106 protein-coding genes (2 of these 106 only partly in view) are annotated in these 113003 nt (G+C 60.4%); 52 read left to right on the forward strand and 54 right to left on the reverse strand.

Going from position 1 to position 113003, the window contains the following annotated elements; genetic code table 11:
- The 3 genes in view from murA to Q1A51_RS21145 are tightly spaced (each overlapping or abutting the next) and all read left to right on the forward strand, a layout consistent with a single transcriptional unit that may run on beyond the window.
- Positions 1-117: the end of a UDP-N-acetylglucosamine 1-carboxyvinyltransferase gene (gene murA, locus Q1A51_RS21135; RefSeq protein WP_299602143.1), read on the forward strand. 1155 nt of this gene lie to the left of the window's left edge; the window shows 117 of its 1272 coding nt (coding positions 1156-1272); the start codon falls outside the window, past its left edge; its stop codon occupies positions 115-117.
- Entirely contained in the window at positions 117-584 is a 468-nt protein-coding gene (locus Q1A51_RS21140) for a DUF2948 family protein (RefSeq protein WP_299602145.1), read from the forward strand. The genes murA and Q1A51_RS21140 overlap by 1 nt, the downstream gene beginning before the upstream one ends.
- Positions 577-1077, forward strand: coding sequence for a GNAT family N-acetyltransferase (locus Q1A51_RS21145; protein WP_299602147.1), 501 nt, complete (start codon positions 577-579; stop codon positions 1075-1077). The genes Q1A51_RS21140 and Q1A51_RS21145 overlap by 8 nt, the downstream gene beginning before the upstream one ends.
- Before the next feature lie 184 nt (positions 1078-1261).
- Here the strand turns inward: Q1A51_RS21145 and Q1A51_RS21150 are convergent, their stop codons facing one another.
- Positions 1262-1849 carry a TetR/AcrR family transcriptional regulator gene (locus tag Q1A51_RS21150; RefSeq protein ID WP_299205781.1) on the reverse strand — a complete coding sequence of 196 codons (588 nt, stop codon included), beginning with the start codon at positions 1847-1849 and terminating at the stop codon, positions 1262-1264.
- Between the two features lie 88 nt (positions 1850-1937).
- Between Q1A51_RS21150 and Q1A51_RS21155 the strand changes: the two genes are divergently transcribed.
- The 8 genes from Q1A51_RS21155 to Q1A51_RS21190 all read left to right on the forward strand — a co-directional run bounded on the left by Q1A51_RS21155 (position 1938) and on the right by Q1A51_RS21190 (position 7010).
- Positions 1938-2471 (forward strand): redoxin domain-containing protein, encoded by a 534-nt coding sequence (locus Q1A51_RS21155; protein ID WP_299602150.1) that lies wholly within the window; start codon positions 1938-1940, stop codon positions 2469-2471.
- A gap of 30 nt (positions 2472-2501) precedes the next feature.
- Entirely contained in the window at positions 2502-2903 is a 402-nt protein-coding gene (locus tag Q1A51_RS21160) for a hypothetical protein (RefSeq protein ID WP_299602153.1), read from the forward strand.
- 80 nt (positions 2904-2983) lie between these two features.
- Positions 2984-3424, forward strand: a complete 441-nt coding sequence (locus Q1A51_RS21165) for a nuclear transport factor 2 family protein (protein ID WP_299602155.1) — start codon at positions 2984-2986, stop codon at positions 3422-3424.
- A 205-nt stretch (positions 3425-3629) separates the two neighbouring features.
- A complete protein-coding gene (gene hisD, locus Q1A51_RS21170; protein WP_299602158.1) occupies positions 3630-4931 on the forward strand; it encodes a histidinol dehydrogenase in 1302 nt (433 codons plus the stop codon).
- 167 nt (positions 4932-5098) lie between these two features.
- Positions 5099-5578, forward strand: coding sequence for a UPF0262 family protein (locus Q1A51_RS21175; protein ID WP_299602160.1), 480 nt, complete (start codon positions 5099-5101; stop codon positions 5576-5578).
- The gene (locus Q1A51_RS21180) at positions 5579-6040 is read left to right on the forward strand and encodes a low molecular weight phosphatase family protein (protein ID WP_299205765.1); all 462 of its coding nucleotides are present in this window, start codon (positions 5579-5581) and stop codon (positions 6038-6040) included.
- Entirely contained in the window at positions 6040-6432 is a 393-nt protein-coding gene (locus tag Q1A51_RS21185) for a ketosteroid isomerase-related protein (protein WP_299602164.1), read from the forward strand. Before Q1A51_RS21180 ends, Q1A51_RS21185 begins: the two co-directional genes overlap by 1 nt.
- Positions 6429-7010: a GNAT family N-acetyltransferase gene (locus Q1A51_RS21190; protein WP_299602166.1), complete on the forward strand. Its 582-nt coding sequence runs from the start codon at positions 6429-6431 to the stop codon at positions 7008-7010. Before Q1A51_RS21185 ends, Q1A51_RS21190 begins: the two co-directional genes overlap by 4 nt.
- Position 7011: 1 nt before the next feature.
- Here Q1A51_RS21190 and Q1A51_RS21195 read toward each other — a convergent pair whose 3' ends face one another.
- Positions 7012-7371, reverse strand: coding sequence for a hypothetical protein (locus tag Q1A51_RS21195; RefSeq protein WP_299205738.1), 360 nt, complete (start codon positions 7369-7371; stop codon positions 7012-7014).
- A 314-nt stretch (positions 7372-7685) separates the two neighbouring features.
- Here Q1A51_RS21195 and Q1A51_RS21200 point away from each other — a divergent pair, with 314 nt between their 5' ends.
- Positions 7686-7811, forward strand: a complete 126-nt coding sequence (locus tag Q1A51_RS21200) for an EcnA/B family entericidin (RefSeq protein WP_299205730.1) — start codon at positions 7686-7688, stop codon at positions 7809-7811.
- Positions 7812-7911: 100 nt separating this feature from the next.
- Here Q1A51_RS21200 and Q1A51_RS21205 read toward each other — a convergent pair whose 3' ends face one another.
- Together Q1A51_RS21205 and Q1A51_RS21210 are read right to left on the reverse strand one after the other, a co-directional pair.
- Complete coding sequence (locus tag Q1A51_RS21205; RefSeq protein ID WP_299602168.1) at positions 7912-8076, reverse strand: hypothetical protein; 165 nt, start codon at positions 8074-8076, stop codon at positions 7912-7914.
- A 58-nt stretch (positions 8077-8134) separates the two neighbouring features.
- Positions 8135-9130: a hypothetical protein gene (locus tag Q1A51_RS21210; protein ID WP_299602170.1), complete on the reverse strand. Its 996-nt coding sequence runs from the start codon at positions 9128-9130 to the stop codon at positions 8135-8137.
- A gap of 560 nt (positions 9131-9690) precedes the next feature.
- Here Q1A51_RS21210 and lepA point away from each other — a divergent pair.
- Positions 9691-11487, forward strand: coding sequence for a translation elongation factor 4 (gene lepA, locus Q1A51_RS21215; RefSeq protein WP_299602172.1), 1797 nt, complete (start codon positions 9691-9693; stop codon positions 11485-11487).
- On the forward strand, positions 11480-12382 hold the full coding sequence (locus tag Q1A51_RS21220; protein WP_299602174.1) for a DUF2971 domain-containing protein: 903 nt from the start codon (positions 11480-11482) through the stop codon (positions 12380-12382). Before lepA ends, Q1A51_RS21220 begins: the two co-directional genes overlap by 8 nt.
- Before the next feature lie 12 nt (positions 12383-12394).
- Here the strand turns inward: Q1A51_RS21220 and Q1A51_RS21225 are convergent, their stop codons facing one another.
- Positions 12395-12877, reverse strand: a complete 483-nt coding sequence (locus Q1A51_RS21225; RefSeq protein WP_299602176.1) for a transposase — start codon at positions 12875-12877, stop codon at positions 12395-12397.
- 780 nt (positions 12878-13657) lie between these two features.
- Between Q1A51_RS21225 and Q1A51_RS21230 the strand changes: the two genes are divergently transcribed.
- Entirely contained in the window at positions 13658-13849 is a 192-nt protein-coding gene (locus Q1A51_RS21230) for a CTP synthetase (protein ID WP_299205702.1), read from the forward strand.
- 6 nt (positions 13850-13855) lie between these two features.
- Here Q1A51_RS21230 and Q1A51_RS21235 read toward each other — a convergent pair whose 3' ends face one another.
- From Q1A51_RS21235 to Q1A51_RS21275, 9 genes are all read right to left on the reverse strand, one after another.
- Positions 13856-13984 carry an RbsD/FucU domain-containing protein gene (locus tag Q1A51_RS21235; RefSeq protein ID WP_299602179.1) on the reverse strand — a complete coding sequence of 43 codons (129 nt, stop codon included), beginning with the start codon at positions 13982-13984 and terminating at the stop codon, positions 13856-13858.
- Positions 13985-14024: 40 nt separating this feature from the next.
- Positions 14025-14588 carry a PA14 domain-containing protein gene (locus tag Q1A51_RS21240; RefSeq protein WP_299205699.1) on the reverse strand — a complete coding sequence of 188 codons (564 nt, stop codon included), beginning with the start codon at positions 14586-14588 and terminating at the stop codon, positions 14025-14027.
- A gap of 119 nt (positions 14589-14707) precedes the next feature.
- Positions 14708-15187: a class I SAM-dependent methyltransferase gene (locus tag Q1A51_RS21245; RefSeq protein WP_299602181.1), complete on the reverse strand. Its 480-nt coding sequence runs from the start codon at positions 15185-15187 to the stop codon at positions 14708-14710.
- Positions 15184-15930 carry a polysaccharide deacetylase family protein gene (locus Q1A51_RS21250; protein WP_299602183.1) on the reverse strand — a complete coding sequence of 249 codons (747 nt, stop codon included), beginning with the start codon at positions 15928-15930 and terminating at the stop codon, positions 15184-15186. The genes Q1A51_RS21245 and Q1A51_RS21250 overlap by 4 nt, the downstream gene beginning before the upstream one ends.
- Complete coding sequence (locus Q1A51_RS21255) at positions 15920-17056, reverse strand: glycosyltransferase (RefSeq protein ID WP_299602186.1); 1137 nt, start codon at positions 17054-17056, stop codon at positions 15920-15922. Before Q1A51_RS21255 ends, Q1A51_RS21250 begins: the two co-directional genes overlap by 11 nt.
- Positions 17056-17634: a histidine phosphatase family protein gene (locus Q1A51_RS21260; RefSeq protein ID WP_299602189.1), complete on the reverse strand. Its 579-nt coding sequence runs from the start codon at positions 17632-17634 to the stop codon at positions 17056-17058. The genes Q1A51_RS21255 and Q1A51_RS21260 overlap by 1 nt, the downstream gene beginning before the upstream one ends.
- On the reverse strand, positions 17631-18698 hold the full coding sequence (locus Q1A51_RS21265) for a glycosyltransferase family 4 protein (protein ID WP_366870263.1): 1068 nt from the start codon (positions 18696-18698) through the stop codon (positions 17631-17633). Before Q1A51_RS21265 ends, Q1A51_RS21260 begins: the two co-directional genes overlap by 4 nt.
- Positions 18695-19936 carry a glycosyltransferase gene (locus Q1A51_RS21270; RefSeq protein WP_299602192.1) on the reverse strand — a complete coding sequence of 414 codons (1242 nt, stop codon included), beginning with the start codon at positions 19934-19936 and terminating at the stop codon, positions 18695-18697. The genes Q1A51_RS21265 and Q1A51_RS21270 overlap by 4 nt, the downstream gene beginning before the upstream one ends.
- Complete coding sequence (locus Q1A51_RS21275) at positions 19933-21156, reverse strand: glycosyltransferase (RefSeq protein ID WP_299602195.1); 1224 nt, start codon at positions 21154-21156, stop codon at positions 19933-19935. Before Q1A51_RS21275 ends, Q1A51_RS21270 begins: the two co-directional genes overlap by 4 nt.
- 273 nt (positions 21157-21429) lie before the next feature.
- Between Q1A51_RS21275 and Q1A51_RS21280 the strand changes: the two genes are divergently transcribed.
- Positions 21430-23766 carry a mechanosensitive ion channel family protein gene (locus tag Q1A51_RS21280; protein WP_299602197.1) on the forward strand — a complete coding sequence of 779 codons (2337 nt, stop codon included), beginning with the start codon at positions 21430-21432 and terminating at the stop codon, positions 23764-23766.
- Here Q1A51_RS21280 and Q1A51_RS21285 read toward each other — a convergent pair.
- From Q1A51_RS21285 to Q1A51_RS21315, 7 genes are all read right to left on the reverse strand, one after another.
- Positions 23693-24913 carry an acyltransferase gene (locus Q1A51_RS21285; protein WP_299602199.1) on the reverse strand — a complete coding sequence of 407 codons (1221 nt, stop codon included), beginning with the start codon at positions 24911-24913 and terminating at the stop codon, positions 23693-23695. The two genes, Q1A51_RS21280 and Q1A51_RS21285, sit on opposite strands and share 74 nt — an antisense overlap.
- Complete coding sequence (locus Q1A51_RS21290) at positions 24844-25845, reverse strand: sterol desaturase family protein (RefSeq protein ID WP_299602201.1); 1002 nt, start codon at positions 25843-25845, stop codon at positions 24844-24846. Before Q1A51_RS21290 ends, Q1A51_RS21285 begins: the two co-directional genes overlap by 70 nt.
- Positions 25846-25952: 107 nt before the next feature.
- On the reverse strand, positions 25953-27023 hold the full coding sequence (locus Q1A51_RS21295) for an enolase C-terminal domain-like protein (RefSeq protein WP_299602203.1): 1071 nt from the start codon (positions 27021-27023) through the stop codon (positions 25953-25955).
- Positions 27023-28177, reverse strand: a complete 1155-nt coding sequence (locus tag Q1A51_RS21300; RefSeq protein WP_299205673.1) for an ABC transporter permease — start codon at positions 28175-28177, stop codon at positions 27023-27025. The genes Q1A51_RS21295 and Q1A51_RS21300 overlap by 1 nt, the downstream gene beginning before the upstream one ends.
- A 4-nt stretch (positions 28178-28181) precedes the next feature.
- Positions 28182-29210, reverse strand: a complete 1029-nt coding sequence (locus Q1A51_RS21305) for an ABC transporter permease (RefSeq protein WP_299205651.1) — start codon at positions 29208-29210, stop codon at positions 28182-28184.
- Positions 29207-31132: an ABC transporter substrate-binding protein gene (locus Q1A51_RS21310; protein WP_299602206.1), complete on the reverse strand. Its 1926-nt coding sequence runs from the start codon at positions 31130-31132 to the stop codon at positions 29207-29209. The genes Q1A51_RS21305 and Q1A51_RS21310 overlap by 4 nt, the downstream gene beginning before the upstream one ends.
- Positions 31125-32894, reverse strand: a complete 1770-nt coding sequence (locus tag Q1A51_RS21315) for an ABC transporter ATP-binding protein (protein ID WP_299602208.1) — start codon at positions 32892-32894, stop codon at positions 31125-31127. The genes Q1A51_RS21310 and Q1A51_RS21315 overlap by 8 nt, the downstream gene beginning before the upstream one ends.
- 136 nt (positions 32895-33030) lie before the next feature.
- Here Q1A51_RS21315 and Q1A51_RS21320 point away from each other — a divergent pair, with 136 nt between their 5' ends.
- The 6 genes from Q1A51_RS21320 (at position 33031) to Q1A51_RS21345 (ending at position 39977) form a co-directional block, all read left to right on the forward strand.
- Complete coding sequence (locus tag Q1A51_RS21320; protein ID WP_299205617.1) at positions 33031-33534, forward strand: class I SAM-dependent methyltransferase; 504 nt, start codon at positions 33031-33033, stop codon at positions 33532-33534.
- Between the two features lie 187 nt (positions 33535-33721).
- On the forward strand, positions 33722-35812 hold the full coding sequence (locus Q1A51_RS21325) for a 3-hydroxyacyl-CoA dehydrogenase NAD-binding domain-containing protein (RefSeq protein WP_299602211.1): 2091 nt from the start codon (positions 33722-33724) through the stop codon (positions 35810-35812).
- A gap of 3 nt (positions 35813-35815) precedes the next feature.
- Positions 35816-37015 (forward strand): acyl-CoA dehydrogenase family protein, encoded by a 1200-nt coding sequence (locus Q1A51_RS21330; protein ID WP_299602214.1) that lies wholly within the window; start codon positions 35816-35818, stop codon positions 37013-37015.
- The gene (locus Q1A51_RS21335) at positions 37015-38085 is read left to right on the forward strand and encodes an acyl-CoA dehydrogenase (RefSeq protein WP_299602216.1); all 1071 of its coding nucleotides are present in this window, start codon (positions 37015-37017) and stop codon (positions 38083-38085) included. The genes Q1A51_RS21330 and Q1A51_RS21335 overlap by 1 nt, the downstream gene beginning before the upstream one ends.
- Positions 38066-38488 carry a PaaI family thioesterase gene (locus Q1A51_RS21340; protein ID WP_299602219.1) on the forward strand — a complete coding sequence of 141 codons (423 nt, stop codon included), beginning with the start codon at positions 38066-38068 and terminating at the stop codon, positions 38486-38488. The genes Q1A51_RS21335 and Q1A51_RS21340 overlap by 20 nt, the downstream gene beginning before the upstream one ends.
- Entirely contained in the window at positions 38481-39977 is a 1497-nt protein-coding gene (locus Q1A51_RS21345) for a class I adenylate-forming enzyme family protein (RefSeq protein WP_299602222.1), read from the forward strand. Before Q1A51_RS21340 ends, Q1A51_RS21345 begins: the two co-directional genes overlap by 8 nt.
- A gap of 15 nt (positions 39978-39992) precedes the next feature.
- Here Q1A51_RS21345 and rpe read toward each other — a convergent pair whose 3' ends face one another.
- Positions 39993-40682 (reverse strand): ribulose-phosphate 3-epimerase, encoded by a 690-nt coding sequence (gene rpe, locus Q1A51_RS21350; RefSeq protein ID WP_299602225.1) that lies wholly within the window; start codon positions 40680-40682, stop codon positions 39993-39995.
- A 237-nt stretch (positions 40683-40919) separates the two neighbouring features.
- On the opposite strand from rpe, the gene xylB reads away from it, so the two are divergent.
- Genes xylB through Q1A51_RS21365 form a run of 3 tightly spaced genes read left to right on the forward strand, consistent with a single transcriptional unit; the run spans position 40920 to position 44957 of the window.
- A complete protein-coding gene (gene xylB / locus Q1A51_RS21355; protein ID WP_299602227.1) occupies positions 40920-42368 on the forward strand; it encodes a xylulokinase in 1449 nt (482 codons plus the stop codon).
- Positions 42365-43672, forward strand: a complete 1308-nt coding sequence (gene xylA / locus Q1A51_RS21360; RefSeq protein WP_299602229.1) for a xylose isomerase — start codon at positions 42365-42367, stop codon at positions 43670-43672. The genes xylB and xylA overlap by 4 nt, the downstream gene beginning before the upstream one ends.
- Entirely contained in the window at positions 43653-44957 is a 1305-nt protein-coding gene (locus tag Q1A51_RS21365; RefSeq protein ID WP_299602231.1) for a cytochrome c peroxidase, read from the forward strand. Before xylA ends, Q1A51_RS21365 begins: the two co-directional genes overlap by 20 nt.
- Positions 44958-45030: 73 nt before the next feature.
- Here Q1A51_RS21365 and Q1A51_RS21370 read toward each other — a convergent pair whose 3' ends face one another.
- Together Q1A51_RS21370 and Q1A51_RS21375 are read right to left on the reverse strand one after the other, a co-directional pair.
- The gene (locus tag Q1A51_RS21370; protein ID WP_299602233.1) at positions 45031-46581 is read right to left on the reverse strand and encodes a CRTAC1 family protein; all 1551 of its coding nucleotides are present in this window, start codon (positions 46579-46581) and stop codon (positions 45031-45033) included.
- On the reverse strand, positions 46574-47776 hold the full coding sequence (locus Q1A51_RS21375) for an ROK family transcriptional regulator (protein ID WP_299602235.1): 1203 nt from the start codon (positions 47774-47776) through the stop codon (positions 46574-46576). Before Q1A51_RS21375 ends, Q1A51_RS21370 begins: the two co-directional genes overlap by 8 nt.
- A gap of 216 nt (positions 47777-47992) precedes the next feature.
- Between Q1A51_RS21375 and xylF the strand changes: the two genes are divergently transcribed.
- From xylF to Q1A51_RS21395, 4 genes are all read left to right on the forward strand, one after another.
- Positions 47993-48970 (forward strand): D-xylose ABC transporter substrate-binding protein, encoded by a 978-nt coding sequence (xylF, locus tag Q1A51_RS21380; protein ID WP_299205924.1) that lies wholly within the window; start codon positions 47993-47995, stop codon positions 48968-48970.
- Between the two features lie 148 nt (positions 48971-49118).
- Positions 49119-50384, forward strand: coding sequence for a sugar ABC transporter permease (locus Q1A51_RS21385; protein ID WP_299602237.1), 1266 nt, complete (start codon positions 49119-49121; stop codon positions 50382-50384).
- Between the two features lie 14 nt (positions 50385-50398).
- Positions 50399-51145: an ATP-binding cassette domain-containing protein gene (locus Q1A51_RS21390; RefSeq protein WP_299205497.1), complete on the forward strand. Its 747-nt coding sequence runs from the start codon at positions 50399-50401 to the stop codon at positions 51143-51145.
- Complete coding sequence (locus Q1A51_RS21395) at positions 51145-52080, forward strand: glucokinase (RefSeq protein ID WP_299602240.1); 936 nt, start codon at positions 51145-51147, stop codon at positions 52078-52080. The genes Q1A51_RS21390 and Q1A51_RS21395 overlap by 1 nt, the downstream gene beginning before the upstream one ends.
- On the opposite strand, the gene hpaH is transcribed toward Q1A51_RS21395, so the two are convergent.
- The 5 genes from hpaH to hpaE all read right to left on the reverse strand — a co-directional run bounded on the left by hpaH (position 52073) and on the right by hpaE (position 57774).
- On the reverse strand, positions 52073-52867 hold the full coding sequence (hpaH, locus tag Q1A51_RS21400; RefSeq protein ID WP_299602243.1) for a 2-oxo-hept-4-ene-1,7-dioate hydratase: 795 nt from the start codon (positions 52865-52867) through the stop codon (positions 52073-52075). The two genes, Q1A51_RS21395 and hpaH, sit on opposite strands and share 8 nt — an antisense overlap.
- Complete coding sequence (locus tag Q1A51_RS21405; RefSeq protein WP_299602246.1) at positions 52857-53708, reverse strand: fumarylacetoacetate hydrolase family protein; 852 nt, start codon at positions 53706-53708, stop codon at positions 52857-52859. Before Q1A51_RS21405 ends, hpaH begins: the two co-directional genes overlap by 11 nt.
- Positions 53705-55102, reverse strand: coding sequence for a pyridoxal-dependent decarboxylase (locus Q1A51_RS21410; protein WP_299602249.1), 1398 nt, complete (start codon positions 55100-55102; stop codon positions 53705-53707). Before Q1A51_RS21410 ends, Q1A51_RS21405 begins: the two co-directional genes overlap by 4 nt.
- Positions 55103-55177: 75 nt before the next feature.
- Positions 55178-56158 carry a 3,4-dihydroxyphenylacetate 2,3-dioxygenase gene (gene hpaD, locus Q1A51_RS21415; protein ID WP_299602251.1) on the reverse strand — a complete coding sequence of 327 codons (981 nt, stop codon included), beginning with the start codon at positions 56156-56158 and terminating at the stop codon, positions 55178-55180.
- Between the two features lie 104 nt (positions 56159-56262).
- Positions 56263-57774, reverse strand: a complete 1512-nt coding sequence (gene hpaE, locus Q1A51_RS21420; RefSeq protein ID WP_299602253.1) for a 5-carboxymethyl-2-hydroxymuconate semialdehyde dehydrogenase — start codon at positions 57772-57774, stop codon at positions 56263-56265.
- Between the two features lie 89 nt (positions 57775-57863).
- On the opposite strand from hpaE, the gene Q1A51_RS21425 reads away from it, so the two are divergent.
- Genes Q1A51_RS21425 through Q1A51_RS21460 form a run of 8 tightly spaced genes read left to right on the forward strand, consistent with a single transcriptional unit; the run spans position 57864 to position 66472 of the window.
- Positions 57864-58664 carry an IclR family transcriptional regulator gene (locus Q1A51_RS21425; RefSeq protein WP_299602255.1) on the forward strand — a complete coding sequence of 267 codons (801 nt, stop codon included), beginning with the start codon at positions 57864-57866 and terminating at the stop codon, positions 58662-58664.
- Positions 58661-60022, forward strand: coding sequence for an aminotransferase class III-fold pyridoxal phosphate-dependent enzyme (locus tag Q1A51_RS21430; RefSeq protein ID WP_299602258.1), 1362 nt, complete (start codon positions 58661-58663; stop codon positions 60020-60022). The genes Q1A51_RS21425 and Q1A51_RS21430 overlap by 4 nt, the downstream gene beginning before the upstream one ends.
- On the forward strand, positions 60019-60759 hold the full coding sequence (locus tag Q1A51_RS21435; RefSeq protein WP_299602260.1) for a tripartite tricarboxylate transporter TctB family protein: 741 nt from the start codon (positions 60019-60021) through the stop codon (positions 60757-60759). Before Q1A51_RS21430 ends, Q1A51_RS21435 begins: the two co-directional genes overlap by 4 nt.
- Entirely contained in the window at positions 60759-62249 is a 1491-nt protein-coding gene (locus Q1A51_RS21440) for a tripartite tricarboxylate transporter permease (RefSeq protein ID WP_299602262.1), read from the forward strand. The genes Q1A51_RS21435 and Q1A51_RS21440 overlap by 1 nt, the downstream gene beginning before the upstream one ends.
- A gap of 37 nt (positions 62250-62286) precedes the next feature.
- Positions 62287-63219 carry a tripartite tricarboxylate transporter substrate-binding protein gene (locus tag Q1A51_RS21445; RefSeq protein ID WP_299602265.1) on the forward strand — a complete coding sequence of 311 codons (933 nt, stop codon included), beginning with the start codon at positions 62287-62289 and terminating at the stop codon, positions 63217-63219.
- A 48-nt stretch (positions 63220-63267) separates the two neighbouring features.
- Complete coding sequence (locus tag Q1A51_RS21450; protein ID WP_299602267.1) at positions 63268-63981, forward strand: type 1 glutamine amidotransferase; 714 nt, start codon at positions 63268-63270, stop codon at positions 63979-63981.
- On the forward strand, positions 63978-65198 hold the full coding sequence (locus Q1A51_RS21455; RefSeq protein WP_299602269.1) for a cytochrome P450: 1221 nt from the start codon (positions 63978-63980) through the stop codon (positions 65196-65198). The genes Q1A51_RS21450 and Q1A51_RS21455 overlap by 4 nt, the downstream gene beginning before the upstream one ends.
- Positions 65199-65203: 5 nt before the next feature.
- Entirely contained in the window at positions 65204-66472 is a 1269-nt protein-coding gene (locus Q1A51_RS21460) for a glutamine synthetase family protein (RefSeq protein WP_299602272.1), read from the forward strand.
- Positions 66473-66599: 127 nt separating this feature from the next.
- Here Q1A51_RS21460 and Q1A51_RS21465 read toward each other — a convergent pair whose 3' ends face one another.
- Both Q1A51_RS21465 and Q1A51_RS21470 read right to left on the reverse strand, forming a co-directional pair.
- Positions 66600-67340 (reverse strand): SDR family oxidoreductase, encoded by a 741-nt coding sequence (locus tag Q1A51_RS21465; protein ID WP_299602274.1) that lies wholly within the window; start codon positions 67338-67340, stop codon positions 66600-66602.
- A 3-nt stretch (positions 67341-67343) separates the two neighbouring features.
- Positions 67344-67979 (reverse strand): YceI family protein, encoded by a 636-nt coding sequence (locus tag Q1A51_RS21470; RefSeq protein WP_299602277.1) that lies wholly within the window; start codon positions 67977-67979, stop codon positions 67344-67346.
- Between the two features lie 99 nt (positions 67980-68078).
- Between Q1A51_RS21470 and Q1A51_RS21475 the strand changes: the two genes are divergently transcribed.
- On the forward strand, positions 68079-68969 hold the full coding sequence (locus tag Q1A51_RS21475) for a LysR family transcriptional regulator (protein ID WP_299602279.1): 891 nt from the start codon (positions 68079-68081) through the stop codon (positions 68967-68969).
- Here Q1A51_RS21475 and Q1A51_RS21480 read toward each other — a convergent pair.
- Positions 68966-69424, reverse strand: a complete 459-nt coding sequence (locus tag Q1A51_RS21480) for an Lrp/AsnC family transcriptional regulator (protein WP_299205446.1) — start codon at positions 69422-69424, stop codon at positions 68966-68968. The two genes, Q1A51_RS21475 and Q1A51_RS21480, sit on opposite strands and share 4 nt — an antisense overlap.
- 124 nt (positions 69425-69548) lie before the next feature.
- Between Q1A51_RS21480 and Q1A51_RS21485 the strand changes: the two genes are divergently transcribed.
- Entirely contained in the window at positions 69549-72953 is a 3405-nt protein-coding gene (locus Q1A51_RS21485; RefSeq protein WP_299602282.1) for an indolepyruvate ferredoxin oxidoreductase family protein, read from the forward strand.
- On the opposite strand, the gene Q1A51_RS21490 is transcribed toward Q1A51_RS21485, so the two are convergent.
- The 6 genes from Q1A51_RS21490 to Q1A51_RS21515 all read right to left on the reverse strand — a co-directional run bounded on the left by Q1A51_RS21490 (position 72940) and on the right by Q1A51_RS21515 (position 78122).
- The gene (locus Q1A51_RS21490) at positions 72940-73605 is read right to left on the reverse strand and encodes a D-lyxose/D-mannose family sugar isomerase (protein WP_299602284.1); all 666 of its coding nucleotides are present in this window, start codon (positions 73603-73605) and stop codon (positions 72940-72942) included. The genes Q1A51_RS21485 and Q1A51_RS21490 overlap by 14 nt on opposite strands.
- 4 nt (positions 73606-73609) lie before the next feature.
- Positions 73610-74524, reverse strand: a complete 915-nt coding sequence (locus Q1A51_RS21495) for a carbohydrate kinase (protein ID WP_299602287.1) — start codon at positions 74522-74524, stop codon at positions 73610-73612.
- Positions 74521-75138 (reverse strand): AAA family ATPase, encoded by a 618-nt coding sequence (locus Q1A51_RS21500; protein WP_299602289.1) that lies wholly within the window; start codon positions 75136-75138, stop codon positions 74521-74523. Before Q1A51_RS21500 ends, Q1A51_RS21495 begins: the two co-directional genes overlap by 4 nt.
- Before the next feature lies 1 nt (position 75139).
- A complete protein-coding gene (locus Q1A51_RS21505) occupies positions 75140-75910 on the reverse strand; it encodes an ATP-binding cassette domain-containing protein (protein WP_299602291.1) in 771 nt (256 codons plus the stop codon).
- Positions 75907-76974, reverse strand: coding sequence for an ABC transporter permease (locus tag Q1A51_RS21510; protein WP_299602294.1), 1068 nt, complete (start codon positions 76972-76974; stop codon positions 75907-75909). The genes Q1A51_RS21505 and Q1A51_RS21510 overlap by 4 nt, the downstream gene beginning before the upstream one ends.
- A 128-nt stretch (positions 76975-77102) precedes the next feature.
- The gene (locus Q1A51_RS21515; RefSeq protein ID WP_299205425.1) at positions 77103-78122 is read right to left on the reverse strand and encodes a sugar ABC transporter substrate-binding protein; all 1020 of its coding nucleotides are present in this window, start codon (positions 78120-78122) and stop codon (positions 77103-77105) included.
- 148 nt (positions 78123-78270) lie between these two features.
- Between Q1A51_RS21515 and Q1A51_RS21520 the strand changes: the two genes are divergently transcribed.
- Positions 78271-79473, forward strand: coding sequence for an ROK family transcriptional regulator (locus tag Q1A51_RS21520; protein ID WP_299602296.1), 1203 nt, complete (start codon positions 78271-78273; stop codon positions 79471-79473).
- 21 nt (positions 79474-79494) lie between these two features.
- Here Q1A51_RS21520 and ugpC read toward each other — a convergent pair whose 3' ends face one another.
- From ugpC to Q1A51_RS21545, 5 genes are all read right to left on the reverse strand, one after another.
- Entirely contained in the window at positions 79495-80583 is a 1089-nt protein-coding gene (ugpC, locus tag Q1A51_RS21525; protein WP_299602299.1) for a sn-glycerol-3-phosphate ABC transporter ATP-binding protein UgpC, read from the reverse strand.
- A gap of 53 nt (positions 80584-80636) precedes the next feature.
- Positions 80637-82292, reverse strand: coding sequence for an alpha-amylase family glycosyl hydrolase (locus Q1A51_RS21530; protein ID WP_299602302.1), 1656 nt, complete (start codon positions 82290-82292; stop codon positions 80637-80639).
- Between the two features lie 10 nt (positions 82293-82302).
- Complete coding sequence (locus Q1A51_RS21535) at positions 82303-83457, reverse strand: carbohydrate ABC transporter permease (protein ID WP_299550227.1); 1155 nt, start codon at positions 83455-83457, stop codon at positions 82303-82305.
- Entirely contained in the window at positions 83457-84692 is a 1236-nt protein-coding gene (locus Q1A51_RS21540) for a sugar ABC transporter permease (protein ID WP_299205409.1), read from the reverse strand. The genes Q1A51_RS21535 and Q1A51_RS21540 overlap by 1 nt, the downstream gene beginning before the upstream one ends.
- Positions 84693-84810: 118 nt before the next feature.
- Positions 84811-86169 (reverse strand): ABC transporter substrate-binding protein, encoded by a 1359-nt coding sequence (locus Q1A51_RS21545; protein WP_299205406.1) that lies wholly within the window; start codon positions 86167-86169, stop codon positions 84811-84813.
- 246 nt (positions 86170-86415) lie between these two features.
- Between Q1A51_RS21545 and Q1A51_RS21550 the strand changes: the two genes are divergently transcribed.
- Both Q1A51_RS21550 and Q1A51_RS21555 read left to right on the forward strand, forming a co-directional pair.
- Positions 86416-87453 carry a substrate-binding domain-containing protein gene (locus Q1A51_RS21550; RefSeq protein ID WP_299205403.1) on the forward strand — a complete coding sequence of 346 codons (1038 nt, stop codon included), beginning with the start codon at positions 86416-86418 and terminating at the stop codon, positions 87451-87453.
- Between the two features lie 2 nt (positions 87454-87455).
- The gene (locus Q1A51_RS21555) at positions 87456-88781 is read left to right on the forward strand and encodes a GH1 family beta-glucosidase (RefSeq protein ID WP_299602304.1); all 1326 of its coding nucleotides are present in this window, start codon (positions 87456-87458) and stop codon (positions 88779-88781) included.
- On the opposite strand, the gene Q1A51_RS21560 is transcribed toward Q1A51_RS21555, so the two are convergent.
- The 3 genes from Q1A51_RS21560 to Q1A51_RS21570 form a co-directional block, all read right to left on the reverse strand.
- Positions 88774-89631 carry an SDR family oxidoreductase gene (locus tag Q1A51_RS21560; RefSeq protein ID WP_299205397.1) on the reverse strand — a complete coding sequence of 286 codons (858 nt, stop codon included), beginning with the start codon at positions 89629-89631 and terminating at the stop codon, positions 88774-88776. The genes Q1A51_RS21555 and Q1A51_RS21560 overlap by 8 nt on opposite strands.
- 87 nt (positions 89632-89718) lie before the next feature.
- Complete coding sequence (locus Q1A51_RS21565) at positions 89719-90819, reverse strand: Gfo/Idh/MocA family oxidoreductase (protein WP_299602307.1); 1101 nt, start codon at positions 90817-90819, stop codon at positions 89719-89721.
- An 11-nt stretch (positions 90820-90830) separates the two neighbouring features.
- Positions 90831-91541: a GntR family transcriptional regulator gene (locus Q1A51_RS21570; protein WP_299602309.1), complete on the reverse strand. Its 711-nt coding sequence runs from the start codon at positions 91539-91541 to the stop codon at positions 90831-90833.
- 100 nt (positions 91542-91641) lie between these two features.
- Between Q1A51_RS21570 and Q1A51_RS21575 the strand changes: the two genes are divergently transcribed.
- From Q1A51_RS21575 to dctP, 6 genes are all read left to right on the forward strand, one after another.
- Positions 91642-92796, forward strand: coding sequence for an LLM class flavin-dependent oxidoreductase (locus tag Q1A51_RS21575; RefSeq protein WP_299602312.1), 1155 nt, complete (start codon positions 91642-91644; stop codon positions 92794-92796).
- A complete protein-coding gene (locus tag Q1A51_RS21580) occupies positions 92796-93686 on the forward strand; it encodes an aldo/keto reductase family oxidoreductase (RefSeq protein WP_299602314.1) in 891 nt (296 codons plus the stop codon). The genes Q1A51_RS21575 and Q1A51_RS21580 overlap by 1 nt, the downstream gene beginning before the upstream one ends.
- On the forward strand, positions 93686-94198 hold the full coding sequence (locus tag Q1A51_RS21585) for a flavin reductase family protein (protein WP_299602316.1): 513 nt from the start codon (positions 93686-93688) through the stop codon (positions 94196-94198). Before Q1A51_RS21580 ends, Q1A51_RS21585 begins: the two co-directional genes overlap by 1 nt.
- 88 nt (positions 94199-94286) lie before the next feature.
- Entirely contained in the window at positions 94287-94871 is a 585-nt protein-coding gene (locus Q1A51_RS21590) for a TRAP transporter small permease subunit (RefSeq protein ID WP_299205379.1), read from the forward strand.
- Between the two features lies 1 nt (position 94872).
- Positions 94873-96345 carry a TRAP transporter large permease gene (locus tag Q1A51_RS21595; protein WP_299205376.1) on the forward strand — a complete coding sequence of 491 codons (1473 nt, stop codon included), beginning with the start codon at positions 94873-94875 and terminating at the stop codon, positions 96343-96345.
- A 29-nt stretch (positions 96346-96374) separates the two neighbouring features.
- Positions 96375-97433, forward strand: a complete 1059-nt coding sequence (dctP, locus tag Q1A51_RS21600; RefSeq protein WP_299205373.1) for a TRAP transporter substrate-binding protein DctP — start codon at positions 96375-96377, stop codon at positions 97431-97433.
- Positions 97434-97524: 91 nt separating this feature from the next.
- Here the strand turns inward: dctP and Q1A51_RS21605 are convergent, their stop codons facing one another.
- Entirely contained in the window at positions 97525-98169 is a 645-nt protein-coding gene (locus Q1A51_RS21605) for a YdcF family protein (protein WP_299602320.1), read from the reverse strand.
- A 164-nt stretch (positions 98170-98333) separates the two neighbouring features.
- Between Q1A51_RS21605 and Q1A51_RS21610 the strand changes: the two genes are divergently transcribed.
- Positions 98334-99098, forward strand: coding sequence for an isocitrate lyase/phosphoenolpyruvate mutase family protein (locus Q1A51_RS21610; protein WP_299602323.1), 765 nt, complete (start codon positions 98334-98336; stop codon positions 99096-99098).
- A gap of 297 nt (positions 99099-99395) precedes the next feature.
- Here Q1A51_RS21610 and Q1A51_RS21615 read toward each other — a convergent pair whose 3' ends face one another.
- Positions 99396-99866 (reverse strand): tetratricopeptide repeat protein, encoded by a 471-nt coding sequence (locus Q1A51_RS21615; protein ID WP_299550256.1) that lies wholly within the window; start codon positions 99864-99866, stop codon positions 99396-99398.
- 51 nt (positions 99867-99917) lie between these two features.
- On the opposite strand from Q1A51_RS21615, the gene Q1A51_RS21620 reads away from it, so the two are divergent.
- Positions 99918-101177, forward strand: a complete 1260-nt coding sequence (locus tag Q1A51_RS21620) for a cytochrome c peroxidase (protein ID WP_299602325.1) — start codon at positions 99918-99920, stop codon at positions 101175-101177.
- On the opposite strand, the gene Q1A51_RS21625 is transcribed toward Q1A51_RS21620, so the two are convergent.
- The 3 genes from Q1A51_RS21625 to Q1A51_RS21635 all read right to left on the reverse strand — a co-directional run bounded on the left by Q1A51_RS21625 (position 101174) and on the right by Q1A51_RS21635 (position 105209).
- Complete coding sequence (locus tag Q1A51_RS21625; protein ID WP_299205359.1) at positions 101174-101953, reverse strand: carnitinyl-CoA dehydratase; 780 nt, start codon at positions 101951-101953, stop codon at positions 101174-101176. The two genes, Q1A51_RS21620 and Q1A51_RS21625, sit on opposite strands and share 4 nt — an antisense overlap.
- 3 nt (positions 101954-101956) lie before the next feature.
- On the reverse strand, positions 101957-103948 hold the full coding sequence (locus Q1A51_RS21630) for an acetate--CoA ligase family protein (RefSeq protein ID WP_299602816.1): 1992 nt from the start codon (positions 103946-103948) through the stop codon (positions 101957-101959).
- Between the two features lie 100 nt (positions 103949-104048).
- Entirely contained in the window at positions 104049-105209 is a 1161-nt protein-coding gene (locus Q1A51_RS21635; RefSeq protein ID WP_299602327.1) for an acyl-CoA dehydrogenase family protein, read from the reverse strand.
- 76 nt (positions 105210-105285) lie between these two features.
- Between Q1A51_RS21635 and Q1A51_RS21640 the strand changes: the two genes are divergently transcribed.
- Positions 105286-106227 carry a GlxA family transcriptional regulator gene (locus tag Q1A51_RS21640; protein WP_299602330.1) on the forward strand — a complete coding sequence of 314 codons (942 nt, stop codon included), beginning with the start codon at positions 105286-105288 and terminating at the stop codon, positions 106225-106227.
- Here Q1A51_RS21640 and Q1A51_RS21645 read toward each other — a convergent pair.
- Both Q1A51_RS21645 and Q1A51_RS21650 read right to left on the reverse strand, forming a co-directional pair.
- A complete protein-coding gene (locus Q1A51_RS21645; protein ID WP_299602332.1) occupies positions 106224-109403 on the reverse strand; it encodes a multidrug efflux RND transporter permease subunit in 3180 nt (1059 codons plus the stop codon). The genes Q1A51_RS21640 and Q1A51_RS21645 overlap by 4 nt on opposite strands.
- Position 109404: 1 nt before the next feature.
- Positions 109405-110529, reverse strand: coding sequence for an efflux RND transporter periplasmic adaptor subunit (locus tag Q1A51_RS21650; protein ID WP_299205347.1), 1125 nt, complete (start codon positions 110527-110529; stop codon positions 109405-109407).
- Between the two features lie 253 nt (positions 110530-110782).
- Between Q1A51_RS21650 and Q1A51_RS21655 the strand changes: the two genes are divergently transcribed.
- Positions 110783-112345 (forward strand): peroxidase family protein, encoded by a 1563-nt coding sequence (locus Q1A51_RS21655; protein ID WP_299602334.1) that lies wholly within the window; start codon positions 110783-110785, stop codon positions 112343-112345.
- Here Q1A51_RS21655 and Q1A51_RS21660 read toward each other — a convergent pair.
- Positions 112308-113003, reverse strand: partial view of an Asp/Glu racemase gene (locus Q1A51_RS21660; protein ID WP_299602337.1) — the 3' portion only. 66 nt of this gene lie beyond the right edge of the window; 696 of the gene's 762 nt are visible here — the last part of the coding sequence; its start codon lies beyond the right edge, outside the window — the gene reads right to left on this strand; the stop codon is at positions 112308-112310. The genes Q1A51_RS21655 and Q1A51_RS21660 overlap by 38 nt on opposite strands.

Consider the following 113003-nt stretch of genomic DNA (forward strand, 5'->3'; position numbering starts at 1 on the left):
GCTGCGAAAGGGGAAACGCGGGTTGCACGCGTCTATCACCTTGACCGCGGCTATGAACATGTGGTGCGCAAGCTGTCGGGCGTAGGTGCAAATATTGAACGGATTTCGGGGGACTGATGCAAGACGCACGGTTTGAAGACGGGCGCGAGGCGCCTCTGAACCTTGGGGCACTGGATGCGGATGATCTGCAGGTGGTGTCGTCGCTGGTGCAGGATGCGGTGTTTCCGATCACGGAAATGCGTTGGGATGCACGCGGGCGATCCTTTGCTCTGCTGGTCAACCGCTTCCGTTGGGAAGATGAAGGCAAGGATCGTCACGCGCCCGAGCGGGTGCAATCCCTGCTGGCCTTCGCTGGCGTTTTGCGGGTCTCCAGTCAGGGCGTGGATCGGTCGGACAAGGATGTGATCCTGTCGCTGTTGTCGGTCACATTCGAGGCGGGCGAGGATGGGGCAGGGGAGATCCTGCTGACGCTCGCGGGCGATGGTGCGCTGCGCCTGTCGGTCGAAGCGATTGACGTGACGCTCAAGGATGTGACCAGACCCTACATGGCCCCGTCGAAATCGGTGCCCAAACACGATGACTGACCTGTCCGTGCGCCGTCTGACCGGCGCAGATGCGGCAGACTGGCGCGCGCTGCGGCTCGAGGCGTTGTCGACTTACCCACAGGCGTTCCTAACCACTTATGATGAGGCTGCGGCTGTGTCGTTGGACACCATCGCGGAGCGTCTGGAGAATGGGCACAGCTTTGGCGTGTTTACGGGCTCAACCCTTGTCGGCATCGGCAGCCTGATCCCTCAGACAAAAGCGCAGACAAAGCATCGGGCCGATCTTGGCGCGTTCTTTGTTCAGCCCGGTGCGCAGGGCAGTGGTGCGGCGACCGCCCTTGTCGAAGGGATCGCAGATGCCGCGGGCCAATTGGGCATCAGTCAGTTGGAACTGTTCGTGGCGGCCAGTAACGCGCGCGCCATTGCATTCTACATGCGCGCGGGCTTTCGGGAGGTTGGGCAAATACCCAACGCCACCCTGAGCGATGGTCATGCCGAGACCGACCTGATCATGATCCGCGCCATCGCGTAAGGCGTCTGCCGTACGGGGGATCCAGCACATTGTTCAAACGTGGTTCTGGTGCAGCAAGCTGCCCCTTGCCAGACATCCTTACTTCAAAAAATCAGGTGGATGTATCATGGGGGGCGCCTATCGTCCCAAACCCACCGATACTTCGGATCGTTTGAAGGTCTGCGTCTGCTAAAGTGCTTCCAAGTCAATCTACTAGCATACGTACCCTGTCTTCGAGGTCCTCAAGCAGCGCGTCTGCGGACCAGCCGGCCCGACTGCGGTGCACATAACCCTGGCGCATGTCGTGCAACAGCCGCGCGCGATCTTGAGATGGGAAATCATCTGGCAGATTTCCTTTTGCCTTCTCTTGATCGAACCGGGCGGCAAGCCGGGCATCCGTGTCCTGAATGGCCTTCTCCATCCGTTCCGCAACACCATCAACTTCGCCGACCGTTGTTGCCACGCAAGAGGCCAGAAAGCAGCCTCGTGGTGCGCCTTCCTGCTGGGTTGAGTGCGAGACCACGGACATCAAAAACCCTCGCACCGCATCCTCAATCGTTCGGGCCCCTTCAAAAGCAACAATCGGCGCGCACCCGTCGACATCCGCGTAGCGGTCGATTGTCTTGAGGTAGAGCTCGCGCTTGTCGCCAAAGGCCGAATAGATGCTGGGCCCGCTGATGCCCATCGCGGCGGTCAGATCCTTCATGGACGTTGCGGCATAGCCCTTTGTCCAAAAGGCATTCATCGCGGCCATCAGCGCTTCGTCCTCGTCAAAGCTCCGGGGTCTTCCCATTTTTTTTGTATCGTTCACAATAAAAGTCCTTGACGGCTGTCGAGCTTTATTTATGTATCGTTCGTTAGGAAAGTCAAGGAGAGCGCTCATGCAGCCTGCAAGGCCAGCACCCGGAGAAATATTTCCTGCGATTGAAGTTCCCAAGCTTGGGGGAGGCTCCCTTCGGCTGGGTGTTCCGTCCAAAGGATATGACTGGCAGATGATCGTGGTTTATCGGGGCAAGCACTGCCCCATCTGCACGCGTTACCTGGGCGAGATCAACGAGGCTGTAGCTGCCTTGAAAGAGCTGTCCATCGAAGTTGTTGCGGTGTCTTCTGACAGTGCAGCGCGAGCCAAGGACCAGATTGGCGAGGTGAGCCCTGACTTCTCCGTCGGCTATGGCCTGTCGATAGAAGATATGAAGGCGCTGGGCCTTTACATCTCAAGCCCCCGCCACGGGATCGATGTTGAAGGCCCGTTTGCAGAGCCGGGTCTGTTCGTGGTGAACGAAGATCGCGAATTGTGCATGGTCGACATCTCGAACGTTCCGTTCCTGCGCCCGCAAATGCCCTCTTTGGTCCGTGGCCTTCGGTTCATGCGCGGCATGACGGAGCCCTTTCCGGCCAACGGCATCTATGCCTGAAACACCGCTTTCCCAAGAAAGAGAAACTTCATGACAATGACCACAGATCACCCGAATACCGCTGCCGTCAAAGCCACGCTGGACAGTCTTATCACCGGCGTATCCGGCCATGCCTTCGACGTGCTGGACCGCACCTACCACAAGGATATGCGCACCTATCTTCTGACCGATGACGGGGTGCTGATACAGAATGACAAACCGGGCTTCATGGAGCATGTGAAGGCCGCGATGTCCCAGATGGGCGACCCGAACCCATGGGCCGAGTATCATCTGGTCGAAGCTGACGACACCCGTGGCCATATCCTCATCAGCCGCAAGAACAACGTGACCAACCGCAAACAGTTGGTGACGCTCAGCATCGACTTCACGTTCGAAGAGGACCGCTGGCAAATCACGCGAGAGGTCATCATGACGCGCAACGAGGTGAACTAGGTCCACCTCAAGTCGTCCAAGCGCTCCTCGGAGCGCTCTTTCACGATCATCCCCGCCCCAGCTCAACGGAGACACCCAAGATGAAACGCATCCTATTTGCCCCTCTGATCATGACATTCACCTTCGCAACGGTGGCTCATGCAGAAACGGGCATTCCGGCCACCCTCACCGCAGTGAATGATGAGTTTAACGCGGCTGCCGCCGCTCATGACCCAGAGCGCCTGGTGAACCTGTACGCAAACGATACGCTTTGGATCGCTCAGGGCGCTCGGGTGACGCAAGGCCTGCAAGGACCACGTCAACTCTTTGAATTTGTTACGCAGAACAAAGGCGAGGTCACGCACACGATTGACCATCTCTTTGTCTCCGACGACGAAACGCTGGCCGTGATGATTGGTTCCGTCGATGCCAAGATCGAAAGCCAGGGTATGGATGCGACGGGTACGTATTTGTTTGTTCTGGAACCCGAAGATGACGGTTGGGAGATCGTCACAGACATGTGGCATCAGCACAGCGAATGAACATTCCCTAAAACGCTGTGGTTTGTCCGGCTCTTTTCGTCGTCCCGACATCAGGCGTTGCGACGCTTTGAATGAACGCCCGCTTTGCAGCCTTTGGGTAAATACTGTCTGACCGTTCCACGGTCAGGCGAACGTGTCGTCTGCCCCGCCCCTTGAGCCTGCGCGACCTGCCCGCTATGTCCCGCCTCAGCCGGAAAGGACATCCATGCCCCAGTTTCTTGACCACAGCGACGCTGATTTCGAGGCGCAGTTTGCCGCCCTTCTGTCCGCCAAGCGCGAGGATAGCCCGGACGTGGATGCGGTTGTGGCCGATATCATCGCCGACGTGCGGGCGCGAGGGGATGCTGCCGTCATTGAGCTGACCGAACGTTTTGACCGCATTGCCCTGACGCTGGACACCCTGCGCATCAGCGCGGATGAGATTGCCGGGGCTGTTGCAGAGGTTGGGCAGGAGGATCGTGATGCGCTGGCCCTCGCGGCGAGCCGCATTCGCGCCTATCACGAACGCCAGATGCCCGAGGATGCGCAGTGGACCGACGAAGTCGGTGCCACGCTGGGCTGGCGTTGGACACCAGTGTCGACGGCGGGCCTCTACGTGCCTGGCGGGCTGGCCAGCTACCCGTCCTCCGTCCTGATGAATGCCATTCCGGCCAAGGTGGCGGGTGTGGGGCGTCTGGCCATCACCGTTCCCACGCCGGACGGGGTGATCAACCCGTTGGTCCTGCTGGCCGCGCAACTGTCGGGCGTGGACGAGATTTACCGTATCGGGGGCGCGCAGGCGATTGCGGCCCTCGCCTATGGCACGGATACGATTGCGCCCGTGGACAAGATCACCGGTCCTGGCAACGCCTTTGTGGCCGCTGCCAAGCGACGCGTGTTCGGCAAGGTCGGCATAGACATGATCGCGGGCCCGTCCGAAATCCTGGTGATTGCGGATGGCGACAATGATCCCGACTGGATTGCCCTCGACCTGCTCAGCCAGGCTGAGCATGACGAAAGCGCGCAATCGCTGCTGATCACGACAGATGCTGCTTTCGGGCGGGCGGTGGCTGACGCGGTGAATGCACGCCTTGAAACGCTGGAGCGCCGCGCCATCGCGGGGGCGAGTTGGCGGGACTTCGGGGCGATTGTCACAGTCCCGGACCTTGAGGTCGCGGCCGCGCTGTCGGATCGCATCGCTCCGGAGCACCTTGAGCTGTGTGTCGCTGACCCTGTGGTCCTGTCAGAAGCGATCACTCATGCCGGCGCCATTTTCCTGGGCCAGTGGACGCCCGAGGCCATCGGCGACTATATCGGCGGCCCCAACCACGTGCTGCCCACGGCCCGCTCTGCCCGGTTTTCGTCGGGCCTGTCGGTCATGGATTTCGTCAAGCGGACCACGCTGGCGCAGATGTCGCCAGAGGCTCTGCGCGCCATTGGTCCCGGGGCAGAGCGGTTGGCCGCCTCCGAAAGCCTTGAGGCGCACGGGTTGTCGGTGACTGCGCGTTTGCGCAAGTTGAACGGGTAGAAGGGGGCCAGCCCCCCGGCTGCGCCGCCCCCCGTGGTATTTTCAGCCAGAAGAAGGGCATCCCCGCTTTGGCATGAAATGCGGTGCGCGGCATTGTGGCATTGTATTGCGCGGTTCCAGACCCTAAGCATTGCGAAAGATTGTTTCGTTGCCGAAGGCCCCGCGCCATGACCCGAATTGCCCGCATCACATTGGATGATGCCAACCTACCGCCCCCAACCCCCGAGATCGAACAGGAACGCAAAGTGGCGATGTTTGATTTGCTCGAGGACAATACCTTTGTCCTGCCGGGCCGAGATGGCCGCCCGGTACCGCAGGGGCCCTACAATGTAGGTCTGTCCATTCGCGACAAGCGTCTGGTCTTTGACGTTGCCACCGAAGCTGACGAGAAGGCGGCCGAGTTTCACCTGTCCCTCGGCCCCTTCCGGCAAGTGGTCAAGGACTACTTCCAGATCTGCGAAAGCTATTTCGAGGCGGTCAAGAAGCTGCCTCCCAGCCAGATCGAGACCATCGACATGGCCCGCCGCGGCATCCACAACGAGGGCAGCCGGGTGCTTCAGGAACGGCTGGAAGGCAAGGCAGAGGTCGACACCGACACCGCCCGCCGCCTTTTTACCCTGATCTGCGTGCTGCATTTCGGCGGATAGATGACCGAAACGCTGCCGCAATCCATCCTCTTTTGCTGCGATCACAACGCGGTTCGGTCCCCCATGGCAGAGGGGATCATGAAGAAGTTCTATGGCACCGGCACCTATGTCCAATCCGTCGGCGTCAAGAACGACATGGAGATCGATGGCTTTTCCATCGCCGTGTGCCAGGAACTGGATGTGGAGCTGAGCCGCCACCGTTCGCGGAGCTTTGACGAGATGGAGGATTGGGGCGACGACCTGTCGTCCTTCGACCTGGTTGTGGCCCTCAGCCCGGCCAGTCAACGGCGTGCACTGGAATTGACGCGCTACTATCATCTTGAGGTCGAATACTGGCCGATCCTCGATCCGACCGGTCTGGGTGAGACGCGCGAGGCGAAGCTGGAAAGCTACCGCGCCGCCCGCGACCAGATCATTACCCGCCTTGTCGAGCGGTGGGGGCCGGCCAGGGAGGGCAACTGATGCAGATCGTGAGTGATTATTTCGAAGCGTTCAATGCTGGCAATGTCGAGGGCATGCTGGCTTGCCTGACCGAGGACGTGGCCCACCATGTGAACGAAGGACAGGTGCGCGAAGGCAAGGACCTGTTCCGGGCGTTTTGCACGCATATGAACCAATGCTACGCGGAGAGGCTCACCGACATGGTGGTGTTCTCGGCCCAAGGTGGCACGCGCGCTGCAGCCGAATACACCGTCAATGGCACCTACCTGCAAACGGATGAAGGGCTGCCCGAGGCGCGCGGTCAGACCTATTGCCTGCCCGCCGGGTCCTTCTTTGACATTCGGGACGGTAAAATCGCCCGCGTCACCACCTATTACAACCTTGCGGATTGGGTGCGACAGGTCGGGGCATGAGGATCGAGACACTGACCGGACCAGCCCTGACCGAAGCGCTGGATGATGTGGCAAAGCTGCGCCTCGCGGTGTTTCGGGATTGGCCGTATCTGTATGAAGGCGATGCCGCCTATGAACGTCGTTACCTCGAGGTTTACGAACAAAGCGACCGTGCGGTCGTCGTTGCGGCTTACGATGGCGACTGGATGGTGGGGGCGGCGACAGCGGCGCCCCTGGTGGAACATGCTGATGCGTTCTCCGACGCGTTTGACGGCGCGAATTTCGACATAAACTCATGCTTCTATTGCGGAGAAAGCGTGTTGCTGCCGCGCTTTCGCGGCCGTGGGCTAGGCCACCGCTTTTTTGACATGCGCGAGGCCCATGCACGCGACTTGGGCTACAAAAGTATGTGCTTTGCCTCGGTCCTGCGACCACCGGACCACCCCTTGCGCCCCAGCGCGTACCGCCCCCTGGATCCTTTTTGGGAAGGGCGTGGATATAGACGGATGCCCGGTGTTGTCGCCCATTTCTCCTGGAAGGACGTCGATCAGGGGGCCGAGACGGAAAAACCGCTGCAGTTCTGGATCAAGGACTTTTAGCTCAGGTGCACTGCCGCGCGGCGCTGTCGCTGTAGTCCTTCCAACGGCGCCAGAACCGTTCATCTGTTGAGCGATCGGACACGCGCACTTCCTGTGCCTGTTGCGGGTTGCTGAAGAACCCCGCGCCACGGCTTTGGTCCGCCGAACTCAGCGATTGGTTGGCAACGGCCTGCACGCAGCCACAGCGCGCCCGGCTGGCCTGATCCCGCCCCCCGCTTCGGCAGGCGGAATAGATCGGGCCGGTCGCAAACAGCACCGGGGTCGTGGGAACAGCCCGCGCGCTCGAATAGGAGGATCCGCCGCCACAGGCGGCCAGTCCAAGGGCCGCGGCCCCGGCAATGATCGTGGTCGAGAGTTTCATATCTCTGCTCGTCTCTGCTGTGACGGGTTGGCCCGCTCTGAATATGCAAACTATGCCGTAAACATAGGACAAGGGCAATTCACGAACAAGCGTGCAGCCGTGGACCGCGCGCGTCGCCCGGCAGGGTATCGGCGCCAGCCGATGCACGAGAGGATCAGCGCCTATCCCTTGCCCCTTTTGGCCCGCAGCACATCCCGGCCTTGGGTCGCGCCAATTTCCAAGCCTCTTGTGGAAAAACCCGCCGATGCGCGGGCAGTTGATTTGACCAGACAGGCCCGTCTGTTTATGTGAATTGCAAAAGATCGGAGAGCAGAATGAACCGCACCCGTTTGATCCTGTTGGCAGTCGTTGCCGCCACTGCACTCGCAGCCTGTGAAACCGCTAAGGGCGTCGGGCGCGACATTACGCGCGCAGCGGACGCGGTAGACCGGGCGATTTAGCGTACCGCAAGGCGGTGCGCGTCGCCCCGGCAGGGTATCGGCGCAGCCGATGCACGACAGGAGAAAGCGTGGGTGCCAGCGCAACTCCGTAGGGCGGGCTTCAGCCCGCCAAGCCCCGACCAAACACCGCCTGCGACATATCCACAAAGCACCACAGCGCGGAATCAAGGCCGTAGGCCGCCGCGCCATCGACAGGCCGCCCCCCGGACTGGCGATGGGTTGACGCTTGCACATCGCTCAGATCGAAGATGTACCCCGCCGCCATAAAGCACTGCCGCTCAAAGGTCAGACGCCAGCCCGTGGCCTGTCTATGGCGGGGCTCGTCACATTGGACCAGACGAAATCAAACCAAGCACGAAATCCACAACTTTGTGCGCGCGCAATCCAATCTTGAGCCCCGCCATTGGCCCGGAACTCTCCGCAGCCTTGGCGCGTTCTGCCAAGCTGATTTTGCCAGCACGATTGCCACTTTGCTTCAATGCGTCTGCGTTCGCCGTGTCATTTGATCCGTCGCGGAGTGTTTCGGTTGCCAAACCCAATTCAGCATCAAGCCGCCCGGTCGTTCCTTCGCGCAAATCCTCGATAAGCTGCGCACCAGCCAACCGTTGCGCGGTGTCCAGTTCCTTGAAACGCTGACTGGCCCGCGCATCGACAGCCTGTGCCACGTCTGGATGATCCGCCCGCAGTTGGAGCGCTAACTCGTCCAAAGTCGCAACCAGCATGTCCAATTCATCGTCGTTGGCAAAGGACCCATCCGCCATGCGTGCCCTGATCATGTCGCTTGCGCGGCGCAGGAATTGCTCCACCGCGTTGGGGTCGTCTAGGCAATTGTCCAAAGCATGGCGCAAGACCTTGGCCGCTGTGCTCATCTCGTTCAGATCGCAAGCGTTGCTTCGAACGGCGAGGTCGAGCGTGAAGCGGACACGGTTTTCGATGCTATCGATTAGCCTGTTTGAATCGAAACCCGTGGTTCGAACGTTGTACCATCCGCCGGCTTCCTCAAATACTTCTTCGACTTGGGGTAATCGGTCGATAAGTAGTCTGGCCTCAATCTCCCGGATCGCCTCGGCCACCTTGGCAACCGCATCTTCTCCTTCCCACACCTCATTCGGAATCAGCGCAACCTTGGTTGCCAAGTCCCAATCACGAAACGTGCCGTCCCACATTTGAGAATACCAGCTTAGCCAAAAAGCCCAATCCTGATGTTCATTAAGAAAGCTTAGAAATGCCATATGGTTGGTGGCCAATACTGGTGGCAACTCCGCGTCCGTCCAGACGGGCGTTTCCAGCAGTTCATTCGCAAAGAGCTTTGTGTCCATTTTGAGAGCAGATCGTAAAGCAAAAGAAACCGAATCTAAGTGGGGCGAAGCTTCGTCTACAGGGTGGACTGTACGAACTGCGGGAAAAGCGGCGGATAGGGAGATGTTCACAGATTTTGCAGCCCGATTTGCATAACTATTCGCTCGATCCGGGAGTGAGGAATTTGCAGCGGCAAGGGCGGCTCTTGCCGCGGCGTCCAATGAATGTTCAGAACCACTACGATGTGCGGCGGCTGCTGCATCAAGCGCGCCAGTGTGTGCAGATTCTGCCGATGGATTCGTTCTCCCGGACCCGTATTTGGAGCGGATGGTAGAAGTGAGGGTTGCGCGCAATGCACTCAGCGCAACTTGGTGCCGAAGCAATCCTCCCGCAAGGCTGATGTTTGCAATAATCCGCAGCGCAGCACGGCTGGTGAGCGCACAGCATAGTTCAAAGCTCTGTTCGTGAAACCAAACTGTAGACTGATCTATGTCCGAAAAATCCACCTCACTCACACCTGCACCCCACCTGCGACACCACCCCCATTGACCAACCCCAAAAACCCTTACATATCCCAACCATGACACCGCTCTCACATATCCGCAATTTCTCCATCGTCGCGCATATCGACCACGGGAAATCGACCCTCGCCGACCGGCTCATCCAGTCCACCAACACCGTGGCCGACCGGGACATGAAGGAACAGCTGCTCGACAGCATGGATATCGAACGCGAGCGGGGCATCACGATCAAGGCCAACACCGTCCGCATCGACTACACCGCCAAGGATGGCGAGCACTACGTCCTGAACCTGATCGACACCCCCGGTCACGTCGACTTCGCCTACGAGGTCTCCCGCTCCATGCGCGCCGTCGAAGGGTCGCTTCTGGTCGTGGACAGCACCCAAGGGGTCGAGGCGCAGACGCTCGCCAACGTCTATCAGGCCATTGATGCCGACCACGAAATTGTCCCTGTTTTCAACAAGATCGACTTACCCGCCTCTGACATTGACCGCGTCGCCGAACAGGTCGAGGATGTGATCGGCATCGACGCGTCCGGCGCCATTGCGGTGTCGGCCAAGACGGGCGAGGGGATCATGGAGACGCTGGAGGCCATCGTCACCGAACTCCCCGCCCCCAAGGGCAATCCCGACGCCGACCTCAAGGCCATGCTGGTCGACAGCTGGTACGACAGCTACCTCGGCGTCATCGTCCTGATCCGCGTCATCGACGGGCGGCTCAAGAAGGGCGAAAGGATCAAATTCCTGTCCAACAAAACCGTCCACCACGTGGATCGCGTTGGCGTCTTCCGCCCGCAAATGGAGATGGTGGACAGCCTCGGCCCCGGCGAGATCGGTTTCCTCACGGCGTCGATCAAACAGGTCCGCGACACCCGTGTGGGCGACACGATCACCCACGAACGCAAGGAAGTCGAAGCACTGCCGGGCTTCAAACCTGCCCAACCAGTGGTGTTCTGTGGCCTCTTCCCCGTGGACTCGGCCGAATTCGAAGACCTCCGCGACGCCATCGACAAACTCGCCCTCAACGACGCGTCCTTCTCCTTCGAAATGGAAACCTCCGCCGCCCTCGGCTTCGGCTTCCGCTGTGGCTTCCTGGGCCTCCTGCACCTCGAAGTCATCCGCGACCGGATCGAACGCGAATACGGCATCGAACTGATCACCACCGCGCCCTCGGTCATCTACCACGTCCACATGCGCGACGGCACGATGATGGAACTGCACAACCCCGCCGACATGCCCGACCTGTCGATCGTCGACCATATGGAAGAGCCGCGGATCAAGGCCACGATCCTTGTGCCCGACGACTACCTCGGCGACGTGCTGAAGCTGTGCCAGGACCGCCGCGGGATACAAGAAGACCTCACCTACGCCGGCTCCCGCGCCATGGTCGTCTATGACCTGCCGCTGAACGAGGTGGTGTTCGACTTCTACGACCGGCTGAAATCGGTGACCAAGGGCTATGCCTCCTTCGACTACCAACTGACGGGCTACCGCGAGGACAATCTGGTCAAGATGTCGATCCTCGTGAATGACGAGCCGGTGGACGCCCTGTCGATCATGGTCCACCGCGACCGGGCCGAAATGCGCGGGCGCGCCATGGTCGAAAAGCTCAAAGACCTGATCCCCCGCCACATGTTCAAAATCCCGATCCAGGCGGCGATTGGCGGCAAGGTCATCGCGCGCGAGACATTATCCGCCATGCGCAAGGATGTGACGGCCAAATGCTACGGCGGGGACGCGACGCGGAAGCGGAAGCTGCTTGATAAGCAGAAGGCCGGGAAGAAGAAGATGCGTCAGTTCGGGAAGGTGGATATTCCGCAAGAAGCATTTATCTCGGCGTTGAAGATGGATGGCTGAATTAAAACCTGCACCAACCAACCTTTATCGGTATCGGGGGTATACGAAAACATCGCTTGATGATTCCAAATCATTCGATCGTCTTAAGCTTGAAATAGAGAATGCGCAGAGGTCTCGCGTATGGCACTCAAGACTTTCCGAACAGAACGACCCATTTGATACCAATCCTGCCTTTGTTGATAGCTCCATCAAAGAAGTGAAAGACTTCTTTGAGAAGAGTTTTTGGCCAATTGCTGGGAGAAATGCGACTTTTGCAAATGAGGATTTTGTAAAAGCTTTGGCCGACCACGGTGTGTCGAAATCAAAGGCAAGGCGCCACCTCAAAGACTTTGGGCAGCACATAAAAACCACCCGCGCTACTTTTTCTGATTACCGCAGTAGCAGTTTGATCGCGTGTTTCTCAGACCGCCCAGACAATGTGTTGATGTGGAGCTATTATTCTTCCTCGCATGCTTCGTTCGCTTTTGAATTTGCAAGAGATCCGAGCACGAGCTCTGGTCGTGAAGCAGTTGGCGACGTCAGATACGTGTCTGAAAGGCCAATGCTGTCGACCTTGGATATGATGCATCGAATGGCTGCTTGGCGTTTTCCCGACAAATTCCAGTTATCCGGCGAAGATGAGGCTCGCATAGATAATGCCACGTTGTTATGTAAGTCTGAGCACTGGCGCCATGAGAATGAATGGCGGTCACTGAAGACTCCCAAGTTTGATCCCGGTTACTACCAAATACCGAATTATATGCTGTCTGGCATTGTATTTGGAGCAAGGTCTTCGCGATCTCTCATTGAATTTCTGGACAGCATTGTGCGCCCAAGCGTCAGGTTTTCTCAAGCCAAGCTCGATGAGAGTGATTACCGGCTAGTTTTCAATAGCTTAGAGCGATTAGATGGCTAGTAGGGTGAGGTTTCACCCCACCTGTATCCACCAAATCGGCGGGGTAAAACTCCGCCTTACACCACCAAATCCATCCCCACCCGAAACTCCGCATCCCAATGCACACTCGAATACACCCGCATCCTCCTTCGCGATCTTGCTTGCCGAACGCCGTAGGGTGGGGTTCCACCCTACCGCATGTCCCAACCGTTTCGCTTCGGTGGGTTGAAAACCCACCCCACCGGTATCGCGAATGCTCCGCGTAAACCGCGCCTTGATGGCGTCCCACCGCGTGGAAAACTCCCGGTCCCCAACCGGCAATGTCCACACGCAATGCAAATGGTCCGGCAACACTACAAAGGAATCAATGTGGAACGGACGCTCACGCTTTGTCACCCGAACTGCATCGCGCAATGCATCAATCTCATCCACCAAGACCGTCTCACCCCGCCGTGCCAACGCTACGGTGAAGAAGATGGACGCTCCGGTGATCTTGGGTCGGCGATAATTTGGCATGAGGCAACCCTGCGCGGGCCTTGGTCAATGGTGTTTGAACCGAAACGGAGGCAGCGGGGTGAACCCCGCCCTACGACACCAATCCTGACCAAACCTAACCCTCCCTCACCCTTACACTTTCTCGCCTTATCCCCACCTTCTCCACAAGAAATCCACAAGCGATATCAACAAGTTATCCCCAAGAAATTTCGCAAAAGCGTCATTTTTCCTTTGCGCGACTCACCCATCCTGGCCCAACCTCTCCTTACCGGCGCAGAGTTCTTCGAACAAAGCGGTGGACGCAAAGGCCCCGGAGGCAACGGGATGATCAGGACGGACCGCAAGGCCTAGCTTGGACATCAACGGGCAACCGGATGCAGGTCGGATCGTGTGGCCCTGAAAGGGGTGTGACGAAAGGGCGGTGTCAGCAGGGTCGATGCGAGAGGCGGTTTGACTTCGGTCGGGCAGTCTCGGCGAACGGCGGTAACGCCACGAGCAAGCTGGGCCAACATGTCGCCCTCTGGGGGGATGATGAGGTTCAACGAGGCGTCAGGGTGTGCCCTCGGGCACTGCACGGATTTCGGTTCGCGCACCTGGCGCCTTTTCGTTGTCTGAACAGTGTCCCACTCACTATCTCCACATTCGCGAAGGGCGTTCTTTGCCCTGTCGCCGCCACCATAAGGGTTCTCCGCTTACTGAACGTTGTGTTCCGTTCAAATCGCCCCGTCGTTTTGACCGACATCAATGCGCCTTCTGGCAAACCCGGGCACATTCTGCGCAGACAAGTAACGGAGGCCCCTTATGCAGCGGTTCATGCTGTTCTTTTTCCTGCACATTTTCATCGGCGCAACGATGGCCGGTTCCGGTGTTATCGCGGCGTTGTCGCTGGGTTATGGCACAGTCGGACCCATCTTGATTGCGGCCGCCGTCGGCTTCGTCGCGGCCTTCCCGGTCACATGGGTGGTACAGCGGCGGATTACAGGCATGGGCTGAGCCGGTTTAGAACGTAACGCCAGCCACCGACCCGACATTCGCATACGGAGTGCTTTCGCCCGTGCGGACAACCGCCACGGCGCTGGCACTCCGGTCCTTTTCATGCGTTCCCAAAAAACAGGAAAGCGTCCGCATCACTGCGATGGTGCCACTGCGACTGCTGGGCACCAGACCGTCAATTGTAGCCGAAGGACTCGTCTTCCATCCATTCAGGTGTTCCGATTCCGGCGCGCATCAAAAGGCATGCTGTGCCCTTGCGCTGGAAATAGAGCGCTTCCAATGCGTACCAGCCTGCTTCCGGTACAACAGCTTCAACCTGTTCGCTGGGGTCGCACCCATGTACGCCGTCAAAATAAACAACTTCCGCGCCGCCGATCTTCATCTGTAGTCCGTCATTGCTCATGAAGTCGATTTTGTACGTACCCGGCTCATCAAAGCGCACATATCCCTCGATCACGGCAACAACCTTGTGCGCCTTGCCTGAGGTCAAGGTTTCGTCACCTTCAGCCGTGTCGCGATAGTCTAAACCAGCCAATGGTTTGCCGGGCTTTGCTTTGGAATAAGCGCGTCCGGCTTCGCTGAGTGTGCGCACGCTGTCAAAGTAATATTTCACCGCAAGCCCCTGGTTCAGACCAGATGGTTGCGGATCGGCTGGTGTCAGTTTGAGGGGGGCTGCAAGGGTGGCTGTCGCCAACACGATTGTTGTGGCGGCCAGAGCGGCCGTCTTGAACATCTTCATTTGATACTCCCGTTGGTCCCGACCGCTTTTGGCGCGGCCTTGAATCAGCACGACCTTAAAAGGCCTTGTCCGTGGCTGACAACAGGAGCGAGCGGAATCGTGATCAAATCGCCCTGGGACTACACGGCCCGGTAGAAAAGGTATCGATCCGGGGCAATTGTGTCTGGTCCGCAGACCTGTTCAAGGCCAACAAGCGGTTGCTGAGACAGGATCAGACCGCCAGGTTGCATGAGTGCTGCGATCAGGGGGCTCAGGCGCATCCCCTCTTCGACATCCTTTTCCTTGATGCCGTAGCCAAAATCGTAATGCGCGAGCGCCATCTTGCGCCCTTTGCTGGCCAATCGGGTGAGCATGGCTTCTGCCTCGCCTTCCAGAAAATCCTCGGCAGGCGGAACGCAGCTTGGGTGACATTTCAGCATCCGGTCGATCACCCAGATGCGGCGATCGGGCAATTCCTGGCGCAAGTGATCGTAGGTCCGGCCATTGCCCAACCCCATCTCCAGTACGTCGCCTTCCAGCGTGGCGATCTTCTTTGCCGCCCAGTTGATCCCATCGATCTGCGCGCTCAATCGCCGCCGCATCGATTCCAGTCTGCTCATGTCGTTGTCTCCATCGTCCACGGCGTTGCGCCGCCAGACAGCATTTCGTGTACAAAACTTTCGGTAAAAGCCCAGATCGCGGGTGTGTGAACCAGGTGATGCGTCAAAAGACCGAGAGGTTCCTGTGAGTCTTCAGTCCTTTGTCTCCGGGCAGCCAAATGTGTCGCCGCCGTTGCGACAAGCGTTTCAGGCGCGATGAGGTCGCGCGTGCCCTTCCACCATATTGGGTCGATATGGGTATTGATCTGAATCAGCCCCGGCGCTGCATTGACGCTTTTGCGTGGCCCGAATGTGGATATGGCCTCGAACCCTTGATCACGCAGTTTGGGGAGCAGTGCGGGCTGAACCCGGTTCCAGGGTGGCACGAACATGTGTCGCAACTGCGTGCCAAACAGGTCGCGCATGCGGGCCAGTCCAAGTGCGCTGTCGCGGGCCATGTCTGGCCGATCGGTCAGGAACTCGTTCTTCTTTTCATCAGGCCCGCTGTGATCCTGATGCGCCCATCCATGAACGACCGGGATCAATTGCTTTCCATCCACACGTTCGGCCAGTTCAACAGCTGCATGGGCTGGTATGACCGCCAAATGGACGGGCAATTCAGTGGCTTGGGCCAGCGCTGTCAGTTGATCCAGCTCGGTTGTCGGGGCAATGGCATCATCGTCCCGCCACCAGAATGGGACGGGTAATCCGTCGCGACGGCATGCGGCCAGTTCCGCGCGCAGAGGTGTCCAGTCAATGTGCATGTGATGCCTCTGCCAATAGGCTACGCACGATGTCTACGCTTGCGCTGGCGCCGTCCATCCCGGTTGTTCGAGGGTTGCGTCGGTCCTGTTGCGTCAACGTGTTGATGGCATTTGCCAAGGTCGGTCCGGACAGGTCGGCCTGTCGCAACACGGACACCGCAGGCAAGGTGGTGAGGGCATCTGCGCGCAGCCCTTGTTCGACTTCACCGCCATCGTCAAACGGGACAAACACAGCCCGAACGCCAGTCTGGAGGACATCGAGGGCCGTGTTGTACCCACACATCGACACCGACGCTGTCGCGCCCACAAGCAGGTTGCGAAAGTCGGGGCGTGGACCTTCGACCGTCACGTTGGCGGGGGCGCGGTTTGCCCAATGCGCGCGGCGAGCATCATCGCCACCAACGAGGAAACGCCACAGACGCGCGGCATCCAGTGTCGCTGCGTCGCATGCAGCCTCAAAGACTGTGTCTCCAACGGCGCCGCCACCTGCGCTGACAAGGATTTCGTTGTGACGAGGCGCGTTTACATCGGGTGCTTGGGGCGCAACAAAACCAGTGTAGCGCAGTTTGGTCCGCAGCATGTCGGACACGGGCCAGCTTGTGTCCAGTGGCACAACTTCGGGGTCAGAGTGAACCAGAACGGCGTCATAAAAGTGGTTCACAAGCTGGTCGGCAAAAGCGACTTTGGCTGGCTTGGACGGTGGCGCGAGGATGTCGCGAATGGATGACAGGACCAGGGGGCGCGACGGCAAGCCATCTGCAGTTTCAAGCAAAGCTTGGAACTCAGCCTTCAGTATGCGGCGGCCAAACGGGAACAGTTCGGTGATCAACACGTCGGGCTTCTGTTGCGCGACGTGATCAACAAGTGCCGACTGTCGCGCGACCAGATATGCGTCGCTGGCGATCTCACCTGTGTCGGTCAGAAGCGTCGAGAAATCAGTGCCGTTCGACTGCAAAGGCGGCAATTGCACAAGGGTCAGGCCAGTGCTGTCGAAATGCGGGACGGGTTTACCCCCGCTGATGACTGTCACCGCATCACCCGCCGCGACAAAGGCCCGGCCAAGGGTGAGTGCACGTGCCAGATGCCCGGTGCCCAGCAAATGCGTGACAACAATCGTGACCTGCATCAGCGCGCCTCCAACCGTGGAGTGTCGGGCATCAGGGTCAGTGCGCCCTTGTCGACTTGGAGGATAAACAAGCGGTTGCGCTTGATCCGAAATGGGGCGGGTCCGTCAAAATCCCAGCCGGTGGCCATCGCCATCAATACGCGCATCGTGCCGATATGGCAGACGGCCACGGTGTCCCGGGTCAGTGTGTTCAGCCATGGCTGCAAACGTGCCCGCAGACTGTCCGGGCTTTCACCGCCCGATGGGCAATAGTGCCATCCCCAATCTTCGATATGGCGAAATCCGCTGGTCGCGTCGGCGGACAGCTCTGCGCCATAGCGCCCTTCCCAGTCGCCCCAGTTCATTTCGATCAAACAAGGTTCGACACGTGGCGCACGCCCTGCCACCAAAGCGGCGGTTTCCGTGGCGCGGGCCAGTGGGCTCGACACCAGATCGGCGTCCTTGAAATCATCGGGCAGTCGGAACCCGGCCAGGTCGCGGCGTGCCGTTTCATCAAGGGGAATGTCGCTGCGCCCCTGCAAGCGGCCCTCACGGTTCCATGCGGTGTGTCCGTGACGCAATAAGGCAAGAGTGATCATATCATGCCCTCGATTGCTGTGCGCAGTGTTCCAGCGGCAGCGGGCAGCAGATGGTGTTGGGCAATTTGAGCGCGGGCCTGAGCGCCCAAGTCTTCGACCAGGGCGCGATTGGTCAGCATATCGGTCAAACGTGCGGCCATGGCATGCGGCCCGTCGGCCACGGCAGGCTGCATCCCGGCGACAACGTCGCGCACCCCGGGGCGGTCCTGAGCCACAACGGGCAGACCAGCTGCCTGCGCCTCAAGATAGGCGTAGCCAAATGCCTCGTTCACACCTGGCCAGAACAACAGGCATGCTCTTTCATAACAGTCCTGCAGTTCATCCGAGGGCAATGCACCCAGCATGCGGACCCGCGCTCCGAACGGGGCCAGCAGGTTTGTGACCTCGGCTTCTGCCGGGCCGCTGCCCGCGATGTCCAATTGCCACTCCACCGCAGGATCCAGTAGCGCCAGCGTGTCAGCAATCAGCTTGTACGACCCCAGCTTGTCCCTAGCGCGCATCATCCCGACACTCAGCATGGCGCCGGAATAGTCCGACTGTCTGGGCAACTCTGCGCGATCAAGGAACGGACGCAGATGGGTCAGAACCTGACCAGCGGGCGCATCGCGGCGCAGCGTTTCGGCATCACGCGCTGTCACGTAGAAGATGGTGTGCGCCTGGTCACTGGCCGCCTCTGCGGCTTCGGCAAAGCGCGCCCACGGCCCGGACAGACGTTTGCGCGCGCGCGTGCTTTCGACCTGTACATAGGGAATGCCCAAAGCGCGGGCGACCGGTGGCCCGACCAAATCTGGGGCTTTGTAGTAGTTGTGATAGGTCAGCCAGCATTGCCATGTTCCGGCCGCGGGCGCAGACAGAATGCGTGCAACTTCCTTCTTTGCCTGCCCGATCAGTTCGGTCTGCAATGCAGTGTCACCCGCGCGGTCATAAATGCGCAAGTCAGATGCGACAGTCATGGCCAATCCGGCATGGCCCAGTGCCTTCATTAGCGCACGCGCCATGGTCCGGTCACCGGATGGCACCGGATGATCCGGTGCCTTGAGCGGAGCGTAGAAAGCGACGGTCACGCAGCGCCCATGATGGCGCGCAACCGCCGCGCCAGATGTGCAATACCCGGTTGCATGGTGAAATCCGTATGCAGGCGGGTATGGGCGGCATCAGCCATAGTCGCGCCCAGTGCGGGGTTGTGTGCGACACGCATCATTGCGTCGGCCAGTGCCGCCGGATCGTCGTCACTCAGGATACCGTGCACACCATTGTCGATGAACTCGGGTATGGCCGAGACGGCCGTGCTCAGTATTGGCAGTTTCTGACTGGCGGCTTCCATAAGGACATTGGGCAGGCCATCGCGGTCACCGTCGGCGGCCACCCGGCTGGGCAATACAAACAAATCAGCGGCTTGCATTGCTGCAATGACCTCTGGTTGGTCGCATGCACCGCGCCAGGTGATGCGGTCCGAAAGGCCGGATTGCGCGGCTTGGTCCTGCAATGCCTGTTTCAGGGCACCACCTCCGATATGGGTCCAATGCCAATCAACGTCTGGTGGCAACAGCGCGACCGCGTCCAGCAGGCGGGTAAACCCTTTTTTCTCGACCAGGCGGCCCACAGACAGCATATGAAACGGATCGGAAAGCTGGCGCACCGGTTGGTCGGGAGCAGGCGGAAAACGTGACAGGTCCAGACCATGATAGACAAGATCAATCGGCGTATCTGTGGACAGGCCGTTCAAGTGCTCGGCTCCGAATGCAGTGCAGGTGGCCCCAAAAGCGGCACCCGCCGTTGCAGTATTCAGCTTGTCCCGCAGTTCCCATTCCGGTGAGGTCCAGATGTCCTTGGCATGGGCTGAAAAAGACCATGGCACACCCCTGAGCATCGCAGTGTAACGTGCGACTGAAGATGGTGTGTGCAGAAAATGGGCATAGAGGGCGGAAGTGCCAGCGGGTAATTCTCGCGCCATAACGCAAGCTTGTCCAAATCGACGTATGCGGTTTCTGGTTCTGTCGCGCGTGAAATCGCGCAGAAACTGACGCAAAGCTGGCCAAAACGTACGACGTCCCATGACTGAAAACAGACCGCGCAATACGCGGACAGGTTCATCGCCCAAGTATTCCGGCAGATAGTGAACCTCGGCTTTGAGCCGATCGTGCAACGGGTGGGTTTTCGTGTCCGTCGGATGGCGCAGTGACCAAATGGCAAAATCAATCCCGGCCTCCTCCAACGCCACCAGTTCCTGCGCGATAAAGGTCTCGGACAGGCGCGGCCAGCCTTTGACGGCTATGGCCAAGCGGGGCGATCTGGATGTCATTCTGCGGCGTCGGTCAACGAATGCTGCATAAGGGCCTGCGCGCGTGCATTGACCACGTCCAAACCATCCAGAAGGCCATCGGCCCCCGCCTCGGACGGGCGTTTCTGGTGAGGCAGGGCGCGGATGGCCGCAACCATCGCATCTGTGGTCAGCCCTTCGCGGAACCGATCCAGGTTGCGCACCAGCCCAAGTTCTTCGGCCCGATGGGCGCGGATCCACTGTTCAAGACGTGGTTTCGTACGGGGTACGATGACGGCGCGTTGATCAAAGGACAGAAGTTCGCAGAACGTGTTGTAGCCGCCCATGCTAATCACGCCTTCGGCCCCTGCAAAGAGCGGTTCGATCTTGCTGTCGAACCCGGTTGAGGTGACCCGACCGCCAAGCGCCTCCACGCGCGTTTCGAACCGTTCGCGCACCTCGCCGGACAAGAACGGACCATAGACCAGAACCGCGTGGGGATGCAGATCGGGGTCCTGTTCGTATGCCGACAGGACAAGATCAACCATGGCCGCCCCATCGCCACCACCACCGGGTGTGATAAGGATATATGGCGTATCTGGCACCTCAGCGGCATCCACGATGCTGCGCCGCAAGTAGCCGGTCCAGACCGTCCTATTGCGGACATCGGGCGACAAAGGCAGACCTTGGGTCGGGTCATAGACCGAGCGCACGCCGTAGACCCATACTTCATCATAGAAGGACTCAGTGGCCTCGACGGCGCCCTTGCGGGCCCATTCGGCGGCCAGCACGTCGGGCTCGTCCAGCACGTCACGCAGACCCAAAACGATGCGGGTCTTGCTGCCTTCACGCAGACGCTTGAGGGTGTCGAGCAGTTCACCCCGAAAGCCGGTCGGCTCTTTGTCGACGATCAGCAGGTCAGGTTCGTATTGGTCAATGGTTGAATCGATCAATGCAGATCGCAGCGCCGTCGTCGCCTCAATATCCATGCCTTCGTTCTGGCTGATATAGTTGCCATCGGCCAGTTTCTTCACACCGGGCAGGCGGACGTGATCCACGGCAGGAGGGAATGTGAAACGTCCGGCAACAGGGCTGCCAGTGAGAATGATGGCGCTTTCGGCAACACCGGACTCGGTCAGCGCCGATGCAAGCGCACGGCTGCGCCGCAGATGGCCCAAGCCAAACGTATCGTGGCTGTACAGCACAACGCGACCCGGACGGGCACCAACCGCAGTTGGCGAAACAGGAGTGGAATGGGTCATCGTCGTCTTCTTTTCCCCGTCTCCTCACGGACGTCACCATCCTTGACGCTCAGAGAATCCCTCTGGCGCGTATAGCACAGAGTTTGCGTTCCCCAAGATAGCAACAGCCGGTCTGGATAACACCTCTGCCCGCGCTATCGCAAAAATGGAACGCTTTGTAAAATCAGCGCTTACCGGACAGATCGCGGAAGTTCACGTCCTGGTAGACGCAATTGTCATTGCACCTGCGGTCGCGTAGCGTCGTTGAAATCTGAAAGTTCTGCGACATCGCATATGACACACTCCCTTTTCCGCCTCTTGCTGCCCATCCTGATCGGCATGGCGCTCCTGTTTCCAGCTTTTTCGCATGCCCAAGGTTTGGGCAGTCTGTTGCCCGGCGCTGGCACTGCCGAAACTGCCCCGGGTGACATCACAGATATAATGGAAAGCGCCGCGCAGAATGGCGTCAACGTTATTGTCATCGACAGCGATGGCCGCGTGATCACCCAGACCGGAACCCCATCCACAGACAGCGATGCGCCCGGCAGCGGCACCACGCTCATGGCGATTCAGGATGAAGCGGTTGCCTTCCGCACGGCGCTGGTGGACCGGCTTTTGAACCTGCCCGTGGCGTTTAACGAGGTCGCGTACATCCTGCGCGCAACCAGCCCGGATGGCACGATTTTTGCCTATGTGCAGGCCCTTCTGATCAGCATGGCGCTGTTCGCCGTGGGCATGGTGTTCGAGGCACAAGTGTTCGGGAAACGCATCGCGAAACGCTTTGTGGTGAACCGCATCCATGACGCGCCGGATGGCTATGTCGAAAAAATGCCCTTCCTCGTGTTTCGCTTCTTCATGGGGGTGGTTGGCACGCTCGTCTCCATGGCTGTGGCCTATCTGCTTGGCGCCATCATCTTTGGCCCCCTGGAAGATCCGGCCATGCAGTTCACGGTGACCTTGATCAATATCGGGTACTTCCTTGCCCGTGTTGTGGCCGGGCTGTGGCGGATGATCCTGTCGCCATACCTGCCGCAATATCGCATCCCGCTGTTCAGCGACGGCGATGCGCGCAAACTGCATCTTTGGCTGTCCGGGGTCGCGGCCTTCGGCTTCTTTGCCATCCTCTTTGGCGTCTGGATCGAGGAGTTGGGCCTGAACAACGAGGTCTACGTTTTCCTCTTCTCTCTGCTCAGCCTGTTGGTGATGTTCCTGAACACTATATTGGTGATCGCAAACGGTCGCGCGATCACCGGGGCGATCCTGAACGGCAAGGCACCGTCGGATTCGACATGGGTTCTGCGTACACTCGCACGGGCATGGGCACCGCTGGCCGTATTCTATTTCCTGTTTGCGTGGGGGGAACAGACCTATCACCTGGTCATTGGCGACCCGCTGGGCGTGCCATTGCTTGCGGCGGCCTGGGGCATCCTGACGACAATCATCGTGGTCTACGGGGTCATCAATTTCTTTATCGAACGCAGCTTTGCCCGCGCACGCCTTGTCAGAGAGCACAACGTGACAGCAGAGACCGATCTGGACCCCGATCCGGCGCTCCCGCCTGTTGTGACGGGTCCTCGGATCAGCACATTCGAAGATCTGGCGCAAAGGATTGCAGGTATCCTCGCTTTTGTCGCCGGCATCTATGCCTTCGTCACGATCTGGAGCCCCGAAGCGCCCATGATGGGCGACAGCTGGACCGATCGGCTGCTCGACATCATCGTGATCCTGTTCATTGGCTACATTGCTTACAACGCATTCCGCATCTGGATCGACAACAAGATCCGGGAAGAACAGGGCGATGTGCAAGAGGTCGAACTGGGGGACGAGGGCGGCGGCTCGTCCGCCTCGCGTCTGGCTACGCTCCTACCGCTGTTCCGCAACTTTGTCCTGATTGTCATTGTCCTGACCGGTCTGCTGATCATGTTGATGGAGATGGGGGTGAATGTCGGCCCGCTCTTTGCCGGTGCCGGTATCGTGGGTGTGGCCGTTGGCTTTGGCTCGCAATCGCTGGTGCGCGACATTTTCTCTGGTGCGTTTTTCCTGTTCGACGATGCCTTCCGCAAGGGCGAATACATCGACGTGGGTGGGGTCAAGGGGACGGTTGAAAGCATCAGTGTCCGCAGCTTCCAACTGCGCCATCACCTGGGCGCACTGCACACCATCCCCTTTGGCGAAATTCAAGTGCTGACGAACTATTCCCGTGACTGGGTGATTATGAAGCTGCCTTTGCGCGTGACCTATGACACTGATGTGGAAAAGGTGCGCAAACTGATCAAGAACTTGGGTGTCGCGCTACTGGATGATCCGGTCATCGGCGATAACTTCATCCAACCCCTGAAGTCTCAGGGTGTGATCGAGATGCAGGACAGCGCCATGATCATCCGCGTCAAGTTCATGACCAAACCGGGGGATCAGTGGCTTGTGCGCAAAAAGGTCTATGAAGACATCCGCGCGCTGTTTGAACGCGAGGGTATCAAGTTTGCCCACCGCGAAGTGACGGTGCGACTGGCGGACGGGCAGAAGGCCGATGAACTTGGCGAAGAAGACCGCAAGGCGATTACCGCTGCTGCGCAGGCGTCTCTGGAAGAAGAGTTGCTTGAGGATGCGGCTGACTTTGCCGACGACCGGTAATTTGTGACCGCGCTGCAATGCCGCGCACCGCGTTGCGGATCGCCCCAATTGGGCGTTCAAAGACCTGCGCAAACACCAGACCGGCGGCAACGGACCCAAAGAACAACAGCGCATCGCGCGACACTGTCTCGGCTGGGAATGCGGCGTCGATCAGGTGCAGCACGGGATAGTGCACCACATAGATCGAAAAGCTTGCCCCGGCCCACCAGCGCAGATGCGGGTGCGCGCCGCGGTAATTCTGTGCCAGACGCGCCATTCCAATGACGTGGAGTGCAGTCATCAAGCCGATCATGCCATTCCAGACGAACTCGTCCGAGAAGACCAGAATGTAGCGATAGTGCGCGGGTGCAAATGCCTCTGCCGTGGCTTGCGCCAGCATATCCGGGACGTTGAAGGCCTGACACAAGACATATGCCAAGGGGCCGCCCCACGCGAGACTGCGCGCAACACCCTCTGTCATCTGTGCCGCACGACCGGATTTGACGTAGTGCCAGACGGCAACGCCCATCAACCACGCGGGCATCAGCAGCAGGATGCGCGGGCCAAAGACAACGCCAAGCGCGGCCAGCAACACAAGCCGCCGCGCGCCCGTGCAAAACACCGCGACGCCAAACAGCACGTAATACGCCGCCTCATAGCTCAGCGACCACAACGGGCCGTTCGTGCCCAGCCGGACCCGCTCGAACAGGCCCCATTCGTTCGACATAGTGAGACCGCGCACCAGCATCTCCCACAGGGGCAGGTGCTGGTAAAAGCTGTTGGGGTAGGCCGACACGTCTATGGGCCGGCCCATCCGGTCCAGCACAAAGGTCAAAAGGATGGCTGGCAGCAGCACGGACAGCAGCCGTGTCATTCGGTTGAACGCATAGGTGCCAAACGTCTTGTCCCGTTCGGCAGCAAAGGCAATCACCAGGCCAGAAATGACAAAGAAGACGATGACGGCATCACTGCCGACATTCAACTCGCGGACAAACTCGTAGTCCCCGCGCGTGAAACGCGCATAGGCCACATGGGAAAACACCACGATCAGGGTGGCGGCCACTCGCAGCGCATCTAACCAAAGGGACAGACCACGTGTCACTGCGCAGTCTCGCGGTTCTGGGGCGATGCAGGATCGTCGGTCGTGCCCTTGGTCAGTGTCTGCCATGCCTCGGCAAATGGGTGCAGCAAGGCGGCGCGCAGGGTCGGGTGTGGTTGTTCGATGGAAACGCCGTTTTCGTCCGACAGGCCAAAGCTCAGGATCTCATGCTCCTTGGGTACATAAAGCGAACCAAACATCAGATCCCAGAAGGCGAACACCTCGCCATAGTTCTTGTTGTAATGCTTTGGGTCGTTGGAATGGTGCACTTGGTGCTGTGCCGGTGAGATCAGGATATGCTCCATCACGCACCCATAGCTCAGCCAGACATGGCTATGGCGCAAGTTGGCCCCGAAGGCGTTGAACAGGAAGTAGCCCGCATTCACGCTGCCAATGGTCAGCACGTCGATCTTACCCATCAGCAGGAACAGCATCAGCGCTTGAACAGCCCCGATAATCAGAGCGTAAATCAGCAGACGGATCACCACGAAAACAGGGTGATTGCGGTTCGCGGTTAGGGGCGTCAGCACCTCTGCCGAATGGTGAAGGGCATGAAACGGCCAAAGCAGCGCGTTTTCATGGTGCAGGCGATGCGCCCAGTATTTGCAGAAATCCAGCGTCAGGATCATGATCAGCGTGGCCAGGGCCAGCTTGCCCCATTCCCCTTCACCCACTGCCGGGGCGAGGTCCCCGCCGGTGGCGTCCAGCATCATGGTCAAGAGGCCCGATGTGACAACGGGCGTTAGCGTCACGGCGGCAAAGAAACCCGAGACCGTCAGCAGTTTGTTGAACAGGAAAATCTGGATGTCGACCAGATTGGATTTGTGCGTGTAGACATCGCGGGGCAACAGGAATGCGGTGAAGGATGTGGGGCGCCCACGCACCCTCCAGATCACATAGACCAGTGCGACGGTCAGGCAGAGATAGAGCAATGCCAGACGCGAATTCCAGTCAAACAGGAACCCGGTAAACCCGTCCAGAAGTTCATAAAAAGCGTCCATTTCGCCCTCTCACGCCTTGTGTTGGGCACAGCGATAGGGGGCAAATTTGTTGAGAGTATGGCGACTTTAGGCAGTAATTTAATCGATTGTTTCAGGTGTGCGCGGAGTCAGTGCACCAGATGTCGGGCGATCTTGTCGTCGTCCCAGGTGATGCCAAGGCCGGGACCGCGGGCCGTCACGCAGCCATCCTCGATCGCATAGGGTTCGGTCATCACCCCGCCCGCCACATCCAGCCATTCCAGCAGATGCGCGTTGGTCGTCGCGGCCAAGGCATGGGCCGACGCTTCGACAAAAAGATGGCTTGAGACGGGCACACCCGCGGCTTCTGCGATGGCAGCGGCGCGGAACCAGCCGCTCAGCCCCCCGATCTTGATTATGTCGGGCATTGCATAGTCCGTGGCCGCAATCATGCGTGCCGCATCCGCCGGATGCCACCAGTTCTCTCCCGATTGAATGGCCGTGGACACAGCAGTGCGGACCGATCGGTAGCCCGCCAGATCTTCGGCTGGCACGGGTTCCTCCACCCATGTCAGGTCCAACCCGGCCTCTTCAAGAACGCGGATGCGTGCAATCGCCTCGGGCGCATCAAACGCCTGGTTGTAGTCCAGCATCAATTGCCGTTCCGGCCCGATCATGTCGCGCACAACGCGCAACGCGGCCACATCCTCCGCCACTGTCGGAAAACCCAGCTTGACCTTGATGGCCTTGAACCCACGCGCCAGCGATGCTTCGATCAGCCTTTCATCCCGACCGGGTACAAACAGGCCCTGACTGTCGTAGCACGGCAAGGGGCGCGGCGCGGTCCCGAACAGGGCGCAGACCGGCTGACCCACCGCCTTGCCGTGTGCATCCCACAGCGCAAGGTCCAAACCGGCTAGCGCCATGCCCACCATTCCCTGCCGCCCCAGCAGCCTGAACTGCGATGCGGTCTGTCGATCCACATCCGCCGGATGGGCCGGGGACCCCACCAGCGCCTCCGATAAATCCGTGAGAAAGGTCACCAGCGGCTTCAGCATCGGCGGCGTGTAGCCAAAAATGTATGCGCTTCCGCTGACACCCTCATCCGTCTCTACATCGACCAGTACCAGGGGTGCCGCTGGGATCGACGCCTGCGCCGTCGTGATCGGCACGGCCAGCGGTGCCATCACCGCCCGCGCCTTGATCCGTTCAATCCGCATCAGCTGGTGTAGGGGTCCAGACTGTCGCGCAGCCCGTCACCAAGGAAGTTGAAGGCCAGAACGACAATGATGATCGGCAGCATCGGAATGGCCGTCCACGGGTAGATCTCAATGCTCGCCAGGTTCTGCGCATCGTTCAGCATCACACCCCAGGACACAGCAGGTGCCCGCAGGCCAAGACCAAGGAATGACAGCGCCGTCTCACCCAAAATCATCGCCGGGATCGACAAGGTGGCCGAGGCAATCAGGTGCGACATGAAGTTGGGCAACAAATGCCGCCGGATGACGCGCGAGGGTTTCGCCCCCATCATCTCTGCCGCCCGTACATATTCCTCCTCTCTCAACGAGAGGAACTTACTTCGGACCGCCCGCGCCAGCCCCGGCCAATCCAGTAACCCAAGGATGATACTGATGATGAAGAAGACGGACACCGGCCCCCAATTCGATGGCACGGCTGCGGACAAGGCCAGCCACAAGGGCAACTCCGGCAAGGACCGCAAAATTTCGATGGCGCGGTTCACAACCCAGTCGATCCAACCGCCGAAATAACCCGCGATGGCCCCGAACCCGATGCCCAGGATAAAGGACACGGTGATGCCAATCAGGCCCACGGTCAGCGACAGCTGCGCGCCATAGGAAATCCGGGAAAACACGTCACGTCCCAGCCGGTCCGAGCCAAAGATAAACACCGTCGCCCCCTCGGGCGCGCAGAACAGGTGGCGGTCCGCAGGGATCAGGAAGAACAGCTTGTATTCTGTCCGCTCACAAAAGAACTGCAGCGGCATCGGGCGCGAGGTGTCCGTCTCGTACACCCATTGGAAGTTCTCAAGGTCGGCAGAACCGATGGTGGGATAGACAAAAGGCCCAACAAACTGCCCCTCATGCCAGAACTTGATGGCTTGCGGCGGGTGATACAGGTGATCGGCGCTGCGCTCGTTGGGCGTATAGGGCGAGATGAACCCGGCAAAGGGGATTGCCATGTAAGCCAGCAGCAGGAAGATGCCAGAAATCAGGCCCAGCCGGTGCTTGCGGAACTTGCGCCAGACCAGCACCCAGTTCGGGGCGTCCATGTCTGACCGTTCGGGCGCGGACAGGTCCACGTTCGGATCGTATGGGGCATCGTCAATGAAACGGCCGTCGGGCAGGGTGCTCATGGTTTTATCCTTCCCGTGCGCCGTAGCGGATGCGTGGATCAAGCAGCACCAGCAACAGGTCTGAAATCATCGTGCCGATGAGGGTGAGTAGCGCCACAAACATCAGCACAAAAGCGGCCAGAAACTGGTCTTGCGACTTCAGCGCGGTCAGCAAGGCGGGTCCGATGGTCTGCAGTCCCAGCACCACGGACACCAGAACCGATCCCGACACCATGGCGGGCAGCAGGTTGCCAATGTCGGCCACAAACGGGTTGAAGGCCATGCGCAGCGGATACTTGGTTAGCAACTTGGCCGGGGCCAAACCCTTTGCCATCCCCGTTTCGACATAGGGTTTCGACAGCTCGTCCAGCATGTTGGCCCGCAGGCGTTGCATCATCGCAGCAGCACCTGATGTCCCAATGACAAAGGTCGGCACGATCAGATGCACAAGCACGCTTTGCACCTTGGCAAGCGACATCGGCTCGCCCTCGAATTCGGGCGCCATCAAACCGCCGATGGGCAGGCCCAGGTATTTGTGGCCGTAGTAGAACAGGATCAGCGCAAGCAGGAAATTCGGCGTCGCGAGGCCCAAGTACCCGACAAATGCGGTGGTGTAGTCGACCCACGTGGCCGAACGGGCAGCGGCCAGAACGCCCAGGGGCAGGGCCACAAGGTAAACAAACAGGACGGCGGCAAGGTTCACCAGAACGGTCAGCCAAAGCGCATCCCCGACAATGTCAGCCACGGGTGCATCGAATTCGAATGACCAGCCAAAATCGCCCTGTAACAGCCCCGAAAATCCCTGCGGGCCCGGCGCCACGCCCGCCCAGATCAGATATTGCTCCCACAAGGGACGGTCGAGCGCGTATTCGGTGCGCAGAAATTCGGCCTTGGCGACGCCTTCGGCCTGACCGGTGGCGCGCAGTTCTGCAATCTGGTTCGACAGGTAGTCGCCGGGGGGCAGGTTGATGATGATGAAGATCAGGATGGAAACGACGATCAACGTCAGCACCATCGTCAGCAGCCGGTAGGCCGCGTAACGGATGAACATCATTCGCTCACCTGCGCGATCTGCTCGGCATCAGAGAAAAAGAATTCATCAATCCGGTGCACGCCGAAATGCGCGCCGGGGTCCCAGGCCCATTTGCCTTGTTCAGGCACGTTCCGCAGGCGGTCAGAGACGATAACCGGTTGTGGGGCCTCGCTCAGGATACCGATGCCGAACTGGTTGTCAGCGTGGATTTTCAGCATCTCGCGCCAAATCGATCGGTGTTCCTCGGGGTCATCGGTGTTTTGCCACGCCTTGCTGAGCGCCATCAGGCGCTTGGCTGGCTCAAGGTCCACCGGCTCACCCGCCGCGCCATGGGTCTGATAATATTGACCCCATTTAGGCCAGGCAAAGAATACCTGATCTGTTGGCGCAAGGTAGGAGGGCGGCGTGTTTGGCTGGGGCAACCCATTGTCCCAGCCAAACCAGACCGACGCCATGGTCACACCGGAAAAGACACGATTGCGCAGAATGTCCCGGTCGAGCGGGCGCATGATCAGCTTGATGCCAATGTCGCGCCATGTGTCAGTGATGATGGCCAGCGCGTTCTCGACCTCCTGCCGCTCTCCGGCGGTTTCGATCACAAACTCCATCGGGCGGCCGTCCGGCAGCAAGCGAATGCCTGCCGGTGTGCGCTGGTTCAGGCCCATCTGGTCCAGCATCACGTTGGCCGTGTCCGGGTCGTAGATGGCCCATTGGGTCAGCAGCGCCGGATCAAACAGCGGGCTTTTGGCCAGTGCCGTCATGCCCCCTTCCTTGCCCAGCCCGAAATACAGGGCGCGGTTGATCATCCGTCGGTCGATGCCCAGCGACAGGGCGCGCCGGAACCGCGCATCTCGCATGACCTCGCGCCACACCGGGTCAGCGAAATTCAGGTTGGGATAGATGGCGATCTGGCTGGCTGCACCATTGGACCACAGATAGGTGCGGTAGGGCGCGCCATCTGCCTCGCCTTTCTTCAGGATGGACACATCGCGGAAATCCAGCCCCCGGGCCTGCAAATCAGATTCGCCCGCATTGGTCTTGGCCGCCACAAGACCCGAGCCCACGATGTCCATCTCGACAACGTCGATATAGGGCAACTGCACGCCGCGCGCGTCGATGCGGTGGAAATAGGGGTTGCGCACGAACAGGTGCCGCATGGCCGCCCCGGTCGAGGCGGGTTTCCACGGCTGCAAAGTCGGCAATTCGTGATTGTCGAACTTGTACATGTTGTCGAGCTTGTTGTGCAGCGGGGCCCAGCTGCGCACGCGCTTGGCGTCGATCATCTCCTCCATCGCTTCCTTGGTGTTGAACGCGACGTGGAATTGCTTGAGGTAATGCGCGGGTCGGTAGATGAACGGCGGACTGGCCTGTGCCAGCATCTGCAGGAAGTTCGGGTTCGCCTCGGGAAACTCGACCACCACCGTTGTTTCATCGGGGAAGGTCATCGTGGCGATGTCTTCGCCTATGCGCATGATTTCGGGCGGACCGTTCGGGCTCAGTTCCGCGTTTTGGGCCACGTGTTTCCACCAGTACTCGAAATCGGCCGAGGTAAAAGGCGCGCCATCCGACCAGCGATGACCGGGCCGCAGATGCAGCGTGAAAATGCGGCCCTCTTCCACCTCGACATCGCGCAGGATATCGGGCTTCAGCTGGTAATCGTGGTCATAGCCCACCAGCCGGGCATAGCCATAGACAACCATCTGGCGCACGTCCTTGGTGCGCGTGACCATGGTGCGCAACGTGCCACCCTGCGTCCCGAATTTCCGACCCTTGGCCTCAAGATCGACAACAAGGGGCACGTCCGGAATGCGGTTTACCGCCGGGTCCATCTGCCCCTTCTTCACCTCCGGCGCCCAGAACGTGCTCTCTTGCACGACGGGCTGGGCCAGGGCGGGCAGGGCGAAAACCCCAGCAAGAACAACAGCTGTCAAACGTTTAAACATGGCAGCGCACCTTGTGTCCGGGTTCGATCTGGATGAGGTCGGGGGCCGCAAGCCCTTCGAAGCGGAACATATCCGGCCAGCTTGCAGGCGATCCGGCGCCACGCGACACCTCGGCCAAGTCAATGGGACGTTGCACATCCGGCTCGGGCTGCGCGGCGATCAAGGCCTTGGTGTAGGGATGCCGCGGGTTGTAAAACAGCGTCTCCGGCGGGGCCTGCTCAACCACGACCCCCTGACGCATCACGGCCACCTCGTCAGCGATGCGGGCGACAACGGCCAGATCGTGGCTGATGAACAGATAGCTCAACCCCATCCCGTCCCGTATGCGCTCCAGCAAGATCAAAATCTGCTCTTGCACCGACACATCGAGGGCCGAGGTCGGCTCGTCACAGACGAGCAGCACAGGATCAAGGGTCAGCGCCCGGGCAATCGACAACCGTTGGCGCTGTCCGCCTGAAAAGGCATGCGGGTAGCGCATGAGCATATCGGGGTTCAGACCTACCCAGCGCAGCATCTCTGCAGCCTTGTCGCGGCGGGCCATCCTGTTGCCGATGCGATGGATCTCCATCGGTTCGGTCAGGGCCTCCTGCACGCGCATGCGCGGGGACAGGGATGAATAGGGATCCTGAAACACCATCTGTGCCTGCCGCTGAAAGGCCACCTTGTCGGAACGGCTCAGTGCGTTGATGCAGATGGGATCGGCATCCAGCTCGGGACGAAACAGCACTTCCGACCCTTCATCCGGCACCTCGGCGCCAAGCGCGATGCGGGCGCAGGTCGTCTTGCCCGACCCACTTTCGCCAACGACAGCCAATGTCTTGCCTCGGGGCAGCTTCAGGTTCACGTCGATGCAGGCATGAACCTTCTTTTTCTCGCGCCAGCCACCGGCACGCACCGTGTATGTCTTGCACACATTGTTCAACTCAAGGATCAGATCCTCCGCCGGCAACGGCTCTGCCGGTTTGGGGTCCTTTGGGATCATTGGGGCGGCGGCAAACAGCTTCTGGGTATATCCATGCCCCGGATCACCCAGAACAACGTGGGCCGGACCGCTTTCCATCACGTGGCCCTTGTTCATCACGACCACGCTGTCGGCCATGTTGGCGACGACACCCAGATCGTGGGTGACAAGGATCATCGCCATACCCGTGTCGCGCTGCAAATCCTTCATCAGACCCAGAACCTGCGCCTGCGTGGTCACGTCCAGGGCGGTGGTTGGTTCATCGGCGATCAGCACGTCCGGCTTGGCCACCATCGCCATGGCAATCATGGCGCGTTGCCGCATCCCGCCTGACATCTCGAACGGATAGGCCCGGAAGGCGCGCTCGGGGTCCGCGAACCCGACGCGTTCGAATGTTGCCAACACATCCTGCTTGGCCTCTGCCGCCGACATGTTGCGGTGCAGGGTCAGAACCTCGGACACTTGGTCGCCGATGCGGTGCAGGGGCGACAGGGATCGCATGGGTTCCTGAAAGATCATCGAAATGCGGTCGCCGCGAATGCCCCGGATCAGGCGGGGCGGCAGGGTCAGCAGATCAGTACGCGCGTCACCCTCACCGAACATCACTGATCCCTGACGCAATTGCGCCGTTTTGGGCAATATGCGGAGGACAGATCGACAGGTCAGCGTCTTGCCGGACCCACTCTCGCCAACCAGCGCCAGCGTTTCCCCGCATGCGACCGAAAAATTGACCCCCGCCACGACCGGAGGGGCCGAGCCAAAACCGATCGACAGATTTTTCACTTCCAGAAGCGGGGCCATTCATGGTCCTTTTTTCGCGCGCAGGTCTTGAAATCAGTGAACCCGATTCCATCCAACACGTCCATACACGGGAAAGTCGCGCAAATGTGCTACCGCTTGATCACTTTTTGCCCCATCTAGAGCGAAAGCAAAGGAAATGATCATGCAACAAAGCCGTCTTGACCTTTTTGTCGACCGTATGGTGTCCCAACGGGCCTGTCTGGATCACGCAGCGAAAGTCATCGCGGACATGGAGGGGCCGGTGTTCGAACTTGGTTTGGGCAACGGGCGGACCTACCATCACATGCGGCACATTATGCCGGACCGTGACATCTATGTGTTCGAACGGGCGGTGGCCTCGCACCCTGACAGCACGCCGCCCGAGGACATGGTTCTGCTGGGCGACGTCTTTGAAACCTTACCGCAGGCCCATGCCCGCTTTGGTGCAACAGCGGTTTTGATCCACGCTGATCTGGGCGGCCACAATGCGCAAAAGAACGACCTCTTTGCTCAGAAAGTCTCACCTGCCATCGCCCCGCTGCTGGCGGTTGGCGGCTTGATGGTGTCGTCCGACCGGATGTATTTCGACGATCTGGTCGAACAGCCGCTGCCGGATGGCGCGGTTCAGGGGCGTTGTTTCATCTACCGACGCGAGAGCTAGGGAACCGGCAACCTGGTCGATAGCGGCCCTTCGGGGAAAGTTTACCTGGCAAGATGAAGAGGCGGATCAGCGCCAAGTGACGTTGCGGCGTGTTTTGAATCGCTTGCCCTTTTTCTGTGCACGCCTAGGCTGAAACATGCGCAAGGTGGAGGATCCATGCGCGTGTTTCAGAACCAGCGGAGGACGCATGAGCGACAAGATTGCCTATTCCAGAGAAGGCGACATCGCCATCCTGACGGTCCAGAACCCGCCCGTGAACGCGCTCAGCCACGCTGTGCGCCAAGGCCTGTGGGACCGGATGGAGCAGGCCGAGGCAGATGATGGTGTGCGCGCCGTTCTTATCGTGGGCGAGGGACGTGCCTTCTTTGCCGGTGCCGACATCACCGAATTTGGCAAACCCCCGCTTGAGCCGCACCTGCCTGACCTGATCAACCGGATCGAAGCATCGCCGCTTCTCGTTGTGGCCTCCATGCACGGCGTCAGTCTGGGTGGCGGGCTCGAGGTGGCGCTGGGATGCCACTACCGCATCGCCGTCCCCTCGGCCAAGGTGGGTTTGCCCGAAGTGCATCTGGGTTTGATCCCCGGCGCAGGAGGGACACAGCGTTTGCCGCGCCTGACGGGTGTTGAGGCGGCACTGGACGTGATGACCACTGGTCGGCATATCGGAGCTGGCAAGGCCCATGAATTGGGCATCATCGATGTTATCGAAGATGGTGATCCGAAGGCCAACGGTATCGCTTATGCCCAGCAGCTGCTGGATGGAGGTGCCAACCGCCGTCCGGTGTCTGAAATGGACCCGCCCGCCGCAATCGATTGGGACAGGGCGTTCGAAACCATTCTTGCCAAGGGTCGGGGCCAAATTTCGCCAGCCTGGTGCGTGCGTGCCGTGCAGGCCGCAGTCGAAAAACCCTTTGCCGAAGGGCTGAAGGCCGAGCGTCAGATTTTCTATGATCTCATGCAAACGGATCAGCGGCAGGGCATGATCCACTCGTTCTTTTCCGAGCGCGCGGTGGGCAACCTGCCCGAGTTGAAAGCGGTCAAACCGAGGGCAATCCAGCACATTGGTGTGATCGGTGGCGGCACGATGGGGGCCGGCATTGCCACCGCAGCTCTGTTGTCCGGGTTGGAAGTGACGCTGCTGGAAATGAGCGCGGAGGCAGGCCAAGCCGCCCGCGACCGGATCGAACGCAACCTGTCGGGGGCCGTGAAGCGGGGCAAGATCACCCCCAACCAGCACGATCAGATCCTGACACATACCCTCGTGGTTGTGACCAACTACGACAAATTACAGGACGTCGATCTGGTGATCGAAGCCGTATTCGAAGACATGGAGGTCAAGAAAAAGGTCTTTGCCGAGTTGGACCGCGTCTGCAAACCCGGCGCCATCCTCGCCTCCAACACGTCGTATCTGAACATCGATGAAATCGCCGCCACCACTTCGCGGCCCGCTGACGTGCTGGGCCTGCACTTCTTCTCGCCGGCGCATGTGATGAAGCTGCTTGAGGTTGTTGTGGGCGACGCCACCGCGCCCGATGTGACAGCCACCGGCTTCGCGTTGGGTAAGATGCTGGGTAAAATCAGCGTGCGCGCAGGTGTCTGCGATGGGTTCATCGGCAACCGCATCCTCGCCACCTATCGCACCGCTGCCGACCAGATGATCCTGGACGGTGCCTCGCCCTACGAGATCGACACGGCCCTTGAGGACTTTGGCTTTGCCATGGGCCCCTTCGCTGTCGCTGACCTTGCGGGCCTCGACATCGGCTGGGCCGTGCGTAAACGCAAACGGGCTGAGGGACACGCCCCCAAGCGCGATGCCACCTATGCTGACACGCTCTGTGAGCAGGGCCATTTCGGTCAGAAGACGGGTAAGGGCTATTACGATTACGCCGCTGGCCCCAAGGCGCGCGTGCCCAACCCCGACGTGCTGCCGATGATCGAAGCTGACCGCGCACGGCTGGGCATCACGCCCCGGAACTTCACGCATGAGGAAATCGTGCGCCGCTACATGGCCGCCATGGTCAACGAAAGCGCCAAGGTCGTGGGAGAGGGCATCGCCCGCCGTCCCCTCGACGTCGATATGACGCTGCTCTTTGGCTACGGCTTCCCGCGCTACCGGGGCGGGCCGCTTAAATGGGCGGACATCATGGGGCTCGGACCCCTGCTGAACGACATCAAATCCTATGCCACAGAAGATCCTGACTTCTGGGCACCGGCGCCGCTGCTCGAACAGCTGGTGGCCGAAAACAAAACCTTCGATGACCTGAACAAAAAGGGCTGAGATATGGACCTGAGCTATTCCTCCGAAGAACTGGCTTTCCAGGAAGAGATACGCACATTCCTGCAGAACGATCTTCCAAAAGACATCGCCGAAAAGGTCCGGCTTGATGGAGACCTGACTAAGGACGATATGGAACGCTGGCACGCGATCCTGAACGCGCGCGGCTGGCTGGCGCAGAACTGGCCCAAGGAATTTGGCGGCGCTGAATGGTCCGCGGTGCAACGGCACATCTACGACACCGAAGCCGCTGATGCCCACGCCCCCCGCATCGTCCCCTTTGGCTTCTCGATGCTTGGCCCGGTCCTGCAGAAATTCGGGTCCAAGGAACAGCAAGACCACTGGCTGCCGCGCATGCTCGACGGCACCGACTGGTGGTGTCAGGGCTATTCGGAACCCGGCGCAGGCTCTGACCTTGCTTCACTGAAAACCAAGGCGGTGCGGGACGGCGACCACTACATCGTCAACGGCCAGAAAACGTGGACGACGCTGGGCCAGTTCGCCAACATGATCTTCTGCCTTGTCCGTACAGACTCGGATGCCAAACAGCAGGAAGGCATAAGCTTCCTGCTGATCGACATGGACACGCCCGGTGTCGAGGTGCGGCCCATCATCCTGCTGGATGGCTGCCATGAGGTGAACGAGGTCTGGTTCACGGACGTCAAAGTGCCGGTCGAAAACCTCGTAGGCGAGGAGAACAAGGGCTGGACCTATGCCAAGTACCTGCTCACGCACGAACGTACTGGCTTGGGCGGCGTCGGCTCAAGCGAGGCAGGGCTGAAGGCCGTCAAGCGCATCGCCAAGGCCGCCAATCACAACGGCAAGCCGCTGATCGAAAACCCGCACTTCGCGGCCCGCGTCGCACAGGTGGAGATTGACCTGCGCGCCATGGCCACGACCAACTTGCGGATCATCTCCAAGGCCGCTGCCGGCGAGGCGCCCGGGCTCGAAGCCTCCATGCTCAAGGTCAAAGGTTCCATTCTACGCCAGGAAATCAACGACCTCGCACGTCGCGCCGTTGGTCCTTATGCCATGCCCTTTGCATCCGAAGCGGTCGAAGGGGCCAATGACCGTATCCCGGACCCGCTCGATGCAGGGCCGGTGGCAGGCCAGTATTTCAATAATCGCAAGCTTTCGATCTTCGGCGGCTCCAACGAAATTCAACGCGGCATCATCGCCAAAGTAACTATGAGCGGAGGCGCGTAATGGACTTCAACCTGACCGAAGAACGGCAGATGCTGCAGGACACGCTGCGGCGCTACCTGCGTGAACAGTACGGTACCGAACGACGGAACGAGATCCTGGCCTCCGACACCGGCTTCTCGTCCGACATCTGGGCCGAACTGGCCGAACTTGGTGTCCTTGGTGCACTTTTCACCGAGGATCAGGGCGGCTTTGGCGGCGCGGGATTCGACATCGCCGTGGTGTTCGAGGAACTGGGCCGCGCAGGCGTGGTCGAGCCGGTGCTGGACTCCGCCTTGGTAGGGGGGCGGCTTCTGGCAGCTGCAGGCAAGGCGGATATGGTCGAACAGGTTATCGGCGGCGCGATCCATCTCGCCGTCGCGCATGGCGAACCCGACAGCCGCTATGATCTGGACCACGTCAACACGACGGCTACAGACAACAAACTGACGGGCCGCAAGGCCGTGGTGATGAATGCCGAGGCGGCAGATCACCTGATTATCTCAGCCAAGGATGGCGACACAATCGCGCTCTACCTCGTGGACAAGGGCGCACAGGGCCTCGACATCCAAGGATACCCGCTTCTGGCAGGCGGCCGCGCCGCCGAAGTCACCCTCGACAACACGCCCGGTGCGCCGCTCGATCTGACGCTCACCGACTTTGAGGCCGCCAACCGCCTCGCAATTATCGCGCAATGCGCCGAAGCGCTTGGCGCCATGGAAACCGCCACCGCGCTCACCAAGGACTACCTGATGACGCGCAAGCAATTCGGGCGACCCATCGGCACGTTCCAGGCGCTGGCCCACCGCATGTCCGACCTGTTGATCGAGATGGAACAGGCACGCTCTGCCGTCATCAACGCCGCAGGCTACGCCGACGATAAGGACGCCGACCTGCATCTGTCGGCTTCCAAAAACCTGATCGGGCGCATTGGCCGTCTGGTGGCCGAGGAAGCGATCCAGATGCATGGCGGTATTGCCATGACGCAGGAATACGAGCTTGCCCACATCGCCAAGCGGATCGTGATGGCGGACCACCGCTTCGGCGACACGGACTACCATTTGGAGCGGTTCATTGCCCTCTCTGCCGCCTGACGGACCAGGCATCATCCGCGACGAGACGGGTGCGCAAACGCTGCTCGGCTACGTCGTGGACATCCGCGAGGCGGACGGCGTATCACGCTGCTGGCTCGACATCGGCGCGCAGCATGGCAACCGCCATGGCGGTCTGCACGGGGGCATTATGTCTGCCATGCTCGACAATGCGATGGGTTTTGCAGCAGCCCGCACAGGTGACGACAACGGCGATACAAAAGTGGCGACGTTGACGATGACAACCAACTACCTCGCTCCTGCCCGGAAGGGGGTGGTGGTCGCGACGGGTGAAGTGTCCGGCGGTGGACGTAGCACGATCTTTACCGAAGGCCGGTTGGAGGATGAAAGCGGCACCGTCCTTGCCACATCCACGGGCGTTTACAAGCGGGTGCGGGGTGGATAGCGTCTATAGTCTTCTCGCTCATCAGGTTGCAACACGGCCTGATGCACTGGCTGTAGAGGATTCAACCGGCGCTCACCTGACCTACGCTCAGCTGAGCGCTGCCGCTGACGAGATTGCCGAGGTTCTCAAGACCAATGGCATCGCCTCCGGCGATCGCGTGATGATCGTCTCCGAAAACTGCGCTGCCAAGGTCGCCGCTCTCTTCGCCACTTGGCGCTTGGGCGCGACCGCCGTCCCGATCAACGCCCGCCAAACCCCGGCTGAACTGGCCCGTGTGGACGCCCATGCAGAACCAAAGGCAGTGTTCTTCACCACACAGGTATCCGCGGATGCAATCAACCACGACAAAAACGCACAAAACCCCGAAGCACATATAGAACCCGGCACAGTATCCGGCGTATGGGGCCAGTTGTCGCTACACTGTCCCCGCGGGGACAGCTTTCCCGGGGACAAGGATGTCGCCGTCCTCCTCTATACCACCGGAACGACAGGCGATCCCAAGGGCGTCATGCTCACCCATTCCAACGTCCGCTTCGGTGGCAGGACCAGCGCCGAGCTGCGAGGTATGACGCATGACGATCTGATCTACGGCGTGCTGCCCACCACCCACGTCTTCGGCCTTTGCTCGGTTGTCGTCGCCGCCATCCATGCCGGTGCCCCGGTGCGGTTGGTGCCCCGTTTTGTCGTGGCCGACGTGTTCGACGCTCTGCGCGATGGCATCACTCTTTTCTCGGCCGTGCCGCAGATGCACGCCCTTCTGATGGCCCACGCCAAGTCACTTGGGGAAACGGCACTCGGGTCAGACACGCTCCGTTATGTCTCTTCGGGCGCGGCGCCGCTTGATCCCACGTGGAAGCGTGAGGCCGAGGCGTTCTATGGCGTGGCGATCCAGAATGGTTACGGCATGACGGAAAGCACTGCTGGGACGGCAGCGACCCGCAACAGGATTGGCGACCCCGATACCTCCGTTGGTCCCGCTTTGCCGGGCATCGAAATCGCGATTGACGACACCGTGCCGGGCGGCGAAGTGCTGACCCGCGGATCCCACGTGATGAAGGGCTACTTCCGCAATCCCGATGAGACGGCCAAGGTGTTGGATGACGATGGATGGTTGCGAACAGGAGACCTTGGGCAGATCGATGCAGAGGGCAAGTTGCACATTCTGGGCCGGGCCAAGGAGTTGATCATCCACGGCGGGTTCAATGTCTTTCCGCCCGAGGTCGAGGCGGCGTTGAACGATCATCCAGATGTCGTTCAGGCAGCTGTTGTCGGACGGACAAAAAGCGGCGACGAAGAAGTGCTGGCCTTTGTGCAGGTGCCGGTTGGCAGCGCCCTTTCCGAAGAGGATCTGCGGACCTTCGTCAAGGATAGGCTTGCGGGGTACAAACGACCGGCACGCTATATACTGGCGACCGAGCTACCGGCCGCTCCAACGGGCAAGATTCTCAAGCACAAGCTGATCGAGACCTTTGCGAACCAGCTGATCTGACGCGCCGAAAAGCGGCTACGTCCAGACTCCTTCCGCAGCCGCGCGGATGCTGCGGATGTTCTCTCCGTAGGGACCCGGATTGTCGACGGAACCACCCCGGAACACGGCAGAGCCTGCGACAAGCACGTCCGCCCCTGCCTTTGCCACCAGCGGAGCCGTGGTCGGATCAACGCCGCCGTCGATTTCGATGTGCACCGAGCGGTCGCCGATCATAGTGCGCAGGGCTTTGATCTTGGACGTCATGTCGATGAACTTTTGCCCGCCAAATCCGGGGTTCACGGTCATCACACAGATCAAATCGACCATGCCGATCACCTCTTCGACCGCGGCGGCGGGGGTGCCGGGGTTGAGGGCGACACCGGCCTTCATGCCCGCCCCACGGATCGCCTGCAGTGTGCGGTGGATGTGGGGGCCAGCTTCCACATGGGCCGTCAGAACGTCAGCGCCTGCATCTGCAAAGGCCTGAATGTAAGGATCTACGGGCGCGATCATCAGGTGAACGTCCATCACACCCTTGATATGCGGGCGGATCGCCGCGCAGGTCGCGGGGCCGAAGGTGATGTTGGGCACGAAATGCCCGTCCATCACATCGACATGGATCCAATCTGCGCCCTGCGCTTCGACGGCGGCGCATTCCGCGCCGAAATTGGCGAAATCGGCGGCGAGGATAGAGGGGGCGATCTTGATCGAGCGGTCGAAGGTCATGCCAGGCTCCTTGCATGTTTGGGTGCGATATATCGGTCCGGCGGCCCAGTGGGAAGGGGCCCTTCGGGGAGGATTTTTTTGAAACAGGGAAGGTGGACCGGGTGGGGGTACACCGCCTTGGATGATTCGCGATTTGGGGGTGTATTTCCGTGTTAATTAGAAACTGAGGGGCGTACATCATAATTAGTTTGACAATCGAATTAAATGGCACGAATGTACGTTTAAGGGAGGACTTCGATGTATCTCGGACTTGATCTGGGCACGTCGGGCGTGAAGGCATTGTTGGTGGATGGCGATGGCCACGCCGTTGGCAGTGCTGATGCGACCTATGACGTGTCAAACCCGCATGCGGGGTGGAGCGAACAGGACCCGGCCGATTGGGTCGCGGGTATAAGCGCTGTTCTGGCGTCGTTGCGGCAAGAGCATCCGTCAGCGTATGGCGCCATCAGGGCGCTCTCCTTTTCCGGTCATATGCATGGCGCGGTCATGGTTGATGGCGCGGGCGTCGTGCTGCGCCCCTGCATCCTGTGGAATGACACGCGCAGCCACGTCGAGGCGGCGGCCATGGATGCCGACCCGGTGGCCCGTGCTGTCAGTGGAAATATCGTATTCCCCGGCTTCACTGCACCCAAGCTGGCGTGGATGGCAAAGAATGAACCGGATGTCTTTGCCCACGTGGCGCGGGTCATGCTGCCCAAGGACTACCTGCTGTGGTGGCTGACGGGCCGCTATGCGACCGAGATGTCGGATGCGGCGGGCACGGCGTGGCTGGATGTCGGTGCGAGGGCTTGGTCGGACGACCTGCTGGCCCTTGGGGGCATGTCCCGTGACCAGATGCCGGACTTGCTGGAAGGCACGGATGTTGTCGGTGAGGTGCAGGCCGCGCGGGCTGATCTGGGTCTGCCTGCAGGATGCAAGGTTGTTGCGGGCGGAGCGGATAATGCGGTGGCCGCCTGTGGTGTTGGTGCATTAGGTGAGGGCGATGGCTTTGTGTCGCTGGGCACCTCGGGTGTCGTGTTGGCTGGTCGGGGCAGTTACGCGCCGGATGCGGGCAGTGCCGTGCATACATTCTGTCATGCGGTGCCGCAGCGTTGGTATCAGATGGGCGTGGTTCTGGCTGCAACTGACAGTCTGAACTGGCTGAGCCGTATCACCGGGCAGGGGGCAGGTGAGTTGTCATCTGCTTTGGGCAATTCGCTCGCTTCACCAAGTGACGTGAAATTTTATCCCTACTTGTCGGGGGAACGCACACCGCACAATGACGCGCAGGTGCGGGGCGGGTTTACCGGCCTCGACGTTGCCTCCGGCGCCGAGGACCTGACCCACGCTGTGATGACCGGGGTCAGTTTTGCCCTGCGTGACAGTTTTGAAGCGTTGAAGGCAACGGGGGCGCAACTGCCCTTGGCCCTCGCTATCGGGGGTGGCAGCCGGTCCGACTATTGGACACGGATGCTGGCGACGACCCTGAACATTCCGCTGGAGCGGCCCGACGAGGGCGCGTTTGGCGCGGCCCTTGGTGCTGCACGGATTGCCATGTGCGGTGACACCGGTGCCGACCCGGCCAGCGTGATGACCAAGCCGCCCGTCGCTGATGTGATACACCCACAGGCCGACCTTGTCGCTGCCTATGACGATGCTTACTCTGCCTTTTCTGGCGCTTACCCCAAACTGAAAGCCATGCCATGACCACTGGATTCTTTGACGCCGTCCCGCCCACCACATTCGGAGGCCCGGACAGCACCAACCCGATGGCCTTCCGCCACTACAACCCGGACGAAATGGTCATGGGCAAGCGGATGGAAGATCACCTGCGCTTTGCTGTGGCATACTGGCATTCCTTTGCATGGGAAGGTGGCGACCCGTTTGGCGGACAGACCTTCATCCGTCCGTGGCATCCGCAGGACGATATGGGCCGCGCCAAGATGAAGGCCGATGTTGCGTTCGAGATGTTCGCGCGTCTCGGCGTACCCTATTTCTGCTGGCATGACGCGGATGTTCGGCCAGAAGGTGCGACCTTTGCCGAAAGCCTGGACCGGCTGAACGAGATCACGGATTACTTTGGCCCCAAGATGGAAGAGACGGGCGTGGGCCTGCTCTGGGGCACCGCCAACATGTTCTCGCACCGTCGTTGGATGTCTGGTGCGTCGACCAACCCGGACCCGGATGTGTTTGCCTATGCAGCCGCCACGGTGAAGGGCTGCATGGATGCCACCCTGAAGCTGGGTGGGCAGAACTACGTGCTGTGGGGCGGTCGTGAAGGCTACGAGACCCTGCTGAACACCGACATGGGGCAGGAACTGGACCATATGGGCCGCTTTCTGTCGATGGTCGTCGAATACAAGCACAAGATTGGGTTCAAGGGCCAGATCCTGGTCGAGCCGAAGCCGCAAGAGCCGTCGAAGCACCAGTATGATTTCGATGCGGCCACCTGCATGGGGTTCCTGCGCAAGTATGGACTTGAGGATGAGGTGAAGCTGAACCTTGAACAGGGGCATGCCATCCTGGCTGGTCATTCGTTCGAGCATGAGATTGCCGTCGCCGCGTCCGACGGGATGCTGGGGTCCATCGACATGAACCGCAACGACTACCAATCGGGCTGGGACACCGATCAGTTCCCCAACAATGTGCCCGAGGTGGCGCTGTGCTACTACCACATTCTGAAAGCCGGTGGTCTGGGCAATGGTGGCACGAATTTCGACGCCAAGCTGCGTCGTCAGAGCCTCGATGCCGAGGATTTGATTGCTGCCCATGTCGGTGCCATGGACATTTGTGCCCGGGGTCTGAAATCTGCGGCTGCGATGATCGAGGATGGTGGTTTGGACGATGTGTTGAAGGCGCGTTATGCGGGGTGGGAGACAGCGGAGGCGCAAGCGATGCTGGGCAGCGATCTGGCGTCGATTTCCGACCGGGTGATTGCCGACGGGATCGAACCGCAGCCCCATTCGGGCCGGCAGGAGATATTGGAGAACTATGTCTCGCGTTTCGTATAAGGCGTTTGTTTTTGGCGTGATGGCGGCCCCGGTGTGGGCCGCCGATTTGCCGTTTGACGAGCCAGTGTTTCCGGAGGTTGACAGCGCGCAGGTCGAGTTGGGCCGTTTGCTGTTCTACGATCCGATCCTGTCTGGGTCGAAAACGGTCAGCTGCGCCACCTGCCACCATCCGAAATTTGCCACCGGCGATGGCGTTTCGCTTGGCCTTGGTGACGGGGCCAAGGGGCTTGGTCCGGATCGCGTGGCCGATCCGGAGAACCTGCCGGAGCAACGCATTCCGCGGAATGCGCCGCCGCTGTTCAATCTCGGCGCAACCGAGTTCACGGTGTTTTTCCATGATGGACGGTTGGAAGAGGATGCCAGTCGGCCCTCGGGTATCCGAACGCCGTTGGGATCGGAGATGGAGATGGGCTTTGCCTCGGCCCTGTCCGCGCAATCCATGTTCCCGGTGCTGTCCGCGGATGAGATGGCGGGGCATTATAGTGAAAACGAGATTTCTCAGGCGGTCCGTCAGGGTCTGATCACCGGACCAGGTGGGGCGTGGGATTTGCTGTCGCAACGGGTGGAGGGTATCCCGGAGTACCGTGTACGCTTTGATGAGGTGATCGGTGTCGCTCCGGTCCACTTCACCGATATCTCGGACGCGGTGGCCGCGTTTCTCGACTTTGAATGGCGCGGAGTGGCGAGCCCGTTCGACTTGTACTTGCGCAACGGCACCGAAATGGAGCCTGCTGCCATGCGTGGCATGAACCTGTTCAATGGCAAGGCGCAGTGTTCAACATGTCATTCCGGCCGCTTTCAGACGGATCATGATTTCCACGCCATCGCTATGCCCCAGATCGGGCCCGGCAAGGCTGCGCGGTTTGAAAGCCACGCCCAGGATACAGGCCGGATGCGGGTGACGGGGGATGCCGAGGACGCGTATGCCTTCCGCACCCCACCTTTGCGCAATGTGGCGCAGACCGCTCCGTACGGACACAGCGGCGCCTATGCGACGCTCGAAGGTGTGGTGCGTCACCATCTTGACCCGGTGAGCAGCTTGCGCAGTTACGACATTGCCCAATCGATCATGCCGGGATTTGACGCTGACGATATGCGTGTGTTGTCCGACCCGGCCGAGGTGGAGCGGATCGCAGCGGCCAATGATCTGGCGCCAATCACGCTTCGGGATGACGAGGTGGATGACATCCTCGCCTTCCTGAACGCACTCACCGACCCACAAAGCGTCCGTGGTGCGCTGGGCGTACCTGCATCGGTGCCAAGTGGACTACCGGTGGATCAGTAGCCACAGTCCTGATTTCTTCTGACTGCAAATACGACGGGGTGAGGCCGCAGGCCGAGGGGCAGAGCCCCTTAGTTCACTGGGCGATCAAGATCGGCGCGTTGACCTGCACATCCCGCCAATCGTTCCAGCTCTGATGCGGCCATCGCACCCGTAGTCGCACCGCTTCAGCATCACCCAACCCGAAGTGCTGTGGCCCGGCCACACCGCCTGCATGGCCGCCACCAACGGTGATCTCGCGCGCTTGAACGGTTTTGCCGTCATCGACCTCAATCCACGCGCCAACGGCCTGGGTGTTTGTCCCATCTTGGGTCACAGACACCGAGAGCCAGTTGCCAGTTATCTCTGTTACGTTCTGCCACACCTCTAGCGGTGCACGTCGGTTGACGACGGCAAGGTCCAGCAATCCGTCCCCGTTGAAGTCGACGAGGGCCGCGCCGCGCCCCCGGTGCATGGAGGCGACGCCGGCCGCATCTCCGGCTTCGACAAAGCTGCCATCCGCCTGACCGATCAGCAGGTTATTGGGGTCTTCCATGGCACTGCCCGGCATCTGTTGCACATTGCCCTTGGCGATGAAGGCATCGTCAAGACCATCGTTGTTCACGTCCCCAAAGGCGATGTGCCAGCCGGTTGAAGGGCGTCCGTCACCGCCCGTGTAAGGACGGTGGGCTGCGGTGCCCATGTCAAAGGGCACATCCTGAAAACCCGGGCCGTCACCCACCTGTTTCATTAGCCTTTGGTCGCCCATCGAGGACAGATACACCTCGTCCCGGCCATCGCGGTCCAAATCGCGCGCGGCAATGCCCATGCCCCAAAGCATGTGACGCACCCAACCCTCGTCGTCAGTGTACAGTCGGGGTGTATCCTCCATCGCCCAAAGCTGTTCTTCGCCATCACGAATGTAGTAGTGGCGGTCATTCGACACGCGCAGGTCTGCGCGGCCTGTGCGGGACCAGTCCGTGAACAAGATCGACAGGGCGCAAAACCCGGGGCCTAGGTCGGTGACTGCATAGGTTGCCCCATCCGGCCGCCAAAGGTGGTTTATGTCACAGGCTTCGAACGGCCCGTCGGGATCGCTACGGTCTACATAGTGACCGAAAGCAAGGGTCGGGGCGGTTTGGCCTGCCTCCCACGTGGCCGAAAAGGCCGTGCTCCAGCGATCATCGAAGTGAAACGGCATCGGTTCAAAGCTGCAATCACCGCGCCCGCGCAGAACAGCGTCGGGTCCAACGCGTAGCATCACCAGATCAAGATGGCCGTCATTGTCGATGTCCAACGGATAGGCTCCGGTCGTCCCGGTCAGGTTGAACGCCGGATCTTCTATGGGTTCGAAGGAAATCGCGCCGTCGGATGTGTTCTTGAGCAACAAGGATCGGTTCGAACCGCCCGCTGCAACCAGATCGGGCCGCGTATCACCATTGCAGTCCAGAACGGCCAGTCCGCCACCGACAAAATGCTCCCATCCTCCATCATAGATATGGTTTGGAACATCGACCGGGGCAAAGCGCACGTCCGCAGCAAGTGGCTGGACGGCGCAGAGCAAAAGGGCGGTGAGTGCCCCGCGCTGTGCGGTAGTGCGCCCTGGTCCGGTATCATGTTTGGTGAGACGTCCAAGCCCCTTAGGCATCTTCCAACGCCCCCACCGCTGTATCCTGTACAAACTCAAGCGCGTAGGCCGCGGCCCCCTGCGCCCACATCAGGTTGCCCCATTTATGGACAACAACCTCGGGCGCGGGTTTGTCGATTTCCACGATGCTCTTGCGCATTTCCTCGATCACCGTGTCTGCATACAGGTGGTCGAACTGCATTTGCTCGCCTGCAAGGATCACCAGTTCGGGATCAAAGATGTTCACCAGATTGGCAAGGCCCATCGCAAACATCTTGCCCGCCCGTTCCACAACTGTGCGTGCGGTTGGGTCACCGTCTTTGGCCGCTTTCAGCACGGTGCTGACGGCTTGGCTGGTCGGCGTCGTCAGGCTCATCCCGCCCACGCTGGAGGCCTCGCGCACGAGGGCGTAGTCCGCCACGTAAGCTTCGAGGCAGCCGCGTTGCCCACACCGGCAGAGCGCGCCGTCCAGATGCACCTTGGTATGTCCGAATTCGGCCCCGCAGCCGCGCGTGCCGCGATAGAGTTGGCCGCCCAGCACCATGCCCATGCCCACACCGCTTTCGATGGTGATCACGATGAAATCCGAGTGCGACTTGCCCAGTCCGAAGGTCAGTTCGGCCATGGCGACGAGGTTCGCGTCGTTGTCGAGGTAGACGGCCACACCAAGCGTGTCGCTCAGCACTTCACCGAACGGGACGTTGCGTTGATCCAGCGATGGCGACCAGTAGACCAGCCCATGATCCGCATCCACAACGCCCGCCAGCCCGACGCCTACGCCCGAGATATCGCTGAGATCATGGCCCGCCTTTTCAGCCAGCGCCCTTAGCCCATCGCGGATATGTGTGGCCAGGTCGATTGGCGTCAGACGTCCTGTCGGGATGGGGCATTCGTGGTCCGCGACATGGGTGCCGTCAAACCGCATCAGAACCAGTGAAATGGACCTGTCCGACACCTTGAGGCCGGCAATCAGATGGGCGTCGCCAGCGATCTTCAGATCGACCCGGGGCCGTCCGCGTGCCGATTCGTCACTACGTGATTCGCGGGGTACTTCCTCGATCAATCTGCCGCGCAAAAGGTCGGCTGTGACGGACGTGACAGTGGCTCGGCTGATGCCGGTATGTTCCGCAAGATCGATACGCGGTACGGGTCCGCGTTGCGCAATCTCACGCAAAAGCAGCCGTCTGCTTTCGATCTTCTGATGGCCGAATACCATGATTTTATTCTCTTTTTTCCTCCCGCCGCGGGCAATGCCTACGACCCTTAAGGATGATGATGCCGGTTTTTTTGAAAGCTGTCCAATTTAATTTGCTTTTCGAATTTAAGTTGCTAACAATGGGTCACCCGCCGCAAAATCGTGACGGACGGGCATGTCTTTGGGAGGACACCTATGAAACGACGCACGCTACTTGGCGCCCTGGCGGCTGCCACAATGCTTACTTCGCCAGTTCTGGCTGACGGTCATGCAGTGACCGTGGGCGTGAGCTGGTCGAACTTCCAGGAAGAGCGCTGGAAAACTGACGAGGCCGCGATCAAGGCCGCGCTGGATGCCGCTGGTGCAAACTATATTTCCGCTGATGCGCAATCGTCGTCGGCCAAGCAGTTGGCAGATATCGAAAGCCTGATTGCACAGGGCGCAAACGCGCTGATCATCCTGGCGCAGGACGCATCTTCCATTGGCCCAGCCGTGCAAGCCGCTGCCGACGAAGATATCCCGGTCGTTGCCTATGACCGTCTGATCGAAGACGCCCGCGCCTTCTACCTGACCTTTGACAACGTCGAAGTTGGCCGCATGCAGGCCCGTGCCGTTCTGGCCGCGCAGCCCAAGGGCAACTACGTCATGATCAAGGGCTCGCCCACCGACCCGAACGCAGACTTCCTGCGTGGCGGTCAGCAAGAGGTGCTGCAAGCGGCCATCGACGCCGGTGACATCACCATCGTTGGCGAAGCCTACACCGATGGCTGGGTGCCTGCGAACGCGCAGCGCAACATGGAACAGATCCTGACCGCAGCTGACAACAAAGTTGACGCCGTTGTCGCGTCCAACGACGGCACCGCGGGTGGTGTTGTGGCGGCCCTGACCGCGCAAGGCATGGAAGGTATTCCAGTGTCCGGCCAGGACGGTGACCATGCCGCTCTGAACCGTGTCGCAACCGGCACGCAGACAGTGTCCGTGTGGAAAGACGCACGTGCGCTTGGAAAGGCAGCAGGCGAGATCGCCGTGTCCCTGGCCAAGGGTGAAGATGTTGCAGGCGCAGCTGACTGGACATCGCCCGGTGGCACCACAATGACCTCGATCTTCCTTGAGCCCGTTCCGGTGACAGCCGACAACCTGGACGTTGTTCTGGACGCAGGCTGGATCGAAAAAGACGCGCTGTGCGCGGGCTCCTCGCTGGCCGCCTGCGAATAAAAGCGCACCAAGTTACGTCCCGGCGCCTGTTGCGCGCCGGGGCGGCACATGACCACACTCACCACACATTTCGGCACATCGTGACGGCAGGCTTGCCTGTCGACGGAGACATTGTGCCACCGCAACCGGGTAACAAAGGGCAGGGCGCATGGAAGACCAGGCCAAATCAATGATGGACAAGCTGGGCCTTGATGCCCGGCTTTTGGGGATGATCGGGGCGCTTGTCGTCATCTGGCTCGTGTTCGGTTTCTTTACCGACTGGCGCTTTCTGTCCCCGCGCAACTTTTTCAACGTGAGCGTTCAAACAGCATCCGTTGCCGTGATGGCAACGGGCATGGTGTTCGTGATCGTCACACGCAACATCGACCTGTCCGTAGGCTCGCTTTTGGGCTTTATCGGTATGACCGTGGCGGCGCTGCAGGTCCAGTGGCTGCCATCTATGCTGGGTCTGGGTCATCCTATGATCTGGGTCATCGCTGTGATTGCCGCAGTCTTGATGGGCGCGTTCTTGGGCGCGATACAAGGGTGGGTCATCGGCTATCTGACAGTACCCGCCTTCATAGTGACGCTGGGCGGCTTCCTCGTCTATCGTGGGGCGATGTGGTGGGTCACCAAGGGCCAAACCCAAGCGCCGCTCGACCCTGTCTTCCGCCTACTGGGCGGTGGTGCAGAGGGGACGCTGGGTGAAACGCTGAGCTGGGTGTTCGGCACCATAGCCGCGCTAGTTGCTGTTGGCATCATGCTGCTGAGCCGGCGTCGCAAGGCGACCCACGGCTTTACCGTCAAACCGGTCTGGGCCGAAGGGATCCTGATGGCCATGGCCGCCGGTCTGATCATTGCCTTTGTCTGGATCATGAACAGCTATCCGATCCCGCGGGGCGCCATGCGCCGCATGACCGAAGCGCGCGGTATCGAGTATACTGACGGCATGGTCTGGAACCATGGTATCGCTATTCCGGTTGTGATCCTGCTGGCCGTCACGATCGTGATGACCATCATCGCCACGCGCACCCGCTTTGGCCGCTATGTCTATGCCACCGGTGGTAATCCGGAAGCGGCATCGCTGTCGGGCATCGATACGCGCCTTCTGACGGTCAAGGTCTTTGCCCTGATGGGGGCCCTGACCGGCATCGCGTCGATCATCGCATCGGCCCGTCTGAACGCCGTAGACGTGGGTCTGGGCACACTGGACGAGCTGCGCGTGATTGCCGCTGCTGTCATCGGGGGCACTGCCCTGTCGGGTGGCGCGGGTACGATCTACGGTGCTGTCATTGGTGCGCTGATCATGCAGTCGCTGCAATCGGGCATGGCCTCGGTCGGCGTGGACGCTCCGCTGCAGAACATCGTCGTGGGCTTTGTGCTCGTGCTCGCGGTGTGGATCGACATCGTTTATCGCCGCCGTGCGGGCGTCTGAGGGAGGACTTTGATATGACAACACCTCTTGTCGAAATGAAGGACATCTCGATCAGCTTTGGCGGGATCAAGGCGGTAGACCACGTGTCGGTCGACCTGAAGCCGGGCGAAGTTGTGGGCCTCCTGGGTCACAACGGTGCAGGCAAATCGACGCTGATCAAGATATTGTCGGGCGCCTATGCCATGGACACGGGTGAAATCCGTATCAACGGCGAAAAGGCGACCATCAACAACCCGCGTGACGCGCGGACCTACAATATCGAGACGATCTACCAGACGCTTGCGCTGGCCGATAACCTTGATGCCGCGTCGAACCTGTTTCTGGGACGCGAATTGGTGTCGTCAATGGGCTTTGTCGATGATGACGCGATGGAGGCCGAGACCCGCAAGATCATGGCGCGGCTGAACCCGAACTTCAAAAAGTTCAAGGATCCGGTCAGTGCCTTGTCGGGTGGTCAGCGTCAGTCGGTGGCGATTGCCCGTGCGGTGTATTTCAATGCGCGCATTCTGATCATGGATGAACCCACCGCCGCCCTTGGTCCACACGAGACGCAGATGGTTTCGGAACTGATCCAGCAGTTGAAGGCTGAAGGCATCGGCATCTTCCTGATCAGTCACGACATCCATGATGTGATGGAGCTGTGTGACCGCGCGTCCGTGATGAAAAACGGAAAGCTGGTTGGGACTGTTGACGTTGCCGACGTGACGGACGATGACCTGCTCGGAATGATCATCTTGGGTAAGAAGCCGGGCGAATCGTAATGCAGGATGCGGGTGTGCAGGATCGGGCTATTGGCCTTGTTGCTGATGTTGGCGGGACGAATACGCGTATGGCCTTTGTTGGTCGCGATGGGGTCATCGCGGACACGGTGGTGAAGTGTCCCAATGCCGATTTTGGCAGCTTTCTTGATCTTGCGACCAACTACCTGGATGGGCGTTCAGTGCCATCTCATGTCGTTATCGCGGTGGCTGGTCCTGTGGCAGGCGATCGCGCTCGTCTGACGAACCGGAATTGGGATTTCGATGCGGGTGCCCTTGCTGCCGCTTTCGGTGCTGACGAGGTGGTTTTGATCAACGACCTTGAGGCGTTGGGACAGGCGGTGCCCACCGTTGCACCCGATGCGGTTGAGCCATTGCACGACGGCGCTGCTCTTGGCGGCGCCGGGCAGGCGCTGGTGGTTGGTCTTGGCACGGGGTTCAACGTGTCGGCCGTCAACATGGAGAGTGGCACCGTTTTCACGTCAGAGCAGGGCCATGCCAGCCTACCGTCCAGCGTGATGTCCATCCTGCAGGCGCATATGCCTGACACGGCGCGTTTCGACAGTGTCGAGAACCTGTTTTCCGGCGTTGGCCTGTTGCGTCTGGCCCATGTCATTGGTGTGGATGTCGATAGCGCCGAGCAATTGGCCAAGTCCGATGACCCCCGTGCCCGCGAAGCGCTTGAGGTTTGTACCGAGGCCTTTGGCCTTATGGTGCGTGAATTGGCCTATTCCTATTTCCCGCGGGCGGGGCTGTACTTTAACGGGTCGTTGGCGAAGTTCCTGATGGCGCCGGAACGGCGGGAGCGCGTGCTAGCCCCATTGCGTGCTGACAGCAGCTTTGACGGGCAGTTCGCCCGTATTCCGGCGTTTCTGTTCGTGTCGGACACCGTCGCTTTGGGCGGCTGCGCTGCGCGGTTGTTGGCGCGCGTCAGCTAAAGCTTAGATCAACGCGTCCAAAGCTGCCGAAATCGGCTTCTATATTGGTGCCCGGCGGGCATTCTATTGGACGGATAAAGCTGCCTGACAAGATCACCTGGCCTGCCTTGATCGTGTTGCCGTAGAGCGCCATGCGCCGCGCGAGCCAAACCACGCTTTCCACCGGATCGTTCAGGACACCCGCACCAAGCCCCGTTTCCTCGACCGTGTTGCCCATTTTCACGATTACCCCGACCCAGCGTAGGTTTTCCGGTGCGTTGCGTTGGGTACCAACGACAATGCCCGCATTTGCCGCATTATCGGCGATGGTATCGAAAACCTTGCGCGGCTGACCTGTGTCCGGGTCCGCGCGCAGGATGCGGGTGTCGAGGATTTCAAGGGCTGGCACCACGTAGTCTGTCGCGGCCAGCACGTCGTCGCGGGTCACGTCTGCGCCGCCGATATCTGATTTCATGACAAAGGCGATCTCGGCCTCGATCCGCGGTTGGATGAAGTGGCCCGCGGGGATCGTGGCGCCTGTGTCGAATTGCATGGACTGCGTCAGAACCCCGCTATCGGGAATGTCGATGTTCAGTGCCATCTGCATCGCGCGGCTGGTCAGCCCGATTTTCCAACCGATCACTGGATCGCCTGCAGCGACCTTGGCCGCGACGACCTGTTCCTGAATTGCATAGGCATCGTCCATGTCGATGTCCGGATGCGCGACTGACAGCAGGCCGATCTGTTGGCCTGTTCGCTCCGCCTCGACAAGCGCAAGGGCCGCGGTCTTGTGGTCCTCAGGTGTCATCGATAACCTCGCTGCGCAGTGTGCCGATGCCTTCTGCGGCTACTTCGACGACGTCGCCGGGTTTGAGGAATTTCGGCGGATCGAACCGTGCACCTGCGCCGGTAGGCGTGCCGGTCACGATGATGTCGCCGGGCACCAGGGTGGTGAAGGTCGAGATGTAGGCGATCTGGCGGCGGATTGGGAAAAGCATGCGAGAGGTCCGGTCGTCTTGCCGCAACTCACTGTTCACATGGGTTGTCAGGCGGATATCGTCCAGTTGCGCTGCATGGGTGAACGGCACGATCCATGGGCCCATTGCCCCCGAGGCGTCCCAGTTCTTACCCTGCGTGACGTTGAACTTGGCATGGCGAACCCAGTCGCGAATGGTGCCCTCGTTGCAGAGGGTCAGGGCCGCGATGTGGTCGTAAGCATCCGCCTCGGCAATCCGCCGCCCGCCCTTGCCTATGACGATGGCGATCTCGCCTTCGTAGTCCAGTTTCTCGCTTTCCGGGGGACGGATGACCGGCTGGTTGTGACCCGTGAAGCTGCGTGGGAAGCGGGGGAAGAGCGACATGTTCGGCGGCGCCTCGTGCCCGTCTTTGTACTCGGCATTGCGGTCGGGGAAATTTACGCCGACGCAGATGATCTTTTCCGGGTTGGGGACGGGGATATCATAGGTGACATCGTGATGCGTGGCCGTGCGCCCTTGGGCAGCTTTCGCAAGCGCGTGCAGGCCGTCGTTTTCGATAACGTTGCGCAGGGTGGTCCATTGAGGAAAGTTGGGGGACAGGGGGATCATCCCGTTATCTGCCACCGCGCCGTAATATTGGTTTCCGGCGGTGGTGTAGGTGGCGAATTTCATAGGCCTCTCGCAATCTCGGTGATTGTGTCGAAGGCGGTGTTGAAATCCCGTTCTTCGCAATCAAACTGCCCGGCCTGGAAGCGGATCACCTTTTGCCCGTCGACCAGCGTTTGGGTCAGGTAGATGCGGCCATCGTCATTGATGGAATCCACAAGGCGTTGGGTGTCGTCGTTCGACGCGCCCGCAGCCTTGAAGGTCCACAGCGACAGGATCGGTTCGGTCACGATCTCGAAATCATCTTCGGCCCGGAGCCGCTCGCACAGGGCCTGACTCCAGGCAACATGGTTGCGAATACGACTGCGCAACCCTTCCATGCCGTAGTGCCGCATCAGGAACCACAGTTTGAGCGCGCGGAACCTGCGGCCCAGCGGGATCGTCCATTCTGAATAGTCGATGACGTCCTCGGCCCCGTGCGTCTTGAGGTATTCGGGGCGGATCGCGAGCGTCTGACGGAGTTGGTCGGGATCGCGCAAGAAATGCGCTGCACAGTCGAATTGTGCCCCCAGCCATTTGTGCGGGTTGAAGACAATACTGTCGAAGCGATCGGCCCCGGTCCAGAGCGTGCGGAATTCCGGGCAGATCATGGCTGTGCCGGCCCATGCCGCGTCGAGATGGGTGTAGATGCCATGTTCTTCGGCCACTGCAGCGACCGCTTCAAGGTCGTCGCTGGCGCCCATGCCGGTGGCGCCGGTCGCAGCGATGATCCCGGCCGGGATGCGCCCCGCCTGCTTGTCCTCGGCAATGGCGGCTTCCAGATCCAGCGGGTCCATGTGACGCAGATCGCCGGTGGTGCGGATCTTGACCAGATTGTCCTGTCCGATGCCCGCGACCCAGATGGCGCGGTCGATGGAGGTGTGTACCTGATCTGAACAGTAGATACGCAGCTGCGGTTGTCCGTGCAGCCCTTCGATATTGCCGCGGAATTCCAACGCGCGTTCGCGCATGGTAAGGACGGCGGCGAGCGTGGCTGACGAGGCGCTATCCTGAATGACGCCCTGATACCCTTCGGGCAGGCCAAGGCCCTGACGCAGCCAGTCCATCATCCGCGTCTCCATCTCGGTCGCGGCGGGCGAGGTTTGCCAGAGCATGCATTGCGGCGCGATAATGGATGTCAGAAATTCGGCCAGAACCGACGCGGGCGCGGCGTTCGAGTTGAAGTAAGCGAAGAAGCGCGGGTGCTGCCAATGGGTGATGCCCGGCATCACGATGCGTTCGAAGTCTTCCAGGATCGCCGCCAGATCAGTTCCATCTTCTGGCGGTGCGTCTGCAAGTTGCGCGGCGATCTCTCCCGGCTTGGTTTGCGCGCGTACCGGGCGATCGCGGAGGGTGTTGTGGTAGTTTACCCCCCAATCGGCAGCATCCTTGGCGTGTTTGGCGAAATCGTCCCAGCTCATGGTCTCGTCCTTTCGGGCGGGGCGCACGGGCACGTGCGCCTTACGGGGGTGAAGCGGAGGTGTCCTCCGCCAATATCAGGGTGCCACGATGGGCTGTGCTTTGAGAAGGGGGGCGGACGTGTCCACGCCATCGAACAGGCTGCCTTCCTCGAACCAGCTGCGCGGAGCGGGAGCGCCCCAAAGGGTTTGGCGTTGTGGGTCCTTGAGGTCCCATTTGATCGGTTCGTGGTCGGGATCGACGGTTTGGTAGTCCGAGCAGTAGATCTCGATCCGGTGGCCATCGGGGTCGCGGATATAAAGGAAGAAGGCGTTCGAGATGCCGTGCCGCCCGGGGCCGCGCTCGATGTTCTCGCGGTAGCCCGTCGTACTCATCAGATCGAGCAGGTCAATGATGTTGAGCGGGGTAGGGACCCAGAAAGCCGAATGGTGCAGGCGCGGCCCTGTGCCGTTGGTGAAGGCGATGTCATGCACGCCGCCCTTTCGGTGCATCCATGCGGCCCAGGTTTTGCCTGTCTCTGCGTCTTCGGTGTATTCTGTCGTGCGGAACCCCATCTGTGTGTAGAACGCAACCGCCCCGTCCACGTCGGATGAGAACAGGTTGAAATGGTCGATGCGCAGCGGTTTGACGCCCCGATAGAGCGCGTATTTCTGCGCGATGGTCGGCAGGCGGTCCATCTGAACATAGAATTCGAGAGGCACACCCCATGGATCGGTGGTTTGCAGGACGCGGCCCATGAAGGGGCGGTCGATCCATGCAGTGGGTTGACCTTGGGTGCGGAACCACGCCTCAGCCTTGTCGAGATCGGGGTGGTCGTAGAGCTTGAAGCCGAGCCTTGCGACACTGGCGCTGCCCGATCGGGTCAGGATGATGCAGTGGTGACCACGCTCCTCCATCGCGCGCAGGTAGATCGTTTGATCGTCTTGATGTGTAATCTGCAGGCCGAGTGTATCCACGTAGAAGGCGCGCGAGGCTGCAAGGTCCGCCACCCGGTATTCCACGTGGCTGAGCCGCACGATGTTGAACGGCGGGTAAAGCTCGGGCGGAGGGATCGGCATCGGCTGTTCCTAAATAGGGCGGCTGCGCCGCGCGCGATTCATATTTGGGGAATGAGGGACGCTGTCCCTCAAACTCCCTGAGGTATTTCCGGCCAGAAGAAGGGTCATGTGCCGAGCCGGGGGATTTTCGGGTCACCGGTGGCGATGCCGATATGTTTCTGTTCCATGTAGAATTCGAACGACCAATCGCCGCCGTCGCGTCCGATGCCGCTGGCTTTCATACCGCCAAACGGCGTGGGCAGGTGCCGGACATTGGCGGAGTTGACCCAGATCATACCGGCTTCGAGCCCATCGGTGAACCGCATGGCGCGGGTGACGTCCGCGGTCCAGACATAGCCGGTCAGGCCGTAGGCTGTATCGTTGGCGATGTGCAGGGCCTGTTCTTCTGTTTCAAAGCGGATGGAGGTGAGGACCGGGCCGAAGATTTCCTCTTGGGCGATTTTCATGTCGTTTGTCGCGTTGGTGAAGAGGGTTGGGGCCACGAATTGGCCTGTGTCTCCAACGCGTGTGCCGCCTGCTGCGATTGTGGCCCCTTCGGCTTTGGCCGTGTCGAAGCTGGCCATGACCTTGGCCCTGTGTCCTGCGTGGATGAGAGGACCAACCTCGGTTGCGGGGTCCAGTGGGTGGCCCACGTTGATTGCTTTCGCGCGGGCTGCGAGTTTTGCCTCGAAGTCATCGGCGATCGTGTCCTGCACCAGCAGGCGTGAGGAGGACGTACAGCGTTCGCCGTTGAGCGAGTAGATCATGAAGATGGCGGCATCGAGCGCATTGTCGAGGTCGGCGTCATCAAAGACCACCACGGGATTTTTGCCGCCCAGTTCGAAGTGTACACGTTTCAGGGTGGGCGCACCCTGGGCCATGATGGCGGACCCGGTTTTCGACTCGCCCACGAAGGCGATTGCCTTGATGTCCGGGTGTTCGGTCAAGACGCGCCCTGCGTCCTCGCCCATCCCGTTGACCAGGTTCCAGACGCCCGGGGGCAAGCCTGCTTCTTCGGCGATCTCGATCAGGATGCGAGCGGTCCAGGGGCTGAGTTCGGCGGGTTTGTGAACGACCGTGCAGCCAGCAGCGAGTGCTGGGGCGATCTTCCAAGTGGACAACATGAAGGGCGTGTTCCACGGGGTAATGACGCCCACAGGACCAATTGGCACGCGGGTTGTGATGTTCATCAGGGTGGGCGAGGGAAGCGCCTGCCCGTCGCGGGCCGCTGGTGCACGGTCGGCGAAGAAGCGGAAATTGGCGGCGCCGCGCAGGGCGGCTTTGGACATGAAGCGCAGGGCTTGGCCTGTGTCCCAGCATTCACACAGCGCGATTTCTTCGGCGCGCGCTTCGATCCCGTCGGCAATGGCGTGCAGGATGCGCTTGCGGTCGGCGGCAGGCATGTCGCGCCATGCGGGAAAAGCGGCTTTGGCCGCTTGGGCGGCTGCGTCGATGTCTTGCGCATCACTGCGGGCAACACGGGCGATCATGCTGTCATCCACGGGTGATGTCGTGTCGAACCATGCTCCGGATGCGGCGGGAACAGCCTGTCCGTTGATATGGTTCAGGATGCCCGTTTCCCCGATCCGGGTCAGGTGTGGGGCCAGATTTGCGATGTTGTCGTGCAGCGCTGACATGCTTTCTTTCTTCTTGTTGGTTCACATAGTGAACCGATGGATGCAAAAATATATTGCAAGGGGATGGCAGGTGGGTCAAGCTTCATCCTATGTCGACCATCGCCAAGGCCTTGGGTCTGTTGGACCTGTTCAGTGATGCCCGGCCCCGTTTGGGGTTGTCCGACGTGCAGCGCCTGACCGGGCGGGACAAGGCGACGGTGCATCGTCACCTTGTAGCGCTTGAGCAGGCGGGGTTTCTTGAGCAGGACACAAGCACGCGGGCCTACCGCCTTGGAGCTGCTTTGACCCGGCTGGCGGGGATGCGCGTGCGCACCGTGCCCGAGGTCGAGATGCTGCGCAGCGTCATTGACGATCTCAGCCGCGATGCAGGTGAGTTGGTGCATGTCAGTCGTTTGCAGGGCTTTGACCTAGTCCATGTGCACCACGCCGAGGAACACAATCATCCAGTGCGGGTCAGTTTCGATGCCTATGGCCTGCCACCCCTGTTTGCGACCGCGTCAGGCAAGGCGTATCTGGCCTTTGCCCCGGGCGGGCTGTTGGACCTTGCCCTGGCTGACCCACGCACGCAGTTGCCAGGCGCGCCGGCGCCGAACCGGATGGAGGTCGAGGGGGAATTGAAGCAGATCGCGCAGCGTGGATATGCCCGCAATCGCGATGCCTTGCGCCTCGGCGTGTCGTCGGTTGCCATCCCGTTGTTTGACGCTGCCAGCAGGGCTTTTGCCACCTGTTCCATTGCCTATCCCACGGGTCGCGGCGGCAAGGCGACCGAGGCGCATTTGGCGCGTCTGCTCATGGCGCGCGGGGAAGAGATCAGTCAGGCCCTGGGCGGCTCCGTGCCATCCCATATCGTCCAGCTTTGGACACCGGCACAGGAAAGGGCCGCGTCATGAAGGACAGCAACTTTCTGAAGGAACACAACGCCCGCCAGTTCTGGCATCCCATGGCGCACCCCGCCGACAGCATGGCGAACCCGCCCACGATCCTGACAGGGGGTGAGGGGGTGTTCATCACCGACGTGGACGGTCACCGCAGCATTGATGCCGTTGGCGGCCTCTGGAACGTCAATCTGGGCTATTCCTGCCAACCGGTGAAGGACGCGATTGCAGGGCAACTAGATGCGCTGCCCTACTATTCGACGTTCCGAGGTACGTCGAACGACAAGGCGATTGAGTTGGCGTATTTACTGGCCGACTTCTTTGGCTCCGATGGCATGACGCGCAGCTTTTTCACCAGTGGTGGGTCGGACAGTATCGAGATCGCGCTGAAGCTGGCCCGCCAGTACCACCGCATCCGGGGCGAGGGTGCGCGGACCAAGTTCATCAGCCTCGACAAAGGGTATCACGGCACGCATTTTGGTGGGGCATCGGTCAATGGGAATGCAAAGTTCCGCAATTCCTATGAGCCGCTCATGGCAGGGTGCTACCACATCCCCGGACCTTACCTGTATCGCAATCCGTTTGGCACGGACGATCCCGAGGAACTCGCGCACCTGAGTGCGGGGATGTTGGAGCGTGAGATCGCCTTTCAGGGTGCCAACACCATTGCTGCCTTCATCATGGAGCCGGTGCAGGGCGCGGGCGGTGTGATCCCGCCGCACCCCAGTTTCATGCCCATGGTGCGCGACATCTGCGAGAAGCACGGCGTGCTGCTGATCGCGGATGAAGTGATCACTGCCTTTGGGCGCACAGGGGATGAGACAGGATCGCGCCATTGGGGCGTGCAGCCGGACCTGATGTGCACGGCCAAGGCCATCACAAATGGCTACTTTCCCTTCGGGGCCGTGATGATCGCTGATCATGTCGCGGCTGTGTTTGAAGATGATGAAAGCGGGGTCGGGTCCGTCGATTCCGGCTATACCTATTCAGGTCACCCGGTCGGGGCGGCTGCTGCCGTGGCAGCGGTGGAAGAGACGATGCGTATCCGACCGTGGGAGAATGCGCGGGCCCGTGGGCCAGAGCTAAAGGCCGGATTGAACGCTTTGTCGGAACGGTATGATCACATCGGGGATGTGCGGGGCGAAGGTTTGATGTGCGCCATCGAGCTGGTGAGCGACCGAGGCAACAAGACCCCGATTGGCAAGGCGCTGCCTTTGGTGTTTCAGAAGGCGGCCTATGAGGACGGTGTGATGATCCGGGTGTCAGGCAACAACGCCATCTTCTCACCGCCCTTGGTCATCGATGCGGGGCACGTACAGAAAATACTGTCTGCCACCGAAACCGGCCTGAAGGCCATGGCCGAGGTGGCGTGAAGTCAAGGTCAGCATCCCCAGCGCCGCGCAGCGCAACGGCGGTGCGGCCCATCCGGTCAGACACCACGGGGCGCGCTTTTGCCAGTGCCTGCCCGCCAGACAGCAAGATCAATGTCACCGACATCACCGATTTCCGGCGCGGGCGGGGGGATCTGATCTTTTCCATGTTCATGGCCGGTTTGGCCCTGTTCTTTCTTGTCTTCTTCTTCACTCAAACGGGGTGGGAGGACCGCAAACTGCCGCAGAACATGGCGCGCTATTGGATGGACCAGTTTGGGGTAACCGCACCCGAAGGGCGCACTGCCCGCCTGGGCCGCATCCTCAAGCAAAGCTGGGTGGCGCCGTTGATCTGTCTGGGGGTTTTGGTGCCTGCCGCCCTTTGGAACCTGCGCGGGGCATGGCGGGCGCAGGCGTGGCGACAGCGGTTCAAGCAGCCAACCGGCATTGCCCATGAGCTGGGGCAGTGGTTGCGCGCGCTGGAATATGTCGTTTGGTTCGTGGCCTACACTCTGCTTGTGCCAGTGCTTGGTTATCTAGTGTCGACAGTGTTGTTGGGGACGCTCTTGCCATGGTGTCTAGGTTATCGCGGCTGGCGGTGGATGGGCATTTGTCTGGCGGCGAGTTTAGCCATCGTTCTGGTCTTTCGCACCGGGCTACAGATCAAGACTCCAGTGAATATCTGGCTTTATGACCAACTGCCGCAGCGCATGGAAACCTTCATGCAGGTGTGGTTCTGATGGAGGCGTTTTGGACCGGCCTCGACAACCTCGCCAGCGTGCCTGTTCTGGTGGCGATCCTCATTGGCTCTGTGGGTGGGTTGGCGATTGGGGCCGTGCCGGGGATCGGGCCGGCCATTGCCATTGCGATCCTGCTGCCCGCGACCGTTTTTTTGGATGACCTTGTGTCTCTGGTGCTGCTGTTGGGGGTCTATGGATCCAGCATGTACGGCGGTGCCATCCCCGCCATTCTGATCAATACGCCGGGCACGCCGGTGAATGCGCTGACCACCTATGACGGTTATGCTATGACCCGGCGGGGTGAGGCGGCTCGGGGGTTATCGCTGGCCTACTCTGCGTCCTTTTTCGGGGGCTGCTTTTCCATCCTGCTCGGGCTTGGGGCGCTGATGCTGTTCGGCCCATACCTGCGCGATCTGGGCGCGCTGTTCGGACAGCGGGATATTTTCATGGCCGCAGCCCTCGGTGCAGTTCTGCTGATCGCGGCGCATCGCAAGACGATGGGGATTGCGGCGCTGCTTTTCGGACTTGGGTTTCTCATTGCACTGGTCGGGCGGCAATCGCTCAAGCAGATCGACCGCTATACGTTCGGCATCGAATACCTTTACCCCGGCTTCAACCTGATCGTCGTCATCTTGGGTATCTTCGCCATTTCACAAGCGCTGTTCCTGCTGACCGGTAAGGATGCCGACCCACCCGAGGCGCGGCTCAAAGGCGGTCTGTTGCGCGGGTTCGGGGAACTGCGCAAACACCCAGCCGTGGCGACCATCAGCGCGGGCTACGGAACTATCATGGGGATCATCCCGGGGGTGGGTGAGTTCGTGGCACAGTTCTTCAGCTACTCCACTGCGCGCGCCATGTCGAAAGAGCCCGGCAAGTTTGGGCGTGGCGCGCCCGACGGTTTGATTGCGTCCGAGGCAAGCAACAACGCAGTGCCAGCTGCCGCTATGGTGCCCCTTCTAGCGCTGGGCGTGCCGGGCGAAGCGTTGACGGCCATGATGATGGTCGTGTTCTTTGATGCAGGCATCAAACCCGGCCCCGACATATTCGAGAATAACCCGGATTTCCTGTTCTCTCTTTTTATCGCGCTTTTGATCATCAACGTGCTGGTCATCATCACGCTGCTGATGTCCACGAAATGGATTGCGCGCATCATTTATGTCCCCAACCGTCTCTTGGGCGCGTTCATCCTGATCCTGGCCTTTGTTGGCGTCTTTTCGATCCGCAACTCGTTTGCGGATTGCATGTTCGCCGCTGGCTTCGGTTACCTGGGCTTTATCCTGCGCCGTCTCGACTGGCCACTTGTACCCATCGTGCTGGGCCTCGTCCTCGGTTCGATCATGATCGAGAAGCTGACGGCGGGGGCAGGTCAGATCAAAACCGTCTTCGATCTGGTGAACCGGCCTGTGTCGGGCACACTTTTTGTTGTCATCCTGATCGTGATTGGTGTCACGATCGCCCAAAGCCTCCGGACGAAGAGGTTTGAACATTAACCACCAAAAGCAAAAAACAATCTCAGGGAGAGTACATATGAAAAAGCTTTTGACCTCAGCGGCCTTTGCCTTGGCCGCCCTGACCGGCCCCGCGTTGGCCGAATATCCCACCGGTCCGGTGCAGTTCATCGTGCCGTGGCCTCCTGGCGATTTCGAGGACATTCTGACGCGCATGATCGCCGCCGATATGGCCGAAGCGACGGGGCAACCGGCTTCGGTCGTGAACCGTCCCGGCGGCGGGGATGGCCCATTCCCCGGCGCTTTGGAGGTGCTGAATGCGCCCAATGACGGATCGGTCATCGGGTCCTTTGTGATCGGTGTGCCAATTGTTGGCCCGAAGATCGATATTGGCATCGAAGAGGACAGCTTTGTTCCCGTCGGGATATTCCTGACCTACCCGTTCGTGCTGGCTGCTTCGGGCGATGCGCCCTATTCCAACATGGCCGAACTGGCCGCCCATGCGCAAGACAATGACGTCGTTCTGGGTCACTTTGGTGCGGGCCTGACGCCCACGGCGGTGTCCATGGCGGCAGCGGCCAAGATGGGGTTCGAGTTTGCCGATGACAGCGCCTTTGACCTGCTGGACTGCAATACGCTGTTGTCGGGCGATGCCGATGTGATCAATACGACGCTCGCGCTGATCGAACCCTGCCTGGATGACATCAACGTGCTGGGCAACATTGGCGCTCAGCCCATTGCGAAGCTCGATGGAGTAGAGACCATCGCAGCTCAATCGGGTGTGAATGATGTTGAATTGTGGAACGGCCTGTTCGTGACCAAGGGCACGCCACAGGAGGTCATCGATACCATTGCCGAAGTGGCAGCCAAAACCATGGCATCGGATGAAGCGCAGGCATTGATGGCCGAGACCGGGGCCGCTGTCTACTGGCAAGGCCAGGAGGAGGCACAGGCGCGCATCGAAGCGGACCGCGCCAAGTCAGCCGAGATCAACGAGATCCTGGGTCGCTGAAACAGCCGGGGGCGGTTCGCGCCGTCCCCGCCTTTGGAAAGAAAGTATATGCCCCGCCTGAAGCTCGGTATCCTGCAAGTGAACCACGACCGGTCGGTCGAGGTTGGCGATGCCTTTCCTGACGATGCGCACCGCTTCCGCGATTTGTTCGATGCACAGGATCAGCGGTTCACCTACCGTGTTTACATGACCATCGGGGGCGAGGTCCCGCAGGATGTGGACGAACAGGATGCGTACCTGATCACCGGTTCGCCGCTGAGCGTTCTGGATGATCTGGCCTTTCTACCACCGCTCTACGATTTCATCCGGTCTTGCGATGCCGCAAAGAAGCCCTTGCTGGGCGCGTGTTTCGGACATCAGGCGATTGCGGTGGCGTTGGGCGGAACGGTGGCCCGGCAGGATTGGAACATCGGGATCGATCAAATCGAGGTCTCGGAAACCTTGCCATGGATGCAGCCCGTCGTGCCGTCCATCGGTCTCTACCAGTTTCACCATGACGCGGTGACGGCCTTGCCTGATGGGTGCGCGCCCTGGGCCACATCGCCCAAATGTGCCGTCGCCGGGTTCACCAAAGGCGACCACATCTTCACCACCCAAGCGCACCCGGAGTTTTCCGATCCGTTCATGCGCTGCGTGCTCGACTACACCAAACCGCATCTGAGCCCGGAGGAGGTGGCCGACGCCGAAGCAACGCTGACCCGCACCAATGACGGCCCGCTGTTCGCGGATTGGGCCACCCGCTTTTTCGGAGGCACGCCATGAAAAATCTCGCTGATCACGACAGCTTTGTGGATGGTGTGCCACACGAGACGTTCGCGCAGATGCGGGCCGAAGCGCCTGCGCATTGGACGGAAGCGTTTGGTGGGCAAAGGGGGTTTTGGTCCCTCACCCGCTATGCTGACATCATAGCGGCCCAAAAGGACCCAAACACGTTTTCCAGCGCCCAAGGCATCCGGATCGAAGATCAGAGCCACGAGGAATACCTCGCCCGCCGCACGTTTCAGGAAACCGACCCGCCCGAGCACACTGTGACCCGGCGTGCGGTGAACCCGGCCTTTGCCAAGCCGGTCGTCGCGCAGTTCGAACCCCTGATCCGCGAGTTGGCACAGGACATCGTAGCAGAGGCATTGGATCACACCGAATTCGATGCTGTCGACAAGATCGCCAAACGCCTGCCCATGCTGATGCTGGGCCGCATCCTCGGTGTGCCGGATGCCGATCTGGATTGGCTCGTGGAACGGGGCGACGCATTGATCGGGAATACCGATCCTGACTTTACCAATACGGTTATCGATAAGGTGGATACCGATGCTTACCGCATGATGCCCTTCCGCTCACCTGCCGGGGTGGAATTGTATGATTATGCCGATGATATCCTGAACGGTACACGTGACGTGGATGACAAGGGCATCCTCGCCCGTGTGCTGCGCAGCGAAGACGGCGCAATCACCGGGCAGGACTTCAAGAACTTCTTTTGTCTGCTGGTCGCGGCGGGCAATGACACGACCCGTTATTCGATCGCAATGGCGCTGCATCTGCTGACACAGCAAAAGGACCTGCTTGGAGCATTGCAGAGCGGGCAGGTGTGGGAGACCTGCGCAGATGAGTTCATTCGCCTCGCCTCGCCCACATTGCATTTTCGACGCACCGCGACACGGGATATCGAGATGCACGGTCGGACCATTCGTGAAGGTGACAAGGTGTTGATGTGGTTCGTATCGGGCAGCCGCGACGAGGCGATGTTCGACAATCCCCATGTTGCGCAACTGGATCGCAGTCCGAACCGCCACGTCGCCTTCGGGCAGGGCGGACCGCATGTCTGTCTGGGCATGTGGCTTGCCAAGTTGGAACTGAAATGCGTGCTGCAGGAACTTGCGGGCCGGATCTACGCGCTAGACGCTGTGGGGCTGCCCACCTGGACACGCTCGAATTTTATCTGCGGGGTCAAATCGTTGACTGTCCGCTCAACGCTGAAGTGACGACCATGACGAACCGCACCCGCACCCTTTTCTGTGATCTGCTCAACCTGCCACGGGGCAAGTTCGTGCCACCGGACGTGGCTGCGGGGGGCAAGATCGGTTTTGCCCGTGGTGTCTTTGGTACGACCTTTGACCGCGACCTGATCCCGGTCCCCGGGGCAGGGGTGTTCGACGGCATTCCGGACATGGAACTGGTGCTGGATGGTGACCGCCGCCCTGACTGGCAGCAGGACAGCGAAATCGCGCTGGGCACATTGCACGTGGATGGCGCGCCCTTTGGCCTTTGCGCTCGTGGGCGGTTGCAAGCCGCAGTCGCGGCGTGGGAGATGAAGGGGCTGACCCCGATGGTTGGCTTGGAGATGGAAGCCTATGTCTTCCAGCAGGATGCAGACGGGGTGTGGACACCCTACGACACCCCAGGTGCGTTCGTGTACGGCACGGGTCCGCAGAATGATCCTGCGGGGTTGATGGATGCGTTGTGGTCTACGGCAGATGCGGCTGGCCTGCCCATCGAGTCGATGAATGGCGAGTATGACAATGGCCAATTCGAACTGACAATGAAGTTCGAGACGGCCGTGGCGGCCTGTGACAACGCGTTTTTGTTCCGCACGATGGCACGAGAGGTCGCTGCAGAGATGGGGCTGTTGCTGACCTTCCTGCCCAAGCCCATTCCAGACCGGGGCGGGTCCGGTCTGCATGTGAATTTCAGTTTTGCGGACGCGCAAGGGGCCAATGTGATCGCGCCTGACGGTGCGCTGTCTGATATTGCCAAGGGATGCATGGCGGGGCTCATCCACCATCACGAGGGGTTGGCAGGTTTGCTTGCTGCGACGGTCAACAGTTATGACCGTCTCGGCCCAGCATCCATGGCCGGGTATTGGGCCAATTGGGCCGATGACCACCGGCTTGTGACAACGCGGTCTTGCGTGAGCTCACCGCGCTCCGCCCGGTTGGAGCATCGCATGGCGGACTGCGCGACGAACCCGTATCTTGCCGTTGCATCCGTTCTGCAGGCATCGCTTCTGGGTGTGAGTGGTGGCTATGCGCTGGAGCCGGCCGAGGACCTTGATGGCTTGGACAACATCCGGGCGACCCGCCATGTACCATCGGCGCTGGACAAGGCGTTAGATGCGCTGGATGCGGACAAGCCCCTGCGCATGGCTGTGGGGGAAGCGATCTGCGATGCGTTGATCTTTCTCAAGCAAGACGAATGGAAGCGGCTCAAGGACAAGTCCGTGGATCAGGTGCGCGACTACTACCTGCCCTTCGTCTAGGGCGCACCAACAGGTGCGCCTGACAGGTGGATCATCGTAAGGCGGAGGTCACCTCCGCCGCGCGGACGCAGCAAGCTGCGCCTTACGCACCAGAACCTGTAAGGCGGACGTGTCGTCCGCCCCGACCTCAAAGCGGGGGCAGCCCGACGATGTTGCGCCCAGCCTCCGTCTTGAGCGAGAAGTCCTGACCACACCACGCATTGCCTTCAGGCCCCATCAAAACGGCAATGGCCTGCCCAACCCAATCGGGTGGGATGTGGGCGTCCCACGACAATTGGCTAACCGGGTTGATGCCGGACGCGGCGATCTCGCGTTGCATGTCTGTTGCGACCGTGCCCGGAGACAGGCCCATAACGCGCACGCCTGACCCGCGCACCTCTTTATCCGCCACGCGCGTCAGGGACAGAACGGCGGCCTTGGTTGCACAGTAGTGGCTCCACCCCTCAAGCGCGCTTGTGGACGCGCCGGAGGAGATGTTGATAACCGTCCCCGACCCGCGCGCCACCATGTCGGGCAAGACCGCACGCAGGCCGTGATAAACCCCTTTGACGTTCACATCGACGACCCGCCCCCAAGCGGTGGCATCACTGTCCGCCAGCAGCGCAATCGGATCGATCAACCCGGCATTGTTGACCAGCACATCCACATCACCCGCTTGTTCGATCACGCCTTGCACTTGGGCAAAGTCGCTCACATCACAGGGCACCGCAATGCCGCTGGTTTCCTTTGCCAACTCCAGCAGCGCATCACCGGTTCGTGCTGCGAGCACAACATGGGCGCCAAGGCGGGCGAGGACCCGGGCGCTGGCCGCCCCGATCCCCTTGCTGGTCCCGGTGATGACAACGGTTTTGCCTTTGACATGCTCCATGGTTCAACGACCCCATGTGCAGGGGGTGTTGTCTTCAGTCGCACCCTCGCATTGCACCAGATCAAAATGCAGATCGACATCGACGCTCAGGCCCGTCGGGCTGTCGAGGAACGCTATGAAATCCATCCCGTGATCGAGGCGTAGGATTTCACCCGTGGCCTCGAACCCGACAACACGTACCTCATCGTAGTTTGGGATGAAGTCGGGATAGACTCGGTCCCGCACCATGGTGAAGTCCAGCGTCACCGGCGCAGTCTGGCCACGCATTGTCAGGTCACCTGTCAACTTTCCGCTGGAGGGCGTCAGCATCAGAATGTCTGTGGATATGAAGGTGATCTGCTGGTTGTTGTCCGCATCCAGATAATCCGCGTGCCGCAGATGCGCGTCGCGCGCCTCGTGATTGCTGTCGATGCTGGCCGCATCGACGGTGAAGGTAATCTGAGAATTGGCCGGGTTCTCTTCGTCAATCAGAAAGGTGCCGTCGTAGCTGTTGAAGCGGCCCACCGTGCGGCTCAACCCCATGTGATTGATTTCCCAACCAATATGAGCGTGGCCAAGGTCAAGTGTCCATTCGGTTGGCGCGGCACCGGCGGGCATGGTGCCAAGCAAAAAGGCGGCAAGTGGTAGTGTGCGGAACATGTCATATCTCCTTGTGGGATCAGATGCCCCTCACCTATCTGTTGCGGAACATGCAAAAAATTGGTTTGAGTGCATCGTATTCATGCGTAAATTGCATGAATGGACATCACCGCCCTTCGCACTGTGCAACTTGTCGCCCACCATCAAAGCTTTGCCGCCGTGGCGCGTGTGCTCGATGTTGATCCCAGCTCAGTCAGCCGGACAGTGGCAGGGATTGAGGGGCAGTTGGGATTGCGGCTGTTTCAACGCTCAACCCGGCAACTCACGCTGACCGAAGCCGGTTCGGTGTATCTGGCGCGGATCGGCCCCTTGCTGGACGATATGGACCTTGCGCGAGACGCGGCGGCCGAGGTCAGCACACAGCCGTCTGGCCGCGTGCGGCTCACGGCGTCGGTCGCGTTCGGGCAAGAGGTGATCGTGCCACATCTCGCCGACATGCGTATGGCACTGCCCGAAATCGAGCTTGAACTGATCCTGAACGACCAGACGATCGACCTGGTTGCGGGCCAGATCGACATCGCCATCCGCCTTGCCCCTGCACCCAAGGGCGATCTGATCAGCACACGGCTCATGTCCACGCGTTATCGCGTGGTGGCGTCCCCGGACTATCTGGATCAACACGGCAGACCGCGGAAGCCGGAGGCACTGACAGACCATGCGTGCCTGCGCATGACCTTGCCGGACTACCGGACCGAATGGCGGTTTCGAAAAAACCAGACCGAGACGATCGTCGGGGTCACAGGCCCGATCCTGATCTCAAACGCCCTGGCCCTGCGCACAGCCGCGCGGAACGGGTTGGGTCCTGCGCTGTTGGCAAACTGGATGACCGAAACCGATCTGGCGCAGGGCACTCTGGTCGATCTGTTTCCGGACCACGACGTAACGGCGACCACCTTCGATACGGGGGCGTGGCTGCTGTACCCTAGCCGTACCTATCTGCCGACCAAGGTCCGAGCCGTCATTGATTTCCTGCGCGCCCGGTTGCGCTAGAACCCGATGCCGGTGTTGCGCTTGATTTCACGCAAGACAACGTTGGTCTGTGCACTGGCAACCGCGGATAGGCGGAACAGGAACGTCTCAAGAAAGGCGTTGTAGGCTTCCAGATCGCGGCACAGCACGCGCATCTGGTAGTCGGATTGGCCTGTGGTGGCATAGCATTCCACAACTTCGCGCCGTGTCGACACCGCCTGGATAAAGGCGTTCAACTCGTCCTCGGAATGGCGGGCCAGTTGCACATGTACGATGGCCTGAAAGGTCAGGCCCGCCGCTGTAGCGTTCACGACCGCGCCATAGCGGTCGATGATACCTGCCTCCTCCAGCGCTTTCACCCGCCGCCAGCACGCGGACGGCGACATGCCTGCCGCATCCGCGAGGTCAGCGTTGGAGATGCGGCTGTCCGCTTGAAGATGCTTCAAAAGGATGTGGTCGCGGTGATCCATCTTCATGTGGGTAATTTATCCATCTTGTAGACTGAAATCGGTATGGCTTTTCACACATTAGGCCATTCGCAGAGAAACTGAAATCCTTTCCCACCCAAGAACCGCGATACTATTGGAAAGGAGGCCGCACATGTCGGACCCACGCCACCGCTTTGACACCTACGCTCTCCACGACCGCTATGACCGAACGGAAGGACGCGTGTTCCTGACCGGAACGCAAGCGCTGGTGCGCATCATGCTGGACCAGGCGCGACGAGATCGGGCGGCCGGGCGCAACACGGCTGGTTTTATCTCGGGCTATCGCGGGTCGCCGCTTGGTGGGTTCGATCTGGAGCTGTGGCGGGCACAGCAGCGGACCGATGCTGCAGGCATCACGTTCATGCCCGCAGTCAACGAAGACCTTGGGGCGACCGCAGTCCTTGGCGCGCAACAGGCTGTGTTGGACCCTGGTTGTCAGCACGACGGTATCTTTTCCATGTGGTACGGCAAGGGACCGGGGGTGGACCGGTCCGGCGATGCATTGAAACACGGCAACGCCTATGGATCGTCACCCCTGGGTGGCGTCTTGGTCGTAGCGGGGGACGATCATGGCTGTGTGTCATCCTCAATGCCGCACCAATCCGATGTTGCATTCATGACGTGGTTCATGCCCACGCTGAACCCGGCCTCGGTGGCCGAATATCTGACCTTTGGCGCATGGGGCTTCGCGCTCAGCCGGTTTTCGGGAACATGGGTGGGGTTCAAGGCCATTTCGGAAACCGTGGAAAGCGGGGCGTCGGTGATCCTGCCGCCCGGTCCAGTCTTTGCCCAACCGGATTACGTCGCCCCACCCGGTGGTCTGCATATCCGCCCATCGGATTTGCCCAGTCCCGAGATCGAGGTGCGCATCGGGCACAAGCTGGACGCGGTACAGGCCTTTGCGCAGGCCAACCCGATTGATTGGCGCATCTATGATGTGCCTGACGCGCATTTCGGCTTTGTGACGACCGGCAAGGCGCATTTGGACTTGATGGAGGCGCTGCGCCTTCTTGGCCTCGATGAAGCCACGTGCCGCGCCCACGGTATCGACATCTACAAGGTCGGCATGGTCTGGCCGCTGGCCTTGCGCGACGCGCGCGCCTTTGTGCGGGGCAAGCGCGAGGTCATGGTGATCGAGGAAAAGCGCGGGATCATCGAAAGCCAGTTCAAAGAGGCGTTTTACGATCTGCCGCGTGACATACCAGAGCGCATGGTGGGCAAGCATGACGAAACCGGCGCCCCCTTGGTCCCGTGGACCGGAGAGCTGAGCCCCAAGCTGCTCGCTCCCCTGATCGCCAAACGATTGCACGCCTTCGTTCCCGATCTGGACCTTCCTGCACGGGCCAAAGCGCAGCAAACACCGCCAAAGCTACTGAATGTCGAAGGCGCGACGCGCACCCCGTATTTTTGCTCGGGTTGTCCGCACAATACTTCGACCAAGGTGCCTGAAGGGTCCAAGGCGGCGTCAGGCATAGGTTGCCATGTCATGGCCTCGTGGATGGACCGGGACACAGGTGGTTATGCGCAGATGGGCGGCGAGGGTGTGCCCTGGGTCGCGGCCTCGAAATTCAACGGCGGTAAGCATATCTTCCAGAACCTTGGCGAAGGCACATGGTATCACTCCGGGTCTCTGGCGATCCGACAAGCCGTCGCCGCAGGGACGAACATCACCTATAAAGTGCTCTACAACGATGCGGTCGCGATGACGGGCGGGCAGCCTGTTGACGGCCCGGTCAGTGCCGCCGGCATTGCGTGGTCCAGTCGGGCAGAAGGTGTAGACCGGATCGCTCTGGTGTCCGACGACATTGCCAAGTTTTCACGGCCCGACTTTCCCCCGGGCACCAGCTTCCATGCCCGACAGGCGCTGGACGCTGTGCAGCGTGAGCTGCGCGAGGTGCCGGGTGTGACGGTTCTGATCTACGAACAGACCTGCGCCACAGAAAAGCGCCGCCGCCGCAAGCGGGCGGAATTGCCGCCTGTCTCGACCTCTGCCGTGATCAACCCCGAGGTGTGCGAAGGCTGCGGCGATTGTTCAGTCGAAAGCAATTGTCTGAGCGTGGAGCCTTTGGAAACGCCCTTGGGGCGCAAGCGGCGCATCAACCAATCGACCTGCAACGCCGATATGTCCTGCCTCAACGGCTTCTGCCCCAGCTTTGTCACGGTCGAGGGTGCGACGCGGAAGACACCCAAAGCCATGGAGTTTGATATAGAAGCCGCGTTTGGCGGCCTCCCCGAACCAACCCTTCCAAAACTGGGCACACCCTTTGACTTGCTGGTCACCGGCGTGGGCGGAACGGGCGTCGTGACCGTCGGCGCACTCATCACCATGGCGGCACATCTTGAGGGGCGTGGGGCTTCCGTTCTCGACTTCACCGGCTTTGCCCAGAAATTCGGGACGGTTCTCAGCTACATTCGGTTGGGGCAGACACCGGACGACCTGCATCAGGTGCGGATCGAAGAGGCTGCGGCGGATGCGGTTATCGCCTGTGACATTGTGGTGTCGTCAGCGCCCAAGGCGTCGGCCCATTATCATCCCGGCACCCGCATGGTGCTGAACCGGGCAGAGATGCCCACCGGTGATCTGGTCCTGCACCGCGACGCAAGCCTGCGCGTCGATGATCGCGAGGCGGCCATCGCTGGTGTGATCGGCGTGAATAACTTGACCACGTGTGATGCGAATGCGCTAGCGGAACGCATGCTAGGGGATAGCGTGTTTGCAAATGTCATGCTGCTGGGGATGGCATGGCAAAAGGGTCTCGTTCCTGTCAGTGAGATGGCCTTGAAGCAGGCCATTCACCTCAATGGCGTGGCAGTCGATAAGAACGCCCGCGCCTTCGAGATCGGGCGCATCTGGGCGTATGATCCGGCGGCCTTTGCTGCTCCCAGCCGTTCACAGGCACCCCAAACCGTGGACAAGATCATCGCGCATCGCGCGGCCTTGCTGGTAGACTATCAGGGTGAAACCTATGCGCAGCGCTACCGCGACACGTTGGCCCGCTACACCGCAGGGTTTGACGATGAAAGCCAGCGCCTCGCGGCCAAGTCGCTGTACAAGCTGATGGCCTACAAGGACGAGTACGAGGTGGCCCGTCTGCATACCGAAACAGGGTTTGCCGAAAGCCTCTCAGAGCAATTCGACGGTGATTTCATGGTCCATCACCATCTCGCGCCGCCAATTCTGTCATGGAAAACTGATGCACGCGGCCGCCCGCTAAAGCGTCGCTTTGGGCCATGGATGACCCGCGCAATGACAGCGTTGGCCAAGGGCAAATGCCTGCGTGGGACCGCGTTCGATCCGTTTGGCCACACGGCGGAACGGCGCGAAGAACGGGCGCTGATCGACTGGTATGTTTCGGGTCTCGACCGTCTCAGCCACGGCATCACAGACCACGAAGCGGCCCGCGCATTCCTTGGTGCACCGCTGGAGTTTCGCGGCTTCGGCCCTGTCAAAGCCGACGCCGTCGCGCGGCTGAAACCGGAGGCTGATGTCGCTCTGGAGAAAGCTAGTAGTCGCTGACCAGAAGGTGTGTCGGGGCCACGTCCTCTTCGATGTCGGAAAACCGCCCGATGGGCTCGGCAAAGATATTGTCGGTCAGATCGTCGTTTACGGTCGACACCTCGTGAATCAGGCAATCGCCGCCCTCACCCCAAAAGGCGTGCCAGGTGGTGGGTGTCAGCGTCACGGACGCGCCCACGGGCAGCTTTAAATGTCCCCCAGCAGGCAAGGTCACCGGAACGCCATCGGTCAGCACCTGAACGTCCGCCTTGCGATCCATCTGCCCCTCGGCATCGCAGGTGAACAGTTCCAGCACCAGCGTGGCCCCACCACGGTTGATGATATCCTCGGTCTTCAGCACATGGCGGTGCATTGGTGACAGCTGGTCCTGACGCGAGATCATAAGCTTCTCGGCATAGAGCATCGCACCCTGCTGCCCCATTTCGGTCAGATCGCCATTGCGCATGGTAAACAGGAACAAACCCATCTCATCAAAGCGACCCTGTCCGTAATCCGTAATGTCCCAGCCGAGGCCCCGGTCGCGGATATGGGCGGCCTTGTCGCTGCGCATCTCGTCCGGTGTCCAGCCGCCAAAGGGCGGCACGGTCCAGCCGTGCTTGATAAAGAACGCGGCCCCTTCGGCCAGGATGTCATTCACGCGGGATCGTTTCATGGGATCAGTCCAGTTCAGTTTGCCAAGGCGGGTTTGCCCCAGCGCGAGAGACGGTGATAGCGGCGGCACGGGCGGCCAGGGTCAGCATATCCGTCAGCGTGCCCTCGTCCAGCATTGCAACATCCGAAGGCGACAACGCGCCAGCGCGGCGCAGGGCTGCAAGGCAACCCGCATTGAACGTGTCACCAGCGCCAACTGTGTCAACGACTGCCGCCTTTTCCGCAGCAACCCGCACCCGTGTGCCATTTGACAGATGCGCCGTCGCTCCGTCGCCCCCTTCGGTCAGCAGAAGCAACTTCGGCCCCATGTCCAGAACGGCCCGCGCCTTGGCGTCCAGATCGCCGTCGGGCACCAGCCAGCCGATGTCATCATCCGACAGCTTCACGATGTCCGCGCGCTCGATCAGCTTGGTCAAACGGGCGCGATACCCGTCGTGATCAGAGACAAAGCCGGGGCGGATGTTGGGGTCTGCCATCACCAGCCGATCTGCGGGTTGGGACAGGGCCAAATCCAGCAGGCTGTCCGCCACCGGCGGGTTGCAGAGAGAGATACCGCCGAAGAACATTGCCTCTATCCCCGCGGGGACAGCAGCAATATCAACAGGTTGGATGTTCCGCGTAGCGGTTTCGTCGTCATAGAACGTGTAGGTGGCATTGCCCTGATCCAGATGCACAAAGGCCAGCGTCGTGTTGCGGTTGCTGCGCACGGCATGGTCGGTAGAGACATGGCTGGCGGTCAGGTGATCCGCGATCATTGCACCAAACGGGTCCGAGGACAGGCCGGTGATCAGCCCGACGGGTTCGCCCAAGCGGCCCAAGGCCACGGCGGTGTTCAGCACCGCGCCTCCGACATGTGGCACGTAAGCGCCGTGGGCATTCGGGATCATGTCGATCAGGGCTTCGCCCGCGCAAAGTATCATTGGTCTATCTCGTTCAATGTGAGGTCGGCAGGTGCCGAGTGAGTCAGCACGGTGGTGATATTCGGCACATCGTTGGTGTCAATCCATGCCTGTGCATCAGGCTTGCCATGTTCGGCCCAGCGGGCCTTCAGCCGGTCGATCAACAGATCCATCGGGGGGTACAGCGCGATCGAGAATGTCCAGAGATCGTGCAGCTTGGTCCAGGGCGGTGTGTCGAGAAGCAGGTAGTTTCCCTCGACCAGCACCGTGCTGCAGCCCGCCTCGACCCGTCCCGCGCCTGCTACGGCGATTTCGCGGGTACGGTCAAAGACAGGAAACACAATCGGGTCGGGCGATTGCAGGGCGGTTATCAGCCGGCAAAAGCCATCGGCATCGAACGTGTGTGGTGCCCCCTTGCGGTTGTTCGTCCCGTCGCGTTCCAGCAGGCAGTCGTCAAGGTGAAACCCATCCATCGGCACCACGGCAACGTGCTCGCCTTGCTGTGACAGCCGCGCGGCAAGGGTTTCTGCCAGCGTGCTCTTTCCGCTCGCAGGTGGCCCCGCCACGGCCACAAGACGCCTGTGTGGTGCAGCGGGCCGATCAAGGATCTGCGCACAGATCTGGTCGAGGGTCATCTTACGCCGCCATCTCCGGGACGGCCGCGCCGGTCATGTAAGCAACAGCGTCGGACATCGAATGATCCTTGGGGTCGATTACACATAGGCGCTTGCCCAACCGGTGCACGTGGATGCGGTCAGCCACTTCGAAGACGTGCGGCATGTTGTGGCTGATCAGGATAATTGGGATACCCCGCGACCGCACATCAAGGATCAACTCAAGTACCTTGCGGCTTTCCTTGACCCCGAGGGCTGCCGTCGGCTCGTCAAGGATCACGACCTTGGACCCAAAAGCTGCTGCGCGCGCCACGGCGACCCCCTGACGCTGACCGCCAGACAGGCTTTCGACCGCCTGATTGATGTTCTGGATCGTCGCAAGCCCCAGCTCGCTCAGCTTTTCGCGGGCAAACTTCTCCATCGCCTGCTTGTCGAGACGGCGAAACACCTTGCCCATGATCCCGGGTTTGCGCAACTCGCGCCCCATGAACATGTTATCCGCAATGGACAGGGCAGGGGACATGGCAAGCTGCTGGTAGACGGTTTCGATCCCTTCCTCGCGCGCCTCGATGGGCGAGCGGAACTTGACCTCGCGCCCCTCCAACCACACCTGCCCTTCGTCCGGGACAACCGCGCCCGACACGGCCTTGATCATCGAAGATTTGCCCGCCCCGTTGTCGCCGATCACGGCAAGGATTTCGCCAGGCATGAGGTCAAAGTCGGCATGGTCAAGCGCTGTGACCTTGCCATAGCGTTTGACGAGGTTGCGGGCTTTGAGAATGGGTTCGGTCATGCCGCCACCTTCCGTATCCATTGATCTACTGCGACGGCTGCGATGATCAGCATGCCGATCAGCATGAAGGTCCATTGCGGGTCCGCCCCTGCCATGCGCAGGCCCAGTTCGAACACGCCCACGATGAGGGCACCGAAGAGTGCGCCTGCAATCGATCCACGGCCGCCAAAGAGAGAGATGCCGCCGATCACCACGGCGGTGATGGATTGAATGTTGCCAATCACTCCGGTCGTTGCGGAGGGAGAGATCGACCCGAACCGCCCGATCATCACCCAGCCTGCCAGCGCGCAGATGAACCCGGCGGCCATGTAGACGGACATGTAGGTCTTGTGCACATCCACGCCGGACAGTTCCGCCGCCTCGGGGTCATCCCCGACAGCGTAGACATGTCTGCCCCACGCGGTAGATCGCAAGGCATAGGCCAACGCGATGAACAGGGCGATCATGCCCAGGACGCCAAGGGTGAATGTCGCACCGCCAAACTGGATCTTGGTCCCGAGGAATTGGAGAAAGGAAGCCTCCGCCTCGATGTCCTGCGACCGGATGGTTTCGTTGGCGGAATAGAGATAATTCGCGGCCAGCACGATCTGCCACATGCCTAGTGTCACGATGAAGGGTGGCAGCTTCATACGGCTGACAAGCCATCCACTGATGGCGCCCAAAGTCGTGCCAACCGCCAAGCCGATGGCAACAGAGACAGCGGGTGGAACACCATAGCTGAAGGTCGCCTTACCCATAACAACGGTGCACAAAACGGCGATGGCTCCAACGCTTAGGTCAATACCAGCCGTCAAGATGATCAGGGTCTGTGCGGCGGCCAGCACGCCTACGATCTGTACCTGTTGCAGGATCAGCGTCAGCGCGAAGGGCGAGAAAAAGCGCTGTCCCAGCAGGATGCCAAAGAGCGCGATGGAAAAGATCAGCACGATCAGCGGCACCAGTGATGGCGTCTGGTGCAGCGTATGCTGCACGCGCCCGACAAGGCCTCGACGATGATCCTCGAACTCTGCGACGGTTGCATCGGCTGAAGTGGCTGCGGCTTCGTAGTTGTCCGATTGGGTCATGGGTGGTCCCGATGTCAGGCAATGAAATGGGGCAGGCGACGTGCCCGCCCCAAGTATAGCTTAGTTCTTGTTGGTATTGGGAGGCCGGTGAGGCACCGGCGCTCCGCAATTTGATCTGCTTTCGCTGATCAGCCCCAGCACAGGTCCTTGCCTTCGGAGACCGAGATGCTCTCGACCCCGTCGGCAGGCTTGTCTGTCACCAACGCCACGCCCGTGTCAAAGAACGCCTTGCCATCGGTAGCTTCGGGCTTGGTCCCGTCAGCGGCCCAGGCAGCAATCGCCTCAATCCCCAAGGATGCCATCAGAAGCGGGTATTGCTGCGATGTCGCGCCAATCACGCCATCGGCCACGTTCTGTACGCCGGGGCAGCCACCGTCGACGGACACGATCAGCACATCGTTTTCACGGCCAATGGCTTTCAGCGCCTCATAGGCACCGGCAGCGGCGGGTTCGTTGATGGTGTAGACCACGTTGATGAACGGGTCCTTGGCCAAAAGGTTCTCCATCGCGCGGCGGCCACCTTCCTCGTTCCCAGCGGTGACGTCATTGCCGACGATGCGGGCGTCGGTTTCGTCGCCCCACTTGTTGGGATCACCGACGTCGATGCCGAACCCGGTCAGGAAGCCCTGATCGCGCAGCACGCCAACGGTCGGCTGGCTGATCGCGAGGTCGAGCATGCCGATCTTGGCGTCTGCTGCTGCATCCCCAAGGCTCGCGGCGGCCCATGCGCCAATCAGCTCACCAGCCAGAAAATTGTCGGTGGCGAATGTCATGTCGGCGGCGTCAATGGGCTCAAGCGGGGTGTCGAGCGCAATGACCAAAAGGCCCGCGTCACGTGCCTGTTGGACGACAGGCACAATGCTGGCGGTGTCCGAGGCAGTCAGCAGGATGCCCTTGGCGCCGTTGGCGATGCAAGTTTCGATGGCCTGCACTTGCGTCTCGTGGTCGCCATCCACCTTGCCCGCGAACGAGCTGAGGTTGATGCCAAGCTCTTCCGCCTTTGCGGTGGCGCCTTCGCGCATCTTGACGAAGAACGGATTGGTGTCGGTTTTTGTGATCAGACAGGCCGAAATCGCGTGCCCATCTGCCAATGCAGCGCCCGCCATCGTGGTCAAGGCACAGGCTGTGCCCAGCAAGAGTTTCTTCATGGTGTCCTCCCAGTCGTTGTCGGATCGGGAAAATGCCCGACCCAAACTGACCCAAGGGAAACGCGATTCTGTGATCCTGTCAATTAATAATTCAACTTGATTTATTAATTGACGCGCGCAAAGATTGATGAAGGGAGGATACGGTCAGATGACACTGGACCACGTGCGCACCCTGTCCGGAGGCATCAACCAGACCGGCGTGCGCGCTTACAATGAACGGCTGATCCTATCGATCCTGCAGCGCAATAGCGGACTGCCGGGCAGGGATCTTGCGCGACGGACCGGTCTATCGCCACAGACCGCATCCGTGATCCTGCGCAAGCTGGAACAGGACGGTCTGCTGCTGAAAGGCGATCCGGTCAAAGGCAAGGTGGGCAAGCCGTCAGTGCCGTACTTGCTGAACGCGGACGGCGTGTTTTCTATTGGGCTCAAGATCGGGCGACGGACCGCCGATCTGCTTGTGCTGGATGCGCTTGGACAGGTGCGCCATCAGCTACGCGACACCTATGACTATCCGCTGCCCAACGCTGTCTTTGCCTTTCTGCGTGACGGGTTTGCGCGGTTGATGGAGGAAATGGACCATAATACACGCACGCGCTTGTGTGGCGTTGGCATAGCCGCCCCATTTGAGCTGTGGAGCTGGCACGAATTGCTGGATGCTCCGGCCGACGAGTTCGCCGCTTGGAAAGACGCTGATTTCGTCGCCGAGGTGGGGCGCATCACTGATCTGCCGGTGCGCATGGTCAATGACGCCACCGCTGCCTGCCGCGCCGAGCATGTGTTCGGCATAGGGCGGGAGTATCGGGATTACATCTACTTCTTCCTGGGGGCTTTTGTCGGCGGAGGCGTGGTGCTGGATCATGCCGTGTTCGAGGGCAATCAGAAGAACGCAGGTGCCTTCGGAACGATGCCGGTGGCGGACTTGCGGGGCAGGCCCGCGCATTTGATTGACCTGGCGTCGATCCGAACGCTCGAGCTGCGTCTGATCGAGGCCAGGCAAGACCCCCGGCAACTGTGGGAACAACCGCAGGACTGGTCCCATCTGGAAGCCTTTGTTCAGCCGTGGTTGGAGCAGGCGGCCGACGCCTTGGCACTGGCCAGTGTGGCGTCATGCGCGGTGATCGACGTCGAGGCTATGGTAATCGATGGCGCCATGCCCAACGGTATACGCGAACGGTTGGTCGACATGACCCGCGCAGCACTTGCGACCAAGGACATGCGCGGTTTGATCCCCCCGGTGACGGTCGCCGGGCAGATCGGTGGCAATGCACGCGGAATTGGGGCGGCTGCCGGACCGATCATCGGGCAATTGCTGCTGGATCGGTCCGCGGCCTTGTTCGATCAGGGGTAGGGCGCCGAGGCGCCCAAATCCTTAGCGGTAGTACAGTGACTGTCCGTTTGAAAACAGCTGCACCTTCTCTGGCGCAGCCGTCACCTTGACGGATTTGCCGCGCAGATCCTTGTGGATGCCGGGCATCTTGGCCAGTACGGCCTGTTCGCCCTCGGGGGCTTCGAAATACAGGATCGTGACTTCGCCCAAAGCTTCGGTGAAATCGACCTTGCCTTCAAACACGGCGTCACCATCGGTTTCGACCATATCTTCGGGACGGACCCCTACATTGACCTGCATCCCCTTGTCGCCATCCTGCGTGGGTACGGCAGAAGTGATGACGGATCCGTTGCCCATCTTCACCTTGGTCTGTGCGCCGGTCTCGACAATCTCGCCCGGTAGCAGGTTCATCGAAGGCGAGCCGATGAACTGTGCCACGAACTCGTTCTCGGGGCGTTCATAGAGATCAAGGGGCGAACCCACCTGCGCGATGCCCTTGTTGGCCAGAACCACGATGCGGCTGGCAAGGGTCATGGCTTCGACCTGATCATGCGTCACGTAGATCATGGTGGAGTCGGGCATCGACTCTTTCAACTGCGCAATCTCGATCCGTGTGGCGACGCGCAGGGCGGCGTCAAGGTTCGAAAGCGGTTCGTCGAACAGGTACACCTTGGGATCGCGCACGATGGAGCGGCCAATGGCAACCCGCTGACGCTGACCACCGGACAGGGCCTTGGGCAGCCGATCCAGATAGGGCTCAAGCTGCAGGATACGCGCAGCGCGGTTCACCGCCTCATCAATCTCTGACTGCGATTTCTTTGCCAGCTTCAGGGCAAAAGTCATGTTATCCCGCACGGTCATGTGCGGATAAAGTGCGTAGGACTGGAACACCATGGCGATGCCGCGCTGGGCGGGTGGCACGTCATTCACGACAGTCCCGTCAATCTCAAGCGTGCCGCCGGTGATCTTTTCCAGCCCCGCGATCATGCGCAGCAGCGTGGACTTGCCGCATCCGGACGGGCCGACAAAGACAATCAGCTCGCCTTTTTCGATGTCGAGGTTGATGTTGTTGAGCACGTTGACCGTGCCGCCATATGTCTTTTCGACATCTGTCAGTTTCAAGTCGGCCATGGTTGGTCCCTCCCTTCGGGCGCCCGGTCAGGACCGGGCCCCGTTCTCCTCGTTTACGTCTTCAAGGCCAGCGCCACCTGCCACGCGCCCATATGGACATGCCCATCGGGGCTGGGGGCGGTGCTGCCAAGTTCTGACCCGATGGTGACCCAGGCCCCATCGGGCAGGTCCAGCGTGGCCGGTTCGTCGCTCAGGTTCACGGCGCAAAAGATCACCTGGCCATCATGCGTGCGGGCGAAATGCACGACGTCGCCGGTCGCATTGACCCCGTCATGCGCACCTTTCGACAGCGCCTTGTGGGCGTGGCGCAGGGCGATGGCCTTGCGATAATGATGCAGCAGGGCGGCGGGGTCGTGCTCCTGTGTTGATACTGCGTTGTGCAGATGATCACGGCTGACAGGCAGCCACGGCTCACCGGTGGTGAACCCGCCATGGCTGTTCGATGGCTCCCACACCATGGGGGTGCGGCACCCGTCGCGACCCTTGAACTCGGGCCAGAATTCGATGCCATAAGGGTCTTGCAAGTCTTCAAAGGCCACGTCGGCCTCCGGCAGACCCAACTCTTCGCCTTGGTACAAGCAGACCGAGCCGCGCAGGCACAGGATCAGCGTTGCATAGGCGCGCATCGCGGCGGGGGACAGGTCCCACCGGCTGGCATGGCGGATGACGTCGTGGTTGGAAAACGCCCAGCAAGCCCAGCCATCCGTAGCCACATCATCCACTTTGTTCAGCACCTCGACAACACGCGCAGCGGTCAGCGGATCCTTGGCGAGGAATTCAAAGGCATAGCACATCTGTACGCGCTCATCGCCCTCAGTGTACTGGCCCATGATCTCAAGCCCGCGCTGTGCGTCGCCGACTTCGCCCACGGCAGCCGCGCCGGGGTATTCGTCCAGCAGTGACCGGAACCGCGCCAGGAACTCCAAGTTCTCGACTTGGTTCTTGGAATAGAGGTGTTCCTGATGATTATACGGGTTCACCGACGGCGCAATGGTTGCGTTGCGCTGTTCGGGCGGCAGGGCCGGATTGTCGCGCAACTCCTTGTCCGCGTAGTAGAAGTTGATCGTGTCCAGACGGAAACCATCCACGCCACGATCCAGCCAGAAGCGGGTCACGTCCAGCAGCGCATCCTGCACTTGCACGTTGTGGAAGTTCAGGTCGGGCTGCGTCGACAGGAAGTTGTGCAGGTAATACTGCTCGCGCCGCGGTTCCCACGTCCAGGCGGGACCACCAAAGATCGACAGCCAGTTGTTGGGTGGCGTGCCATCGGGCTTGGGATCGGACCAGACATACCAATCGGATTTGTCGTTGCTGCGGTCCACATGGCTCTTTGCGAACCATGGATGCTGGTCCGAAGTGTGCGACAGAACAAGGTCGATCATCACGCGCAGCCCAAGGGCATGCGCCGTTTCGACCAGCGCGTCGAAATCGGCCAGCGTGCCGAACATCGGGTCGACGCCACGATAGTCGCTGACGTCATAGCCAAAGTCCTTCATCGGCGAGGTGAAGAAGGGCGAAATCCAGATCGCATCAACCCCAAGTGACGCAACATAGGGCAGGCGGCTGGTGATCCCGTTCAGATCACCGATACCATCGCCATTGCTGTCCTGGAAGCTGCGCGGATAGATCTGATAGATCACCGCCCCGCGCCACCAGTCCTTGTCCGCCACAAGAGTCCGAGCCATGTCGAATTCCGCTTTCTTGTTCATACACTAGATCCTATTTAACCGACCCGGCCAGCAGACCGCGCACCAGGTACTTCTGCATTGCAAAGAACACGCACAGCGGCACCGCAATCGACACGAACGCCGCCGTCGCAAGGATTTCCCAGTTGCCACCCCGTGTGCCCAGCAAGTTGACGATCTGGTCGGTCATCACTGTCGTCTGCCCCGTGGCGTCAATCAGGAACACCTTGGCCACCAAAAGGTCGTTCCAGGTCCACAGGAACTGGAAGATCGCAAAGGACGCCAAGGCGGGGAACGACAGTGGGAGGATGATCTTGGTAAAGATCTGGAAATCCGTCGCGCCGTCCACCTTGGCGTTTTCGATGATGTCTCGCGGCAGGCCAACCATGTAATTTCGCAAGAGGTATATCGCGAGTGGAAGGCCAAAGCCGGTATGGGCCAGCCAGACGCCCAGATACCCTTTGCCGATGCCGATCCCCACGTGCAGTTTCAGCAGTGGGATCAGCGCCAATTGTAGCGGCACCACCAGCAGTCCCACGACACAGGCAATCAGGATCGCCCGACCGGGGAAGTCCATCCACGCCAGCGCATATGCGGCGAATGCGGCCACCACGATGGGAATGATGGTTGCCGGAATGGTCACTGTGAGAGTGTTGAAAAACGCCTTGGCCATGTTGTCGTTGGAATCGCCGCTCGTCATGATGTTGACGTAGTTCTCGGTCGTGAACTCGGGCGGTGAAACGGCCGTGACAAAGGCGCGCTGCCCTCGCCCACTGATCTGCTCGTCATTGCCGGACCAGACATAGTTGCCTTCCGCGTCGACCGAGAATGTCTCGCCGTCACCCAGGTCCGCCACGTCACCCGCCTGATAGGCATCGACAGCGCGGGACGATGTGCCCCAGCTTTGAATTTCACCCGGCGCGCCGTTGTCGCCAAAGAAGTTGCCCTCGACCACGAACAGGTCTCCGCGCTGTACACGGTTTTCATCGGGGTCAGCGGCGCGATACCGTTCTGTCTGTTCTGACGGAAACAGGGATGCCCACCAGCCCGATCCGACGATCTGATCTGCCGTGCGGAACGAGGACACCAGCAAGCCGAAGGTTGGGAATACCCACAAGGCCACAAGCAGCACGACCGAGATGTTGACCACCCAGCCCAGAGACGATTTGGAACCAGCTATATTGTCCATTATTTCATCTCCTTACGGGCGTTGTAGACGTTCCAGACCAGGATCGGGGACACCATGATCATGATGATGATCGCGGATGCCGACCCCACGCCCCAATCGTTGGCGCGGAACAGTTTGTCGAACATGTAATTGGCCAGAACCTGCGTCTCCCACTGGCCGTTGGTCATCGCGAACACGATGTCGAACACCTTGAGGACGGTGATGGTGATGGTTGTCCAGACCACCACGATGGTGCCCATGATCTGCGGCACCTTGATCTTGAAGAAAATCTGGAACGGGTTGGCCCCATCGACGATGGCTGCTTCAACCGTTTCTTCCGGGATGCCGCGCAGGGCGGCAGACAGGATCACCATGGCAAAGCCGGTCTGGATCCAGATCAACACGACCATCAGCAGGAAGCTGTTCCAGAACGGAATGGTCAGCCATGTCTGCGGCTGGCCGTAGGGATAGTCGAAGGTGAAAATACCGACCAGCGAGGTCAGCGACAGGTACACGAGGTAAAGCGCCGCAACACCCACGAACAGGCGCAGGGGCACGTATCCGGCCCCGCCGCCCCGCTGTTTGCTTTCAGCAATAGGGCGCACGAAAATCCAGCCGACATAGGCGACAATCGCAGCAAAGGCCAAAAGCATGATGGCAGGCAGCACCTGCAGGAACAGGAACGACCCGATGCCGCCGTCAAATTGCAGCCAGACCGAATTCAGCACACCGATCTGGTTCTGATCAGCAGGCCGAGCTTCATAAACCAGTTTGAAAATTACGCCCGCACCAACGAATGAAATCGCCATGGGCATGAAGATCAGCGACTTGGCGGCTGATCCCCACTTGATGCGGTCAGTAAGCTGGGCTGCCAGCAAACCAAAGGCCGTCGACGCAGCAGGCACGACGATCAACCACAACAGGTTGTTGCGTAGTGCTTCCCAAAACTTCGGCTCGCCCATCATCTGGTTGTAGTTGGCAAGGCCGACAAAGGCGCCGCCTTGATCCCGGTCAGTCAGGGACAGGCGCAGCGTTTCGAACACAGGGTAGGCTAGGTAAAGACCCAGCGCGAACATGGCAGGAAACAGGAACAGCCAGGGGCGCACGATGTTGGCCCGGTTGATGTTCTGACCCGCTTGCGGCCCTTTCGCCGGAAAGATCACCTTGTCGAGGATCTGGTTCGATCCCCAGAAATACAAAAGACATCCGCCGACGCCGGCGAGAATGGTCACAAGTCCCAACAGTGCAGGGTTCATCTGGCTTCCTCCCTAGGGGCGAGGCCCGGTTTTTAGGGGTCTCTCGCGACCGGCGCAGGCCGGTTCTTGGGACCAGCCCGCGCGCAGCGGACTGGTCGGTCTTTTGTGAGGTTGGCGCTTACTTCAAAGCGTCCCAGCTGGACTGGATTTCGCCTGCTACGGTGGCTGCATCTTTGCCACCGGCATAGTCAACCATACCCGTCCAGAACGTACCGGCACCAACGCCACCAGGCATCAGGTCCGACCCGTCAAAGCGGAAGGTCGTGGCACCCAGCAGAACTTCACCCAGCGCACGCAGCGTGTCGTCCTTGTAGGCGTCCAGGTTCACACCGTTATGGGGGGTGAGGAAGCCGGTTTGCGCCATCATGAGCTCGTGGCTGATCGGCTCCTGGAAGAACTCCATCAACGCGTTTGCGCCATCCGACGGATTGGTGATCGCCATCAGCGTACCGCCACCCAGAACCGGGTCGCCCAGATCCTTTTCAGCATAGGAGGGGAAGTAGAAGAAGTTGGTGTCGACACCAAACTCCACATCCTCGGGGAAGAAGGCGGGTACGAACGACGCCTGGCGGTGCATGTAGCACTGTGGCGGCGAGGTGAAGAGGCCCTTGGGCGAGTCGCGGAAATCGGTCGATGCAACGGCACCAGACCCACCGGCGACCTTGGCATCATCACGTGCAAACCAGCCGAACTCCTCGATCGCAGCAACGACACGTTCGTCGTCAAACGGGATCTCGTTGCTGGTCCACTGGTCATAGACGTCTGGCGACACGGTGCGCAGCATCATGTCCTCGACCCAGTCGGTCGCAGGCCAGCCTGTCGCTGCACCTGATCCCAGACCGATGCACCACGGCGTGTCCCCGTCGGCGACGATCTGATCCGTCAGCGCCTTCAGGTCTTCCATGGTTTCCGGCACGTCATAGCCAGCATCCTCGAAGTTCTCGGGGTTGTACCAGACCAGCGATTTGACGTTCACGTTGTAGAAGAAGCCAAACACCTGATCGTTGCCATCGGCATCCGCATAGGTGCCCAGATCAACCCAGGACTGACCGGCGGCATAGTTTTCCTTGACCCAGTCACCCATGCCTTCAGGCAGGGGATGCAGTTGGCCTTTGCCCGCCATCACGGAAGCCAGACCCGGCTGCGGGAACACGGCAATGTTCGGGGCCGAACCGGCCTCGGCATCGATCACGATCTGCTGCTCGAAGCTGTCGGATCCGGTGTAGATCACATCGGCGCCGGTGGCCGCTTCGAAATAGGCCAGAGCGTTGTTCAGATAGCCATCCTCGGGTGTCAGCCAGGGGCCGAACACGGTGATGGTCTGACCGCTCAGGTCAGGGGCCCCTTCGGCCCATGCGTCATAGCTGTCCCAGCTGAACGGGCCTTCGCCCGGTGCAAAGGCCAGATGGCCGTCGGCCTGTGCCGATGCAGCCGTGATAGCCAACGCCGCGGCGCTGGCCAGAAGTTTCTTTGTCATTCTGGTCGTCCTCCCATTCGTGTTCAAATCCAACATGCTGATTGACCAGTTCATGCCCGCTTTCATATTTGTCAAAGCGCTTTGGATGCCGTGAACGTTGCCGAATTTTTGCGTCCTGTCAAACGCTGAGCTGTCTCCGGTACAAATTAGCCTAACACGTTATGCGAGAGTGATGAGATGTTTTGACGTTAGCGCAACCAGCCGTTAGCGTCGCTATAACTAAAGCGCTTTGGAACGAATCCGCCTGTGAATCTTAAGGAACTGTCATCTTTGTTGGGTCTTAGTCAGACCACGGTCAGCAGGGCCCTGAACGGTTATCCCGAGGTGTCCGAGAAAACCCGCGCCCGCGTGGTTCAGGCGGCCGAGGCGCACGCCTACAGCCCCAATACACGGGCCCAGGGCCTCGCCACCGGTCATTCCAAGTGCATCGGCCACGTGATTTCGGTGAGTGATTCGGCGGAAATGGTGAACCCGATCTTCGGGGACTTCATGGCCGGGGCGGGCGAGACCTATTCGGCGCACGGCTATGACATGATGGTCACGCGCGTCGGCGCGCAGGACGAGGCGGACACTTATCGCAGCCTCAAGGCTCGTGGCGCAGTGGATGGCATCGTGGTGCACGCCCCGCGCCGCAACGATGCGCGGCTGGCACTGCTCGACAAGATCGGGCTGCCCTACGTCGTCCACGGCCGCTCAACCGGTATCAAGACGCCATACTCGTGGCTCGATGTGAACAACACCCGCGCCTTTTCCGAGGCGACGTCCTATCTCGCGGGCCTTGGCCACAGTCGCATCGCTCTGATCAACGGGCAGGAAACGATGGACTTCGCCATCCGCCGCCGCTCGGGCTACGAATCCTCTCTGCGCTTCGCTGGCCTCTCCATCGACCCCGCATTGATGAGCACGGGCGAGATGACCGAAGCCTACGGCTATACGCAAGCCAACGCGATGCTTGAGCTCGACCAGCCGCCGACCGCCTTCCTTGCGGCCTCGATCATCTGTGCCGCCGGCATCCGCCGCGCGCTGGACGAACGCGGCCTGCGGGTGGGGCAGGACGTGTCCATCGCCACTTTCGATGACTGCCTGAGCTATTTTGGCAATGGCGGCGACCAGCCCGTATTCACCGCTTGGCAATCCTCCGTGCGGGCGGCTGGAGCGACGCTGGCCCAAATGCTCATTGACCGCATTCGTGCCCCGCACGCCCCGCATATCACCAAGCTCTGGGAGGCCGAGTTCGTCTCGGGCGCCTCGACCGGCCCGGCACCGGGCACATCCAAGGACTGATCATGTTCACGCACAAACGTACCGATTTCCCCGAGGGCTTCCTCTTCGGGGCTGCAACCTCTGCTTACCAGATCGAAGGGCACGCCTATGGTGGCGCGGGCCGCGCCATGTGGGATGATTTCGCCGCCACGCCCGGCAATGTTGTCCGGGCCGAAGACGGCGCGCGCGCCTGCGACCATTACCACCGGTACGAAAGCGATTTGGACCTGCTGCGCGACGGTGGCTTTGACGCCTACCGCTTTTCGACAAGCTGGGCGCGGGTCATGCCGGACGGGCGCAATGTGAACCCCGAAGGGCTCGATTTCTACGACCGGCTTGTCGACGCGATGCTGGAACGGAACCTCAAACCCTGCGCCACGCTCTACCATTGGGAACTGCCCTCGGCGCTCGCCGATCTGGGCGGCTGGCGCAACCGCGGCATCGCAGGCTGGTTCGGCGATTTCACCGAAGCGGTCATGGCCCGCATCGGCGACCGCACTTATTCCGTGGCGACGATCAACGAATTCTGGTGCGTGTCCTTCCTGTCCCATTTCCTCGGCCACCACGCGCCGGGCCTGCGCGACATCAGGGCGACAGCCCGCGCCATGCACCACGTGCTTTTGGCCCACGGTACATCCATCGAACGGATGCGCGGTCTGGGGATCAAAAACCTCGGAGCCGTCTTCAACATGGAATGGGCTACACCCGCCGATGACAGCCTCGAAGCGGCAGAGGCCGCGGCCCTCTACGATGATTACTACAACCACTTCTTCGTTTCCGGCGCGTTCAAGGGCACCTATCCCGACCGCTTGACCGCAGCGCTTGGCCCCCATTTTCCTGACGGCTGGCAAGACGACATGACCACCATCAAGGCCCCGCTGGACTGGGCCGGGATCAACTACTACACGCGGTCGATCCTTGCCCCGAATGATGGTCCTTGGCCGCATCATCACAGCGTTGAAGGCCCACTGGAAAAGACGCAAATGGGGTGGGAGGTCTACCCGCAGGGCCTGCATGATTTCCTCGTGCGGACAGCGTCTGAATACACCGGCGATCTACCCCTCTTTGTGACCGAAAATGGCATGGCGAATGCCGATGTGATCGTCGACGGGGTGGTGCAGGACGACGCCCGCATCGCCTACTTCCAAAACCACCTGCAAGCGGTCCGCGACGCCATCGCCAAGGGCGTGCCGGTGCAGGGCTACATGGCGTGGTCGCTCATGGACAATTACGAATGGGCGCTGGGTTATGAAAAGCGGTTCGGCATGGTCCACGTGGATTTCGACAGCCTCGAACGCACGCCCAAAGCGTCATGGCATGCGTTCAAGGACATGCTGACCGCTAGCTGAGGAACGTATCCACCACCTGCTGTTGCAGCTTCTTTCCATCGGGGTCGAGGTCGGTTTTCAGTGCACAGAACGCCTCGCCCCATTTTGACGTCCGGGTGCGGATGGGCGGGGCATCGGATGCCACGCACTCCATGACAACAGCCGCCACTTCATCGGCGGTCTGGTAGATGTCACTGCCCGCCTGCCGGGTCTGCGACCCGCCCACATATTTCTGCAGAATGGGCAGATATTCATCGTCCAGCATCCCGCCGGTCTCTTCCACCTGCTTCATCACGTTGGCAGCAAACTCCGACGCGATCCCGCCCGGCTCAACCACTGTGAAGTTGATCCCGAAATGGGGCGAGATGTAGGACGCCATCGCCTCCATATACCCTTCGACCGCGAACTTGGCGGCGCAGTAAATCTCGTTGAACGGCTGACCAACCAGCCCACCGACTGAGGATATGGTGATCACATGCCCGGCGCGACGCTCGCGGAAATGGGCGATCACCGCCTTGGTGCAGCGCACGACACCCATGAAATTGACGTCCATGACCCAGTTGATGTCATCTTCGCTGGCCTGCTCGGTCGACCGCACAAACCCGGCGCCCGCATTGTTGATCAGCACATCAACATGCCCTTGCGCACCCAGCACGTCCTCAACGCAGGCAGCGATCGACGCGCTGTCCTGCACGTCCAACTGCGCGACATTCAGGGTGACACCTGCCGCCTCGGCCGCCTCATCCAGCGCGGTCCGCTTGTCCAGATTGCGCATGGTGGCATAGACCGTGTGGCCCGCCTGCGCGGCCTGCACGGCCAGGGAAATGCCCAGACCCGAGGAGCATCCGGTGATGAGAATGACTTTGGACATGGGTCAGCTCCCTTTGATGATTGCGATACAACCAGCAATGGGCCCGCACCAAAGGATAGTCAAATCCACCGTGCGGCAAAGCCCCGCCTACATCCACTGACGCGGATCAACCGCTTGCCCGGTGCGCGCGCTTTCCTGGGCTGCGATCCCCATCGCCACGGCGGCCCAGCCGTCGCGCAGCGTGACCTCTGGCGCACCCTGACCACGCACCAGCGCGGCAAAGCGTTGATGTTGATAAAAGGTCGATCCGTTGTGATCGCCCGCCTCCAACAGTGTTGGATCGACGGGAATGTCATGGGTCACAGGCCCTTGCGGTTGGCGCGGTGATGTCACCAGCTTGGCAATCGGGGCAGGGCCCAGATGCGCGGGCCAGAACCGGCCCGGTCCGGGCACAAACGCCTCGATTTTACCGATCGGCCCAACGGCAGACAGCTCTTCCTGATAGGCGGACCCTTCGGCGAACATGCACAATTCCAGCATCGCGCGGGTGCCATTGTCGAATTCGACCAGCGCATAGCCGCTGTCGACGATGTCTGGCACCTCGCCGCCATAATCCTCGTCCAGATGATTTACGGCTTGGCTGGCCGAGGCCATGACACGCACCGGCTCCGCGCCCATCGCCAGACGCATCAGGTCAAAGAAATGGCAGCATTTTTCGACAAAAGTTCCACCCGTGTAGCGGTTGAAGCGGTTCCAGTCGCCGACCTTTTCCAGAAACGGAAAGCGGTGTTCGCGCACCGACAACTGCCTGATGCCCCCGGTCGCCTCCGCAGCCTTTTCAAGAAACTGCGCGATGACGGGCATATAGCGGTACTCCATCGCCACCCAGATCGGCGCAGGGTAGCTGTCGCGGAACGCGGCCAGCTTTGCGGCATCGGCGGGGTCCGTGAACAAGGGCTTTTCGACCAGCAGGGGCAGGGGGCGCGTGGCCGCGATCTCTTCCATCTGTGCCACGTGGCAGAAGTTCGGGCTGACGATCAGCAGGCAATCCAAGTCTTCAACGGCCAGCAACTCCTGAACAGAACCCACCACCTGTGCCTCGGGCACGATGGCTGACGCCTGTGCAGCCATGCCCGCATCCGGTTCATAGAACGCGGCGACACTTGCCTCGGGCAACAGCGCAATATTGCGCATGTGTTCCTGCCCCATCATCCCGCATCCGATAATGCCATAGCGTACCTGGTCCAACCTGCGTTCCTTCACTTCATGCGTTGCACATAAACGGCCCGCGCGGGGTCGTACCATGTGCGGGAAAATTCAATGGGTGCCGCTGCGTCTGCCCAGCTCAGGCGCTCGACATACCCGACCGTGTCGCCGGGACGCGGGCCATAGGCATCGGGCGCCCAGTCCGGCACCGCGCCCAGCGACACCCGGTCCTCGGCCCGCTGGATCCACAGACCCAGCTCTTTGCGGTACGTGGCATAAAGGGATTCGGACATCGTGGCTTCCGACACGATTCCCGCATCCGCATCCAGCCAAATCTCTTCGACAGCGATGATTGTGTCATTCAGGGACCGCAGCCGCCGGATGCGCGTGCCCCGGACTGCACTTCCGAAATCTGGCAGGTCAGCGGGCTTGCCCATCAGATCAACAGACAGAACCTGCGCCCGCGGCAGCCCACCACCTTCAAGCAGTTCCAGCCGGAACATGGCATAGACGGTGCCCGTGTCGCCCCCCGCCCGGATATAGTTGCCGGAGCCTTGAACGCTCTGCACCAACCCCTTTTCGCCCATGTCCCGCAGGGCTTTGCGCAACGTGCCGACGCTCACGCCCAGCTCGGCGGCCATGTCGCGTTCGGGCGGCAAACGCTCGCCATCGATCAAGCGGCCAGAAATGATATCCCGGGTCAGAAGCTCGGCGATCTGCACGTAGATGGGCAGCGACTGAGGGGATTGTTTTTGCGTGGTCACGTGAGGTTACAGGCTGGAGTGCATAAAATTGATACACCATTGATCTACATCAATGACAGTGTTACGCAAGTGCCAAGTTGAAGCCATTGAAAGACCGTAGATGACGATCGTCCCCATCACATCCCCAGACCTTGATGCGGCCGAAGTGTCGTGGTTCTCGGCTCTTTGCTCGGACGACTATCAGTTTCTTGGCGTGCCTGACGGCAATTTGCGGTCCAGCTGGGCGCACTGTTCCGACATCGTGAAAGAGGCCGAGGCGCAAGGTTTCCGCAACATCCTCTGCCCCTCCTCCTACCAGGTGGGGCAGGACACGCTGTCCTTCGTTGCCGGCTGCGCGCCCATCACATCCAAGATCAACCTGCTTGCCGCCGTCCGCTGCGGCGAGGTGCAGCCGATCATGCTGGCCCGCACCATCGCCACACTTGACCACATGCTTGAAGGGCGGCTGACTGTGAACATCATTTCGTCCGATTTTCCGGGCGAAAAGGCCGATAGCGAATACCGCTACCAACGCTCGCGCGAGGTGGTCGAAATCCTGAAACAGGCGTGGACGCGGGACGAAATCACGTACAAGGGCGAGGTGTACAACTTCGAAGGTCTCACCACAGACCCCGTGCGCCCCTACCAGACAGGCGGTCCGCTGCTCTATTTCGGGGGCTATTCCCCATCAGCACTCGACCTGTGCGGCCAGCATTGTGATGTCTACCTGATGTGGCCCGAGCCAAAGGAAAACCTCGCGCAGCGCATGCGCGACGTGAACGCCGTGGCCGAGAAATACAACCGTACGCTCGACTACGGCCTGCGGGTGCACATGATCGTGCGGGACACGGAAGCCGAGGCGCGCGAATACGCAGACTACATCGTGTCAAAACTTGATGACGAATACGGCCAGCTGATCCGTGACCGGGCTTTGGACAGCACGTCGCTTGGCGTGGCGCATCAGGCCAAGGCGCGCGAACTGGCGGACAAGTTCGGCTATGTCGAACCCAACCTCTGGACCGGTGTTGGCCGGGCGCGTTCGGGCTGTGGCGCGGCGCTTGTCGGCTCGACCGATCAGGTGATGTCGAAAATCGAAGAATATCAAAAGATGGGCATCCGCGCCTTCATCTTCTCGGGCTACCCGCACCTGGACGAAGCAAAGCATTTTGGCGCGCTTGTCATGCCGCACTTGAAAACCTGCTCATTGCCCCATGCTTATGGCCGGGTGCCATCGACCGCCCCCGCAACACCCCTTGCCGCAGGAGAGCGCCGCTAATGGACCGCGTCCAACTATCCGATACCCTGAATTTCTCGCGCATCGTCTATGGCATGTGGCGCTTGGCTGACGACAGCGACACGTCGGTGGGCCACGTCCAGGCCAAGATCCACGCCTGCCTTGACCAGGGGATCACCACCTTTGACCAGGCCGACATCTACGGTGGCTACGTGGCCGAGGCTGTGCTGGGCGAGGCGCTCAAGGCCGATACCGGCCTGCGGTCCAAGATGGAGATCGTGACCAAATGCGATATCGTCGCGCCCGTGGGCCGCTATGCTGACGCGCCGGTCAAATACTACGACACCAGCCGCGCCCACATCATGCAAAGCATCGAAAACTCGCTGCGGGACATGAACGTCGATCACATCGACCTGTTGCTGATCCACCGCCCTGACCCGTTCATGGATCACCATGAAACAGGTGCCGCGCTGGACGAAGCGGTCGCGAGCGGCAAGGTCGGCGCCGTAGGCGTGTCCAACTTCCGCCCCTGGGACTGGAAGCTGCTGCAATCGGGTATGAAATCGCAACTGGTCACCAACCAGATCGAAATTTCCCTCAGTGAAATCAACCCGTTCACCAACGGGGACCTGTCGTTCCACCAGCGGCACGGCCAGCCTGTGATGGCGTGGTCACCACTTGGTGGCGGCGGCCTGATGACGGGCAATGACAAACTGCACGCTGTCATGGATGAGATTGCTGGCGCACAAGGCGTAGATCGCGCTGCCGTCGCGACCGCGTTTTTGCTGGCACACCCCGCAAACATCATTCCGGTGATGGGTACGAATAATATCGACCGGATCAGCAAGATCGGCAATGCTGCACAGGTGTCACTGGACCGGCCCACATGGTTCCGCTTGTATGAAGCGGCCCTGGGACATGAGGTGGCTTGATGACAATGCAAAGCCCGGACCAATCGACAGTGTTTTCCCCCGATGCCAATTCCAGCCGCCAGCTCCGCGACGCCTTCGGCAAGTTCGCCACTGGCGTAACCCTGATCACAGCGCCCAGCGTCGACGGCCCCATCGCCATCGTGGCCAACAGCTTTTCGTCCGTCTCTCTGGATCCGGCGCTTGTCTTATGGTCCGTGGACCGCGATGCCCGCCGCTTCCGCTATTTCGAAGCGGCCGACCACTACGCAATCCACGTTCTGGCCGCAGAACAGCACGAAATCTGCAAACGTGCAGCGCGCGATGGGCACATGCTGAACGACCATACGCATCACTTCAACGCCGATGGTGTTCCTTTGATTGATCATTGCCTTGCGCGGTTCGAATGTCGCAGGGTGGCAGCACATGACGCAGGCGACCACGTGATTATCGTGGGCCAGGTCCAGCGCACCGAGATGCGCGACGGACAGCCGCTCACATTCTTCGGGGGCAACTTCGGCTCCGTCACGTCCTGACGTGAAAAACGACCCGCCCGCGGGGTGAAAGCGGAAAATGGGCCACGGTGGATTAACCGCCGGGCGACCGACAAAGGGAGGGCCCTTCATGGGTCTATTACTGACGGTGCTCGCGCCGATCAGCTGGTTGAATGGCCTGCTGCTCAAGATCGGGCGAGCCATAGGCATCGTGGCCATTGCGGCCATGGTGATTGCGATCCTGATTCAGGTCGTGGCCCGCTATCTCTTCAACAATGCATTGCCCTGGCCGGACGAGGCGGCACGCTTCTGCATGCTCTGGATGACCGGCCTGATGGCACCCACGGCCTTCCGGCGCGGGGGCTTCGTGGCGCTCGACATGATCTCGGGCGTGTTGCCACGACCCGTCGCAGCACTCCTTGGTCTGGTCCTGCTCCTGATCTCCATCGCGATCCTGCTGGTCGCCTTGCCCATCGGCTATTCCGAGGTGACAGGCTTTGGCGGCAAGTTTGCCACCGCATCGCTCTACCTGCCCACATTCGATGGCTGGTTCCGCGTTCCACGCAGCTGGATGATGCTGTCTTTGCTCATCGGTGTGGTTCTTCTGCTCATGGTCAATGTCGAATTGATCCTGCGCAAACTGGTCGAGTTGATGGGCGGCGGCGATCAATTGCCCGATCTCGATCTGGGCGACATGGCTGCGGGGAGCGAATGATATGCTGATCTGGTTCCTTCCGCTTTTCCTGCTGTTCCTGATGATCGGCCTGCCGGTCTTCTTCGGCCTGCTCGCCGCCCCTGGCATCCTGCTGTACCTCAACGGGCAAGAGCGTGACATCACGCTGCTCTACCGGAACGTCTACAACGGCATGGACAGCTTCCCGCTCATGGCAATCCCGTTCTTCATGCTGGCGGGCGAGTTGATGAACAAGGGTGGGATCACCATCCGCCTTGTCCAGTTTTCCCAAGCGCTCATGGGCCACCTGCGCGGTGGCCTCGCGCAAGTGAACGTGCTGTCGTCCATCCTCTTCGCGGGCCTCTCCGGCTCTGCCGTGGCCGACACCTCGGCGCTTGGTTCCATGCTGGTGCCAGCGATGGAGAAAGAGGGTTATACCCGCCGCTACGCTGCAGCGATCACCGCCGCCTCATCCGTCATCGGCCCGATCATCCCGCCCTCGGGCATCATGATCATCTACGCCTATGTTATGGGCGAAAGCGTTGCGGCCCTGTTCCTCGCGGGCATCGTGCCGGGTATCCTCGTGGGTGTCGGCCTCATGGTGATGATCCGCCTCACCGCTGACCGCTACGACCTGCCCGCGGCGCACAAAGTCAAATTCGACGGCGTTGCGCTCAGCCCCATGGAACGTTGGGTGTCCTGGGCGCTGGTGCGTCTGAACATCGGCCTGCTGCTCTGGGCCTTCCTGCCCTTGGGCGAGACATCCCCGCTGATCCTCTGGGGCACCTTCGCAGGCGCGGTCGTCGTGGCCCACGCGCTGATGCTTGCGCTCCGTACCCAGGTCAGCAGCGAATTCCGCACCATCTGCAAACGCGCGATCGTGCCCTTGCAAACGCCGGTCCTAATCCTCGGCGGAATCCTCGGCGGCGTCTTCACCCCGACCGAGGCGGCAGCGGTCGCCGTGGCCTACGCCGTCTTCGTCGCCTTCTTTGTCCTGCGCACCATGCGCCTGTCGGATCTGCCCGACATCCTCAGCCGCGCGGGGCTGACCAGCGCCGTGGTCTTGTTGCTGGTGGGGGCAGCACTTGCGTTCAAAACGGTGGTCTCGCTCAGCTACGCGCCCCAGATCCTCGCGGATTTCATTCTGACGCTGTCGGAAAACCCTCTGGTCCTGCTTTTCCTGATCAACCTGCTGTTGTTCATCGTCGGCATGTTCCTTGATGCAGGGCCCGCGATCATCATCCTTGGGCCCATCCTCGGCCCCATCTTCGTCGATCTCGGCGTCGACCCGATCCACTTTGCCATCATCATGTCGGTGAACCTGACGGTGGGGCTGGCAACGCCACCCATGGGGCTGGTGCTTTTCGTTGCGGCGGCGGTCAGTCGGGAAAAGGTGGAAACCATCGCCAAGGCGATCCTGCCCTTCCTCGCCATCGAGATCGCAGTGATCTTCCTGATCACCTACGTGCCCGCAATATCCATGACCATTCCCCGCCTGACGGGGTTTGCAAACTAATCCAGAGCTTAACGGGAGGACCTAACATAATGCTCAAAACGACCCTCAAAACCCTCACAGCCGCCGCGCTTGTCGCAGGCTCGGCCATGATGGCGACAGCGCAGGATTACACGATCCGCGCCACCGCCAACTCGAATACCAATGACGAAGATTATGACGGCCTCGTCGTCTTCAAGAACTATGTCGAGGCAGCTTCAAACGGCGCCATCGCCGTGGAACTCTTCATCGGCACGCAACTCTGCTCGAACGGTGCGGAATGCCTGCAAGGCGTGGCCGACGGCTCGATCGATGTCTACATCTCCACCTCCGGCGGTGCCTCGGGCATCTTTCCTTACGTGCAGGTGCTCGACCTGCCATACCTGATGGCCGACGACCGCATCGCGGAACACGTGCTGTCGGGTGACTTCACCCGCACCATGCGTGACATGGCGCTTGAGGATTCCGGTGGCGCGATCCGCCTGATGACCATCGGGAACACCGGCGGCTGGCGCAACTTTGCCAACACGCAACGCCGTGTGGCCGAGCCGGGCGATATGGAAGGTCTGAAAATCCGTACCGTGGTCGCCGACCTGCCGCAAGAACTGGTCAAAGCCCTTGGCGCGTCCCCAACCCCGATCCCGTGGCCCGAGCTTTTCACCTCGTTCCAGACCGGCGTTGTCGAAGGATCCAAGAACGGCATCACCGACATCATGGGTATGAAGTTCCCCGATGCGGGCCTGCAATACGTCACCCTCGACGGCCACGCCTACATGGGTGCGCTGTGGTGGATGTCGAACGAAAACTTCCTCGCAATGCCCGAAGACATGCGCCGCGTCGTGGTTGATGGCTTCTACGCCCTGCAACAGGCGACATTCGCCTCGCCCAAGCGCAAGTCGATCCAGGCTTACGAAGAGTTTGTCGCCGGTGGCGGTGATCTCTACGTGCCAACACCTGCGCAAAAGGCTGCGTTTGCCGAAGCGTCCACACCGGTCTACGACTGGTTCAAGGACAACGTGGCCCGTGGCCCTGAAATCTTTGACGCTCTGACAGCTGCCGTTGCAGCCGCCGAAGAAGACGTGAACGCGTCGCGCGCCGCCGACCTGAACTAAAGCGGACCAATATCCGCGTTATCCCAAGGCCGTCCCATATCGGGGCGGCCTTTCCTCGTTGGTGCATCTGAACGACAAGGAAACGGATGGGCTAAGGGCGCGGTTGCGGCAAGTGATCGACATAGCCAGCCGCCACAAGTGCGTCGAAGGCCTGTAGAACAGGCTCAGGAACATCCACGTGCCGTTGAAAACCCAACGTGGTGTAGGTACGCATCCGGTCCAGATCTCCAACCATTTCGCAAATCAATGCGCGTTGATCGTGATGGGGAAGGGGTTGATCCTCAAATGCGGTGTCGGGCGCTGTGACCAAGGATTTCACCCCCGGCCACTGGTGTTCAGCCGTCGCCAGACACCGCAATTGCGTCTGCGGTTTGGTCACAAAGATCACCTGCTTTGCATCAGGGACAAGATCCGCGCAGAAACGCACATTCTCACCGATATTCGTGGCGCGGGGTTCCAGTGTGATCGCCTCTGTCGGCACGCCCAACTGATGCGCGTGATCACAGAATGCCTCTGCCTCGCTTGCCGGGAAAAGGTCGCTTGTCCAATTCCCTGATGCGCCGGTGAATATGATCCGGGGCGCAAAACCGTCCTTGAACAGTTCCGCGCAACGCGCGGCCACCCGGATGTCATAGGATCCCAATCCAATAATGACGTCCGCCGCGCTTGGTGTGCTGTTGACATGATGAAAGTGCCAGAGTGTGCGGGCGGCCTCTGGAACGTCATTTGCGGTCATCTGGCCCTCTTTGTCTGCACGGTCGACCCTCGCTGCAAGGGAATGGACATGCAAGGCGGATCGGTCCCTCAGACTTGTCCGGATGCAATACGCCAAGCCCCTCTTGCGCTTCGGTGCTGTCACGGCAAAGCTGCCGCTACCTGTCCCGAACAAAGGTCACTCCCATGTCCCAAATCGACAAAGCCAACGCCTTCGCCGCCTTGCACATCCCCGGCACACCCGTCGTTATCTACAACATCTGGGACGCGGGCACGGCCAAGGCCGTGACCAAGGCGGGCGCCAAGGCCCTTGCCACCGGCAGCTGGTCCGTGGCCGAGGCGCAGGGTTACCCTGACGGCGAAAACATCCCGCTCGACGATCTGCTCGCCATCGCCACCCGCATTGTGAACAGCACGGACCTGCCGGTCAGCATCGATTTCGAAGGAGGCTATACCGCCGACCCCGAACCGCTGGCCGCCAACATCACGGCCCTGATCGGCACGGGCGCCATCGGGCTCAACTTCGAGGATCAAGTGGTCGGCAGCTCAGACCTCTATCCCATCGACACACAAGCTGCCCGGGTCAAGGCGATCCGCGCTACGGCTGACGCAGCGGGCGTGCCGCTCTTCATCAACGCGCGCACCGATCTGTTCTTGAAAGCCAAGCCCGACACCCACGCGACCCATCTGGTCGAGGCAAAAGAACGTGGCGCAGCCTATGCCGAGGCCGGGGCCAGCGGCTTCTTCATCCCCGGCTTGACGGACCACGGCATGATCCGTGGCATCTGCGATGCGTCATCCTTGCCAATCAACGTGATGATGCGCGGTGCCCTGAGTTCGATTGCCGAAGTCGCCGCCCTCGGCGTTGCGCGGGCCAGCTATGGCCCGGGTCCTTTCGCCCAATCCATGACGCAGGTGGCCGAAGGTTACAGCGCAGCCGCCGCCAGCTAACGGTAGGGCGGGGTTCACCCCGCCTCTCCTAACAAAAGGTAAAGCGCCGCGTTCAAACGTTAACGCCGCCCAAATCTTAACCGGTTGTTAACGCGCAGTGGCAATGCAAAATGTGCAGTCTCGGACTGCTAATGCGCAGTTTCAGCATATGAGGCTGAAACAGGCTGGTATGACCCGCACCAAACTGTGCACTTTTTGCCGCAAAATGCGCGTTTTATCCGAATTTAACCATCGTACGCAGCGTTAACGCCACCGTACGGTGACAAGGCTTCCCAAGGCGAAAATCTGCTGCCACACTCACCGGAACGGATACATCCACACCTTGTAGTCAGCGACCAGAATATGCGCCCGATCAATCTGATCCTTGGTCATTTTCTTGACCACCTCTTCCAGCGAAATCGCCGCGTCGGGATCGCCGCCAATCGCGGACAGGGTGTACCACATATACGCGCGCACAAGGTCCGGTGCGGGCATCCCGCGCCCAACCTCGTAGTACCATCCGACACCGGATTGCGCGCCCGGATGCCCCTTCATCGACGACCGCAAATACCACTCGAACGCCCGTTCATCATCGCGCTCGACGCCAAGGCCCAAGGCGTACATGACACCGATCAGTTCCTCGGCATCCGCATTGCCCGACCGGGCCGCGGGCCACAGCGCATCATAGGCTGCCTTGTAGTCTCCGGCCTCCATCAGATCGCGCGCTTCCTCAATCTCGGCCAGTGCCGGGAAGGCCATAAAAACAAGGGCTATCGCAAGTTTGCGCATGTACTTCTCCTTTGCGGCGCACCCGCCTTTGCCGACGGTGTACCACGTGCTTTGACCGCGGATGATTTCATCGCTGTGGACCCGGCGCAAGCCAAACTCGGCCAGCTTCTGTTCTATGATCGCATCCTGTCCGGCAACCGCAATATCGCCTGTTCCACCTGTCACCATCCCGACCTTGGCACCGGTGACGGTCTGAGCCTCGGCATCGGCGAAGGGGGCGAAGGTTTGGGCCCGCAGCGGACTGCCGGCGTGGGCGATGACCGCATCCGCAAACGCATCCCCCGCAACGCGCCCGGCCTCTGGAACCTCGGGGCCAAGGACCTGCACACCATCTTCCACGACGGACGCCTCAGCGTCGCCGACACCTATGAGAACGGATTTAACTCCCCGGCCGAGGAATGGCTGCCCGAGGGATTGAATAACCTATTGGCAGCACAGGCAATTTTCCCGCTGGTCGCCCAGTTTGAAATGGCTGGAAACCCCAAGGAAAACGAGGTTGCTGGGGCCATCCACCAGCGTATGGATTACGCGTGGCCCATCCTTGCAGACCGTGTGCGCCACATCCCTCCATATGCCGAAGGGTTCGCGGGGGCGTATGACCATATCAAAACGGCCAAGGACATCACCATTGCCGATATCGCGAATGCGCTCAGTGCCTTCATGACCTGGGAATGGACCAGCACGGACAGCCCCTTCGACGCCTATCTGTCGGGCGATGAAAAAGCCCTGAATACTCAACAAAAGCAGGGGCTTGAACTGTTCTATGGCAAGGCGAATTGCAGCAGTTGCCACAGTGGCCCACTGATGACTGATCAGGCATTCCACGCCCTCGGCCTGCCGCCCTTTGGCCCTGGTCGAACCCGCCGCTTTGATCCCATGGTGCGGGATGTCGGACGCATGGGGGAAAGCGACGCGCTCGAAGATGCCTATGCCTTCAAAACACCGATGCTCCGAAACGTGGCCCTGACCGCCCCCTATGGGCACAACGGTGCATATCCGACCCTCGAAGGGATCGTGCGGCATCATATGAACCCCTTGCAATCATTGGATAATTGGACGCCAGAGATAGCAGCTCTGCCGTCCGTTCCGTGGCTTGAGGCGATCGATTTCATGGTTTGGCAAGACAGCCGCGAAATGGCGCGTCAACGCGCGGCGGTGCAGATTGAAAATAACCTTCTTACGGACAGCGAAGTCGATCAGATCGTGGCGTTCCTACATGCCCTGACAGGTGAAACCGCAAATGACGGCAAACTGGGCGTGGCAAAGGCAGTGCCAAGCGGCCTGCCGGTTGATCCGAGAATAACGCCCTAGCGGCCCTTCCAGACCGGATCGCGTTTCTCGGCAAATGCGCGGGCACCTTCCAGTTGATCTTCGGAACGATATAGCGTCTCGACCGTGGGCAACTGGCTGTTGGTAATGCGGTTCATTGCGTCCTGAAACTTGGAGTCCTCGGCGTCCCGTACCACTTCCTTGATCGCGGCGTAGACCAACGGTGGACCCGATGCGATCAACCGGGCCAAGTCCCACGCGCGGTCCATAAGCCCCTGGACGGAAACGATTTCATTGACCAAGCCCCAGCGGTGCCCTTCCTCCGCATCGAACCAGCGCCCGGTCAGCAAAAGCTCCATCGCGATGTGGTAGGGGATGCGCTTGGGAAGTTTGATGCTGGCGGCATCGGCAACGGTGCCGGACCGGATTTCCGGCAAGGCAAATGTCGCATGCTCGGCCGCCAGGATCATGTCTGCGCTCAATGCCAGTTCCAGCCCGCCACCACAGGCAATGCCGTTCACGGCCGCGATGACCGGTTTGTTGAGGCCGCGCAATTCCTGCAATCCGCCGAAGCCCCCGACGCCATAATCGCCATCAACAGCATCCCCGTCCGCGGCGGCCTTGAGGTCCCAGCCGGGGCAAAAGAACTTCTCGCCCGCGCCCGTTATGATGGCCACGCGCAGCTCGGGATCGTCGCGGAACGCCATAAAGGTTTCACCCATGATCCGGCTTGTGGCGAGGTCGATGGCATTGGCCTTGGGCCGGTCCAACGTGACTTCCAGGATCGCGCCTTCGCGCCTTGTTTTTATGGGGCTCATCGATCAGGCCTTTCGTATCAGCGCATCAACGGCAACAGCGCGGGTGGGGGTGCAGATCAGCGGGTTCACTTCAACCTCGCTGAGGGTGTCGGCATGTGCAAGCACGTAGGATTGGATGGCCAGTACTGCCTCGCGGATGGCCGAAGGATCAGCAGCTGGTTTACCGCGATACCCGCGAAGCAGCACAGAGCAGCGCAAGCGCGACAGGGCCGTGTCGATATCTGTCGCAGTAACGGGCAAAAGCAGTGATTGCGTGTCTTGCATCAGTTCGGTCAACACTCCGCCCGCACCAAGGGTCAGAACAAACCCGTGGGCCGGATCGCGAACAACACCAACCAGCAGTTCTGCGACGCCATCCGTCACCATTTCCTCGATGAGAATTGTTCGTGTCCCGATGCTGTCGGCGACCGCGCCAATGTCCGCTGCAGATACATTCAGGTGGACAGCATTCGCTTCCGTCTTGTGCGCGAGCCCAACCCCTTTCACAGCCAAAGGCCCTTCAAGGGCGGTCGCTTCTTGCTCAGCGTCCTTGGCTGAAAAAAGACGGTTCTCCGGCACGTTCAACCCATGCAGTGCAAGCTCCGCTTTCGCCTCAGCCTCAGTCAGATGCATTGTGGCCTCCGACGTGCCGGGCACACATATCGGGGTCGGGTGGGGGGCATGAATGTGGTACGCAGCCTCAATGGCGGCAAGAGCTTCGCGCAGGCCGAGGAAGGGGACGACGCCACCTTCGGCCAATTGCTGCGCGGTCTGCTCAGGCATCAATTCCGGCAAGGTGGCCACGACGCCAAAGGGGGCTTTGGTGTTCGCACGTACTTTCAGGGCAGCATCAGTTGCGCAGGCCCAATCAGAGCTGTCGGTGAACGGGTAGTCCACGATCGACAGGGTCATGTTGACCCCGTCACCGGTCATGGCCGACCATGCACATGCCATCGTGTCGGAATCGCGCCAGATATAGGTGTGGTAATCCAATGGGTTCGCAACCGCGACCATGGGGCCGAGAGAGGCGCGCAGATCGGTTTTCTGTGCGTCTGTCAGGTCAGGGAACGTCAGGCCCGTGTCCAGCGCCATATCCGCTATCAAGCTGGCCTCACCACCCGAACAGCTAATGGATGCAATCCTGTTCCCTGACATCGGGCCATACAGATGCAGCAGTTTCAGGGTTTCCAGAAAGTCGGGCAATGCATTGACGCGGGCAATGCCCAAACGGTCCAGAAATGCCTGAGCCCCTGTATCCGACCCAGCCAGGGATGCGGTGTGCGAAACTGTCGCCAGCCGCGCTTGGTCCGACGCACCAACCTTCAGAGCGACCAATGGAATGCCACGATCATATGCCTTTGCGGCCAAGGCTTCCCACTGGCGCACATCACCGAAGCCTTCGATATGCAGTCCAATGGCTGTAACCCGCTGATCCTCAAGCAGCGAAAGCGCCAGCTCGGCTTGGCTCGTTTGCGCCATATTCCCCGAGGTGATCGCATAGGCGACGGGCAGTGCCCGTTGCTGCATCGTCAGGTTGATCGCGATGTTCGAACTTTGGGTAAGGATGGCGACACCCCTATCCACGGGCGTGCATCCATGCTGGTCCGGCCAAAGAAGCGCCTGGTCCAACGCGTTGATGAAGCCATAGCAGTTCGGGCCAAGGATAGGCATATCGCCGGCCGCTTGGATCAACTGCGCCTGCAAGTCAGCGGAGCTTTCATCTTCGGCCGTGGCTTCCGCAAAGCCGGAGGCGAAACAGACAGCACCGCCCGCGCCGAGGCACGATAGGGTGGATACAACGTCAATAGTTGCAGCACGATTCACACCGATGAACGTGGCATCGGGGGGCGCTGGCAAATCCTCGACCGATGGGAATGCGCCGTGGTTTGCAAGCACCGGCTTGTTTGGGTGTACTGGCCAGATTGCGCCATCAAAACCGAAACGCTTGGCCTGTTCGATAACGGAAGTGCACCACGGGCCGCCGCCGATGACGGCGATTGATTTGGGGCGCAACAGTCGCGAAAGCTTGCTCTTCCCTGTTTCAAAAAAATCCCGGGGAGCGCGAGGGGCTGGCCCCTCGCTCCGGTCGGATGGGCTTTGCCCATGCGAAACCATCTCAGGCACCCAAGGGCCGCAAAAGATCGCGGCTGATGATGTGGCGTTGGATTTCGCTGGTGCCATCCCAGATGCGCTCGACCCGCGCGTCGCGCCAGAACCGCTCAATCGGGAAGTCATCCATCAAACCCATGCCACCATAGATTTGTAACGTGGTGTCGGTGACCCGCGCCAGGGCTTCGGAGGCGTAAAGCTTGGCTGACGCGATCTCGCGGTTCGACGGCAGCCCCTGATCCAACCGCCACGCAGCCGCCAGGGTAAGCCAGTCGGCGGCATCAATCTCGGTGATCATGTCCGCGATTTGAAAGCTGACGCCCTGGAACTTTCCGATGGGCTGGCCAAACTGCTTGCGCTCGGCCGCATATTTCAGGGCATAGTCAAAGCACCGTCGCGCCCGGCCCACGCTGAAGGCCGCAACCGTCAGGCGCGTCGCATAAAGCCATTCATTCATCACGGCAAAACCGCCATCGACCTCACCCAGAACCTGCGCATCGGGCAGGCGGCACTCATCGAAATACAGGATGCAATTCTTGTACCCCTTGTGGCTGACTGAATTGTAGCCGTCGCGCACTTCGAACCCCGGCGTGCCACGATCCACAAGGAATGTGGTGATCCGCTTCTTTGGTCCCTTAGGCGTGTCATCGACGCCGGTGGCGATGAACACGATGAAGAAATCAGCGTGTTCCGCGCCCGAGATGAAGTGTTTGGACCCGTTAATGACCCAATCGCCACCGTCGCGGAAGGCGGTACATTTCATACCGCGCACATCTGAACCAGCATCAGGCTCGGTCATGGCCAGCGCATCCATCCGCTCGCCCCGCACGGCAGGCAGCAGGTAGCGTTCACGCTGGTCTTCGTTACAGGCCATCAGGATGTTTTGCGGACGACCAAAGAAATGGGTCAGCGCCATCGATCCGCGCCCCAACTCGCGCTCGACCAGCGTAAAGTCCATATGGCTGAGGCCCGCACCGCCAACCTCTTCTGGGAAGTTGCAGGCATAGAACCCCATATCGATGACCTTGCGCTTGATCTCTTCCCCCAACTCGTGGGGAACCTGCCCGGTTCGTTCGACCTCGGCCTCGTGGGGGTAAATCTCTTTCTCGACGAAACTGCGGACAGTCGAGACGATCATGTCCTGCTCTTCGGTCAAACCAAACTGCATCGGTGCGTTCCCTGTTGTGGCTGCAGGATCAGAGCGCGGCTTGCCGACATACAACGTGCAGTGCTAGGCATTTATCATGCAGGAATGGTCGAAAATCCATGACGCGATGCAGCATGTGGACATCGTCCTGTTTGATCGGTTTTCGAACCACTGCCTCGCGAATTTCGTTGAACCGCTGCGGGCTGCGAACGGGTTCTTGCGGCGCACCGCTTATCAATGGCGGTTTTTCACGCTGGATGGCACGCCGGTCTCCAGCTCAAGCGGGTTGCAGATTGAGCCACATGATGCTCTCGCAAACGCCGAGGGCACCGCGCTGATGCTTATGCCGTCTTACGGCATTCGCGACTTGGATCAGGATCGTATCTTGGGTGCCGTCCGCAGTGCCGCACGGCGATACGCTGTTCTGGGTGGCCTCGACACAGGAAGCTGGCTCTTGGCGCGTGCCGGTTTTTTGGATGACCACCGCGCAACCATTCATTGGGACATGCTCGATGCCTTTTCCGAGGCGTTCCCGGATGTTGAGACTGTGCGGCAACGCTATGTCATCGATGCCGATCGCATCACGTGTTCAGGTGCCATGGCGGCCTTTGATCTGGCAAACAGCCTGATTGCGTCCGCACATGGACCGCTGGTCGCCATGGAGGTTGCCCAACTGTTCATGTCGCGCGAAACGGTGCAAGCGCTGCCAGTCCGCGCGTCGGGACGAATGGTCGGCCGGGCGGTGGCGATGATGCAGGACAATATCGAGTATCCGCTTCCCATTCCCGAGATCGCGCGTCGCGTCGGGTGCACCCAGAAAACGCTGGAGCATCGTATGAAGACTGCGATGGTCGCAACGCCAGCGACCGTGTACCGGCGTCTGCGCCTCAACGCCGTTTTGCGCCTTGTGCAGGACACCGATCTGCCCGTGTCAGAGATCGCGGGCAGATGCGGGTATGAGAACGCCAGCGCCATGACACGTGCCTTCAGGGCAGCCTTTGGTCAAAGCCCGCAAGCCATGCGCCAGGACAACCCTTAGCTGGGCGTTGGCTCTGATGCCGTTTCGGTGCTTTCCACATCCTTTGCTTTTCCGGGGAAGATGCGGCGCAGGGCAACATAGAACACCGGCGTGAAGAACAGGCCAAGGAAGGTCACGCCGGACATCCCGAAAAAGACAGCGGTGCCCAAGGCTTGCCGCATCTCGGACCCGGGGCCAGTGGCGATCATCAGTGGTACCACACCAAGGATGAAGGCAAAGGCTGTCATCAGGATCGGTCGCAGACGCAGGCGGCACGCGTCCACGGCGGCGTCAATCGCGGACATCCCCTTTTCCTCTTGCGCTTGTTTTGCGAATTCCACGATTAGGATGGCGTTCTTGGCCGACAGGCCCACCAATACGATAAGTCCCACCTGCGTCAGAATGTTGTTGTCCATGCCGCGCAGCATCACACCCGACAAGGCAGACAGGACTGCAAGTGGCACCACAAGAATGATGGCAAGTGGCAAGACCCAGCTTTCATAGAGAGCGGCAAGAAAGAGGAAAGCAAACAGAACCGAGAAGGCAAAGATGTATGTTGCCGTGTCACCCTGATTGCGTTCCTGCAGCGCCAATTCGGTCCATTCGTAATCCACGCCGGGCGGCAGCAGTTGTTCAGCCAATTCCTCCATAGCGATCAGGGCGTCACCCGTGGACACACCCGGGATGGCGTTGCCCTGGATCGGCACAGACACGAGTTGGTTATAGCGCTGCACCAGTGCAGGGCCTGCCGTGTCGACCACGGATACAAGGGTTCCCAATGGAACAAGTGCACCAGTTGCCGTCCGGACACGCAGGGATCGAATGTCTTCTTCGTCCAGTCGGAACTGCTGGTCGGCCTGCGCGCGCACCTGGAACAGGCGGCCAAAGGCGTTGAAGTCGTTCACATAGGCTGAACCAAGGTTGATCGACAATGTCTCAAAGATCTCTCCAATCGGAACGTTCAGCATTTGCGCGCGCACGCGGTCAATCTCGAGGTACACCTGAGGCGAACTGGCTGAGAATGTCGTGAAGACGCCCGTCACCTTGTCCGATTGTTGTGCGGCACCCATGATGGCGTAGGCACTGTTCAACACGCGGCGCATGTCCGCACTGTCAGTGTCCTGCAGCTGCATCTTGAAGCCACCACCGGTGCCGACACCCCGTACCGAAGGGGGCGCGATGGCAATGATGAATGCCTCTCGGATCACCTGCATGCGGCCAAAGAGCTGCCCGACAATTGCATTGGCATCCAACCCGCTTTCCAGACGGTCCTCGAACGGGGCGAAGGTCGTGAAGATCACGCCCTGATTGCTGGCGTTGGTGAAGGTGGCACCCGAGAACCCGGCGAACGCAACGGCATTGGTGACGCCAGGCGTTTCAAGCGCAATCTCGGTGGCTTGCTTCATCACCGTGTCGGTCCGGTCCAGCGATGCCCCCTCGGGCAATTGCACCACGACGATGGCATAGCCTTGGTCCGCGTCAGGGATGAAGCCCGTCGGCACCTGTTCATTGATCCACCATGCTGTGCCCAAAAGACCTGCGAAGGCGACAATTGCGACCGCGATCATGCCCCACGTACCAACAAGCACCCGCACAACGGCGGCATAGCCGCGCGTGACGATATCAAGACCGCCGTTGAAGGCGTTGGCAAAATAAGCACCAAGCTGCGACAGCGGGTTGCGTGACAGTGAGTTGCTATTCGGTTTCAGAAAAATTGCGGCAAGGGCGGGGGACAGGCTGAGCGAGTTGATGCTTGAGATCACGGTTGCCACCGAGATGGTGACGGCGAACTGCCTGTAGAACTGTCCGGTGATACCGGGCACCAGCGCGGCAGGGACAAAGACCGCGATCAGAACAAGTGTTGTGCCGATGATGGCACTTTGCACCTCGTCCATGGATCTGGCCGACGCCTGGCGCGGTGTCATGCCGTTGCGGATGTTTCGTTCGACGTTTTCGACAACAACGATGGCGTCATCCACCACAATGCCGATGGCAAGGATTAACCCGAACAACGTCAGCAGGTTCAGCGTGTAGCCAAGCGCCAGCATCACCGCGAATGTCCCGATCAGAGACACCGGTATCGCAAGCAGCGGAATAAGGGCGGTGCGCCAGCTTTGCAGGAAGACGATGATGACGATGACGACCAACAACACAGCTTCAAACAGCGTTTTGTAGACGGCGTCGATGGAGGCGCTGATGAATTCGGTTGGGTTGTAGACGACCTGGTATTCCAACCCGTTCGGGAAGTCCTGGGCCAGTTCGTCCATCGTCGCCCGCACTTCGTCTGCGGTGGCCAACGCGTTCGAACCGGGTCGCTGGAAGATACCAAGCGCTACAGCAGGTTTGTTGTTGAGATAGGAGTTGGTGACGTAGGACCGCGCACCGATCTCGATCCGTGCGACATCACGCACCCGGACAACACGCCCGGTATCCGACGCCTTTACGATGACCCGCCCGAATTCCCTTGGGTCTTCCAATCTCCCTTGGGTCGTGACGGACACCTGAAAGGCATTGTCTGCGGTGTTCGGAGGGGCACCAAGCGAGCCACCAGATACCTGAACATTCTGCTCTCTAAGCGCGTCTACCACGTCACTGGCCGTCAGGCTGAGGGAGGCCAGCTTGTCCGGGTCCAGCCAGACGCGCGCTGAAAACTCGCGTTCCCCAAAGATGATCAGATCGCCCACGCCGTCCAAGCGCACCAGCCGGTCGCGCACCCGCGCGCGGGCATAGTTGGACACATAAAGCTGGTCGAACGTGGCGTCCGGCGACAGCATATGCACAACCATCATCAGGTCCGGGGATGACTTGGTCGTTGTCACACCCAATGCGCGCACCTCTTGGGGCAGGCGCGGTTCGGCAATGGCGACCCGGTTTTGCACCAGCACCTGCGCCGTATCCAGATCGGTGCCCAGTTCAAAAGTGACGGTCAGGCTCATCGCGCCGTCTGCCGTTGCGTATGAGGACATGTACAACATGCCTTCGATCCCGTTGATTTCCTGCTCAAGCGGGGTTGCAACGGTGTTTGCAATGGTCGTCGCATCAGCCCCCGGATAAGAGGCGCGCACCACGATCGAGGGCGGTGCGATTTCGGGGTATTGTTCAATCGGCAACTGATAGTACGAGATCAAGCCGACAATCGTCATGATCACGGATACAACGACGGCAAAGATTGGGCGGCTGACGAAAAAGCGGCCCATATCAGTTCTCCGCGATGAGTGGCAGTTCGACCATATCCGGGTTCACTGTCATGCCCGGGCGGGCGGTCACCAGACCGTCAATCACGATTGTTTCGGTTCCATCCATACCTTCGCGCACGACGCGGTATCCATCTATTCCGGGTCCGGGACGGATTGGCAAAGGCGTGACCACACCATCGGCGTCGACGGTCATCACAAGCCGCCGGTTTTGATCGGCAACAATTGCCCGGTCGGGGATCAGAATACCTTCATATGGAAGCGATCCCGGCACATTGACCCGACCAAACAGCCCAGGCGTTAGTAACTCATCCGGGTTTTCCAGAACGGCGCGGACGCGCATTGTGCCGGTTTCGGCATCGATCCTGTTCTCCGAAAAATCGAGGTATCCTGTTTGCGGCGGGATTTTGTTATCCGACAGCGTCACCTTGACCTCCAACGCACCACCCCCTTCTTGCAGGGCGGTTCCGCGTGCGCGCGCATCCCGCGCGTAGGCAAGGAAATACCGTTCATCGATGTCGAAGACGAAGTAGATGGGATCGTTCGAAACAATGGACGTCAGCACGGTTTGATCCGCAGAAACCAGGTTGCCGGGATCAATCAGTGATCGATCAATCCGTCCGGACATCGGTGCGCGTATCTCTGAAAACTCCAGATCCAGCTCGGCCAATTCCAATGCCGCACGGGCCTGTTCCAAGGCCCCTTGCGCGGCCAGATACGCCTCGCGCCGTTCATCCAGAACACTTTGCGGGATGGTGCCGTTTCCGATCAGCGCTTGCGCCCGCTCCAGCTGTTCAGTTGCAAACTCATATGTCGCATCGGCGACATCAATCTGCGCCTGCGCCTGTCTGAGGGCGGTGCGGAACTGCCGTTGGTCGATTGTGAACAGAAGCTGGCCCGCCTCGACCAGACTGCCCTCCTTGAAATGAACCTCCTCGAGGTAACCTGAGACACGCGACCGCAAGGACACTTCGGACCTTGCCTCGAACCGGCCCACAAATTCGTCATCTTCGACGATTGTTTTGACGACCGGCTTGGCCGCCGTCACGGTTGGTGGACCCTGCTGCGCTGTGGCTGCGGCCCCGAAAACCAAAAGCAAAACAAAGGAGAGTGACGCCAAAGTCTTCATAAGAACTGTCCCGGTATTGTGGCTTGATCTGCGCGCCGACATGTCACGTAGGGTGTGATTGGTATGGATCAACCTGATCTCGTAGAACTAGTAAGCCAAGGTGGCTGTCTTTGAGTCCACAAATTCACACAGTTCGTGTGCGCGTGATCTGCGTGATGACGCCAAATTCACCACTTGCCACAACTTAAGCTGGCATTGCGGGTCACTTTGGCGGATGCTGATGGCATTCATTCTTTCAATTATTGAGCCAGCTATGTCATTTCTTCCGTATTCCGTCCAAAAGGCAGTCTTTTCGATTGTCGAAGCCATTCCGTTCTTGGCCAAACGCGTCAACCGGTGGGCAATCAATCGCGTTGTCAATCGCGCCCGCCCGCGCCCGCATCCACTGAGCACGGAGCGCGACTATGTCTGGTGGGGTGGTTTGACCGACCGCCGTTGGAGTGGCCGACACCTGCCACCGCGTCCCCGGGCCAATGCCGCCGATCCCGAAGATCTCGCCACGCTGTTTCGTCGCAAGGACGGCAAACAACGCATGTGCCCCAAGTCGACATGTCTGTTTCCGGCCTTTGCGCAATATCTGACGGACGGTTTTATCCGCACGGAATCCGAAGACTTGGTGCCTGCGGGCGAAGACCCCACTCACCGCTTGAAACGCAACACGTCGAACCACGAGATTGACCTTTGTCCTCTCTACGGCCGCACCCGCGCACAGACTCTGGCGCTGCGTCTTCGGTCTGACGAAAAAGGCCGCAAGGGGCGGCTCGCTTCGCAGATGATCGACGGAGAGGAATACGCACCGTTCCTTTACAAGGACGGCAAGGTCGATCCGCAGTTCGATGTCCTTGACCCACCGCTCGGGCAAAGCACGCTTGATGATACGCGCCGGCCCACGATCTTTGCCTTCGGTGGTGACCGTGCAAACTCGGTCCCTCAGGTTGCCATGTTGAACACGTTGTTCCTGCGGGAACACAACCGCCTCGCGGCAGAGATTGAGGCCGATCATCCAGATTGGGATGACGACCGGGTGTTTGAGACCGCGCGCAACGCGGTCATCGTCATATTCATCAAGATCGTAGTCGAGGATTACATCAACCACATTTCTCCGCTGCCCTTCAGCCTGCGCGCCGATCCGTCCGTTGCCTGGAACGCGCCATGGAACAAACCAAACTGGATCACCACCGAATTCAGCCTGCTCTATCGCTGGCACGCGCTGATCCCCGATGCGCTGAAATGGGGGGGCGAAAAACGCCCGGTACACACCACATTCATGAATAATGCGCTGCTGATCGATCACGGCCTGCTTGCTGCATTTTCAGGGATCAGCGACACCCAAGCGGCCGAGTTGGGACCGTGCAACACCGCCGAACCGCTCCTGCATATTGAGGTGGCCTCGATCAAACAGGACCGCGACTGTGCATTGGCCAGCTTTTCAGATTATTGCGACTACATGAGCCAGCGCAGGCCCGCGAATTTCGAGGCGATCTCGTCTGATCCCGAGGTCGCAGGCCTGCTCCGCCAATTCTATGACGGCCCGCGCGACGTGGATTTCCACGTCGGACTGTTCTGTGAAGATCGGGTGCCCAACAGCCCGCTGCCCAGCCTTGTGCTCAAGTTCGTGGCGCTTGATGCATTCAGTCAGGCCCTGACTAACCCGCTTTTGTCGCGGCATGTGTTCAAGCGCTCGACCTTCTCCGGAGCGGGGTGGCGTGCGATCAACCGCACGGAAACACTGCGGGATGTGGTTGATCGCAATGTGACCGGTGGGGCGGGGGACACGTTTATCGGGATGACCCGACCGGCTTGGACGCCTGAGTAGTCAGGCGGAAGGGTAGATCAGCGGCAAGCGGCGTCTGTGCCAGTTGCGCCATGTGCCAAGCCAGAACAAGGTTGCTGGACAGGACCGGCATGTCGCGCGCGGCTTCGATGTCCGGGATGGCGTTCAGCGTACGCAAGTTGGTGCAAGATAAAAACAGGGCATCCAGTTCTGTTTCCCGGCCAAGGTCTTGGGCCGCGTTGATGACGGACTGCGCCGTGATGCGGACCACACGCTCTTCCAGGGGCTCATCGAAGCTGGCAAATGCCACGACGTCGATTCCGGCGTCCCCCAGAACGGTACGCAAACGGTCCGACACGCTCTCGATATAGGGGCTCAACAGGCCAAGCCGAGTGACGCCAAGATGCTGGCAGGCGGCGATCAGTGCCGTGACCGGGTCCGTGACGTGGGGAGTGTCCACGCCTGCTTGCACCAGATCAGCGATGTTTCCTGCGCCAATTTCGGCGGTACCCGAGGTGCAGGCATAGGCGACGCAGGCCATCTCAGCACCCCGCGGCAACAGCGCTGCGGCACCGGTCAGGTTGCCTGCCATCTCGCGCAACGTGTCGGGTGTCACCGATGTGCCGGATGGGACGCGACTGATCATGTATTCAACATCCGGGGGCATCAGGACGCGCATGTCCTGTTCGATCGTTTCATC

Origin of the sequence: uncultured Tateyamaria sp. (assembly GCF_947496075.1) — a bacterium.
Classification (GTDB): Bacteria; Pseudomonadota; Alphaproteobacteria; order Rhodobacterales; family Rhodobacteraceae; genus Tateyamaria.

Coding starts and splice junctions, on each gene's coding strand:
- Q1A51_RS21140 (WP_299602145.1), top strand. CDS start 117: ATGCAAGACGCACGGTTTGAAGACGGGCGCGAGGCGCCTCTGAACCTT.
- Q1A51_RS21145 (WP_299602147.1), top strand. CDS start 577: ATGACTGACCTGTCCGTGCGCCGTCTGACCGGCGCAGATGCGGCAGAC.
- Q1A51_RS21150 (WP_299205781.1), bottom strand. CDS start 1,849: ATGGGAAGACCCCGGAGCTTTGACGAGGACGAAGCGCTGATGGCCGCG.
- Q1A51_RS21155 (WP_299602150.1), top strand. CDS start 1,938: ATGCAGCCTGCAAGGCCAGCACCCGGAGAAATATTTCCTGCGATTGAA.
- Q1A51_RS21160 (WP_299602153.1), top strand. CDS start 2,502: ATGACAATGACCACAGATCACCCGAATACCGCTGCCGTCAAAGCCACG.
- Q1A51_RS21165 (WP_299602155.1), top strand. CDS start 2,984: ATGAAACGCATCCTATTTGCCCCTCTGATCATGACATTCACCTTCGCA.
- hisD (WP_299602158.1), top strand. CDS start 3,630: ATGCCCCAGTTTCTTGACCACAGCGACGCTGATTTCGAGGCGCAGTTT.
- Q1A51_RS21175 (WP_299602160.1), top strand. CDS start 5,099: ATGACCCGAATTGCCCGCATCACATTGGATGATGCCAACCTACCGCCC.
- Q1A51_RS21180 (WP_299205765.1), top strand. CDS start 5,579: ATGACCGAAACGCTGCCGCAATCCATCCTCTTTTGCTGCGATCACAAC.
- Q1A51_RS21185 (WP_299602164.1), top strand. CDS start 6,040: ATGCAGATCGTGAGTGATTATTTCGAAGCGTTCAATGCTGGCAATGTC.
- Q1A51_RS21190 (WP_299602166.1), top strand. CDS start 6,429: ATGAGGATCGAGACACTGACCGGACCAGCCCTGACCGAAGCGCTGGAT.
- Q1A51_RS21195 (WP_299205738.1), bottom strand. CDS start 7,371: ATGAAACTCTCGACCACGATCATTGCCGGGGCCGCGGCCCTTGGACTG.
- Q1A51_RS21200 (WP_299205730.1), top strand. CDS start 7,686: ATGAACCGCACCCGTTTGATCCTGTTGGCAGTCGTTGCCGCCACTGCA.
- Q1A51_RS21205 (WP_299602168.1), bottom strand. CDS start 8,076: ATGGCGGCGGGGTACATCTTCGATCTGAGCGATGTGCAAGCGTCAACC.
- Q1A51_RS21210 (WP_299602170.1), bottom strand. CDS start 9,130: ATGGACACAAAGCTCTTTGCGAATGAACTGCTGGAAACGCCCGTCTGG.
- lepA (WP_299602172.1), top strand. CDS start 9,691: ATGACACCGCTCTCACATATCCGCAATTTCTCCATCGTCGCGCATATC.
- Q1A51_RS21220 (WP_299602174.1), top strand. CDS start 11,480: ATGGCTGAATTAAAACCTGCACCAACCAACCTTTATCGGTATCGGGGG.
- Q1A51_RS21225 (WP_299602176.1), bottom strand. CDS start 12,877: ATGCCAAATTATCGCCGACCCAAGATCACCGGAGCGTCCATCTTCTTC.
- Q1A51_RS21230 (WP_299205702.1), top strand. CDS start 13,658: ATGCAGCGGTTCATGCTGTTCTTTTTCCTGCACATTTTCATCGGCGCA.
- Q1A51_RS21235 (WP_299602179.1), bottom strand. CDS start 13,984: ATGCGGACGCTTTCCTGTTTTTTGGGAACGCATGAAAAGGACCGGAGT.
- Q1A51_RS21240 (WP_299205699.1), bottom strand. CDS start 14,588: ATGAAGATGTTCAAGACGGCCGCTCTGGCCGCCACAACAATCGTGTTG.
- Q1A51_RS21245 (WP_299602181.1), bottom strand. CDS start 15,187: ATGAGCAGACTGGAATCGATGCGGCGGCGATTGAGCGCGCAGATCGAT.
- Q1A51_RS21250 (WP_299602183.1), bottom strand. CDS start 15,930: ATGCACATTGACTGGACACCTCTGCGCGCGGAACTGGCCGCATGCCGT.
- Q1A51_RS21255 (WP_299602186.1), bottom strand. CDS start 17,056: ATGCAGGTCACGATTGTTGTCACGCATTTGCTGGGCACCGGGCATCTG.
- Q1A51_RS21260 (WP_299602189.1), bottom strand. CDS start 17,634: ATGATCACTCTTGCCTTATTGCGTCACGGACACACCGCATGGAACCGT.
- Q1A51_RS21270 (WP_299602192.1), bottom strand. CDS start 19,936: ATGACATCCAGATCGCCCCGCTTGGCCATAGCCGTCAAAGGCTGGCCG.
- Q1A51_RS21275 (WP_299602195.1), bottom strand. CDS start 21,156: ATGACCCATTCCACTCCTGTTTCGCCAACTGCGGTTGGTGCCCGTCCG.
- Q1A51_RS21280 (WP_299602197.1), top strand. CDS start 21,430: ATGACACACTCCCTTTTCCGCCTCTTGCTGCCCATCCTGATCGGCATG.
- Q1A51_RS21285 (WP_299602199.1), bottom strand. CDS start 24,913: ATGGCAGACACTGACCAAGGGCACGACCGACGATCCTGCATCGCCCCA.
- Q1A51_RS21290 (WP_299602201.1), bottom strand. CDS start 25,845: ATGGACGCTTTTTATGAACTTCTGGACGGGTTTACCGGGTTCCTGTTT.
- Q1A51_RS21295 (WP_299602203.1), bottom strand. CDS start 27,023: ATGCGGATTGAACGGATCAAGGCGCGGGCGGTGATGGCACCGCTGGCC.
- Q1A51_RS21300 (WP_299205673.1), bottom strand. CDS start 28,177: ATGAGCACCCTGCCCGACGGCCGTTTCATTGACGATGCCCCATACGAT.
- Q1A51_RS21305 (WP_299205651.1), bottom strand. CDS start 29,210: ATGATGTTCATCCGTTACGCGGCCTACCGGCTGCTGACGATGGTGCTG.
- Q1A51_RS21310 (WP_299602206.1), bottom strand. CDS start 31,132: ATGTTTAAACGTTTGACAGCTGTTGTTCTTGCTGGGGTTTTCGCCCTG.
- Q1A51_RS21315 (WP_299602208.1), bottom strand. CDS start 32,894: ATGGCCCCGCTTCTGGAAGTGAAAAATCTGTCGATCGGTTTTGGCTCG.
- Q1A51_RS21320 (WP_299205617.1), top strand. CDS start 33,031: ATGATCATGCAACAAAGCCGTCTTGACCTTTTTGTCGACCGTATGGTG.
- Q1A51_RS21325 (WP_299602211.1), top strand. CDS start 33,722: ATGAGCGACAAGATTGCCTATTCCAGAGAAGGCGACATCGCCATCCTG.
- Q1A51_RS21330 (WP_299602214.1), top strand. CDS start 35,816: ATGGACCTGAGCTATTCCTCCGAAGAACTGGCTTTCCAGGAAGAGATA.
- Q1A51_RS21335 (WP_299602216.1), top strand. CDS start 37,015: ATGGACTTCAACCTGACCGAAGAACGGCAGATGCTGCAGGACACGCTG.
- rpe (WP_299602225.1), bottom strand. CDS start 40,682: ATGACCTTCGACCGCTCGATCAAGATCGCCCCCTCTATCCTCGCCGCC.
- xylB (WP_299602227.1), top strand. CDS start 40,920: ATGTATCTCGGACTTGATCTGGGCACGTCGGGCGTGAAGGCATTGTTG.
- xylA (WP_299602229.1), top strand. CDS start 42,365: ATGACCACTGGATTCTTTGACGCCGTCCCGCCCACCACATTCGGAGGC.
- Q1A51_RS21365 (WP_299602231.1), top strand. CDS start 43,653: ATGTCTCGCGTTTCGTATAAGGCGTTTGTTTTTGGCGTGATGGCGGCC.
- Q1A51_RS21370 (WP_299602233.1), bottom strand. CDS start 46,581: ATGCCTAAGGGGCTTGGACGTCTCACCAAACATGATACCGGACCAGGG.
- Q1A51_RS21375 (WP_299602235.1), bottom strand. CDS start 47,776: ATGGTATTCGGCCATCAGAAGATCGAAAGCAGACGGCTGCTTTTGCGT.
- xylF (WP_299205924.1), top strand. CDS start 47,993: ATGCTTACTTCGCCAGTTCTGGCTGACGGTCATGCAGTGACCGTGGGC.
- Q1A51_RS21385 (WP_299602237.1), top strand. CDS start 49,119: ATGGAAGACCAGGCCAAATCAATGATGGACAAGCTGGGCCTTGATGCC.
- Q1A51_RS21390 (WP_299205497.1), top strand. CDS start 50,399: ATGACAACACCTCTTGTCGAAATGAAGGACATCTCGATCAGCTTTGGC.
- Q1A51_RS21395 (WP_299602240.1), top strand. CDS start 51,145: ATGCAGGATGCGGGTGTGCAGGATCGGGCTATTGGCCTTGTTGCTGAT.
- hpaH (WP_299602243.1), bottom strand. CDS start 52,867: ATGACACCTGAGGACCACAAGACCGCGGCCCTTGCGCTTGTCGAGGCG.
- Q1A51_RS21405 (WP_299602246.1), bottom strand. CDS start 53,708: ATGAAATTCGCCACCTACACCACCGCCGGAAACCAATATTACGGCGCG.
- Q1A51_RS21410 (WP_299602249.1), bottom strand. CDS start 55,102: ATGAGCTGGGACGATTTCGCCAAACACGCCAAGGATGCTGCCGATTGG.
- hpaD (WP_299602251.1), bottom strand. CDS start 56,158: ATGCCGATCCCTCCGCCCGAGCTTTACCCGCCGTTCAACATCGTGCGG.
- hpaE (WP_299602253.1), bottom strand. CDS start 57,774: ATGTCAGCGCTGCACGACAACATCGCAAATCTGGCCCCACACCTGACC.
- Q1A51_RS21425 (WP_299602255.1), top strand. CDS start 57,864: ATGTCGACCATCGCCAAGGCCTTGGGTCTGTTGGACCTGTTCAGTGAT.
- Q1A51_RS21430 (WP_299602258.1), top strand. CDS start 58,661: ATGAAGGACAGCAACTTTCTGAAGGAACACAACGCCCGCCAGTTCTGG.
- Q1A51_RS21440 (WP_299602262.1), top strand. CDS start 60,759: ATGGAGGCGTTTTGGACCGGCCTCGACAACCTCGCCAGCGTGCCTGTT.
- Q1A51_RS21445 (WP_299602265.1), top strand. CDS start 62,287: ATGAAAAAGCTTTTGACCTCAGCGGCCTTTGCCTTGGCCGCCCTGACC.
- Q1A51_RS21450 (WP_299602267.1), top strand. CDS start 63,268: ATGCCCCGCCTGAAGCTCGGTATCCTGCAAGTGAACCACGACCGGTCG.
- Q1A51_RS21455 (WP_299602269.1), top strand. CDS start 63,978: ATGAAAAATCTCGCTGATCACGACAGCTTTGTGGATGGTGTGCCACAC.
- Q1A51_RS21460 (WP_299602272.1), top strand. CDS start 65,204: ATGACGAACCGCACCCGCACCCTTTTCTGTGATCTGCTCAACCTGCCA.
- Q1A51_RS21465 (WP_299602274.1), bottom strand. CDS start 67,340: ATGGAGCATGTCAAAGGCAAAACCGTTGTCATCACCGGGACCAGCAAG.
- Q1A51_RS21470 (WP_299602277.1), bottom strand. CDS start 67,979: ATGTTCCGCACACTACCACTTGCCGCCTTTTTGCTTGGCACCATGCCC.
- Q1A51_RS21475 (WP_299602279.1), top strand. CDS start 68,079: ATGGACATCACCGCCCTTCGCACTGTGCAACTTGTCGCCCACCATCAA.
- Q1A51_RS21480 (WP_299205446.1), bottom strand. CDS start 69,424: ATGAAGATGGATCACCGCGACCACATCCTTTTGAAGCATCTTCAAGCG.
- Q1A51_RS21485 (WP_299602282.1), top strand. CDS start 69,549: ATGTCGGACCCACGCCACCGCTTTGACACCTACGCTCTCCACGACCGC.
- Q1A51_RS21490 (WP_299602284.1), bottom strand. CDS start 73,605: ATGAAACGATCCCGCGTGAATGACATCCTGGCCGAAGGGGCCGCGTTC.
- Q1A51_RS21495 (WP_299602287.1), bottom strand. CDS start 74,524: ATGATACTTTGCGCGGGCGAAGCCCTGATCGACATGATCCCGAATGCC.
- Q1A51_RS21500 (WP_299602289.1), bottom strand. CDS start 75,138: ATGACCCTCGACCAGATCTGTGCGCAGATCCTTGATCGGCCCGCTGCA.
- Q1A51_RS21505 (WP_299602291.1), bottom strand. CDS start 75,910: ATGACCGAACCCATTCTCAAAGCCCGCAACCTCGTCAAACGCTATGGC.
- Q1A51_RS21510 (WP_299602294.1), bottom strand. CDS start 76,974: ATGACCCAATCGGACAACTACGAAGCCGCAGCCACTTCAGCCGATGCA.
- Q1A51_RS21515 (WP_299205425.1), bottom strand. CDS start 78,122: ATGAAGAAACTCTTGCTGGGCACAGCCTGTGCCTTGACCACGATGGCG.
- Q1A51_RS21520 (WP_299602296.1), top strand. CDS start 78,271: ATGACACTGGACCACGTGCGCACCCTGTCCGGAGGCATCAACCAGACC.
- ugpC (WP_299602299.1), bottom strand. CDS start 80,583: ATGGCCGACTTGAAACTGACAGATGTCGAAAAGACATATGGCGGCACG.
- Q1A51_RS21530 (WP_299602302.1), bottom strand. CDS start 82,292: ATGAACAAGAAAGCGGAATTCGACATGGCTCGGACTCTTGTGGCGGAC.
- Q1A51_RS21535 (WP_299550227.1), bottom strand. CDS start 83,457: ATGGACAATATAGCTGGTTCCAAATCGTCTCTGGGCTGGGTGGTCAAC.
- Q1A51_RS21540 (WP_299205409.1), bottom strand. CDS start 84,692: ATGAACCCTGCACTGTTGGGACTTGTGACCATTCTCGCCGGCGTCGGC.
- Q1A51_RS21545 (WP_299205406.1), bottom strand. CDS start 86,169: ATGACAAAGAAACTTCTGGCCAGCGCCGCGGCGTTGGCTATCACGGCT.
- Q1A51_RS21555 (WP_299602304.1), top strand. CDS start 87,456: ATGTTCACGCACAAACGTACCGATTTCCCCGAGGGCTTCCTCTTCGGG.
- Q1A51_RS21560 (WP_299205397.1), bottom strand. CDS start 89,631: ATGTCCAAAGTCATTCTCATCACCGGATGCTCCTCGGGTCTGGGCATT.
- Q1A51_RS21575 (WP_299602312.1), top strand. CDS start 91,642: ATGACGATCGTCCCCATCACATCCCCAGACCTTGATGCGGCCGAAGTG.
- Q1A51_RS21580 (WP_299602314.1), top strand. CDS start 92,796: ATGGACCGCGTCCAACTATCCGATACCCTGAATTTCTCGCGCATCGTC.
- Q1A51_RS21585 (WP_299602316.1), top strand. CDS start 93,686: ATGACAATGCAAAGCCCGGACCAATCGACAGTGTTTTCCCCCGATGCC.
- Q1A51_RS21590 (WP_299205379.1), top strand. CDS start 94,287: ATGGGTCTATTACTGACGGTGCTCGCGCCGATCAGCTGGTTGAATGGC.
- Q1A51_RS21595 (WP_299205376.1), top strand. CDS start 94,873: ATGCTGATCTGGTTCCTTCCGCTTTTCCTGCTGTTCCTGATGATCGGC.
- dctP (WP_299205373.1), top strand. CDS start 96,375: ATGCTCAAAACGACCCTCAAAACCCTCACAGCCGCCGCGCTTGTCGCA.
- Q1A51_RS21605 (WP_299602320.1), bottom strand. CDS start 98,169: ATGACCGCAAATGACGTTCCAGAGGCCGCCCGCACACTCTGGCACTTT.
- Q1A51_RS21610 (WP_299602323.1), top strand. CDS start 98,334: ATGTCCCAAATCGACAAAGCCAACGCCTTCGCCGCCTTGCACATCCCC.
- Q1A51_RS21615 (WP_299550256.1), bottom strand. CDS start 99,866: ATGCGCAAACTTGCGATAGCCCTTGTTTTTATGGCCTTCCCGGCACTG.
- Q1A51_RS21625 (WP_299205359.1), bottom strand. CDS start 101,953: ATGAGCCCCATAAAAACAAGGCGCGAAGGCGCGATCCTGGAAGTCACG.
- Q1A51_RS21635 (WP_299602327.1), bottom strand. CDS start 105,209: ATGCAGTTTGGTTTGACCGAAGAGCAGGACATGATCGTCTCGACTGTC.
- Q1A51_RS21640 (WP_299602330.1), top strand. CDS start 105,286: ATGCAGGAATGGTCGAAAATCCATGACGCGATGCAGCATGTGGACATC.
- Q1A51_RS21645 (WP_299602332.1), bottom strand. CDS start 109,403: ATGGGCCGCTTTTTCGTCAGCCGCCCAATCTTTGCCGTCGTTGTATCC.
- Q1A51_RS21650 (WP_299205347.1), bottom strand. CDS start 110,529: ATGAAGACTTTGGCGTCACTCTCCTTTGTTTTGCTTTTGGTTTTCGGG.
- Q1A51_RS21655 (WP_299602334.1), top strand. CDS start 110,783: ATGTCATTTCTTCCGTATTCCGTCCAAAAGGCAGTCTTTTCGATTGTC.